The organism is Pseudoalteromonas sp. H103, assembly GCF_001469205.1.
Lineage (GTDB): Bacteria > Pseudomonadota > Gammaproteobacteria > Enterobacterales > Alteromonadaceae > Pseudoalteromonas > Pseudoalteromonas carrageenovora.
Genome location: NZ_LOFG01000018.1, coordinates 115344 through 230686, shown reverse-complemented (window position 1 = coordinate 230686; position 115343 = coordinate 115344). Strand labels below are relative to the sequence as shown.

The following is a 115343-nucleotide window of genomic DNA, read 5'->3' as shown; positions in this document are numbered from 1 at the left end:
TAAGGCTTGGTAGTTACTGGTTTTTGGCTCAGTTACAGGCGCGCTTACAGGCGTTGCCCAATCAGCTAGCTCATACTTAAACATAGTTAAGCTACCCGCGTAAAAGCCAATAAAAAGTACTAAGCCTGCAATGATCCCAGTCCAAGTATGAACACCTTGGTAGGTACGTAGAATATCTGCTCTTACTTTCATAGCCCATGCCCCAACATTAAAAATAAACTATAGAGCGTTATATTTAGCCCACCGAGAGTTAGCCATGCTTGCTTTGCAGATTTAAATAAATACGTGAAGCTAAAAATAGTTAGCCATATTAGTGGGATCATCCACATATTAAATTGTACCTTGTCGCGTGCATCTATTCCTCCGGGGCCATACCAGGCAAAAAATGCGACTAGAACAAATGCAAGAGCTAAGCCTAAAAGGCCTCCTGCTAAGCTTTTTCCTAGCCAAGTTGGTTTGATTTTTTGCCTTTGTAATGCGCTCATTAGTTAATATCCTTACTTTTAAATAAGCTCGTAAATGGAACGATCATCAAGGCCAGCATAACCGTTAAAAGAATAAAAAATGCGGCCGCAGCAGAGGTGAAAATATAAAAAGCTAAAGCGATTGCAGCTATAAAAAGAAGGGTTGCAAGTTTACGCCAATGCTTAGATATAGGCTTTTTTAAAAACCTTTGATGGCGGTTACTGCAATAGAGCAAGGTTGTAGCAATGAGCAGGATTAAAATAACAGTAAGTTGAAGCATGGTCGCAGTTAGTTGTTAATGTTTATACTAGTGTAAATGATAATTAAACTCAATTGCAATGGTGTTGTGGTTGTGTTACTTTTTTTCGCCCCAGCAATATCAACTATTTATAAAAGGAAATAACCGTGGTTGCTTCATTTAAACGCAATAAACTGTCTTTATTTATTGCGAGTTCTTTAATATTTACTCAAAGCCAAGCGTTCGCCGATGACCAAACAAGTCGCGAGTCAATGGATACTATAGTGGTCACAGGTGAAAAAATTGAAAAATCACTTAAAGATACAATTACATCGGTAGCGGTAGTAGAGAAATCGTTATTAGAAAATGGACAACTATCTTCAGTTTCTGACGCTTTAGCCGAAATGGCCAATGTGGTTGTACTAACTGGTGCCGTGCCTGATATGCGTGGGGTATCGGGCAATGGCGGCGCCACCGGTTTTAATTCGTTTAGTGGTGGTTCAAAGGCCCGCGTTTCAACATTGGTTGATGGTGTAAGCCAGCCATTTGTGGCTGATTTAACTGGCGACACAGGCTTATGGGATATAGACCAAATTGCGGTATACCGCGGGCCACAATCTACTAGTAATGGTCGTAATAGTATTGGTGGTGCTGTTTATATGACAACCAAAGCACCCACACAAGATTTTGAAGGTGCCGTGCGTGTAGGGTACAAAAACCAAGACAACTACTTCGATACTGCGGCAGTTGTTTCGGGTGGATTAATTGATGATGTACTCGCATTTCGCTTATCCACTCAATATGTTAACGGCGAAACGTTTAGCAACCCAACACACTACGAAACTAACCCAACGGATAAAAACCTTAACGAGCTCAATACCAGTAGTACGCGTGCAAAGTTATTATATACCCCAACTTCAGACTTATCGGTGCAGCTAACTTATTCAACGTACAGCGAAGAGGGTAATACCGGCCGTAAATATTTTGAAGGTGATGAACCAACGGATTATATACCACTATTTCAGCGCGATATGGATACGCAGTCAGATACAACGCAGGTAGATATTAGCTATAAAATTAACGATAACTTCTCGTTCGATATTTTACTTGCTTATATGGATTACGAATGGGGCTACGAAGCATATGAAGCACTTGCCAGTGCTGAGTCTGATGTGTCGATGGATGAAAAAAATATCACTATTGATAGCAAGCTAAACTTTGGCTTAAACAGTGACTTTTATTCTGGCTTTGTGGGTATTGCTTATTTTGACCGTGATCAAGATTTTAAAAGTGTAGGCGCAACAGATTATTTTGGTGATGATAGCAGTGACTCAAAAGCAATTTATTCAGAAACAAGCTTAAAGTTAAGCAAAGCGTTTACGCTTACCGCAGGGCTTAGAATAGAGCGCGAAGAGCAGCTTCGTAATTTTGATATGGCTTTTGGAGGCAGTAGATTAGTTGAACAACTAGATGATTCCAATACTATAAAATTACCTACATTAGCGATTCAATACAAAATTACAGATGAAACAACGTTATCGGCCAGCGCCCGTAGAGGCTACAACTCTGGTGGCGGCGCGTTAGATTTTACCGCACAAGAGTATTACTACTACGACCAAGAATCAGTAAACACCTACGAGCTAGGCTCGCGCAGTGTGCTTAATAATGGTGATATTAATATTAGCGCGAACATTTTTTATAATAACTTTGACGGGTATCAAGCGTTAAGCTCAGATAGAAAAATCACTAATATTGATGATGCACATAGCTATGGTTTAGAGCTTGAAGCCTACAGTATGTTAGGTGAGCAATGGCAACTACATGCAGGGCTTGGGTTACTTAAAACTAAAATAGATGAATCAGCCACGTACAGCGATGCAGTTGGCAACGAGCTTAACTCTGCACCAGAGCTTACAGCTAGCTTAGGGTTATCGCATTGGTTTACTGATAGCTTAAAGGTTAATGTAAGTGCTAATTATGTGGATGAATATTATGGTGATTTAACTAATACACAAGAGCGTATTGCCGGTGGTTATACAATTACACGTGCCACAATTAGTTACGATAGTGAGCATTGGTTAATGAGTGCTTATATTAACAACGCGTTAGATGAAGAAGCATATACATCGGTAGAACCTGCTAGCGGGCGTTACCCAACAGGCTATGTGGCTGTTGTTAACCCTCAAACGCTTGGTGCGTCTGTAACGTATCGCTTTTAATTTTTAAAAAAGGGAGTGAGACAGTTATTGAATAAAGCGCGTCTCACTTTTATATAACTCACTGTGATTATTGATGTGTTCTCTCCTCAATTACTGAGTGTGAGTGGTAAATCATAACGTATTAATTTTGTTTATTTACCTGTGCTAGTAAGTCGAGCACTTTTTGTTGACCAAAAGTTTGTGCAAATTGCTCAGCGGTTTGGCCTGCTTTGTTTTGATGTGCGTTATCGCAATCAAGGCTAACAAGTGTTTTAGCTATGCTAAATTCACCTCTAAATATTGCGGCCATTAGAGCTGTGTTACCGCGGTTGTCTTCAAGGCACGCATTAGCACCTAATTGCAGTAAGGTATTTACCGTGCTTTTATTACCATGGTAGGTGGCAATCATGAGGGCGGTGTAGCCTTTGTTGTTGTAGCTGTTAATAGGAATACCAGCATCAACAAACTGCGTAATAACGGCTGTGTCGTCGGTGCGCGCGGCAGCAAAGTAATAAGCAAGTAGGCTTTCGTACTGTGTTTGGGCGGTTGTTGGCTCATTTACAGTGCTTTGTTGTTCATTACCAAAGCTTGAAAAGCTCATCACTAAAGTAAATATTATAAGTAATTTACGCATACGGTTTACCTTTTAAAAAAAAGAGGAAGGGAGAGTCGGTCCTTCCTCTAGGTTGGGTAATCTATTAAAGCTTAGCGGCTAGTTGCTTAACTTGTTTCATGTCACCATTTACGGCTTTAGTTAAACGTGTACCGTATTCGCTGTCTGCTTTGTAGAAGTGGCTAAGCATTTTGTGCATAACTTTACTGTCTTTCACTTTGCCTAAATCGCCAGCTAAGTTGTTAACCAAGTTAGTACGCTCTTGCTTACTAAAGCCACGGTAAAGTACGCCAGCTTGAGCAAAGTTTTGCTGTTTTTTAATCGCTGCTTGTTGTACGTAACCTTTAAGCTCTGTGTTACTTCTACGTGCAATTGGGTTTTCTGCAACATTTTCGTGACTAGGTTGGTAGTTCACGTTACTAGTTGTATTACCGTAGTTCATTGCGCCGTCTTGGTTGTAGTTAACCACTTCAACTTTTGCACGGTTAATTGGCAATTGCTGGTGGTTAGCACCTAAGCGGTACATTTGTGTATCAGCGTATGAAAAAACACGCCCTTGTAATAGTCTGTCTTCTGAAGGCTCAATACCTGGAATTACATTTGCCGGCGCCATTGCAACTTGTTCTGTAGATTGGAAGAAGTTAGTTGGCATACGGTTTAAGGTCATTGTTCCTACTTTAGTTTCTTTCACGTCTAACCACATTTTTGTTGCATCTAATGGGTTGTAGTCAAAGTCATCTAACTGCGATGGATCAAGTGTTTTAATGTATAGGTCCCACTTAGGGAAGTTGCCTTTACCAATTTCGCTGTAAAGGTCACGAGTTAAGTGTTGGAAGTCTTTACCTTGCACTTCGTTTACTTCTTTAGCATCAAGGTTGTCTATACCTTGCTGGCTTACCCAATGAAACTTAACGTATTTAACATCGCCTGATTTATTAATCATTTTGTATGCGTGTACGCCCCAGCCATCCATTTTACGTAGGCTTGCTGGTGTACCGTAGTCACTGTAAACCCACGTTAGCATGTGAGTAGAGCCCGGCTCGTAAGAGAAAAAGTCAAAAAAGCGGTTAGGATCTTGAATGTTATCTACCGGAGATGGCTTTAACGAGTGAACCATATCTGGGAATTTGATCGCATCACGAATAAAGAACACCGGTAAGTTGTTACCTACTAAATCCCAGTTGCCTTCGTCTGTGTAAAATTTTGTAGCAAAACCACGTGGGTCACGAAGCGTTTCTGGACTACCTTTAGAGTGAATTACAGAAGAAAAACGTACAAATACGTCAGTTTCTTTGCCTGCTTCTTCAAATGGCGCTGCAATTGTTAAATCGTCTAATTCTTTAGATGCAACAAATACACCGTGTGCACCGGTACCACGCGCATGCACTACACGCTCAGGAATACGCTCACGGGCAAAGCGTTGTAGCTTTTGAATTAGTTGTACGTCTTCAAGTAATACACTGCCGCGCTCGCCAGCAGTCATTGAGTTTTGGTTATCGCCAACAGCTGCGCCGTTGTCTTTAGTAAGTGTAGTGGCAGCACTTGCAGGTAATGCCATTGCTAGTGCTAACGCACTCAGCGTTAATGTAGATTTATTATTAATAGTATTCATTGTCGACCTCGTCTTAATAAAGTGCCGGCAGTGTTGCAGGCTGTTTAACTGTTAACGAGTGTATTAACAAAACGAGTTTCGGTAAAATTGATTGTTTAGATTGTTGTCATCATAAAATTAGATTGGATGTAGGTAGCATTAATCAATTTAATCAATGAAGGGTGTAATATTCGACCTTAGTCGTAATTGCATTTTTGAAACCAATGAAAATACAGACTATTTCATAATTAATGAATAAATATTCACCAGTTTGGTGCGTTTTAACCTAACAAGATGTTGACTTATTATTACAATAAAGAGAATATGCTCACTTGCTGGGCTTATGCTCAAGTTAAGGTTGCACCAAACTAGGTGCATAAAAAGGGGCAATATGAATACTAAAATTGAATTAGTTATTTTTGATTGTGATGGCGTTGTTATAGATAGCGAAATATTAAGCGCACAAGTGTTAATAAATATGCTTGCAGAGATTGGCGTTAATATTGACCGTGCTTATGTACAACAATATTTTTTGGGCTGTAACTTTAAAACAGTGACCCAAAACTTATTTGATACCTTTAACGTGACCCTAGCTGAGAGCTTTGAAGCCGATTACCGAGAAGCACTATTAAACGAGTTCGAAACTGCATTAATGCCAACAAATAGCATTAAAGAAGTTTTACAACGCCTAGCGGTACCTTGTTGTATTGCTACAAGCAGTAGCCCTAAGCGCACAGCTAAAGCACTGAATGTTGTAAACCTTGAGCAGCACTTTAATAAGGTGTTTACCTCAAGTGAGGTAAAGAATGGTAAACCAGCGCCCGATTTATTTTTACATGCCGCTGAGCAAATGGGCGTTAAGCCACAAAATTGTTTAGTGATTGAAGACTCTAAAGCCGGCGTATGCGCTGCACTTGCCGCTAATATGCAAGTGCTGCATTACAGTGGCGGCGGACATATGCAAGATGCTGTGAACTTTGTTCACCAGGCATACCCAGACGTTGCACATTTAACGCACTGGGATGAATTTTACAATCAGTACCCGGCATTACAGACACAGTAATAAATTAACGCGTTAGGCTCTCAAACACTGACAGAGCTTAACGCTAAAAGCATTAATTATTAGGTAGTTACAGTAGTATTATAAAGAGGCCAGTATTTAGTTAATTATCAATTTAAATAAGAAACGCTTATTTAAATTGGTATTCAATACTGCGCTTAAAACAATAGGAAAATACCATGGCATCAAGTCCACACACACAAACATTTAGCGATGTTAACGAAGAGCAACTACCCGTTGCTAATCACAAGCTTCACGGTTGGAAGCACTTTGCCGGTTTATATGCTGGTGAGCACGTTGCAGCAACCGAATTTGTTATTGGTGCAACCTTTGTTGCATTAGGCGCATCAACCATCGACATTTTATTAGGTCTATTGATTGGTAACCTATTAGCAATGTGTTCTTGGTGGTTAATTACCTCTCCAATTGCGGTAGAAACACGTTTAAGTTTATACAACTACCTAAACAAAATTGCCGGTAACTCAATGACCAAGCTCTATAACTGGGCAAACGTGGTCATATTTAGCGTGATATCCGCCGCCATGATCACCGTATCGGCCACGGCCGTCAGGTTTTTGTTTGATATACCCGCGCAGCTTGATTGGTATCCTAACAGCCTAGCCTTTGTAGCCATTGTTTTATCGGTTGGCTCAATTGTTGTGTTTGTAGCTATGTATGGTTTTTCAACGGTTGCTGATTTTTCTAAAATTTGTGCGCCGTGGTTATTTGTTATTTTTATAGCAGGCTCGTTTGCATTGTTCCCTGAGCTTTCTAACCATGTATTAGGAGTCACCTCGCTAACGGGGTTTGACGACTTTATGGCCATAGGGGATTCATCAATCTGGACCGGCACAAACGCTGATGGCGAAAAAGGTATTGGCTTATTAGAAGTAATTGGTTTTGCATGGGCTGCAAACTCTATTACTCACTTTGGCTTAATTGATATGGCAATCTTTAGATTTGCTAAACGTAAAAGCTACGGTTTGTTTTCAGGCGTAGGTATGTTTTTTGGTCATTACATTGCATGGATCTCTGCCGGTATTATGGGTGCAGGTGTTGCGGTATTACTTAAAACAACTATTTCATCACTTGATCCGGGTGATGTTGCTTACCACGCATTAGGTTGGACGGGTTTTGTAATTGTAATTATTGCAGGCTGGACTACAGCTAACGCTAACCTTTACCGTGCAGGCCTTGCGGCACAGTCTATTTTTGTTGACCAATCGCGTGAACGCACTACCGCTATTGTAGGTGTTGTAACCGTTATAATTGCGTGTTTCCCGTTTGTATTCTCGCAAATGTTGCCACTGCTTACTTACGCAGGATTATTAGTAGTGCCTGTGGGCGGTATTGTATTTGCCGAGCATGTTTTATTTCCTAAAATTGGTTTAACTCGTTACTGGGCTAAATACAAAAACATCACACGTAGCGTTCCGGCCATCGCCTCTTGGGCGCTTGCACTTGTGTTTGGCTTTGGCTTAAATGCTGTTGATGTAATGTCGTTTTATTACTTATTCATTCCTACTTGGTTCTTCACTATTGTTATTTACACGCTGCTTGCTAAAAAATACGGCGCGGGTGAAGACTACACCAAAGAAATTGCAGCAGAAGAGCAAGAGCAGCAAGACATTAAAGAATACCAAGCAGAGCTTGCTAAAAATGTTCAAGCACCAGTAGTTGATAACTCTATGCTAACTAAAGTGTTGAACGCTGCTTCTACTATTTCGTTACTTATAATTTTTGGCTTTGCCAGCCAAGTAATGTTTTTTAGTGAAAGTATGAGCATTTACTCTGGTAATAAGTCTCAGTTTGAAATTGCATGTTTTATTTGCACCGTTATTTATTTTGCAACAGCTTACTGGTCGCTATTGCGCCATAAAGCACTGAATACTGCATCTTAATTTAAATTTTTATATTGTTTTAGTAAGGCCGCACCATGACGCAACACCAGCACACTGACGCTCTTGTTAAAGGGCTAAACCAACAGAGCTTGGCAGATATGCCAAGCCATGTAGATACACCAAACTACGACCGTAGCAAACTTAAAGCGGGCATAGTTCATATTGGTGTGGGCGGTTTTCACCGTGCTCACCAAGCCGTGTACATTAACGAGCTTTTAAAAACGCCAGGTGCTGAGCAGTGGGGTATTTGTGGTGTTGGCTTACTAGAAGGTAACCGTGGTCTGCGCGATATTTTAAAGCAGCAAGACTACCTTTACACGTTAACGGTAAGACACCCAAACGGGCAAATAGATAACAAAGTTATTGGCTCTATGATTGACTTTTTATTTGCCCCTGAGGATAAGCAAGCGGTTATCAATAAGCTAGCGCATAGCGATACGCACATAGTGTCGTTAACTATTACCGAAGGCGGTTATAACTTTAACCCAGTAACCGGTGAGTTTGATTACTCAAACCCAGACATTATTAACGACATTAATAACCCGAACGATCCAATCACGGCGTTTGGTTACATTACTGCTGCGTTAAAGCTACGTAAAGAACAAGGCCTTGATGCGTTTACAGTACAGTCGTGCGATAACATTCAGCACAACGGTAATGTAACGCGCAAAATGCTTTTAGCTTTTGCAGCAGAGCAAGATAAAGAATTAAGCGAGTGGATTGCCACTAACGTTACGTTCCCAAATGCAATGGTTGATCGTATTACGCCAGTATCTAAAAAGAGCGATATTGATTACGTTGTTGATGCTTATGGTGTTAGCGATGAATGGCCAATTACGTGTGAGTCGTTTACACAATGGGTGATTGAAGACTCATTTTGCTGTGGACGCCCAGATTGGGATAACGTAGGCGCACAATTTGTATCTGACGTAACACCTTTTGAGACCATGAAAATTCGTTTATTAAATGCAGGTCACTCAGTACTTGGTTTATTAGGCTCTGTGCATGGTTATGGCACAATTGACGAAACAGTATCAGATCCTTTGTTTGCTGAGTACTTACGTGCATTTATGGATAAAGAAGTAACGCCTAACCTTGAGCAGTTAGAAGGTATCGATCTTGAAGTGTATAAAGATACACTAATAGAGCGCTTTGCTAACCCAAATATTAAAGACAGCTTGTCGCGTATTTGTTCAGAAAGTGCAGCTAAACTTCCTAAGTTCTTAATTGCTACTATCAACGAGAACCTAGCGCAAGGCCGTGATGTATCACTTGCCACGCTTGTTATTGCTGCATGGTGTTTTTATAGCGACAAAGGGGAAGATGAGCAAGGTAATACCCTTGAAGTAATAGATGCAATGCAAAGCGAGCTACATGAAGCCGCTGCTAAAACGGCCACTGATGACCTTGCATTTTTATCGCTAACAAGCTTATTTGGCGATTTAAACACGCAAAGCGCATTTACGTCTCACTACAAAAACAATGTAGAAGCGTTATACGCACCAGCAAGCAAAATTAAAGCAATTATGAAAAACGTGCTTGAGCCTAAAGGTAACTAATAATGAGCATTTTAATTGATTCTAAACAAGGTAAAGACGTAAGCGTAAGTTGCTTTGGTGAAGTGCTATGGGATTGTTTTGCAAACGATAAGCGTTTAGGCGGCGCACCTCTTAATATGTGTGTACGTATTAACTCGCTTGGCATTAAAGCCGACATGATAAGCGCAGTAGGTAACGATGAGTTAGGTACTGAATTATTAGGCGAGATTAAAAACAAAGGCGTAAGCTGCGAATACATTGGCGTAAATAACGACAAAAAAACCAGCACAGTACAAGTTACTCTAGATAAAAGCGGTTCAGCCAGTTACGAAATAGTAGCCGACACTGCGTGGGATAACATTGAGCTTACTGACACCCTTATTGACAAAGTAAAAGCCAGTGATGTATTTGTGTTTGGCAGCTTAATTGGCCGAAGCGAAGCCTCACTTGCTACGTTAAACCAGCTAGTTGATATTGCTAACTTTAAAGTGTTTGACGTAAATTTACGTGCACCACATTACACATTAAACACGCTAGTAGATTTAATGAATAAAGCTGACTTCATTAAATTAAACGATGAAGAGCTTTACGAAATTGCCAAAGCAATGGGCTGTAAGTTCCATTCACTTGAGCAAAACTTAGCGTTTATTGCAGAGCAAACCAACACCGAATACCTTTGTGTAACCAAAGGTAGCCACGGTGCACTACTCACTATTAAAGGCGAAAATTACTATAACTCAGGTTATTTAATTAGCGTTGTAGATACAGTGGGCGCAGGAGATTCGTTTTTAGGTTCGTTAATTTATCAGCTTTGTAGTAGCGATTGTGCCCAGCACGCGGTTGATTTTGCCTGTGCCGTAGGCGCAATGGTTGCAGAAAGCGCCGGTGCGACACCTACACTTACTCATGAGCAAATTAATGAGTTTATGAGCCCAGCTTAATGTGAAAAATCACAGTTACACCCAATCATTGTGTGTGAAAGCGGTTTTACTTTTAAAGTAAAACCGCTTTTTTTGCTTTAATTTTTATTTATTAAGCCGTTTAGATTAAGTGTTGAGCAAGGTGCATAAAAAGTAACTCAATTAGAGAGGTGTATTAGCTATTCGTCTTATAGCGGGGGAATTAATACTTTGTTAATGTTCGTCGATTATTCACGGATTGAAAAGGCGGAGCGAAAATTACACGCTCTATACTCCAAATACAAAAAGAGAAACGTGCTTTATGATCATCTTTTTTATCTGCATCACAATCTTAATACTGGGATATAAGTTTTATAGCCCCTTTGTTGAAAAACAAGCAGGTATGGACACAACAGTTGATACACCGCAAAAACGCTTTAGCGAAGGTGTTGACTATGTAGCCATTCACCCTGTGCGTGCATTTTTAATCCAGTTTTTAAATATTGCCGGCGTAGGCCCAATATTCGGCCCAATTTTAGGTGCGCTTTACGGCCCAGTTGCCCTAGTGTGGATAGTACTAGGTAACGTATTAGGTGGTGCGGTACATGACTTCTTCTCAGGTGTGATGAGCATTAAAGAAGATGGTAAAAGCTTACCTGAAATTGCAGGTCATTATTACAATGTAGTATTTAAAGGCTTTATGCTGATATTTACAGCCATGCTACTGTTTTTTGTAGGCGTTGTATTTATTATGAGCCCTGCGGGCTTATTAAGTAACTTAGATGTTTTTCAAGATACGTTCTTTGCTAATAACACCTTTTGGGTACTTGCCATTTTAGCGTACTACTTTTTAGCAACGTTACTACCAATTGACAAAATTATTACTAAATTTTACCCAATCTTTGGCGCATTAATGATTGTAATGACCGTTGCAATTGCCGTTTCATTATTAATTAATGCACCACATTTACCAGTGGCGGGTGACTTTTTAGCATACTTTGAAGCCGACCACGCGCACGACTTTTTAGAGCCAAACCCTGATGGCTTACCAACGTGGCCGTTACTATTTATTACCATTACCTGTGGTGCTATTAGTGGATTCCATTCTACGCAAGCGCCTATTATTGCTCGCTGTTTAACTAACGAAAAATACGTACGCCCAGTATATTACGGCGCAATGATGTGTGAAGGTATTGTAGGCTGTGTTTGGGCACTTGCTGGTATTGCTGCATTCCCAGAAGGTTATGCAGGCTTAAAAGCATTGCTTGACCAAGGTGGCCCAGGCTTAGTAGTTAACCACGTAGCAAACAGTTACTTAGGTGTACTTGGTGGCATTATGGCGATTATTGCCGTAGCTGTTTTCCCAATTACATCGGGCGATACAGCGTTTCGTTCACTGCGCTTAACGGTTGTGGATGCGTTTAATATTCCGCAAAGCTTACGTAATCGTTTATTACTAGCTCTGCCTATTTTAACTATTGCTTACTTTATGACTAAATTAGATTTCTCGTTGATTTGGCGCTACTTTGCATTTTCAAACATGCTGCTTTCAACAAGCGTATTATGGCTTGCTACTAAGTACTTATTTGATAGACGTGCCTTTCACTGGATTGCAAGTGTACCTGCTGTTATTGCTACAGGTGTGACATTGTCTTACATAATGACAGCGGCCATTGGCTTTAATTTATCGGCCGATTTAGGTAAACCAATTGGTGCCGCAGTGGTTGTAATTGGCTTAGTTGGTTTAGTGTTTGTTCACACTAAACATAAGGCAAATGCCGCAGCGTAAGCGCAGCATTTTATAAGCCACAAAAAAACGAGCTATTTAATAGCTCGTTTTTTTATGAGTAAAACAATTGATCAGTACGTTAATTAATAGCGTGGCTATTTATAAACACCTTTGTTACTAAGCTGGCTGTGTGGCAAGCTCAAAGTAGCTATTATCATCAAGTGTTTTGCTAATCATCATCGCACCTTCAAGCAGACTTACGGTATGAATAGCAGCGTGTTTAGGTTGCTGCTCACCATTGGCACGGTGCGCTTCAGTAAGCCACTCTAAATTTTGATTAAAAAAACGTTTAACTTCAAGGCGTACTTTATCCGGAAGGCTATCGCTTTCGGCCCCTAGCAAACCACATAAACACATTTTTCGGTCAGTTACTAATGCACTTCTAAAAAGCTGAGTGTACACATCAATAGGATTTTTACCGTTAGCTTTAAGTTCGCTTGGCGTGCCTAACGCATTTAAAAACGCATTAGTGTATTGATGAGCAAGCTCAGCGCCTAAATCAGCTTTAGTAGGGAAGTGGTAATGAACACTGGCGCTTTTTATACCTATTTCGCTTGCCAACTCTCTAAAGCTAAAGTTACTGTAGCCACCAAGGCGTACTTTATCTTCAGCTGCTTTTAGTAGCGCTTCTTTTTTGCTCATTTTAATTATACCTTGCTTTTAGTAACGAAATTATCGACCAGTAGATAGTCGTTTTCAAGTCATTTATTTTTAAATAGCTGGCATCTAATCAGCCACTCCTCAATAAACATTCGAATAAATAGTAAGTTTTAAATTTGACATAAAATTATTTTAATTATATAAATTACCTATCGGTAGGTAGGTTGTTTAAAATCCTTCGATATCCAACTAATTTAATAGCAGGTAATTTATGAAAATTTATGATGTAGAAAACTTCCCAAATCCACTTCGTGTTCGTATAGCGTTAGCTGAAAAAAATGCGACTCAACACGTTGAATTTGTCCCGGTAGATTTACTTAACGGTGAGCATAGAACAGACGCTTTTTTAGCAAAAAATCCACTAGCAGGGGTACCTGTACTTGAGCTTGATGATGGTACATTTATATCTGAAAGCACAGCTATTACAGAATACATTGATACTACTTTTGAGGGGCCATCATTAATGGGGAAAACCGCAAAAGAACGTGCGGTAATAAACATGATGCAAAAGCGCGCTGAGTCTATGGTGCTTGACGCGGTGGCTACTTATTTTCATCATGCGACAGATGGCTTAGGTCCTGAGCTTGAAACCTATCAAAATGTAGCTTGGGGTGAAAAACAAGGCGAAAAAGCACGCTTAGGGTTTAATTATTTTAATGATGTACTAGCGCAGTCAGCGTTTGTTGGCGGTGAGAAATTTAGTATTGCTGATATAACATTGTATGCTGGACTAGTATTTGCTGGATTTGCACAAATTGCGATTCCAAGTGAACTTACACATTTAAAAGCGTGGCAAGAAAAAGTAGCACAACGAGAAAGTGTTGCTGCTTAAATACACATATATATAGGAGCTTTAAATGAAAATAGCCGCCGATTTTACTCAACGTGTTGTGGTGCATAGCCAAACATTAGACTGGGTTGCTTCACCTATGCCTGGTGTAGATAGGCGCCCACTTGATAGAGTAGGGGCCGAGGTTGCACGCGCTACAAGCATTGTACGTTATGCGCCGGGCAGCGAATTCTCCCCTCATGTACATACCGGTGGTGAAGAATTTGTAGTGCTAGAAGGCGTATTTCAAGATGAGCATGGCGATTTTCCACAAGGCTCCTATATTCGTAATCCGCCACAATCAAAGCATAAACCAGGCTCACAAGATGGCTGCGTTATATTTGTTAAACTTTGGCAGTTTCAACCACAAGATAGAACTCACGTACGCTTACAAACGCAATACATGGGTAGCGTGCCGCACGCTGCATTTAAAGGGCTTGCCATTACACCGCTTTATAAAGATGACTTTGAAGACGTGAGCCTATTGCACTTTAAAGCCGGTGCCAACATGCAAATTAGTGCAAGCGGTGGGGCTGAGCTACTGGTGCTTGAAGGTGATGTAAGTGAGCAATCAGACGTATTAGTAAAACACAGTTGGTTAAGGCTGCCTATTAATAGCGAGCTTAATATAACCGCTGGTAAGCATGGTGCAAAAGTGTGGCTAAAATTAGGCCATTTAACCGATGTAAATAAGCAAATTGAGCGTGTGCAAAAGGCTTAGTTATTGCCATTATTTAGCAGTATTGTTTGATTTAGTTCAGTACTAATTAACTTAATAGGGTGTATTTTTATAGCTTAACTCAGCCAATGTTTGGCATTTGTATGTAGTTACTACTAACTTAAATAGAACAATTTAAGCCCTAGGGCGTGTTGACCTTTCGTGATTAATTTTGCAGCTGTATGTTTGGTTTTTAGGCAAGGCAGAGCCTATGTAGTGTGGTTATTCCCCATAAATAGGCGATAACGCAGCATAAGTGCCAAACATGCGCTGCCCTTTGGGTTCTTTCTAGGGACGATTAACTCTTTGTTGCTCGATTTTTACTTAGCCCACTAGGTTACAAACCTCGCGCCGCGATTAAATCGCCGCTAGATTGAACAAATTTCAATCCACAAAGGTCAACACGCCCTAGGCTTTAATTAATCCAAACAATAGGCTGTAAATATTTTAAGCGCACCCGGTTAAGGAGAGCAGCATGGTACACACAACACATGGTTTATCTATTGGTATTGAACGCGCAGGCCGAGAATTTTTTTTAAAACTAAAAGCTGTAGGAACGCTAACCCACGACGACTATAAAGTTATTACCCCCATGATCGACTCAGCGCTTGGCGAGGTTAAACACCCTATAGCAAACGTGCTTATTGATGCCAGCGAGCTAGAAGGTTGGGAGCTTCGCGCCGCGTGGGATGATTTAAAGCTTGGCGTAAGGCATTCAAAAGAATTTAATAAAATTGCTATTTATGGCAATCAAGAATGGCAAGCCCGCATGGCTAAAATAGGCAATTGGTTTATTTCAGGCGAGGTGCAATACTACGAAAACGCCACCGCCGCTATAGATTGGCTAGATGAATAATTAAATAATAAAAAACGCTCTCAAGAGCGTTTTTTATTATTTAAAGCACCTTGCACTCTACTTAAGAGTTACATTACATCAGCCAGCACAGGTAATGCCGGAAAAGCGCCTTTAGCTAAACACGCTTTAGAGCCACATTGAAGTGCAAAGTGCAGGGCGTTTTTTATGCTGGTTTCATCATTTAGTTTATCTGCTAGTGGTAAATCACTTCCTAAGTTATTTAAGTAGTATAAAACCCCCGCTATAAAGGCATCGCCCGCGCTTGTTGTATCTACTGCGTTTATTTTTGGTGCCGATTCGTTAAGTATAAATTCGCTGTGGTAAACCGTAGCGGGCTCAGGCCCGTCGGTTAAAAACACCAGTTTTACTCCGGTATTTAATAGCATTTGAATGTAATCTTCGCCCGTTGTTTCGCTGTGTTTTGCTAAAAAATTAAGTTCATCACGCGAAAGCTTAACTATGTCGCAATAGTGGTAACAGGCTTTTACATTGCTGGCTATATCATGGGTGTTTTCCCACAAGCTGTAGCGTAAATTTACGTCAAAACTAACGAGCTTATTATGTGTTTTAGCAAGTTCTATCGCTTTAAGGGTTGTATTGGCAATTGCTGGGTCGGTTAGGGTGTTTGAGCAAAAGTGCAGAGTGCTTATGCTTTGCCAATTTATTTGCGCTAAATGCGCTTGGGTTAAAAGTACATCGGCTGTGTTATGGCGGTAAAAGCCAAAACTGCGCTCGCCTGTTTCATCAAGGCTTACTATTACCATGGCGGTTTGTGAGCCAGCAATGGTAAACAAATAGTCTATATTTACATTGTATTGCGCCAATGCATTACTTAATTGATTGGCAAAATGATCGTCACCTTTACCACCACAAAATGCAGCCTCACCGCCAAGTTTTGCATAGCCAACAGCAACATTAGCAGGTGCACCACCGGGGATTGGTAAATATGCTGAGTTATGAGCATCTTGTGGCAGCATATCAATTAAAAGCTCGCCTAAGCACAGGAGTTTGGTCATTTGGAATATCCTAAAAAGCCTAGCAAGGCTAGGCTAAAAACGTGAAGGGTGTTATTTATTCATACTTTAAAAGGCGCTACAGCGATGACTCACTGCAGCGCAATACACATTTAGTTAAAAGCGTACTTTAAAGTAACCGACGTAGTGCGGCCGTTAATAGTACGGGCACGAATAATGTCGTTTTCAGGTACTGAGCCTTCTTCGGCTTCTGTAATACCTACTGTATCGAATAGGTTGTTTACATTAAGCGCAAGGTTTAAGTTTTCTGATAAGTCGTAGCTTACAAATGCATTTACTTGCGTGTAGCCGTCAAACTTAAGGTCGTTGTTATCTTGTGCGTAAGCATCGGTTGTACCAATAAAGCTTACACCTGCCGCGCCTTTATCGTAGCTGTAACGCGCCATTAGTGAGTAAATTAAATCCGCTTGGCGACGTGGTGTGTTACCTACAACTTCAGGAGTTAGCGCATCTTTTGCAATTTCAGCATCGGTCCAAGTAAAGTTACCTCTAAAGTCCCATGCATCCAAAAAGTAAGTAGATTCAACCTCAATCCCTTTTGCTTCGTATTCACGGTCGAAAAAGGTTTGCGATGTTGCTTCAAAGTTTTGCTCTTCTGTTTCTGCGTAAAAGGCTGTTGCAAATACCGAGAACGAATCAAAGCGTTTTTTCACACCAATCTCAAATTGGTTTACTTCATCTACTGCATCTTCATCGGCTACGCTTCCGTCGCTGCGTACTTTACCAAATAATAAACGGTCTGCATTTGCGCGCCCGCCTTTACTAATACGTGCAAACGTAGCTAGGCTTGGGTCAATTTGGTAGTTAGCACCTACAGAGTAAGACGAGTAGCTCCAGTCGTAATTTACTGGGCTTGCATTAGCTATATCAATACCTGCTACGTTTTGCTCAGGAATAGAAATAGTACCGTCGCGGTTCATATCTACTGTTGAGGTTACGGCACTTGCGTAGTTTCCGCGTGCTTCACCGCTGTCGTAGCGGGCACTTGCATCAATGCTTACATCACCAAGTTTTGTTGAAAACGCAACATACGGTGCGCGAGTGTCGTACTCGGTGTCGTAATCGCGCTGACAACAGTTACCCCAATAAGGCGTACCGTATGCGTATAAACCGTTTTCTGAATACTCAGTGCCATCGGCTGCGGTTACATTTAAAAGTGCCGCATTGTCACCTTTAAGCTCCATTAAGTACGAGTTCCATAACCACGACATAGCAATGTTTTGTGTAGAGGCAAAGTAACCAAAGGTTAGGCTAGTGTCATCGCTAAACGATTTAGTCAGTTTAAAGTCGTTAACAATAGAGCCAAAGTCATTAAGCGTTACATCAAAAGTATGAATACGCATGGCAAGTTCATCATTAAATGCTTCGCCTGTGTTTGCGTTACTCAGTGTTGCGCCTACACCGCCAATACTTTGTGCAACAGACGATGCGCTGCCAACCTCAGCAGGAATAAGCGAGTTAAAGTTGCCGCTAATTGACGATTTACGAAAACGGTTTTCGATACGCCAATCGTTATCTAAATCAAATACAGCTTCAAAACCTACCGCATCCACTTTAGGGTTCATGCCGTCGCGTAAATCGCCACTGCTAATTTGGTTTTCGCCATTTAGACGCACTGTTTTGGTGAATAATGCTGAATGCGGTGTATCTGATTGCGCATCAAAGCCAGCAATAGAATCACCATTTGAGTACATTGGCATAGGTAAGTAACCTACGCTTTTGTCGTCTAGGTGTTTGTAGTAAAGGCGTACGTAGCCGCTTTCAAAATCTTTAGTAAGGTTTGCTTTAATTTGGCCACCTTTATTTGATGTGTAGCCTGTTTCGCGCGGGCCTTCGCCTTGTCGTACAAAGCCACCTACATGAAAACGCACGCTGTCGGTTAAATAGGTGCCGTATTCAAAATCGGTGCGTACACTGTCGTAATCTAGGCCAACAGTAGTAGATACGCTACCCGATTCGTTATCACCGTTTTTAGAAATAAAGTTAATTATGCCGCCAGGAGCATTACTGGCTGATGTAGAGGCTGAGCCCCCACGAATTGATTCGATTGTTTGCACTGTGTTATCAAGGCGCATAAAAATATCGGCGTTACCAAAGGCAACATCACCAAACTGCATTACAGGTAGACCATCTTCTTGCAGTTGTAAAAACTTAGCGCCACCCGATGCTACAGGCAAGCCACGCACTGCAATATTTGCGTTACCTTCACCGCCTGTTGATTCAGCGCGAACACCCGGAATAATTCTAAATGCTTCAGCTGTTGAGCGTGGCGTTGATACCTCAACTTGCTCAAGCGACAAACTGCTTACTGATGAGCTCGACGCCATAATAGTTGTGCGGCGAGGTACACCGGTAACAACAATAGTTTCAAGCCCTTGATTAGCTTGCACTTTGGTTTCTTGCTCGTCTTGTGCGTGAACGCCTTGGCTTACTGCAAGTGCTAAGGCACTGATTAAATATAAAGGTGTGTGGTGTGTTGTCATGTTAACGCCTCATTGTGTTGTGTGAGTTTGTTATTTTTACTTAATCGATTAAGTAAAAATAACAAAGTTTTTACAATAAGCAAATTGTTTTTGTGTGTAATTTGCTCTTATTTTATTTTTGTATTGATTTTAAAGGTGTTTTTTATTCTGGCTTGAGCAGCCATTTATGCATTTTTAGTTAATGCTTTTGCCGCAGGGTCGCGGTAAAAGTTATAAAGCATGGCTAAAAATAAGATCACAGCAAAGCCGGTAGCTAAGTAAAAACCGTAGCGTACGTGGCCAAAGTAATCACTTATCATGCCCATCAATAAAGGCGCAAGTGCGGCCGAAAGCGCGGTAAAAAATAAAATAACACCCGCTACTGCACCATGTTGTGCAACAGGAAAGCACGAAATACCTTTAGAGTTTAAAGTAGGGTAAACCATCGACATAAATAAACCCGAAAGCGGAAGTAAGCCTACCGCCCAATCAACACCGCCTACCAAAGTGCCTACATAACACAGTGCGATGCCTAAACTTAAATAAGCCATAACCCCTTGCCAGCTAAAGTGATTTAAAAGCCATACAGCAATAAAGCGCCCAGCAGCACGTAATACAAAAAATATAGTAAGTGCGTAGGTTGCAAGTAAAGGCCACGAGCCTGTGTAATCTTTTAAAAGTGTTGGCATCCACACGTAAATAGCAACCTCGGTAGCCACATATAATGCAATAGCCAACGAAAAACCAAGTGCGTACGGGTTTTTAATCATTTTCATGGTGGTGGCAAGTGAAGCGGGCTTTTCAGTGCTTTTAACAACACTTGGGTAGTCGGCGCGCCATGCCATTAACGCTAAAATTAAACACATAACGCCGGCAATAATGTACAGGTAAGTCCAGCTCACGTTTTGAGTAAGCAGTACGCCTACCAGCGCAGGACCAACTATGGCACCAATACCAAAAAAGCCTTCTACTTTGTTCATGGTTTTAGTGTGCTCTGCGTTACTTGCAGATATATCGCCAAGTAGCGCTAGTGCGCCGGTTTTAAATAAACCAATGGCAAGCCCTATACAGCACAGCAAAATTAAAAACACCGAAAAGCTATTGCTAAAGGCAAACAAAAAGCAGCTGAGCGAAAAAATTAGTAAGCCTAACATTATGGTTTGTTTACGGCCTAGGCTGTCGGCTAAAAAGCCCAAAAACAAGCCACTAAAGGCAATGAGTGCCATAGGTGCATAATGAAAAGCACTGGCTTGGGTCATACTTAAACCAAACTCTGTGATTAGTTCAGGGATGATCATACCTACTGCATCTGAGGTCATCGCAAACATAAAAAACATCATGTAAGTGAGTATTCGTATGCGCTGCATTGGGTCGCTTTGCGAGTGTGTGTGTAAATTCGTCATGTGATTTTTCCTCGTTGTGGCTCAAGTTATAGTAATAACTCAATCACTTACTCTAGTTAGTATTACCGTTGCCACAACTTTTGTATGTAAAATATTTAAAAATTACTTGTAAAATTGTACGTGCTAGTTAAAGATATATCTTAATCGATTAAGTTTCAACTTGGTAATCACACATGATGAAGAATAAAGTTCAATTGATCACATACGCTGATCGAATTACAGGTCAAGATATAAACGCACTTACAACATTGTTAAAAGGTCCTTTGAAGGGCGTATTTGGTGGTGTGCACCTTTTACCTTTTTATAATCCTATTGATGGAAGCGATGCGGGCTTTGACCCGATTGATCACAGCGAAGTAGATTCTCGCATTGGTACATGGGCTGATATTCAAGCACTGGGTGAAAACCATGACCTAATGGCCGATTTAATCGTAAACCATGTATCGGCGCAGTCTTATCAGTTTCAAGATGTGCTAGCTAAAGGCAAGCAATCAGAATTTTGGGATTTGTTTTTAACAAAAGAAGACGTTTTTCCAAATGGTATGAGCGAAGCTGAGCAACAAGCAATTTATCGCCCGCGTCCCGGTAGCTGTTTTACGCCAATGCAGTGTGGCGATGGTCAAACGTATGACTTTTGGACCACGTTTACCGATAACCAAATTGATATAAACGTAAAAGTTGAAGCGGGTATTGCGTATTTAAATAACGTATTAACTAAGTTTTCTGAAAATAACGTAAATATTATTCGTTTAGATGCAGCGGGTTACGCAATTAAACAAGCCGGTACAAACTGTTTTATGCTAGACGAAACCTTTGGCTACCTAGATAACTTGTCAAAGCAAGCAAACGAGCTTGGCATGGAAACCATTGCTGAAATTCATAGCCACTATCAAACACAAGTAGAAGTAGCAAAGCGTGTAAACATGGTTTACGACTTTGCATTACCGCCGCTTATTTTGCATAGCTTATTTAATAACGATGTAGATGCATTACTTAAATGGTTACAAATTTCACCACGCAACTGTTTAACGGTACTTGATACGCACGACGGCATAGGCATTATTGATGCAGGCCCAATGGGCGACAAGGCAGGGCTATTAAATGCACAGCAAATAGATACCCTTGTAGAAACCATGCATGCCAACAGTAACAACCAAAGCCGCCAAGCTACAGGTGCTGCTGCCAGTAACGTTGATTTATACCAAGTAAATTGCACGTATTACAATGCATTAGGCGCTAACGATTTAGATTATTTGATTTCGCGTGCCATACATTTTTTTGCCCCCGGTGTGCCGCAAGTGTACTACGGCGGTTTATTTGCCTGCGAAAACGATATGGATTTACTTGCGCGTACCAATGTGGGTCGTGATATTAACCGTCCGTATTTAAATAGTGAAACAATTGAGCACGCACTCAATAAACCTGTAGTAAAAGGTTTAATAGAGCTCATTAAATTACGTAATGAACACCCCGCTTTTGCAGGAGAGTTTAGTGCTCACGGCACCCAGGGAATATGTTGTTTAACGTGGCAACTAGAAGATAAGTCTATTGCATTAAGTGTTAATTTTAAAACGCGAGACGCGCTTATTACTCAAGTAAATGGTGATGAAGAAACAACGATAAGTTTAAACGCATTGTTAGCCTAACAGGCTATTAAAACATAAAAGCCAAGCTCAAAAGCTTGGCTTTTGTTTACCCAGTCCTTTTTAACATAACCTATTAACCACTTGCGCCAATATCTAGCTCGTAACTTACATCACATATTTTTTCTTCTTTAGATATAAATAGTTCGGCGGCCATTACGCCTTTTTCTTGGCTGTTTTGATGAATAGTGGTTAGGCGCGGCACAAAACGAGCGGCTTCGTCTATTCCATCAAAGCCGACAATACGCAGTTCTTCACCTATTTTTATGCCTTGTTTTATCGCTTCTCGCATGGTGGCAAGGGCAATTAAATCACTCATACAAATTATAACGTTAGGGCGAGGGGAGGCACTTAACACCTCTTTAGCGGCAATGTTAGCAAAACGCTCGCTGCTCTCAGGTATATTCCAAATGCGGTCATCAGCTACGGTTATATTTGCCTCACTTAAAGCACGTTGATAACCCCGTAAACGTTGGTGCGAAATAGATTGCCCCGTTTCAAATTCGTGGTGCTCATATACGCGGCACAATACGTTTTCATCAAGTAATCTTAAGCCTAAAATAGCGACTTTATCGCTTTGATTTTTTAAAACATGCTTGGCTATTTCGTAACTTGCTTGCTCGTTATTAATATTTACTGAGGCATTGCGGGCTATATCAAAATCAATAGTTACCACATGTTTAGAGACCGTTTTTAACTGCTCTACTAATGCGTTATTTCGAGGGCGGCCATAACAAATAAAGCCATCTACAAAGTCGACCACACTGTTAAGGTTATCGCTATTACCAGAAAACAATAAAACATTAATGCCGTTTTTTTCAAGCACCGAGGTTACACCCCGCATAAAGCTGCTGGCCACAGGGTCCGACACCATATATTCCACACTATCGGGCAGCACTAACGCCACAATGTTAAATGTACCACTGCGAAGCGATTGCGCGGCTTTATTGGGCCCGTAATAGCCCAAGGTTTTGCACGCTGCAAGAATATCGTCTCGGCGTTTAGCCGATAGCTGATCAGGGCGGTTAAACGCATTAGAGACTGTTGCGTTAGATACACCTAACTCTTTAGCAATACTTTTTAGGGTCCAGCGGGTTTGCTTACTCATACCAATTCTTTACTCAATACTCATGTTAATAAACTAACATATTCAGGGCGTTAGCAAAGTAAAAAATAAGGTTTTACCCTTAATGCCGGCACTCTTTAGGCGCAATACCAAAGGTTTGTTTAAATACACGACTAAAGTGGCTCGCGCTATTAAACCCAACATCAAAGCAGACTTGGCTAATTGCATGGCCTTGCAGTAATTGATTGCGCGCTTTTTTAAGCCTTAATTGTTGCTGCCAAAGGGCTGGGGTAGTGCCAAATGCCAGTTTAAACTGCTGATAAAACTTACTGCGGCTCATGCAGGCTATTTTGCACAAGGTATTTATGTCGAGCGTTTCGTTTAAGTGCTCTTCAATATAAAGCAGTGCATCGCTTATTTTTGTTTTAAGGCGTGGTTTATCGCTATTAGCGAGTAATAAGTCGCGACTTTGTTGTTGTAACAACCGGGTGATCAATTCGTTTAACGATAAGTCAATTAAGTAATGTCGCTGTGCGCCTTGTTCGCTAAATAAATGCACCATGCGCTCTAATAATTGCTGTGTTTGGCTATTATGTTGGCTATGCACCAATTGCGGAACATACTCGAATAAGCCGCCATCGTGTGCAAAGCTTTGCTGCATGTTAAGCGCATTTGCCACAGCGTTTATTTTATCTTTGCTTATTTCAATTGCTAAACATGTGGTTGGGGCGTGCATTGATGCCTGTGGAAAATCAATTAATACACCTTGCTCTGGCGCTAATACAAACGACTCGTGGGGTAAAAATGCTTTATGGTATTGGCTACTTTCTACGTGCATTACTTTTTTACCGCTGAGCATGGCACAAAATAGTAATTCGTTTGAATGCAGTGCCACCTTTTGTGCGCTTTGGTACGTGTCGTAAATGCTCAACTCGCTGTTATCTGCTGCAAATGTCACTTTATTTTCTATTAAAACATCAAGTTGTTGGCGTTTTTTGTTTAACTGAGATGTGTGCATATCAATCCTTTAAGTTTTTATTAGTGTGGACTCACAGACAACTTTTGTGGACAGCTAATCAAGTTTTTAGGTGCTTGTTAGGCTAATGTCAAACAACACTGATTAAATATAAAGCATTTTGTTTTATATAAATGTTCGACCTTTAGCTAACAACAATAAAGAGAGCACACACATGATATATGCAAATCCAGGCAGCGATGGCGCACTAGTAAACTTTAAAAACCAATACGCTAATTATATTGGCGGGGAGTGGGTAAAGCCTGTAAACGGCCAGTACTTTGATAATATAAGCCCGGTAAACGGTAAGGTATTTTGCCAAATACCTCGCTCCGACAAAGACGATATAAACCTAGCACTCGACAAAGCGCATGCAGTGCGAGAGCAATGGGGCACAACCTCAGTGACCGAGCGCAGTAATATACTGCTAAAAATAGCCGACCGAATTGAGCAAAACCTAGAGCTACTAGCTGTTGCCGAAACATGGGATAACGGTAAAGCCATTCGCGAAACACTCGCGGCCGATATTCCGCTAGCGGCCGATCATTTTCGCTACTTTGCAGGGTGCCTGCGCTCACAAGATGGCAGCATTGGCGAAATTGACGAAACCACGGTGGCGTATCATTTTCATGAGCCGTTAGGTGTGGTTGGGCAAATTATCCCGTGGAACTTCCCTATTTTAATGGCCGCATGGAAACTTGCACCCGCACTTGCTGCAGGTAACTGTGTGGTACTAAAACCAGCTGAGCAAACACCGGCCTCTATTTTAGTTTTAATGGAAATTATTGGTGACTTACTGCCTGCAGGCGTGCTCAATATTGTAAATGGGTTTGGTAAAGAAGCAGGCGAAGCACTGGCCACAAGTAAACGCATTGCTAAAATTGCATTTACAGGCTCTACACCTGTCGGCTCACATATTTTAAAATGTGCTGCTGAAAATATTATTCCCTCAACGGTAGAGCTTGGCGGTAAATCGCCCAATATATTTTTTAATGATGTAATGGAAAAAGACGATGCTTTTTTATCAAAAGCTATAGAAGGCGCCGTACTTGCTTACTTTAACCAGGGCGAAGTATGTACCTGTCCATCAAGATTATTTATTCAAGAAGATATATACGAGCAGTTTATTGAGCGGATACTCGAACGTACCCAACAAATTAAACGCGGCAATCCACTCGACAGCGAAACCATGGTGGGCGCTCAAGCTTCAAAAGCACAGTTTGATAAAATACTTAGTTACATAGACATAGGTAAAAAAGAAGGTGCTGAAGTACTCACCGGCGGAAACGTAGAGCAGCTAAATGACGATTTAAACGGTGGTTATTACATACAACCTACACTGCTTAAAGGTACAAACGACATGCGTGTGTTCCAAGAAGAAATTTTTGGCCCTGTTATTTCAATGTCGACCTTTAAAGATGAAGCCGAAGCACTTGAACTTGCTAACAGCTCAGAATTTGGCTTAGGCGCAGGGGTGTGGAGCCGAAACATGAACCGTGCTTATACCATGGGGCGCAAAATTGAAGCTGGCCGAGTGTGGACCAACTGTTACCACATGTACCCAGCACATGCTGCATTTGGTGGGTATAAAAAATCAGGAATAGGGCGCGAAACACACAAACTAGCACTCGATCACTACCAACAAACTAAAAATTTATTAGTGAGCTATAGCGAAGATCCACTCGGCTTTTTTTAATAAAACAGTTCAAACTTAAACACAACAACCATTAAGTAATGAGAGCGCTGCATATTTGTAGCGCTTTTTTATTCACAGTGCTCACAAGGCTACTTTAAGCGTGTTGTAATATATAAGTACAATACCAGCCGCGTTCAAAACGTCAAAACCTAAGCGGTTTTAATAACTCATTACCTGCGTTAAAAACGATTTTACAATATTAACTTTTTATAAAATTTGCTCTAAAAATGTGCAGTGATTTATGCATTGTCGGATATTACTGATCTCCCCCATTTAGGTGTATTACAGCATTAACGGAGATTTCTTTATAGTTAACTAGTTGTTTACAGGTGGTTATTTGCTGGCTAAGATAAATGCATTGTAATAAAACGACAAATGTCGTAGACGAAGTTGTTAGCTTCCAAGGAGTAACATGCAACCAATTTGGATTGACAAGATAGAAGTTGCTAGACGACAGATTACTGAAGCAGTGACTCTGTTTTTTGAGTCACGTGATTTTGTAGTGATTCATACTGTTATTGCATCTGCTCATCAGGTGTTAATTGATGTGGGCAAAGAGCAAGGAATAGTAAGTGTAGTCAAGAACCCAAAAGGCATGACGAGAGAGGAATTCAGGAAGCATGTAAAAACTGTCAATGAACCTTATAATTTTTTCAAACATGCAGATAAAGATCCTGAAGGAAAGATAAATATCTCTCCAATTGAGAGATTTACATCTGATTTCATGCTTGATGCAATACTAATGCTTCAAAATATTTCGGGTGAAATTCCTCTCGAAGCAAAGGTCTTCTGGAGTTGGTTTGTCAGTACATACCCAGATGAGTTCAGCGATTGTCCTGAAGATGGAGCCCTTAAGCACCTGATGTCTTTAGGACTAAATGAGTGGGATTTTCCTACAATCAGGCAGTTTCTAACATTTGGTGAAATCATGCAGGAAGCTAACAAGTAAATCCAGGTGACGCCTAGGGCGCACCTGATTTAGGCGTTAGGCAAAAAGGGAAGTGCAGTGAATGATTTGAAGTTTTCGCCTAATACAGACGGTATTGAACAAATAGACTTCAGACCGTACATGATAGAAAATGCTTATGATTACTACAAGATTTGCACTTCTTCCACTCATCAAAGAATGAGCATTCAAGCAGTTTTTTGTGCTCTAAGTATTGAGATTATTCTTAAAAGTTTTCATGCGACGGTAAAAAGCAATGAAGGCCAAATAAATGAAACTTATGAGTTTGAAAAGAAAAAGGCTTTGCCAAAAGGTACAAATGCACATGATTTAATGGTTTTGTATGAAGCTTTACCAGAAAATATTCAGCATTATCTTTTCAATTCATTAGACCTTAAAACATTATCTGCAAATAAAGACCTCTTCACGCGAAGCCGTTATTCTTATGAGCAAAATGCTAACAGGTCACATAATGATAGGATTATAAAGTTAGCCGCAAGTATAATTTGTAAAATGGTTTATTTATATCGAAGTTTTGGTTGTGAAGATCCATTCATTAAATTCTTTGATATAGAAGCTTTGTATTTCGGCGAGGTTCGATCATTTATAATGTGTAATGAGCCATAACAAAGTTGTAAACGCGGACAAATAACAGTTGGTTTTGTTCGTGTCTCACAAATTTTAGCCAACTATTATTAGCCGCTTACACGGCGTTATAAGGCATAGTCGAAGAATGTTGAAAACGGAAAGATTACTGCTTCGTCAATGGACAGAGGATGATTTTCTTCCATTCGCTGAAATGTGTAACGATAAAGAAGTAATGGAATTTTTTCCAAAACTTCAGACCCAAGAAGAAAGTTTTGAGATGGGGAGAAAAATCCTATCCCTTATCAATGAGCGAGGATGGGGTTTATGGGCAATAGAAATTCCTAATCAGCATAAATTTATTGGATTTGTGGGTTTGCATACTCCTACAAATAAAATGCCGTTTTCACCTTGTGTAGAAATTGGGTGGCGATTATCAAAACATTACTGGGGTAAAGGCTACGCAACCGAGGCTGCCGAAGAAGCTCTAAAATATGCGTTCAATACGCTAAATCTAAATGAGGTGGTCTCATTTACCACATTAGCCAATGATCGTTCTAAAGCTATTATGCAAAAAATTGGTATGCATAACAGCAACCAAAATTTTATGCACCCAGACATTGAAGTTTCACATCCTCAATGTGAGCATGTGCTATACAAAATTAGTAAATTAGCGTGGCAGAGAAATGCCTTATAACAAAGCACTCAAGGGGGCACAAACATGGCGCGCCTTCGGCATTATAGCACCATGCTTGTGTACCCCTTAGTTTAAAGTTAGGTGCTTCTGAGAAATCAATGGCCAAATCAGAGATAAGACAGTTCTTAAAAGAGATCCGCACTAAATTTCCTGACGTTGTGCCTCTCATGGAAAAACATGAAAAATGGGCACTCACATTCCTAATGGAAGAGTTCGCAAATTTGACAACCATTTTGTTTAATCGAGGTAATTTAGAAGAAGCATTAGAACAGTTGCAGTACATGAGCGAAAAACTAGATACTGCAACCAAAGCAGAATTCGAATACATAGATGTATATTATACAGAGCACTTATTCTGGAAAGGTACAAAAGAAGGTATTGAGTGTGGCTGGCCTCTCGTGCCAGATAATCTCAAAAAACTATACTTGTGCTTTCATGGTAAAGCCCCTAGGGTAGTGGTTTAAATATGCACGCACCTAACAACCTAATCAACACACTCACTTCGTTCGCTGGGATGCATACACATGGGCTGCGTCGCTTCGATCCAAATTATAGCCCATGTGTTTGCGCCCCTAAGCAGGGTGTTATGAGGTGTTCTAGATAGTATGCAGAAAATAAATCCATGGCTTTGGTCAGCTTTTGTTTTATCTCTTTCAGGAATCTTTTTTAGATGGGTGTTTGGTAATACGTTTGTGAGCTTTTTTCTTGCCGTATTGCTAGCTTTAGCGATAGTGCCTTTAGTTAAAAAAATTCAGAGAAAGAATTAACAAAACATCCATCTTAAACTTTGCACTTTTTGATGCCCAGATTCTAAGAGGTTAAATAAAGTGGGTCCCATTATAATTTGCTGTCCTGACATAAATTAAAAACCATCCGTAAAGGGACCCATTAATAAAAGATAAATCCTGAATCTGTATGGCAGATTTAGTTGTACAGTGTTGTTTGTTTTATTAAGGTGACTGCCTAGTTTGTGTGATTCAGGTGGCTGTTTAGTTTATATGATTATTAGTATATTCAGCACCTTAAGTAGAGGGAAATATGTTTTTTGAATCGTGGAGTGAAATAGCGCGCATTATTACCACAACCTTGATTATTTATCCCTTTTTAATCCTAGCGACGCATTTATTAGGTAAACGCTCATTTGCTAAAATGAACAACTTTGACTGGATAATCACCGTCGCGGCAGGCTCCATCTTGGGTTCTGCTATCTTATTGAAAGACGTGGTTATAGTTGAGGTTTTAGTCGCGGTAAGCTTGCTCCTCTTTTTACAATATTTACTCACTTGGATCAGCGCCCATTTTTCGACGTTCGACAAAGTAGTCAAAACTTCTCCACAATTAGTCTTTTTCGACGGTGAATATATAGAGGCTGCTATGAAAGACACTCGACTCACCAGCATCGAAGTGGAAGCGAGTGTTCGAAAAGCCGGTTTTGGTGATTTAAGCACAGTTATGGCGGTGGTTTTCGAGGCCGACGGTGAATTAAGTATTGTGCCGAAAAGTAAAAACTATGATCAACTGATTATGAAGTTACGCAATGTCCCAGATTAATTGAAAAATTTTTAGTGAGAATTAAAAAGACAGCCATACTAAATTTTGTTAAGGATAAAAGTTGAGTCTTGGTAGCTGGGATGAAACAATACTCAAAAGCCTCTTATTTGTGGGAATAGGTATTGCTGTTTGGGCTATATCCGCAGGTTTAGTACCATTATCAGTAAACGGCCTATTAGGTTTGGTTGTTACATTTTTACTATATATGAGTGTTTATTTACTTATCTCTATTGTTGGGTGGTTAGTAATTGGATTTCCACTTCATTATTTTATAAGCAAATACACGAATCGCTCTTATTTATATTATGCAGCTTTACCTATGGCATTTGTTCTTCCGTCCTTATTATATGAAGGTTCATTATTACTTGGTTTCGCGGCATTATTTCAAGCTTTGCTATTTCGTTATTACGTCTATAAAGAAATATAACAAACACCTATCTTAAATATGAACTCTGAAACGAAGTACAAATTTTACAGAGTACTGAATTTAATAAACCTGCTGCATATCAGGCTAATCAAAATTAACAAATAGCGCTTTAATTTAGCCTCCAAAAATAGTTGAGTTTTAATAATTAACTAGCTAAAGGCTTTGTGTTTACTGCTTCTCTAATACATAAAAGACGGGCTCACCTTGTGGTTTTTTGTAACTAAAACTGGCTAGTTTTACTAAAGAGCTATCGCTTTTTTGCCAGTAAACAATTGCTCTATGATTACGTACTTCATGCATAATTACATCGTAATGCAAGCTCATGGGGAATAGTTCACTCTGGTTATTAAGTGGTGCTGAAAGTTCAATAAGCACGGAGCGATAAAACCCAACGTGAGAGTTATGCACTAAATTAACCTCAGCATTGTTAAGCGTAATTGGCAAAGCTTGAGCATCGTTTAGCAATGCCATATGGCTGTGTAAATAATTGTTTAGTTTATTAAGTACTTTGGCGTGTAAAGGCTGATCTATTTGTGCGCCATCAAGAGAAGAGAGTGACGGCGCGGCTATAATTAAATCTTCAAGGGCAAAGCTTAACTTTAAACTCAGCGTATTATTTGGCTGCTCAGTTAATGTTAGCTCACTGCCTGGCAGCGCATGTGCATTAGCAAATTTAGTGCTTAGTAAAACACATAAGGCGAGTGCAAAGACTCGCATTATAGGGTTTTTAATCATTGTGCTTGGCCGCCGTAGTCATCGGTTTTGTCTCGCCATACAGAGTGTGGGTGATTCCCTTCTTCGTTAGTTGATTTATTTGATTGCAATGAAAATTCAATCCAAATAGAAGGGCCGTCTACTCTTACGTAATCATCTTCGCTATTTAATGCGGTTGTGCCTGAAAAACCAATAACGGTATCGGCCATCTCTGAGGCGTACTTATTCATGTACTTTTTGGCATCTGTGGCATTAATATCTTCCACATAGGTGGCTATTGCTTTCATTAGTAATGCTTTTTGTGTGTTGTTAAGCTTACTTACACTTAAGCCTTCTTGTTCGGTTGGTATGGCGTCGTCAGCTTGTGGGCCTGCAATTATATCTCTGTATGTGCCATCAAGCGTGGCTGCTTTTTGCTGTGCAGGGGTTAAGCTTTTAAGAAACGCTGCAAAGGTATCTCTTTCTTGGAGTAAAGGGGCGTTTGTTTTACCGTTCATATCAAATGGATGAAATGGCTCTATCCCTCTAAAAGACGGAGTTGCACCAATTAATTTGCCATCACTATAGGTGTTTGAAAACGCAAAATGATGGCCGCCATAATAAAGCTGCCAAGTACCTGTTTTTGCAGGCGTGCCTAAAAAAGCAAGTTTAGAATTAAACGATGAGTAACCCGCTTTATAGTCGTCACTAATTGTACCAATGTAGTCATCAGCATTTAGTGTTTGTAGCATTTCATCAAAGCCTTCGTTATCTTTAAGACCTGCGGCTTCCATTAAAATAGCTTTAACAACGCCGCGCTGCTCTACCTTAAGCTCGCCTAAAAACACACCTGGCCTTGCAGGAAAAGCGCCAGCAGGTAAGTTACTCCAGTTTTTTGCTTGTTCTAATGAATAATCTAATTGCATATGCGCTAAGTTTTCATCACTAACACCCGATTTGAGCAGGTCAATCAAACATAGCAAACGTGTAACACCCGGATCATCACCACAAGTATCAACCGATGCTGGAATAGCAATAGCCCCCATTAGCGTACTGGTATCACCAAGGCGACCTTGTATTATTTTACTTAAAGCGGCATCTTTTGCAGAAAGTTTAGGAGGCCCTTTATGTTGTTCGTCGTGCTGTGGCTCAGCGCTAAGTTGGGTACTTGCAAATGCGCTTGCAAGCCCAAGTGCAACGAGTTTAAAAAGGTTACTGTGCTTATTTTTGATCATGTTGTCACCAGGCTACTATTAAATTGATTTATAAATGAGTAAGGCAAGTTAGGCCTAACCGTAAACGTTAATACCAGTATTACACATCAGCATGAATATAATATTTAGCTAGATCAAATAAGTGTTACTTTATTAAGAACGGTTTATAAGTTTTTAACTTAGGTGCCAGGTATGTATTTACTTATGTACCTTAAATCGCTTTATTAGTATTGTTAATGAACAATAACGTACCAGTAATTTATTTTTAGCTTAAATGGATTATCATGACTATAAAAACAAAAATAGCCAATTATGTATTGCTCCCAATTTTACTACTATCAGCAGTTGTAAATGCTGCACAAGAGCACGCAGAACCTACAACAAAAGCGCAGTGGCATAATATAGCGTATTGATTGGACAATTAATGTGTTACTTGAGCAGATTAAAAACCTGTAACTTGTATTAGTAATTCAAGCTAGCAACTAGGTTATTACTTTGTAAATACGCTCAATTGTTCTTCAAGCCAAAGCATAAATGCACTTACGCGTTTGGGTAAGTGACGCCTATTCGGGTACAAAATATTGATTGGTAGGTCGGGCATCGCGTATTGAGGCAAAACCTGTATAAGTTCGCCAGATTCAAGGTATTTACTTATACCGTGAATAGGTGATTGAATAAGCCCGAAACCACTCAGTACTGCGCTTAAATATGCCTCTGAGGAGTTAACAGTAAGCTGGCTTTTCATCGTTATTGATTGCAATTGATTATTGCTATCTAAATATTCGAAACCCGGATCAGGGATACCAAGTGTTTGACTGTAGCGAACAATGTAATGATTTTTTAAATCGTTTAGAGTTTTAGGTAAGCCATGATTTTTTACATAATAACGGCTTACGCAATTTAAAACTTTAAAGCTACCCAAACGTCGTGCAATTAATGATGAGTCGGTAAGTTCGCCCACTCTTACTACGCAATCAAATCCTTCTTTAATGACATCTACTCGTCTATCGGAGCTGCCAAGTTCTATTTCAAGATTTGGGTGCATTTTTAAAAACGAACTTAAGTTTGGAATTATGGTATCTCGACTAACAGCTTGTGGCATATCTACACGTATTCGGCCTGTTAAACCTTTATCCTCACTTACAAATAAATTTTTTAAATCGTCAGCGTCGCTGATAATTCCCAGTGCACGTTGATAAAATAGCTCACCGTCTGAAGTCATATTTACGGTGCGTGTAGTACGGTGTAATAAACGCGTATTTAATGTACTTTCGAGCATGGTTACTGCTTGCGATACACTTGACTTAGGAAGATTTAAGCTTGTTGCTGCTTTAGAAAAACTACTGAGTTGCGCTACTTTAATAAAAATACGTATTGCATTTAGGTCTTTCATAATACCGTTTATTGTTCGTTTATTTTGAACAGTGTAACTCTTTTCAGCCTGTTTATCTTTGTTGCTTGAAAAAATATACTGGCTTGGCAGTTATTTAACTCCCCGCATTTATTTTCAACAGGATATAACAATGAACAAACGAATTGCAGTGATCACCGGTGGTAATCGTGGGCTTGGTAAAAGCACGGTGCTTTGCCTTGCAAAGCAAAATGTCGATTGCATTTTTACTTATCGTCGTCATGAAAAAGAAGCAAAAGAGGTTGTAAAGCAAGTACAGGATCTAGGCTCTAAAGCGGTTGCATTGCAATTAGATGTAAGTGATATGCTCGGCTTTGAGGATTTTGCACAGCAACTACAAAATGTCCTGCGGACTCATTGGCAACAAAGTGAGTTTGATTACTTAATTAATAATGCAGGGGTGGGGCTTACTAGCAGTTTTGTAGACACAAGTGAATCAACTTTTGATACGTTAATAAATATTAACTTAAGGGGAGTATTTTTTGTTACCCAAACATTGTTACCCTTTATAAAACACGGTGGTCGTATTATTAATTTATCAAGTGGTTTAACGCGTTTTTCATTACCCGGTCATATTACTTATGCAATGACCAAAGGTGCAATAGAAGTAATGACAAGGTATTTAGCTAAAGAACTTGCACCTAAAAATATTACGGTAAATGTTGTAGCCCCAGGTGCAATTGAAACCGACTTTGGTAATGGCGCCGTTCGTGATAACGATGAAGTAAATGCGTTTATTACATCACAAACGGCAATGGGCAGAGTTGGTGTAACAGACGATATAGGGCCTATGATTGCTAACTTATTAGCGGACGAAAACCGTTGGATGACAGGTCAACGGCTTGAGGTATCGGGCGGTATGTATATGTAATCATACCAACCGGCATGAATCTTTGAGCAATTTAGTGAATTAAATTGCACTATAACGTCGCTGAAATTTTTATTTAGAACAACTAGGGTCTGTTGATCTTTCAAGGTTAAATTTGCAGCAGTCTGTTTGGTATTTAGGCAAGGCAGAGCCTATGTAGTGTGGTTATTCCCCATAAATGGGCGATAACGTAGCATTAATGCCAAACAGGCGCTGCCCAAAGGGTTCTTTCTAGGGGCTATTTACTCTTTGTTGCTCGGTTTTTACTTAGCCCACTAGGTTACAAACCTCGCGCCGCGATTAAATAGCCCCTAGTTTGAACAAATTTTAATCCGCAAAGATCAACAGACCCTAGGTACAAAAAATTTTGTCTAGATCTAGCGTAATTTTCTTACGTTAGATAGCCCCTATACATAAACAGATTGGTACCATTTATTAAAAATTATAACTTGAGACAATAAAAAACCGCTCAGTGAGCGGTTTTTTGCATTTTTTACTAAAGAAAATTTAGTTAGAACGTGTAACGAGCACCCACTGAGTAACGAGGGCCGTACTGATTAGCAAATAAAAATTGCTCTTCGTAACGGCCGTAGCCTTCTTCGGTGGCATTGTTTAAGTTTATGCCATCAAAAAATACGGTTACGTTTTCGTTTACATCGTAGTTTACGCTCATATCCCATTGGCCGTAGGCTTTAGCATATTGCGGTGGCGCATCGGCTGAGCCTTGTGCTTGGCCTACACCAATTAAGTATGAGTCGCGCCATGCGTAAGTAATTTTAACCGATAGGCCGTCTTTTTCGTAAAAGCCTTGAAAGTTAGCTGAGTCACTTAAACCTGTAAGCGGCGCTTGTTGATCTAGGCTTTCGCTATCAAATTCTACATCGCCATCTACAAACGTGGCGTTAACACCTACACCAAAACCAGTTTCGCCAATTAAGTGCTGAACAGCCACTTCAAAACCATCTACCGATTTGCTGTCGGTGTTTTGTGGTTGGCTTATGTTCCATACCATAAGTGGGTCATCGCTATTTGGCTCAATGATGCCATTCGCATTGCCATAACCATTGCTAATCATTTGCGCAAAAATAGCATCGGTGGTTGCTTGCTCGCCGCGCGATTCAATATCGCTCACTGCTTGTGAGTAACGTGGGCCATTTAAAATGTCGTATAGGCCATCAATCGTGGTTTGCGTAATGGTGGTTTGAATAAAGTTATCTACGTCTTTTTTAAAGTAACCAACAGAGGCATAGCTGCCTTCTGCGTAGTAATACTCTAATGACAAGTCAAGATTGGTTGATTCAAACGGTAGTAAATTTGTATTACCTTGGCTACCCGTACGCGAGCCAGGTTTTGGGCTACCAGTTAAGCTACGGCCACCGGCTAAATCACCTAGTGGTGCACGCGACATAGTTTTACCCCATGAAACACGAGCCACTACGTCTTCGGTTAAATCAACACTTACATCGATTGACGGTAATAATATGTCGTAATCGCCTTGTTGCTCTAAGAAGTTATCTTCACCGCCTGCAGCGTATTGCATGATCCACTCTGAAGCGCTGATCCAGTTAACTTGCTCTTCAACACGTTGGCGTACTGTGCTTGTTACGTCTGTTTGCTCGTAGCGTAGACCTGCATTTACTTTTACGTAGTAGTCACTTACATCAAACTCCCAGCTTGATTGAATGTAAAAGCTATTAGTGATTTCTTCTACGTAGCTTTCGCTGTCAATGCCATCCATGTAGGCATTGGCTGCGTATGCATCGCCACCTGTTACATCTGCTGTTAAATATGCAATTTGGCGTGCTACGGCTTCGTCAAAATCGTAGGTGTAGTAGTAATTAGGTTGTAAGTCGCTACCGCCGCCAGCAAATTGGTCTAAAAGACCCGAGGTATCGTGGCGAGTAAACATGCTATCTGGAAATATTTCTGTGTACGATGGGTTAAAACCAGGGCCACCTACTAAACCACTCCATGCAGTGTAACCGCCGGTGTTTTGCTCAGTACGTGATGCGCCAAATTTTACTTTAACTAGGCCAATATCAAAGTTTTCGTTGTACCACGTGGTATGTAGTTGTAACTGTTCAATATTAGATTCACCCGGCGAGTGCGTGAATTGGCTAAAGTTAGAGTCAATTTCGCCTGGCGTTAATTCGCTTGTGCCATTTAACCAGTTAACTTGAGCACTTGGAATATCGCCTGTACGGTAATCGTAAATTTTATTAGCTAGCTGATCAGAGCCTAAAATAACTTGGCCGGTACTGCCTAGCCCGTCATCGGCGCCGTTATCGGTTTCATTTTTAGAGTCATGGTAATCAAGCTCTACGTGCCATGTGTCGTTTATTTCCCACTCTAGGTTTAAACCAATAGAGCGTGCTTTTACTTCTGTGGTGCCTTTGTTGGCTGTAAACGAGGCATCGTTACCGCTAATATCGGCATAAACGGCTGTGCCATTTTCATCAAGCTCGTAGCCATTAATATTGCTACCAAAGTCGTTCCAAATACCCCAGCCAATACTTTCAGAGCCCGTAACAGCTTTACTTGCTGTGTAATCAAGTGTGGCTACAAAGCCATCAACCGGTTCATATTGAAAAGTTACTTGGCCGTTAGTACGTTCACGTTCTACATCTTCAATAGAGTAGTTCATGTCTTTAGGGAAGTAGTAATTACCTGATGGATCAGTGCGGTTATCAACTACATTACTGCTATCTAAGTCAGGCAGGTCTACATTGGCTTGCCAACCTTGAATATTGGCACGTTGTTTTTGAAAGTCGCGCTCTTGATGCGAAAACGAGAAACCAAAACCAAATCTGTCATCTGCAAATGTGTTGCTATAAACAGCCGAAAGCTCAGGAGTTACATCATCGCCGGCTTCGTTAGACGAGTCGTGATTTGCTTTAATAGTTGCTGAAAAGTTTTGACCCGGCTTTTGAAAAGGGCGTGCAGTAGAAATGTTTACCGTAGCACCCAAGCCACCGCTTGGTACATCGGCGCGGGCTGTTTTAAATACTTCTAGCGCGCTTACACCTTCAGAGGCAATATTTTCAAGGTTGTACGAGCGTGTATAACCTGTGCCTGGCATTTGGCGGCCGTTTAGCGTAATTAAGTTAAACTCTGGGCCAAAACCACGTACCGTAATTTGGCTACCTTCACCGTTTGCACGACTTACCGATACACCGGTAATACGCTGTAGTGATTCTGCTAAGTTTGTGTCTGGAAATTTACCCATTTCTTCAGCTGAAATGGCATCTACCACGCCAGATGAGTCGCGTTTCATATCCATAGAACGAATAAGTGAACCACGAATACCTTTTACTTCAATAACTTCTACATCAGGAGATGCTGCTGTGTCTGCTTCGGCGGCAATAGCCGTATTTAACGTGCTCGCAGCAATGATAAGAGACACAGAAGCCGCAAGTTGGCTCTTTTTAAAATTGAATGTGTTCATAATAGCTCTGCTTTATAAAATGTTGTTGTGTAGTAATAGGCGCTAGGCGCCTATTAATGTGTGTATTTATGGATTCGCAATTATTACGTTATCTATGCGGTAAAGTGCGCCGTCGCCCATATCCCAGCTAGGAAAAACCATGATTACGTTTAATGCGCTAATATCTAAGCCTGCATCAAATAACTGCTGAATAGGGAAGGTGTATGTTTGCCACTCGCCGGTTGTTGGTGCTTGGCCTTCAACGCTTTGCGTTAATGCCAGCTCAACGGCACTTGATGCGCCAATTGATTCAATTTTAAATAACCACTGTGCATCCACGTTTGATGGCGCAGAGACTACTTTCATATCAAACTGTACAACGCCACTTTCTAATAAGGCAGATGCATCAAACGATACGTCTTCATCGGCTAAAAAGCCCATTACAGTTGGGGTAGCACCAATGCTAAATTGAGCCACTGCGCCGTGCTGATCATCGTCGGTTTCTGTAGTTGGTGTAGAGCCAGCGCAACAATCCCATATGCTCCACTGATCGGCGACTGTATCTGTAAATACGTTAAGCTCACCTGAGGCAACTGGTGCTGCATTAGGATTGTAAATTTTAACGTTATCTACACGGTAAACCGAGCCTTCACCTGCGGCCCATGCCGGAAATATCATAAGTACGTCAATAGTGCTTACATCAAGGCCCGCACCCGCTAAGTCAGATAACTTAAAGGTATATGTTTGCCACTCGCCAGTCACTGGTGCTGCGCCTTCTACACTTGCTGTTAGCTCAAGCTCTACTGCAGAGTCGCCACCATTTGATTCAACTTTAAATAACCAAGGTGTAGCAGGGTCGCTAGGGGTAGACGTTACTTTTAAGTCAAATTGAATAACGCCTTCATCTAAAATGCTGCTTGCATCAAATGTCTCACCGGCACCACCTACTTCAGTGCGGCTGTTAAAACCCATAACTGTAGGATCTGCACCAATACTAAACTCTGCAGTTAAACCGTGTTCTTCATCGTCCATTGCCTCAACAGGTGTTGAGCCGCCGCAACAATCCCACATTGGCCATGCTAGGTTTTGCTCATCTTCAAAAATAGTTAGCTCTGGTGATGCGCCTATATTGTCTTGTGTAATTTCAACATCATCAATTAAAAAGGTTGCACCTTCGCCCGTGCCCCACTCAGGAAATACCATTAGTACATCAATAGCACTAATATCAAGGCCCGCGGCATCTAGGTCAGAAAGTAAAAATGTGTATGTTTGCCATTGGCCTACAACAGGTGCTTGGCCTTCGACACTATTTGAAAGCGGCATATCTGCATCTGTTGAGGCTTCTGTGCTTTCAAGTTTTACAAACCATGTGGTATCAGGCACGCTTGGAGCGCTTGTTACTTTCATTTTAAAGCGTACGTAGCCTTCTTCTAACATTGGGGATGCATCAAATGGTGTTGCAGCACCGTTTTCGTCAGTAATAAACGCATCGCGGCTAATAAAACCAACTACTGTAGGCTCGCTGCCTATTGTAAATTCAACTACGTCACCTTGCTCTTCATCGTTCACTACTGCAGGTGTTGAGCCACCACAACAATCCCATGCTGGCCAGTTAGGGTTAAAGCTATCGCCAAAAATAGTTAATGGGGTCGCAATACCGGTAGATGGTGCACTTGGAATAGGGGCATCGCCTTCAAGTAGGGCATCGTCTAGGCTATCGTAACCTGGGCGAATGGTTTCACAGCCTCTGCCAGTATCTGGGTTAGATGCACATTGATAAACACGTACGTAGTCAACTGCAAACGTTTGGCCGTTTGCAAATGCGTTGGCATCTACGCCTAACTCATTTACGTTTTCTGGCCAGTCGCCGCCTACGGCTAAGTTTAATAATAGGTGGAAGTCTTTATCGTAAGGAGCGCTATCCCAATGGGTTTCAAGCTCGCCAGAACCTTGTTCAAAATACTCTGCAAACCAACCTCGGTGAGTAAGGCCTACTGCATCGCCATTGGCATTAGTACGAACTTCTGATTGACGCTGCGTTGCGTATAGGTAGCCATCAACGTACCAGCGAATTTCACCTTCTTGCCATTCAATAGCGTAGGTATGAAAGTCATCTGCTGGGTTGCTATCTTCAGGGAATTTGTATTCTTGGCCTGTGTAGCTGTTATCTGGCCACGCGCGGCCGTAATGTAATGTGCCATGAATGCTTGACTCAATACCGCCATCTTCATCAGCAGTTTTAAGGTTTACAGACTCTAAAACATCAATTTCGCCAGAGCGTGGCCATGTACCGTATTCTTCATCTGTTGGTAGCATCCAAAATGCAGGCCAACTGCCTTGACCCGAAGGTAGCTTTGCACGTACTTCAAAGCGGCCATAAGTAAAGTCAGCATTGTACCGGGTATTTAAACGCGCAGAAGTGTATGGCTTTTCAGCACCTTCTGTCGCTGGTAGGGCAACAATGTTTAGCACACCGTCGGCAATAAAAGCGTTTTGTTCGCTGTCGGTGTAACATTGTTTTTCGTTGTTACCACCGCCGTCGCAGTTTAGTTCAAAGTTCCATTTATTAGTATCAATGGCAGAGCCGTCAAATTCGTCGCTCCACACCATTTGCCAATCTGAAACTGGCTCAGAGGCATCTACATTTTCAAAATTCGATTTAGTGGCAGAATCGCCACCACAGCCAGCTAACGTTGCTAAAGAGATAGCGGCAAATAAGCGTGTAATGTGCGTTGTTTCAATGTTCATAACTGAACCCCGGTTTCAACAGATTATTGTCAGATTAATTGTTTTTAGAGCTATACTTTTGTGTTGTAAGCGCTTACATTTTAACATGTGTTTTGTAAGCGCTTACAAATGATATTGTGGAGCGTGTAAATGGTCAACATATTTGTTTACTTATTTACATTAAATTTACGGTATGACCAGTTCATCAATTAAGCTTTTTAGTATATTTTATTTATAAATCAAGTGATTACGAAGCGCTGGTTGTTGCATTTAAGTGCTCTAAATTGATTTTTTAAGTTAAATCCAAGATATAAAATGACGTGATAAAGCGGTGCTTAATTGGGTACATTTATAAGATTAAATGCATTGCAAACATCAACTTGCTCTAATTTAATGTAAGCAAGTTGATATTATTTAAGTGAAAGCTACTTATTTTTAAAGGGCATTATTAGCAAACCCCAAAGTGAGGCATTTTGTTTTTGGCTTGGGTATTCTTTTAAGCCTATATCTATGTCGTTATCGGCTTTTTGCGCTTCATTTTTGTAGCTACCAAACAGTTTGTCCCACCAAATAACGCTAAATCCGTAGTTTGAATTGGTTTCGCTCACGCGTTGACTATGGTGAATACGATGCAGTATTTGGGTCATTAAAATTAATCGAAGTGGTTTTTCTATTGCTTGTGGCAAGCGTATATTTGCATGATTAAATAACGCTAAACCATTAAGTGCTATTTCAAATATTAATACTGCAATAGCGGGTACCCCTAAAGCGGTAACGGCAATCAATTTTATAAGTATGCTTAGTACAATTTCTATAGGATGAAAACGCAAACCTGTGCTGGTATCTACATGCGCATCGGCGTGGTGTACGCGATGCAAACGCCACAAAATAGGCACGTTATGAAATAACCTATGCTGCCAATAAATAAGTATATCAAGCAATAGCATACTTAAAATAATAGCAACACTACTTGGTGTGGCTATTTGATTAAATAAACCAATACCGTGCTCTTGGTTATAAAGCGCTACGGCGGTTAAGCCAATGGGTACACTTAAGCGGGCAATTAGTGATGAAGTAAACACGAGTCCAAAATTAGCAAACCATCGGGTGTTACTTTTTATAGGCGATTTACGTGCGGGCATACGCGATTCTAGCAGCATCATAATAACTAAAATGCTAAAAAAGAACCCTAAACGCCACCAAATTTCATTACTCATTGGCTTGTGTAACCTCATCGGCCTCTTGGCGTTTAAGCGTGTTATAACCACCATGTATACGTGTAAAAATAGTAATAGCGCACGCAGTGGCAAAAATACTTGCCATTATTGCAAAGTGCTGCGGCCATATACAAAAGGCGATAAACAGCGCTATGGTTTCTGTGCCTTCGGTTAAACCATTTAAATAGTAAAAGCTTTTGTATTTAAACTGGGGTTTTTCGAGCTTAAATTTTTCGGCGGCTATGGCAAAGGCTAAAAAGCTTGAGCCTGTGCCTATAAAAGCGGCCAGTAATATGCTACCTGCAATGGCGTTTTGCTCGGGGTTTGCCAAAATAAAGCCAAGCGGAATTGCCGCGTAAAATAAAAAATCGAGGGTAATATCTAAAAAACCGCCAGCGCTTGAACTTAAATTTGCATGGCGTGCCAATGCGCCATCTAGCCCATCTAAAATACGATTTAAAGCAATAGCTGTTAACGCTGCGTACCACATTTCAAACGCAATTAATGGCACAGCTAATAGCCCTATTAAAAAACCTGCCACAGTGAGTTGGTCGGGCGTTATACCACGCTTGTGCATTAACGCTACAACAGGGGTTAACAGTGGCTTTATTACCGGGGTTATGTATTTGTCTAACATGCTTAGTGCCTTGTGCTTTTTGTGCGTGTATTTATTTGGCTAAATTTAAGGTGATCAGTTTGCCGTTTGCGGCTTCTGCATCGCTATGATCGTGGGTTACCATAATAGCGGGCAGTTTATGCTCACGTATTTGGCTAAATACCAGCTCGCGGGTATCTACTCTTAATTGGGTATCGAGCTTGCTAAATGGCTCATCAAGCAAAATAGCTTTTGGTTCGCTTAATAGCATACGCAGTAAAGCTACGCGTGCTTGTTGCCCACCAGAGAGGTTGTCGGGGTGGCGATTAGCCATGCCTTTCAATCCTACTTGTTCAAGGGCGTGCTCTATTTTTTCAAGGCGCTGTTTTTTATTGCCTTTAGGCATAGCAAAGGCAATGTTACCGCTTACCGATAAATGCGAAAATAATAACGCATCTTGATAGAGCACACCTATGTGGCGTAAATGTGCGGGTAAATTATTAATATTTTTACCGTTAAGCCACACTTCGCCATTTGCGCTAAAGCCGTTGGGTAATGTGCCGGTAAGCCAGTTTAATAAACTTGATTTACCACTGCCTGATGGCCCCATAATAGTAAGTATTTCGCCGCCTTTTACCTGCTCGTTTAAGCTTAGTAATAGCTCGTGTTGACGATAAAGCTCACAATTTTTAATCTCTAAAGATGACTGCATTAAAAACCTTTTAATTTATGGGTTAGCGATGTGCGCTTTTAAAAAAGTACTTAGGTAAAACCCACGCCAGTATAAAGCCAATTAGTGGTAATGCCATTTGCATAATGGCATACACAGCACTGGTACGCCTACTTGCGCCATTTGCAAGGGTAACCGCTTCGGTTGTAATTGTTGCTATGCGCCCGCCACCGGCTAAAAGTGTAGGTAAATATTGGCCAAAACTAATGGCCAAACCAAGTGCGGCCGCAATTAAAATAGGGGCAAATAACTGGGGTAATTTTACTTGTAAAAACACTTTGCAGGGTGTTGCGCCAAGGCTTGCTGCTACATTAGCAAAGCGAGGGTCTAATCGCCTATAACTGCTCGCAAGCGATAAAAACACATACGGCAGTACAAACAATAAATGGGTAAATACCACATTAAAAAACGCGGCTTGGTTATTTACTAGTTGTTGCAGCCACACTAGGCCAAATAAAAACGCAATACTTGGTACAAGCAACGGTAAATAAATAATTAAGCTGGTAAAGCGCGACATGGGTTTTGCACTTAACTGCTCTGACTCTAGGCACAAAAGGGTAATAATAATGGCAAATAACGTAGTAACTAGCCCTATAGCAAGGGTATTATAAAGCGGGCTTTGCATTTGCATTAGCGCACTTTTAAAGTGAAGTAGCGTGAGCTGATCGGGCAGTGCCGCCGGAAAACGCCAAAATCCGGCAACCGACCACATAATTAAGCCAATTAACGAGAGCAAAATAAAGCCAATTACAAATACTGTTAATACGGTTGTTATTTTTTGCCAATAAACACCGCCATATTCTCGCTCGCCATTGGTGAGTAAATCACTAAATAATGCTTTTATGGTTTTTTCGCCTCCAAGCCAAAGAGCTAGTAAACCACCAGTAAGTACAAGCTGCAATAATGCCCCTGCAGAGGCTTTAATACGCAGGTTTAAATCTACATCGTTAAACCAGTGCATAATAGCGACTGCCAAGGTGGGTGGTGTATTTGGCCCCAGAATAAGTGGCATTTCTACACTTGCGCTGGCATAAGCCAATACGGCTAAAATGGGTAGGCGCAGTAATGGGTAAAGGCTTGGCAGTATCACTTTAAAAAAAGCAGTCATAGGGCAGTAGCCTAAATTAAGCGCTACTTTATGTTGTTGGCGCAGTTTTTTGCCAAGCTCAGGTTGGGCAAGCACACCTAGCGCCATTAACAGTAAAAAAGGCAGCTCTTTAAGGGTTAAGCCTAAAATTATACTAATACCAAACGAGTCATGCGGAAACATGCCGTTAGGCGCAAGTTCCCATCCACTAAACCAAGGCGATACTAAACGCGAGATCATGCCCGAAGGAGCAATTAAAAAACCAACCGCAATAGCCGCTGCTGCGTGGGGTATTACCAGTATTGGGCTCAGTAAACGCTGAATACGGTTAAGCCACGGGCTATTAAAAAATGCCGCTAAAATCATTAACGTAATGATAAAGGCAAGTAAGGTACTTATTAATCCGGTGCCAACACTTAGCATAACCATGTGTGTTAGGCCGGGTGTTTGCATAAGCATAGTAAAGCCATGTAGGCCAAGTGTTGTATGCTCAAGTACTGGCGCATAGCCAAAAGCGGGCAATAGCACGCTAATTAGGCCGCCTATCACCGGCAAAATTAGTAATGCCAGTAAAAAGCGTGGACTTAATTTAACTAATTTACTAAACATATCGGCGCTTTTATGTGGTTTAAGCGGTGGGCTTGCTGCTAACTTATTTGAAACAACACTCATTGGCTTATTCCAAAACGTGTTTGCCAACCTTGCATAATAGCGTTTACCCAGCTTGGGTGTGGCTCACTTAGCGTGCGTTTAATACTATTCAAAGGCAGCGCGCTTGCATGCGGCTGAGTTGTTTTAAATAAGGCTTGTTGCTGTGTTGTTAGCGTTGACTGAATAAGTACACTTTTATCGCCCCATATAGGCGCTTTTTGTTTTTGAGCTTGCGCCTCTGGACTTAATAAAAAATTAGCCACTAATTTCGCACTTTGCTGATGGCTTGCATTATAAGGTATGGCTACAAAGTGGGTGTTACTTAAACTGCCATCTTGCATTGCATAACTACGAATACCTTTAGGTAAATCATAACGTTTAACGGCTGCGGGCACTTCGGGCGCTGAAAACGTAAACGCTATGCTTAGCTCTGTGTCGCCTACTAAACGGCGCATTTGTGCACCACTTTGCATAAAGTGTTTCCCGCCGCGCCAAAGTGTTGGGTGCAGCTTATTTAAAAAGTCCCATAACGGGTTTAATACTTGGGCTGTGTTTTGTGCAGTAGCTGGCTGATTTAACTGCGCTTTAAGTGTGTCATCGCTTTGTTGATGTAGCATAACAAGCGCGTATTTTAAAAAGCTCATTCCTAAAAAATCAGGTGGCTTTGGGTAACTAAAGCGCCCTGGGTTTTGTGCGCTCCAGCTAAGTAATTGGTTTAGGGTTGTTGGTAGTGTGTTATTTGCAGTGCCGTCAATTGCTAAACTGTCGTAATAAAAGGTGAGTGATGCTTGGCCCCAAGGTGCTTCCATTCCGTTGGTGGGTATTCCAAAATCAAAATTAACAGCGGGGTTATTACTAGGGTCGGTGTAGCTAAAATTAGGCAGCTTATTAGCCCATTGTTTAAGTAATAATGAGTGCTCGCTCATGGTGGCAAAGTTAGCACCGTTTATCCAAATTAAATCTACGCTGCCTTTATCGTTATTGTTTGCTGATTTTTCGGCAAGTACGCGGCTTACTGCTTCGCTGGTATCACTTAGCTTTACATGTACTAAGTTTATGTTGTATTTGATTTTTACTTGCTGCGCAGCCCATTGAATATACGCATTTATTTGCGCATCGCCGCCCCACGCATAAAAATATACGCTTTGGTCTTTGCCTAAGCTTTCAACTTGCTGCCAACGGCTTTGTAATTGTGTACTTGCTAGGCTTTTAAAGCTAATAACAAGGCAAATGCAAAACGCGACACAGCAAAAGCTGTATCGCGATAATGTTTGCCAAAATTTATTGGCGAGCATTTAAATCCCAGTTGTAGTCTAAAAACTTAACTTTCATGTCGTTATTTTTAAGCGCTTTTTGCTGAGCGGGTATCAGTTTTAGTGCTTTAGGGTATAGCATAAAAAACTGTTGCAGCGTATTTGCACCTTTAAAGCCTTGTTCAAAATCATCGCCGTACCACTTAAATATTGAAGACACACTTAGCGTGTTATCTTGCACTATATTACGGGTCATGTCTGATAAAAAGCGGACTGTTTGCTCTTGTAATTGTGCTTCTAATGTATCAGCAGTATACGCTTCTTCACGTAGTGCTGGGCAGCCAATACTTGCGCAATTTACAGCAAAGTGAATACGTGGGTCGTTGTATTTACCACTGCCACGTATTAAACCATGCTCTATATCATCAAGGCTGCGAGTTTTACCAAGTAATGGCACAAACTCTTTGCTCCATGGTGAGCTAAAAAAGCTGCCTAAATCTTTAATTGACTTAAGATCTGGGTATTTTGTTAATATAAGCTCAACAGTAAAGGCGTTATATGCGTTAATTAAAAACGCCAGCTGCTTAGGTTTTTCCCATGTATCAAACTCATTTTGCGTAACAGCCGATAGCGAATCTAAATAGGTTTTAAGCTCGCTGTGCTTAGCTTTTATTGCTGAATAATCAACCTCTGTGCTGTGGCCATGATTAATAGCTACAACATGGTTGTTTAATAATGTATTCCAGCTGTCGTGCATATTTTGAGCTTTGCTTGCAAACGATGTTGCAAGCAAAGCTGACCCTAACAATAGCGCTTTTAAAGGTGTTTTAAACATATTAGCCTCTGCGCCATGTGTGGTATTTTTCAAGCATGTTAAGTACTTTCTCAGGTGCATGAGCGCGTTTCCACTCGCCTGCTGCGTACTTGTTACCTTCAGCCCAAGTAGGGTAGCTGTGAATAGTGCCTAATATTTTGTTAAGGCCTAAACCGTGTTTCATTGCCAGTACAAACTCAGCTATTAAATCGCCAGCGTGCTCAGAAACCACAGTAACACCGAGTATTTTGTCTTTGCCTTTGGGTGTAATTACTTTAATAAAGCCTTTGGTGGCGCTGTCGGTAATGGCGCGGTCTAGCTCTTCAAATTCAAAGCGAGTGATTTCATAGTCAATGCCTTTATCAATAGCGTCTTGCTCGTTTAAGCCAACACGTGCTACTTCTGGGTCAATAAACGTAGTCCACGGAATAACACGGTAATCTACTTTAAACTTTTTAAGATTACCAAATAAGCCATTTACTGCTGCGTACCAACCCTGATGAGCGGCTACGTGCGTAAACTGATAAGGACCTACAATATCGCCAGCGGCAAAAATGTTAGGGTAAAGCGTTTCAAGGTATTCGTTAGTGACTACAGTGCGATTAGTTTCAATACCGAGTTCTTCAAGGCCGTAACCTTTAAGGCGAGCGCTTCGGCCCACAGCACATAGTAGCTCATCGTATTCAATATCGATTTCGGTATCATTATGTTTTACCACAATGAACTTTTTGCCATCGCGCTCTTCACAGCGTAGTGCCTGATGCGAGGTTAAAATGTTTACGCCGCTTTCGGTTAGCGCTTCATGTGCAAATTTAGACACCTCTAGGTCCTCTTTGATCATGATGCGTTCGCTCATCTCAATTTGCGTAACATTTGAGCCTAAGCGTGCAAAGCTTTGTGCAAGTTCACTACCAATTGGACCACCGCCAAGTACAACAAGCTTTTTAGGGGCTTCTTCAAGCTCAGCAAATTTAGTCCATAATGTATCGCTTGTTACATAGCCTGTTTCTTCAATACCAGGAAGTGGCGGTACAAATGGGCGTGCGCCAGTGGCAATAACAATAGTACGGGCTGTTAATGTTTGTGTGCCGCCATCGTTAAGCTTAATTTCTACAGTCCACGGGTCTAATAATTTACCGTAGCCTTTTACAACATCTACGCCTAGGTTTGTGTAGCGCTCAACGCTGTCGTGTGGTGCTACGTCGGCAATTACTTGGTGTACTCGTGCCATTACTTTTTTAAACGAAAACTGCGGTGTTGCGTTTTCTAAGCCGTAGTGTTCACCGTGGCGAATTTGCTCAGCAATTTTAGCGCTTTTAATAACGGCTTTACTTGGCACACACCCGTAGTTTAAACAATCGCCGCCCATTTCGCCGGCTTCAATTAGGGTTACTTTGGCTTTAACTGCTGCTGCAATGTAACTTGTAACTAAGCCGCCAGCACCTGCGCCAATAACAATCATGTTGCGGTCGAACTTTTTAGGTTTAGTGTAATTTTTGTATACGCGACGTTTTTTAAACACGTTTAGGATTCCTTTAGCAATGAATGGGAACACACCCAATAAAGCGAACGATAAAATAAGATCTAACGATAAAATGCCTGATAAGCTCTCAATTTGCGCAAGTTGCGTACCTGCGTTTACAAATACAAATGTACCCGCCAGCATGCCTATTTGGCTTACCCAGTAAAAGGTCCATGCTTTAATTGAGGTAACACCCATCAATAAGTTAATTAAAAAGAACGGAAATACTGGCACTAATCTAAGCGTAAATAAGTAAAAGCCACCTTCTTTTTCAACGCCCGCGTCAATAGCGTCTAAGCGCTCAGGAAAACGTTGTTTAATTGTATCGCGCAGTAAGTAACGCGATACTAAAAAGGCAAGCGTAGCACCTACAGTAGAGGCAAACGAGGCAACTAATAAGCCTTCAACTAAGCCAAATAATGCACCTGCGGCCAGTGTTAATATAGCCGCCCCCGGTAATGAGAGAGCCGTTACCACTACGTATAATAAAAAGAAGCCACCAAAAACCAACAATGGTGATTGCTCTTTATATTGGCTAAATTGATCCATCGACCCTTTTAAGCCTTCAAGCGTAAGTAACTGGTGTAAATTAAAGTGAAAGAACAAGCCTATAGCCGCTGCTGCAATCAATACCAAAAATAGTTTTTTAATCATGTTCTCTCTCAAACCGCTCTAAAAATTATGGGTTAGTGTTAATTTTGCGTTTATCGGCAATTCAGGAAATGCCAATGTTGCTCCAAAATAACCACCTTCAAATACTGGGCGCCAGTTTTTTTGATTAGTGACGTTGTTTACATCTAATCGCAACTTAGTACTAGGCGTAAAAGCATAGCTAGTATTAACGTTTAACGTGTATTGATCACGAATTTTAACTGTTGCCAAAAAGTCTAATGGGTAACTCTTTGTATATAGACCTGAAAAACCCGTTTGCCATTTCGAATTAATTGAATAATTTCCATTAAAACTGAATGATTGCTCAGGAATGCCCTGAACTTGGCGGTTTGAAGGTGCAAACGCGGTAAAACTTGGCGCGCCAACGCCCGTACCTGCAATAATATCTGGGCGCGAATTATCAAATGCATCGATTACTTGAGCAGAATCTTGACTGCTTGCAGAGTTGTCGTAGCGAGCATCTATGTAGCTGTAGCCCGCACTTAGCCAATAAGGGTAAGCATCGTAAAATACTTGGCTTTCAAAACCTGTGGTACGAATACCTGTATTGCTGCCGTCGCGATTACGTAAACTACGGCGCTGGCTAAATACCGCGCCATCAGCGTACCAGTCGCTATCGGTTGGGGCGTACTTTAAGCCAAACTCTACTAATGTGTTTTCGGTAGCAAAATTTTGCGCGCTAATTGTGTTATCACCGCCAAGTGATGTACCGCCAGCCATACTGTTTGATGTTGCTTCGTTATAACTTGCTGCACCATAGGTGGTGTAGTCGGCATTTATTTTGTAGTTAAAGCTAACTTGGCCAGAATGCAGTATTTCGTTAATGCTGTCGCTTGCAGCAACTTGGCCTTGTGGTGCAATAGGGTCGTTTGCTTCTACATCGTAAAAGTCAACGCGGTAACCCACGCTAGTATGAAGCTTATCACCCCAATCAGAGTCTTGTTGAATGGCAAGTCCTGTTTGCCATGAGCGTGAATCGGTGGTGTCTGATAGGTTAAAGTCGCCGCTGCCATCGTTATCTAAATCGTATTGACCACCAGGCGATACAAATACACCTGGGCTTAGCTCTACTAAACGTGCTTTTTGTGCATCGGTTAAGGGAATGCGGCGGTTTGAAAGTGGGCCAGTTAAATCAATAGGTAAATCGGCCTCGGTAGTAAATTGGCTGTAGCCAAGTACTTTGTTATAGCGTACGTCAAAAGCAAAAATTGTTTGCTGGTCGCTATTCCAACGGTAAGTAAGCTCAGTACGGTTTTGCGCTGTATCGGCGCCATCTATAATTTCTACAAAGCTGTTTTGGGCTATTTCTTCACGCTGTAAATGCTGAAAGTACGTAATATTTTTAAGTGAGGCATTAGCATTTAGCTCGCGCTTATAAATGCTGTGAATTAAATAAGTGGTTGCTTCGTTTTGGTTATCAGGGTCGGTAAGTACGGTGCTGCGATCTATTTTTACTTGCCCAGTAGGCGATACAATTGAACCCCCCGCCGGTACGGTACTACCATTTGCTTGCACGCCTTGGCCGGTAATGTAAAGGCCATCATCAATTAAGGCTTGGGTAGGGCGGTTAATACCGGCGTTATCGGTAAATTCAACTTGGTATAGCTCAAAGTTAATGTCCCAACTGCTTTTGTCGTCTGGCAAAATTCTAAGTGCTGCAAATAAACTATCGCTTTTTGTACCTGAATAATCGTAGTAGCTGCCTTCATCAAGGTGCTCGTAACTTACTCTAAGGCCCACTTTGTCTTGAATAATTGGCGCTGTGTAATCTACTTGCGCACTGTATTGATCCCATCGCCCCGCTGAGATCTTAACTTTACCTTTACTTTCATCTGTAGAGGCAGTCTTTGAGTGTAAATTTACAAAACCACCGTTACGTTGGCTTGAGCCAAATAAAACCGGCGGTGCACCTTTTACTACATCTATTTGTTCTATAGAGTTGAACGATAACGGCACACCAAACCCATTATTACCTGCTTGGCGACGTGTACCATCTTGAAAAAGCTCACCCAGTTGGCCACGAATAGTAGGTAAACTTGGCGCACCAAAGCCACTTGCAGAGTAAGTGTTTGGGCTTACTGCAAGTACGTCTTGTAGGGTAGTAATGTTTAGTTGCTCTATTAACTCGCTTGAAATAGGCGTGACCGAGCGGGCTATATCTTGTAGCGCTAAATTATCACCGAAAGGGCCATCTACAGTGGCATCTTTTACAGATAAACCTTGAGATTTAAGAACTTGGCCAGCCACTTCAATATGTTCAATTGCGCTTTTAGTTGTTGCTTTTGGTTCTTCAGCTGCAAATGCTATTAATGGTGTATTTAATATAGTGGCTAGGGATAGTGCTAAATATGCGTGTTTCAAACGTTTTCTCTCTACGGTTAAAATGTTGTTGGCGATAAAGACCGAAGGCTATAAAAATAACTTTCAATAAAATTGTGCTTCTTTTTGTTTTTTAGAACATAAGCCCAAACAATTATTTTAAAAGTAGTACTTAAGTACCTTTAATTTATCGTTTCTGTAAATGGCTGCTTTTTATCATTTTTTTAAGCATAGTATACTTCTATAAAGCATGTACGACACGGCCTAACATTTATAAATAAATGCTCAAACGTACCGTTAATAAAAATAATTACTGTTTTTTGAAATAAAAATTAACTTATACGGTCTAGCTTACCTTAACGTTTATTAATATTTTTTAGGGAATTTTTATGACAGGTTCAATCAGTTCTGATGTGCAAAATCGTTTGCAGTGGTCACTTTTATCTCTGCGTGTAGGTGTGTTTATTGTAATGGTTATGTGGACATTCGATAAGTTTGTTAACCCTGGACATAGCGCACGTATTTTTGAGCATTTTTATGGTATTAGTGGTTCTACCGATATAATTGCTTACGTTATAGGTGCTGTACAACTTGTTTTGGTTTTAGCATTTATGGCGGGTATTAAAAAACGCCTTACATACGGTATTATTTTTGTAATGCACGGTCTATCAACGCTTTCATCTTACAACCAGTATATAGATGGCTTTAACAACTTATTATTTTTTACTGCGTGGCCAATGTGGGCAGCATGTTTTGCGCTTTATCTATTACGTGACCAAGACGTAAAATTTACTGTTAAATAATCTTTATTTAAAGCAAAAAAATGGTTATAAGCCATAAGGCTTATAACCAATAAGTACACAAGGGAGTGTATGGAAGTCGGTTTTAATGCATTGCATCGTTGTACTGCTCAGCAAGGCTCTCTTTTTGCCCTTCGGTCAAAGCTTTACCCGCTAATTGAAATACTTCATGTTCTTCTTCACTTAAATGGTGATGTACTAAATGGTGCAGTTTTTTAGCCGCAATTAACCAAGCAGACGAGCTCATTTCGGTATCTTCAAGTTGTTCAATTAACTCATCAATTTCATGATGCTCTGCTACGCTGTGGCGTGCCTTTTCGTGCGTTAAATCATCAAACATAAGTGGATTATAAAAATAACGCTCTTCAAATTTAGCGTGATCTTCTAATTCTGTTTTAAGCTCGTCCATTAGCTTGTGGCGCTCAGTTGTATCGCCATGCGTTTGAATAAGTGCATCTACCAATTTACGTTGTTTATCATGATCGTGACGTAGCGCTTCAAATATATTCATAACTAATCCTTTACTTGCTCTTTAATTGCTTACAAATATTGAAGCAAGCTAAATGCCATGATTTAACTTTTTGAATTTAATAGGTTTATATTTGTTCGTTTGCTCATGGGAGTATGCAGCCTGTAAGTTTTACAAGCACGCTTATGCAATATTTTCAGGTTTTAGCTCTACAGAACCTTACAAATATTTACTGGTTGTATATTTTAGTGGAGTGATAAAGTGTTAGCGTTATTTAGGTACAGGTTTTACATAGTCGTTTTATATATGTGATTTATAAAACTTTAATTAATAGGATTGTTTAAGGATGAATATAAAAACCTTCACTACAGCACTGCTACTGTGTGCATTGTTAAGTGCATGTAGTACAGCCCCGTATTCTGATCGAAGCTTATGCATAAAAGAAGCAGAAATAAATGAGCCAAATGGCTCTCAAACAAGCTCAGAAGTTTATAATGAATGTATAAGTGCTCAATTAAAAAAGAATGCTAAAGAGGATACTTTTTTTGATGAAGTAGGTGTGTTTTTTATTGACCTACTTGTTTTGATAGCCGACTAAATAAGCAACCTTGTAGCTATAATATAAGGCAGAAGGTGCGTAAAATAGGATTTATTATGAAAGCGTTTTTAGCTTTATTATCGCTGTGTATATTTTTAACTGGCTGTGCTGCTCAGCCTTATGCGGGCTCTGCAAAATGCATGGAGCAAGCTGATATAGCTTATGAAACAGATTTACATAAAAATGAGCCACTAGATAATGAATGCAAAGCTACAAAAGTAAATACGCCTAATAAAGAGTTTGAGAATCATAGTATTGTTGATAGAAGTCTTTTACAGCTAATCGTTAGTGTTTTAAATGGTATATTTAGATAGTAAAAATACAATTAAATAAGGTATGTATGCAGGAAGAACTAAAAGCAAAAATTATAGCTGTGTGCGATAAAAAAATAGCAGCCAAAGGCGAAAACGTAGGGCTTTCTTTTTACGCTTTTTTTGCAAATAAAAATACGGATCCTGAGATGCTTATGCAAGCAGCTACGTGGTGGATACACACCCATAAATTAGATCACTTTGAAAAAGCCCACAAAATAAAACAGATGATTATTGAAGGTGACTAATAACGTATATTTACGCGATTGCTATTTGGTTTCTGCCATTTTCTTTTGCTTTATACAGCTGTTGGTCTGCATGTTTAATAAGCACATCAAGTGATTTAGAGTGAGTATTACTTATTGCAACACCCACGCTAAAGGTAATGTTTATTTTACTCGGTAAGGCTTCTATTTCACGGCAATATTCAGATAAAGTGAGTGCTAAGTTCTCAAACGTGTCGTTAATTTTTTGCTTATCTAATGTATTCAAAACAAACAGCCATTCTTCGCCGCCGTAACGCCCATATGTATCATTTTCACTTAGCGTATCTTTAGCGGCTTGAGCAAACTTAATCAGTACTAAGTCCCCTGTGTCATGGCCAAATTTGTCATTAATATTTTTAAAGTAGTCTAAATCAACAATCGCAATTGATGCTGGTTTGTTGGCTAACAAATTATCAGCTATTTGCATTACTCCACGGCGGTTTAAACTATTAGTTAGGTAGTCGGTTAACGCAATAGTATGATATTTTTTTCGCTGACGTATTTGGCGGTAAAATAAGAATAACGATACAAGAACTAAAATGAATGCAATGGATGCGCTTAAGCGCCAAATTATTTTTTGTTGGTGTTCTTCGATTGCTTGAAGTTTGTTGATATCTTTTTCGAATTCTAGCTGCGATATCTTGTCTTCTCTTTCTTTTACTTCGAACTTAATTTGGAGTGCTTTTATGTTACTTTCGCTCGTTGCTTCATAGTGCTTTTTTGTATAAACGAGTTTATCTTCGATTGCTTCAAAGGCATCGTCAATGTAGTTCAGCCTTCGCTTAAGCTCATAGCGTTTAGCTAAAAATCGAGCTTTATATATACTACGGGTAAACTTATCTAGATTATTATATACCTCGTCGTTTACTTGATTTGCTTTATCTAATAAGTTTTGTTTAATGTATATATCAGCTAGTAAAATCAATGAGGCAAGGTGCATATCGTGAATGCCAGCAGAGCGGGCAAGTTCAATGTTTTGGTTTACTAGCGTTAACGCTGTGTTGTAATTTCCCTGAAGGTATTGAATGTCAGCAATTGAGTATTGAGCAAATGCTAAACCTTTTTTCATGTTAACTTTCTTAAAATAGCTCAAGGCTTTATTTAACTGTATTAAGGCATTGTTTGGGTCATTAATTTCTAACAACACATTACCTAAACTCCAGTATGCTTTTGCAGTAAAAAGGCCATCGCTTGTTTTTTCGTACGCTTTTACTGCTTTTTTTGCATAGTAAACCGCTTTACTCTTGTCTTTATCTACATCAGTAAGTAAGTGATAAGCATCGGCTATTTTTCTATAAAAATAGCCTTGCGCTGCAAAGTCATTGTTTTTTAAAGCAAGCTCTAAGCCTTCTAGAGCTGCGTTTAAAGTTTTTCTTAACACATCAGTATCTGTGTAGTAGTAAGCTAAAGCGCGAAAAATAATAATTTTTTCGTTATCTGAATGTTGAGGTATTAGTTTTTCAAGCTCTTTTGCAAGGTTTTTTGCAGGTGTTGGATCTTCATTTCTAGCTAAAGATTTTAATTGCGACTCTAAAAATAAAAGGTGCACATCTTTTTGTTCTGTTAGTTGTTTATTACTTAAGTAAAATGCTAAGTGGTGCTTTAAACGCTTGTAGCGTTCTTGTCGAAATAGCAGTTCAGCATACAGCGCAGCAGCCTCTAGGTGAAGCCTCTCCCAGCGTTGCTCTTTGCTTAGCTCAAATGCTTTAGTGAGTTTTTTTTCATTGATTAAGTAATCTAGTTTGTTTGCTCTAACATCGTTAATCAAGTTTTCAGCTTTACTGAAACCCAAAGAACTTAAAAGCGTATTCTCATCACTACTATCAGCAAAACTATACATGCTAATAAATATAAAAAAGCAAATAAGAGCAGCTTTGATCAATACACTGCGTTTAAAATTTTGTATGTGCGTATTGTTATTCGTATTTAACATTTATGACTTTTATTATTATTTGTTTAACTTACTATAGCATTACTTTTAAATTATAACTTAATGCTTAATAAGTAATAATATGATTAATCACTAAAATACTAGGTCGTGTGACCTGTTTGATGTGAGTTTAAAGCGGACTGTTTGTTGCTTAGAACAGGAAAAACCTAAAATGTATAGACATTACACTTAAGTAGGCAATAACGTAGTATAAAAACCCAATGAGTGTTTTTTTACACAGTGATAAATAAGGAACGACAGAGATATACTAAAAATTACCGTTTTAGTTATAACTACAGCAATAAGCTAATAGAGTATTGCAGGAATCGTTAACGAGATTATTAGGCTGTACTCCTCACTTGTGATTAAACTGTCTTTAGAGAAAAACATTGGAATCTTATAACGGGAGCAAGCCTTAGGGCTCTCTATACCTAAATAAATTTTAATATAAATCTATATTCTAAATTGGTAACGCCGTTAATAAACTAAAGACCTTATAAGTATATTTTCGCACATGTAAAGCGCCTAATAATTATTAGAAATCTGGCGCTACTTCAAACTCTAAGCGTTTAAGAGTTATTGGGTGAGTAAACGCTAAATACTCGGCATGTAAATGAAGTCTATCGGCTTTTTGGCCGTAATGTGTATCCCCAATAATAGGCATATTTAATCCTAAGCTATGGGCGCAGTGAACGCGTAGCTGATGTGTACGCCCCGTTTTTGGGTATAACTGTAAACGAGTAATATTGTTTTTTCGCTCAAGTACGTGCCAAGTAGTAAGCGAAGGTTTGCCATTTGTATAGCACACCATTTGGCGTGGCTTGTCATCAAAGTCGAGCATGAGGGGTAAATTTATCTCGCCGCTATCTTCACTTACATTTCCATCAACCAGTGCAACGTAACGTTTATCAATAGTGCGCTCTATAAACTGTTTTTGCAGGGCTTTATGTACACGTTTATTAAGTGCGATCATCAATAATCCTGAGGTCGACATATCTAAACGATGAACTATTAATGGGCCTGAAGCTTCAGGGAATTGTGTTTTTATTCGCATATAAACAGAGTCATCAATATTTACACCTGGGACCGATAAAAACTCAGCAGGCTTGTTTACCACCAGTAAGTCGTCGTCTTTATAAATAATACTTAACTCTTTCCCATCGGCCGGGTTTTCAAGTAGCGGATTGGTTTCAACATTTAGGCCTTTTAGCATATGCCCAAGTATTGGTTGGCATTTGCTATAACAAGAAGGGTAGTAATTTTTATGTTGCCTAATGGCTGATTTAGGGGCTGCTCCCCACCAAAATTCACCCATAGCAATGGGCTTTAAGTTATGTTTATACGCATATTGTAATAACTTTGGTGCTGCGCAATCGCCTGCGCCAGAGGGTGGAGTATGCTCTGGCAGCTGTGCAAAAATAGCATTTAGGTCGGTTACTTCTTTATGGGCATTTAAAAACTGATACTGAGCAAAAAGCATTTTTTGTAGATTTTTAGATAGCGTTTTACGGCGCTTTTTTAAATGTTTTACGTTGTCTGTAATTTTGGTTTGAGCGCTCTCTAGCTGTTCTATTTTATTTTGCCAATTAAGCTTAAGCGCTTGTAATTGCTTTTTTTCAACAATGCTTTGCCCGGCTAGTTTATTTTTAAGTTGCTCAAAATCATCCTCGCTTAGTTCGGCTTCGCCTTCAGTTCGCTGCTTTTTACGTACTAATCTTCCGGCCTGCATTAGGGCTTGCTGCGCAAGTAATTGCTCGTTAAACATAGCTTTTGATTCATCAAGCTTTTTATTAATAGCGGTGAGCTCTGCGCTGCTTTCAAGCTCATTAATTTGGCTGTTTATGTCATTAATAATTTTGCTTTGTGCTAAATAACCTTCATCGTTTAGCTGCATATTTGATACCGGTGGCACAAAGTTAATACTGCCTTTATCGCCTTCAATCTGCCCCGAATACGCGCTTAAAAACCCCAGCTGGTTATTTTTGTTTTGCACAACTAACACACCAAACATTTTACCTGCGTTTTCGGCTTTTAAATGTGAGAGTGGTTCTAGCTGTTGTTGCAACTGTGTTGCAGCTGCAATAGTTAGCGGATGCGGCTGATAATAAAAGGGAAAGGTAAATGTTTCTGGACGCGAAAGCGCATTTATATTTTGTAAAAAAGGGGTAAAGCAAGAAGCTGAGTTTGGCATAAAAATAACACAGAAACATTCAGTAAAATAATTGGGTCAGATAATACCATATTCATAGTTAAGCCACTAAAAATCTCATCTTAGTTTATTCATATATAGTTTAAAGGCGACATTCATGTTTTATGTATCAGTATAGGTGCATGACAATATTTAAACGTATTGTTGTTACTCTATCATTTGTATTTCATGTGTGTCGTTTCTCATTAATTGAGCGCATTTTTAAACGATATTAGTACTGGTAGAGCCCAAAGATAATTCAATTTACAGAATAACTTAACTGTTAGGAGTTCTATATTATGAGTGAAAATATCGCATGTTTTATCACCAAAACCCTTGAGCAAGCTGGCGTAAAACGAATTTGGGGGGTAACTGGCGATTCACTTAACGGCATTAGTGAAAGCTTACGTAAAATGGGCACAATTGAATGGCTAGGTACGCGCCATGAAGAAGTCGCAGCCTTTGCAGCCGGTGGCGAAGCCCACTTATCAGGCGAACTTGCGGTGTGTGCTGGCTCGTGTGGTCCGGGTAATCTTCATTTAATTAACGGCTTATTTGATTGTCAGCGTAATAATGTACCGGTGTTAGCAATAGCTTCGCATATTCCATCATCAGAGATTGGTAGCAATTACTTTCAAGAAACCCACCCGCAAGAATTATTTAAAGAATGCAGTGTGTATTGCGAAATGGTGTCAAACCCACAACAAATGCCTTATTTGCTTGAAACCGCAATGCGCCAAGCAATATTAAATAAAGGCGTAAGTGTACTTGTATTACCCGGCGATATTGCATTAAAAGATATACCTAAGGGTATTACTCCTAAGTGGAATGTTCCAAAAAAAGCCACTACTGTTGCTGATTTATCTGATATTAAAGCAATGGCTACGCATCTTAATAAGAGTAAAAAAGTAACGTTGTTGTGCGGTGCAGGCTGTAGAGATGCACATGATGAAATTGTAGCACTTGCCGATAAACTACAAGCACCCATAGTACACGCTATGCGCGGTAAAGAGTTTATTGAATACGATAACCCTTATGATGTTGGTATGACCGGATTTATAGGTTTTGCGTCGGGCTATCATGCAATGCAAGAGGCCGATACATTATTGATGATTGGCACGAGTTTTCCGTATCGGGCTTTTTACCCTGAAAATACCACCATATTACAAATTGATAATAAAGCGGCATCACTCGGGCGACACGTTCAAATTGATTGTGGCGTATTAGGCGATACAAAAAATTCAGTGGCCACATTACTTGAGTACATTGAAGGTGATCGCACAGACTCGCACTTACAAAAGAGTGTTAAGCACTATAAAGAATCTCGAAAAGATCTCGATAAACTTGCCAGTGGTAAAACCTCACAAAATTTAATTCACCCGCAATACTTAACGCGTTTACTAAACGAGCAAGCAGCCGAGGATGCTGTGTTTACTTGTGATGTAGGTACACCTACTGTATGGGCTGCACGTTATTTATCTATGAATGGTAAGCGGCGTTTAATAGGCTCGTTTAACCATGGTTCTATGGCTAATGCGATGTCGCAGGCAATGGGTGTTCAGTCGGTAGATAGAGACCGCCAAGTAATTGCAATGTGTGGCGATGGTGGTTTTTCTATGTTGATGGGTGATTTAATCTCGCTTAAGCAGCTTAATTTGCCTATAAAAATTGTTGTTTATAATAATCGCTCACTTAGTTTTGTAGCAATGGAAATGAAAGCCAGCGGGTTTTTATCAAGCGACACTGATTTAGAAAATCCAAGTTTTGCTAAAATTGCACAAGCCTGCGGTTTAAAAGGCATTCATGTAAGTGACCCAGACGAACTCCCTTCGGCAATGGATGAGATGATGAATCACTCAGGCCCGGTTGTGTTAGAAGTAGATACTGCAAAGCAAGAGCTTTCGATGCCGCCGCAAATAAAATTAGAGCAAGCAAAAGGCTTTAGTGTTTATATGATGAAAGCGTTAATAAACGGCAAAGGGGATGAAGTCGTTGAACTGGGTAAAACTAATTGGTTACGTTAGTTAAATAAATTCCCTGCTTAGTGCATTAACTTAATAGGGAAGTGTCAAAGTAATAATCCAAAGCTGCTAGAAGTGTTAAAGCCTAAAGGGCGTTATGCGGTATCGGGCGCTATTGGCGGGGCGTTAGTTGAGCTAGATATACGTACTTTGTATATTTAAAAGACTTAACGTTTTTTGGCTGCACAGTGTTAGAACCAGAGGTATTTAAAAGCTTAGTTAACTTTATTGAGCAAGAAAAAATTAAGCCTATTGTGGCAAAAACATTTCTCTTACTGAAATGTTACGGCGCAGCAAGTGTTTGCGCAAAAACAGCACGTAGGAAAAATTGTTTTAACAATACCGCACGGCTAATAGCATTATAAATAATAAAGCCCGTTACTTTTTAAGGTAACAGGCTTTTTGTTTATAGGTTTGTGCTTACAAACTCTTTTTAGGCGGAAGAGCCACGTTTGCAAATATTAGCCCTGCTACTAGCGACATAAATATTAAAAACGTTTGCTGGCCAATATGCTCTGCGTATACAAAGTCTTGGCCTTCAATCAGTGAGTTTAAGCCAATATAGGTTTTGCTACCAGGCACTAATACAATTAAGCCTTGCATGGCAACAATTGAAGCTGGCGCATTAGCAACACGATTAAATAAGTTACTAAATATACCTACCGATAAAGCCCCTACAAACGTACCTAACGTGTAATCTAGGTACATAGCAGAACCAATACTTGTGCCGTAAGCTATAAAACCTGATGCAATAGACCAACCCGCATGCTTAATTTTAGTTCTAAATATAACAACTAAGCTGCTACAAAGCAGGAGTATAGCTAGCCATGCTGTCCATTTAGGAAGAGGCTCTGGCTGCACAAAGTCTGCTTGGCCAAACATGGCAAAGCCAATACCTATGCCAATAAAGGCACCAAAGTACAGTTTAAATAGCAGCATAAACGAGTCCATAACTCGCGCAGTACCCGACACTAAATGCCTAGCTGCAAGCTCGGCTAAACCAAGCGCCAGTGCAAGGCCAGGTATAAATACAATAATGGCCGAAAGCACCACTAAACGTATATTAATTTCAGGGGTTATGTACACACTTACCGCACAGGCTAATACAGCTGAAATAATAGCAACAAGTGGCTCAAGCATATGTGCAACACGTTTAGAGCGTGTAGACCAAAGTACAAATACATAAACTACTAATGTAAGCAGCGATGACCACATAACATCAGTCCAACTTGTGCCCATTAGCATTGCAAATGCACCACCAGAGGTTGCAAAGGCAACTCCTGTAACAAGTTTATTGTACGGGTTTGGCATATCGTAAATAGCATCAAGCTGAGCGTCGACTTCTTGCAAACTTAGCTTGTCGTCAAGCATTTGATTTACTAAATCGTCGGTGTCGGCAAGTGAGCCTAAATCGTGATCGCCAGGATCAACTCGTGCTACGTGTGTGTATTCGTCTTCGTGGCCGTCGGTCCAAATTACAAACGTTACAGAGGTTGGCGACATAACAAACGACGATTTAAGTCCTAAGTAGGTAGCCACTTCCATTAGGTGAGCTTCTAGGCGGTAAGCAGGCGTACCATACTTGTGAAGCATTTTACCTAACTTAACGATAAATTTGCGTTTTTCTGTGAAGGTTGCAGTTTTCAAATCTTATTTAGGCCAGTGTGTAAATAAATTAGCTAAAAGTATAGGCTAAAACGCCCATTTGTAATGGGCGCGATTTTAAACACAAATCTATAAGAGTCTAGTCATTTTTAATCTAATTTTTTATTTTTTTCTGCTATCCATTGCGCCATATATTGCGTGCTTCGCATTGTATGATGTTTGAGCATTTGTCCGGTGAAGTTTTTTTCCCTATGGGCTGCTAAATCGCTGCTTATTGCATCTATTTTATTAATGAGCGCGGCGCTTAATTTTACTTTGTCGTACAGGGTGTTAAGTAGCGTATTGCCAGCTTGCTGAGCGTGTTCAAAATCAGTTTGATTGTTATAAAGCTCAACGGCTGCATTTGCAAAATCTTCGGTATTATTAACCACTTTACCAGACCACGGTAAATCGTTGTGCATGCCCTCTGCTCCAATGCTGGTGGTAACGCTGGGTGTTTGCATTATCATGGCTTCAAGTAACTTACCTTTTATACCTGCACCAAAACGAAGGGGCGCTAAACATACGCGCGCGCTTTGCATTACATCATAGGCGTTATCGGCCCAGCCTTTTATTAAAAACCCATTTTTAGGGTTATTAAGTGCTGTGGCTTTTGGTGGCGGGTAAGAGCCATAAATGTGTAGCTTGGCTTTTGGCAGTTGCTTACGAATTAATGGCCATATTTTTTGTAAGTACAGCACGGCATCCCAGTTTGGGGCGTGTCTAAAATTACCTATGGTCATAAAGTGTGCGCGTTCATCAAAGCTTTTTGTGGTTTTGGGCAATGCGCTTAAATCGACCATAAACGGTAAGTGATGTAATAAGCTTGGCTCTACTTTAAACACACTGTTTAGTAAGCTCATCTCAAAGCTTGAAATAATTAAGCTGAGGTCGCAGCGCAAAATAGCCGCTATTTCGCGTTTTGCTATATCTGAATGTAAGTCGCTGGTTGTAAACTCGCGCTCGCCTTTGTGTGCTTCGTGGCGTGCATTACGTAGGCATTGTAAATCTTCAGTATCGAGAATTTTAACGGCATTGGGGCAATGCTTATCTACGCGCCAACCAAATTGCTCTTCCATCATAAAGCGGTCAAACATCACTATATCTGGGTTATAGGCTTTAACGTATTCGTCAAAGCTTTCGCAGTTTAGGGCAATGCTTTGGCTTGTTATACCGTAGTCGTCTAGGTTAACCATGTGCTCGGTACGCTGCGCGGGGGTTGCAAATTCAACCTCCCAGTTTTGCGCTTTGAATGCATTTAATAACGACATCATGTGCGTTCCCGCAGCAGATGAATTTGGCTCTGGCCATACGTAGCCAATTACCAGCACTTTTTTCATTGGCTAGAATCTCTAATTTGTAAGTTTACATTTACCAGCGTTTTAACTGGAGGGGTTGTATTTTGTAGCAGCTCTTGCACAACTAAAAAGCTACGCTTTGCTATTTCATCGGTATTAATAACCACCGTACTTAAGCTGCAAGGCATAACACTGTAGTTAGGTAAGTGATGGCAGCTAACTACTTTTATAGTTTGGTTTGCTGGCAAGTTAAGCGAATGTATTGCTGCTATAACACCTTGTGCAATTATATCGTTTGCGCATACCACAGCATTTAATTGTGGGTTTTGTTTGTAAGTACTTAAAAATGTATTTTTAGCACTAAGCGCTTGATTGTGCGAGCACGCTATGGCCGTTAAAGGCGTTATGCTGTGCTGCGAACAAGCAGTATTAAAGCCACTTTGTAATGCTAAAGATTCACTCATTGTGAGCTCACAGCCTATAAAAGCGATGTTTGTAACACCTTGAGCGAGTATGTGCATTGTTGCTACGTGGCTGGCTTTTTTGTAATCGGGAAGTACGCAAGGCGCAGCGCTAAAAGGGACTTCGCGCATTAAGGTAATAACGTTGTGCTGCGCGCTTTGCGTATCAAGCCATTTGGCACAGGTATTTGCTACAGGGCAAATAATAAAAGCAGCTGCGTTATATTCTTTTAGGTTTTTTACTGCGCTTGTTTGTAGCTCGAGTTTGTTATTAGTGCTTACTATCATAGCTTGTAAGCCACTTGCGTTTAGCGTTTTTTCAAGACTTGTAGCAAGCTCAGCCATTAAAGGGTTGGTTAAATCGTTTATTATAATGCCAATTAAATTTGAACGTTTTGAGCGCATTGCGGCCGCATCGCGGTTATAAACGTAACCGAGTTCATCAATCGCTTTTAATATTTTTTGTCTGCTTTTATCGCCTACTTTTTCGCTTTTGGTAAGTAGCAAAGACACGGTTGATTTTGATACACCAGCACGCTTAGCAACATCAATAATAGTGACCGATTTAGCTGTGTTTTGCATTGTGTTTTGTGAGCCGCAGTGGTGAATAAATAGCGCTGTAGTGTAGCGTAATTAGGGTTATTAAGTCACCTTTTACACGTGCTTAAGTTACCTTAATGCTTTATGAACATAGCAAAACGTGTTTATATACGCCTATAACAGTAAAAAATAACAAAAGGATAAAAACATGAACGCTTTTAGGCTGTTAGTTGCCTTTATTTGTTGTGTTGCATTACTGCCAACAAGCCAAGCAGAGCAAGGCTATCAAACACCATCACCTGAGCTTGCTGCTTTGGTTGACGCTAAATTAGCACCCACTAGTTACTTATCAAGCGATGGCCAGTGGCTAGCGCTTTTTGAACGAAAACGTGTTGTAACACTTGATGAACTTGCAAAAGAAGAGCTTAAACTGGCGGGTATTAAGCTTAATCCGGCTAACTTTTCGCGCTCACGTGTTAGCGCAAAATACAGCGCAGTTGAGCTAAAGCACGTGCAAAGCGGTACGGTTATTAATATTAATAACTTACCAAGTGGTATTATTCGCTCGCCTAAATGGTCATCTAATAGTAAGTATTTAGCGTTTATTGTTGAGCAACAAAGCCAAGCAAATTTATGGCTTTACAGCGTTGAGAGCAAACAAGCACAACAGCTTTCAAGTGCTTCATTAAATTCGGTATTAACATCATCACCCTATAAATGGCTACCCGATAGCAGCGCAATTGTTGCAAACCTTGCGGTAAATATTGATAAGCCACGGCTTGAAAATAATAGCCAAAGTGTAGTGCCTGTTATTCAACAAAGTACCGGTGAAAAAGCGCCTGCGCGTACGTATCAAAATTTACTAACGAGCCCGTTTGACGAAGCGCAGTTTAAATTTTATGGCCAAGGGCAGTTAGCCTACATTACGCTTGATGGCAAAGCCCAAGCTATTGGTAGCCCAGCATTATTTAAATCGTTTTCGGTATCGCCTGATTCAACTAATATTTTAGTTGCGGGTATTAATGAGCCTTTTTCATATCAAGTACCTTACAGCCGATTTGCAAGCACGTGGCAAATATGGGGAATGCGCGGCTATGCATTAGCAGAGCTTGCAAAGCAGCCTCTTGCAGATAACATTCCACAAGGCTACGACAGCGTACGCACAGGCCGACGCGATTTTGAATGGCGAGCCGATCAGGGCGCTGAAGTTATTTGGGCCGAGGCGCAAGATGGCGGCGACATGAAAACCGATGTTAAGCACCATGATTACATTTACAGCTTACGTGCCCCCTTTAAACGCGAGCCTAAATTATTTGCTAAGGTAGAAAGGCGCTTTGCAGGTATTGAGTGGGGCAACGAAAACGTAGCCATGCTTACAGATTGGCGCTTTAGCGACCGCCAAGTGCGCACTTTTGTTATTCAGCCACGTAATGCCGACAACAATCGCGTGCTGTTTTCAGAGCGTAGTTATAACGATGCTTACAAAGACCCAGGTAATGCTATTTACGAGCGTAACGATTTAGGCGCTAACGTAATTAAAATTGTAGGCGGGCGCTATATTTACCTGCGTGGCAATGGTGCATCTGAGCAAGGTAATATTCCGTTTTTAGACAGATACGATGTAAAAACAAATAGCAGTAAACGTTTATGGCAATCTAAAGCGCCTTATTACGAGCGCGTACGTGCACTGCTTGATGACGAAGGCGAGCGCTTTATTACAGTTCGTGAGTCTAAAACTGAGCAGCCTAACTTTTTTATTCGTGATTTAGATAACGATACACTGACCCAATTAACTAATTTTGCCCACCCGTACCCTGCATTTAAAGGCGTAACTAAAGAGCAATTACGTTATAAACGCGATGACGGCGTAGAGCTTTCGGGCACGTTATATTTACCACCAGGGTACGATAAAACTCAAGGCCCATTACCTGTGCTTATGTGGGCTTACCCACTTGAATACAAAGATAAAGCCGTAGCATCGCAAGTTCGTGAGTCGCCTTATGCATTTACTTACATTGGTTATTGGGGCCCAATGCCTTACCTTGCTAAAGGCATTGCCGTGTTTGACGACCCTAAAATGCCTATTGTAGGTGTTGATGGCAGCGAGCCAAACGATAACTTTAGAAAGCAGTTAGTATCAAGTGCGCAAGCAGCTGTTGATGTATTAGTTAAAAAAGGCATTGCCGATAAAAACAAAATAGCCATAGCAGGGCACTCATACGGTGCATTTATGGTTGCTAACTTATTGGCTCATAGCGATTTATTTAAAACCGGTATTGCCCGCAGTGGCGCGTATAACCGTACGCTAACGCCGTTTGGTTTTCAGGGCGAAGAACGTGATTTTTGGCAAGCACAAAGTGTATACGCTAATATGTCGCCGTTTTTTCACGCTGAAAAAATCAATGAGCCAATGTTAATGATCCACGGTAAAGAAGACCCTAATTCGGGCACTTTCCCAATGCAAAGTGAGCGTATGTACGCAGCGCTTAAGGGTTTAGGTAAAGACGCTCGCTTAGTTATGCTTCCTTATGAAGCACATGGTTACCGCGCACGTAAAAGTTTATTACACGTACTGTGGGAACAAGAGCAGTGGCTAGATAAGTATTTGTTAAATGATACAGCAGAGCCAGTAGAAGTAATTACTGAACCAGTGGTAAGTACTGGGCAATAGTAATAAACATAAGTAAGCAACAACGCGGCTACTTATAGCCGCGTTTTTGTTTTTAATACGAGAGTAAATTAATGATTGATGTAGCAGCGCTTGCGGTTTTTATACCAACGTTCTTTTTTGTGTCTATTACTCCAGGTATGTGTATGACCCTTGCCATGACACTTGGCATGAGCATCGGTGTGCGCCGAACCTTATGGATGATGATAGGTGAGCTATTAGGCGTAGCAACCGTTGCCGTTGCTGCGGTACTCGGTGTTGCAAGTGTAATGCTAAATTACCCAGATGCATTCGCTATTTTAAAATGGGTAGGCGGCGGGTATTTAATTTATATCGGCGTAAATATGTGGCGCGCTAAAGGAAAAATGTCGATTAATACACAAAGCCCAAGCGATGTAAGTCGCCAGTCGCTTTTTACGCAAGGCTTTGTAACTGCCATTGCAAACCCTAAAGGCTGGGCGTTTATGATCTCACTATTGCCGCCGTTTATTAGTGTACAGCACGCAGTAGCCCCACAGCTTTTAGTGCTTGTTTTAGTCATTATGGTAAGCGAATTTGTTTGTATGCTTGCCTATGCAACAGGCGGTAAAAGCCTACGCTTGTTTTTAGCGCGTGGCGATAATATAAAATGGATGAACCGTATTGCTGGTAGCTTAATGGGACTAGTTGGAATTTGGCTTATTTTTGGTTAGCTTAAAATTAGTTGATATTGTCAATTAACCTGCTATAGTTGACTTTATCATCTATTGGGCGCTTAAGGCATACCCAAAAATGAGTACATCTGTATCAGTAAATCCAGAAATGGTTGAGCCTAAAAAAACACCTGTAATTTATAAAATACTGGTTATGATAAGTATTATTGCTTTAATCGGCGGTACGCTAACTGGTATTATGACTTATGTGAATGTAGGGGTTACAGAGCGGTTTTATGCAGATTGGTTTACCTCGTTTATAAGTGCAGTGCTGGTAATGGCGCCTATTGGTTTTGTAATGATGACCTTAATGCATAAGCTAGTTAATAAATTATTGCCCACTAGTAGCGAGCTAAAACGTAATTTAGTGATTAGTGTTTTTATGGCGCTTACCATGGAGTCGGTAATGGCATTTGTTACCGCTACTAACAATATTGGCTATGCAGATATGCGTTTATTTTTAAATGGTTGGGCTGAAGGGCTTCTTGCTGCACTGCCTATAGGCCTTACTATAATGTTAATAATGTCGGTTACTGTAAAGCCCAAATTAGAGCGTTTTTTAAAAAGTTAACAAAAAGAGCCTGTAGCTCTTTTTGTTAGTTAGCTAAACACTAAATTGCGCTATTCAAAAACGATGCAGTACGGCTTTCTGTAGATTGCGCCACCTCGTTTGGTTTACCTTGTGCAACTATTACTCCGCCTTCGTCGCCGGCTCCTGGACCAATATCAATAATCCAATCACTGTTACTGGCAACTTGCATATCGTGCTCAACCATAATTACGGTGTTGCCCGCATCAACTAAGCCATTTAACTGCGCCATTAGCATGGCTACATCTTTAGGGTGCAGGCCAGTGGTTGGTTCATCTAAAATATAAAGCGTATCGCCGCGCTGTGTACGTTGTAGTTCAGTGGCAAGTTTAATCCGCTGGGCTTCACCGCCCGAAAGCTCAGTAGCAGGTTGGCCTAAACGTAAATAGCCAAGGCCCACTTGTAAGAGCGCATTTAGCGCACGTAAAATAGCGGGTTCATCGGCAAAAAACGTATGCGCAGACTCAACGGTTAAATTTAGTACATCGGCAATGGTTTTATCTTTATAGGTAATGTCGAGTGTTTTTTGGTTGTAGCGCTTGGCGTTACACACAGGGCAAGGCGAATACACGCTAGGTAAAAATAACAGCTCCACGCTTACAAAGCCGACGCCTTCGCAGTTGTCGCAGCGACCTTTTTTAACATTAAACGAAAAACGACCGGCATCGTACTTACGCGCTTTTGCCTCTTTGGTATTGGCAAACAGTTTACGTACGTGATCGAACAAATCAGTGTATGTAGCAAGGTTTGAGCGAGGTGTGCGGCCAATGGCTTTTTGATCAACCGTTATTAGGCGCTTTATGTGTTCAATGCCCCCAGTTATTTGCCCGCCAGTTGTTATATCAAGTTCTTGCTCGAGTAGCTCGGCTTCATCTGTAGCTATTTGTGGCTGCGATTTTTGCCCTAGTGCATCGTAAACTAATTCAACAAGCGCTTGGCTTACTAAGCTTGATTTACCTGACCCAGATACCCCCGTAACACTTGTAATAACCCCAAGTGGAAATTCTACATTAAGCTTTTGTAAGTTATTACGCTCAACATTTTTAAGCGTTAGCCATGCTTTTGCTGGGCGTTGTTTACTTTGTATTTGAGCTTGCTGAGATTCGTTATTTATAAATAAATACTGGCTTGTGTGTGAGCTGCTAATTTGTTTTAAGCCCTCAACGGGGCCGCTATAAACAATATTACCGCCACGGGAGCCTGCATTTGGGCCTACATCAACCACCCAATCGGCATGGCGAATAACACTTACGTCGTGTTCAACCACAAACACAGAGTTACCAGCGGCTATTAGTTCATCTAATGCGGCTAACAAGGCTTGGGTATCTGCTGGGTGTAAACCTGCCGAAGGTTCATCTAATACATAAACCACCCCAAACAGTTTTGAGCGAATTTGCGTCGCAAGCCTTAAGCGTTGTAATTCACCAGGTGATAAAGATGGGGTGGTGCGTTCAAGCGATAAATACCCTAAACCAAGTTTGGTAAGTGCTTCAACGCGTTTAAGAATGTCGCCTGCTATACGCTTTGCAACTATGGCTTTCTCGGGATTTGCAGCGTTACTTTTAGCGGGGTTACTAGCGGCAAACCTTAATTTATCTGCCAGCTCATTGAGCGTTAATTGTGAAAATTCACCTATATCAAGGCCCGCTACTTTAACCGATAACGACTCTTTTTTAAGTTTTTTACCTTCGCACTGCGGGCATTGTGATATTTGCATATACTGCGACACGCGCTTTTTAGTGCGTGGGCTTTGAGTGCTCGCAAACGATTGTAAAACAAAGCGTTTAGCACTTGTAAATGTACCCATGTAGCTAGGGCTTTCTTCATTTTTAATAGCGGCTTGTGTTTGCTCAAGCGTATACTCAGGAAACACTGGCACTGTAGGTGTTTCGTCGGTAAATAAAATCCAATCACGGGCTTTTTTAGGCAGGGTATTCCACGGTTTATTAATATCGTAACCTAGCGAGGTAAGAATACGGCTTAGGTTTTTACCTTGCCAAGCCGGCGGCCATGCTGCAATAGCGCGCTCTTTAATTGATTTAGTGGGATCGGGCACTAGTAGCTCTTCGGTTACGTTAAATACGCGGCCAATACCGTGGCACTTTGGGCAGGCGCCTTGCGGCGTATTAGGCGAAAACGCATCGGCGTACAGTATGCCTTGCCCTTTGGGGTATTCACCTGCGCGTGAGTAAAGCATTCGCAGCGCGTTAGAAATAGTGGTTACACTACCCACCGATGAACGTACCGAGGGCGCACCACGCTGTTGTTGTAATGCAACCGCTGGTGGCAGCCCTTCAATCGAATCTACATCAGGCTCGTCTACCTGATCGATTAATCGGCGTGCATAAGGGGATACCGAATCAAGATAGCGATGCTGCGATTCGGCAAATAATGTTCCAAAGGCGAGCGATGATTTCCCCGAGCCTGATATACCGGTAAAAACAACAAGTGAATTACGGGGAAGATCTACATCCACATCTTTTAAGTTATGAACACGCGCGCCTCTTACTTGAATGCTGTGCTCTGGGTTTAATAAAGCCGATTGCGCGTTACTAAGCTCATGTAACTTTTTAGGTGTGGTTGCCATTTAATTTACTCCTGTTTAAAAACCGTGTGTTTATTAACGTGCCGCAAAGTATTAATACTAATGCGGTGACACTGAATGAGCGCTTAGCCTGTTTATTGGGTTTTTAATAGGGTGTTTACATAATAGGTAAAAACTGCGAGTATAAATTTCAATCAAGTATTCAAGCATCTAAATTTAAAAGGAAGTTTAATTGTGGCAAAAATTGTAGTTAGCTTTTTATTTTTATTAGTACTTTGCGCCAATGTGTTTGCAGCGCAAAATAATGTATTGAACGTTGACCGAGCCATACCAAATAGTATGCACTTGTCGTTTCCAAACGATAATAATATAACGCCTAAAAAGTCTGACTTTTCAATTTTAAACTATGTACTTATGAGTAACGAAGAAGGGGAGCGCTGGGCGGTTATTACCCTTACAAATTTAGCCTCTGGCAAGCGTGAACTTAATCAGGAGCATTTATTAGCGTTGTTTGCAGATGGCAGCAGGCTAACCCCAAGTGATTTTAAACTAGGCTTTAATGGCGACCAAACACAGTCGGTAACTGTATCGTTTGCTGAGCATAAGTTTCCTATTTTAAGTGTATATTCGAGCAATGATCAGTAACACATTTTTAGATAAGTTAAATGTGTAGTAATTGCTTTAGTTTATCGGCACCGGCTCTGCTGGTGCTTAGTTCAGATTTAATATCATCATTTACAATCACCATCAATTTGCCATTAAACCAACGCTGTATTTCTTTAATGTGGTCAACGTTAACCAAATAGCTTCGATGAATTCGTACAAAGCTTTTTGCTACTAAGGCATGCTCAAGCTGATCGAGCGTATCGCTTAAGTGATGAAATGTGTCGCCATTCCACGCCAAACTATTACCTTGCTCCGATTTAATAAATTTGATGTCATCCGGTGAGAGTAAAAATATACGCTCACCGTTTTTACTAATTAGCTTATTTAATGTGTTTTCGGTTAATGCAAAGGTTTGTTCGTGTTCTGGGCTGTTAACTTGGCAGTGGGCACGCTGTTGCTCAAGTAGCTGCTGCGCTTTAGCGAGTGCTTTTTTTAATCGAGCAATAGGAAAAGGTTTAAGTAAGTAATCTGTTGAGGCGTTCTCGAATGCTTCAATCGCAAATTGGTCATACGCGGTTGTGTAAATAATAATGGGCTGGTAGTTAAGTAAATCAATAAGCTCCAAGCCGTTAATTTCTGGCATTTGTATATCAAGTAATACCACATCAGGTTTTAGCTCATTAATTAATGAAATGGCCTCTTTGCCATTTGTGGCCATACCTACTACATCAACATGCTCCATTAAACTTAATTGATGGCTTAATTTTTCGCGAGCGGGAAGCTCGTCATCGGCAAATAATACGCGCATTTTAGATGCTGTATTTGGCTGGTTTTTACTGTTCATAGTGTAAGCTCCAACGTAACCACTGCACCATTGTTATTGCTCAGTAGTACCTTACTTTTGCCAAGTTGTTTAATGCGTTTTAGTATGTTTTTCATCCCTATACCATTGCCATGCCCGTGTTTTATAACATCACTCGAAAACCCTTTACCATTATCGCTAATTTGTATTTTAACGCCGTTAGGCAGCTCACTGAGCGTTATATTAAGTATTAACGACGTTTGTTTGGCGTTATGTTTAATGGCGTTTTCAATAATTGGCTGAATAAGTAGCGGGGGTAGCGATATATTTTTAAGCGTATTGGGAATATGGTAATTAACTTTGAGTTTATCGCCAAAGCGGGCTTTTTCAATATTTAGGTACTTTTCTATTATTGTAAGCTCTTGCTGTAAAGGTATTTGCTGTTGCTCGGCAGTATCAAGCGAGTACCTTAAAATATCAGCCAGTTCATGCAGTACTTCATCGGCTAAATCGGGGTTTGTATGAATATAAGCCGAAATTGTATTTAAGCTATTAAACATAAAATGTGGGTTTAGTTGGTAGCGCAATGTAGCAAGTTGCGCTTGTTTAAGCGCGTGTTTTTCGGCTGTTGCGCGTTTTTTGTTTTCAATAAAAATACTGGTAAAGTAAATACACGAGCCCCAAAGTAAACCGTTAAATACAACAAATACCCCCATGGATTTATACCCATCAAAAAGCAGTGTGAGTATTATATCGGTAAGCACATTACCAAGTGCCATAAATACAACTGCAATTAACCATTCTAATGCTATTTTATGAATGTGTTTATTGCGCAGGTAAAAAATAACCGCTGCTGCACTCCATACCGGCACCCAGTAAAAAGTAACAAACCACACGGTAGCAGCAAGTGCACTTCCCGTAGTAAAGGGCGCAGAGTTAGCAATTATTAGCCCAAGCGCATAAGCAATATCTACAATAAGTAGAATAAAAAAGCTGTATTTATAAAAAGGATGTTTGAGCATAATATGTGCTTCTTTTTGTAAGTGATTAAACCATAACAAAAAACAGTCAAAACCCAAAGACTTTGTGTTTTGACTGCAACTTAATTAAAAGTAGGTTAGCTCCTTGATTTGTAATGTGTTTTTTAATGGCTCATTGCTTGCGCCTGGCATTTTACGCCACATTAAGTTAACTCCAGTTAATTCAGTGGCCGACCACGTAACGGGGCTACCAAAGCCAAATTGTTTAAATGTAGTGAAAGGAATATCAAGCGTTGTCCACTCATCGCGCGGTTTTAAAAGTACACTAAAGTGATCCCAATCTTTTACATCATTATGAAAAACAGACAAGGCAAAAGGCGTACTTGAACCTTTATATGTTAGTCGAATACCTTTAAATGCAGAGGCATCAGCCGGTGATGTAAATTTTATTTCAGCGCCTGCCCACGCGCCAAAGCTGGTTGGCTTTGTAATGGTTGTATCAATAGTTAAGCTGTTTTTATGTGTGGTAAGTGTTGCCACAGACTGACCACCCATTACCGAGTCGCTCAAGGCTTGCCATGGTGTATCACCGGTAAAATCATCAATAACATGCTGAGCTTGGCGGCTTTTAACTTCTTCATTACAGGTAGGGCCTTGGGGCTTTATGGCTTTGTTTTGAGCAATAAGTGCTGGGCGGTCTACTTGTATACCTGATTTGTAAACCTCTGATATGGTGTGAATGTGCTTTATATCATCAAGTGGGTTTTGCTTAAGCAGTACAAAGCTTGCCTCAAAGCCATTAGCCAGCTTGCCAATGCTCTCGGCTTTATTAATCGCTTTTGCGCCGTTAACTGTGGCTGCATTAATTATTTCACCATTTGTTAGGCCCGCTTTTTTAAGTGCATCTAACTCGTTGTGTAACCCAGTACCGTGTAGCGTGTAAGGGTTTCCGGCATCAGAGCCTGTGCCTATAGTGATATTAGCTTTATGTAGCTTTTGTATATTTGCATAAGCGGTTTTACGCTCCTCCCACGCGTGTTCTTTCCATTTTGAAGGTGCAGGCACATTTTCAAACAAACACCCTTGAAGCTTTTCGGGAATGGTTTTTAGTAACTCGCTTTGTGAGCTAATAGTATGGTTATGCTTTTCGTCGCTATGGTTATGATATACCGCAAGGGTAGGAATGTAGGTTACTTTATGCTGTTTCATTAGCGTAATAAATTCATCGTCAATCGCTTCGCTATTAATACCGTGGGCTAGAGCCGTTGCACCTGCTTTAATAGCGCGTTTACCATCATTCAGTGTAGAAACATGCACAAAATACGGTAAATTAGCCGCTTTAGAGCGTTTACCTAGCTCGCTTAATTGGCTATCAGTTAACGATTTACCCACACCGCCAAAGGTTTCAATAACCGCTTTAGTTACATGTGGATTAGTGCTTATATGTTTTTTCCATAGCGCTGCTATGTCTTCAGCTTTTGCAATTTCGTATGCGTGGCCGCCAAACTGCGTGCCATGCCCACCAGGGTTGGTAAACAAAGTACCCGCATAAAAAAGGTTAGGGGTTAGTTGGGCTTCTTTTAATTGCGCGGCTTCGTTTAGGGTTTGCTCAAACGAAAACAAATCAACAATGTTTGTTACGCCTAAATACAAATTAGAATTAAAGTGCGCTTTAACCGGCAAATACTGAAACTCAGTAAAGTTACTACCCGATGAACCCAAATGTACATGTAAATCAATTAAACCAGGTATTGCATATTGGTTGTAAGCATCAATAGTTTTATCTGCGATTTGTAGTGGGTCAGTCGCTTTAGTAATACTTACTATTTTACCCTCATCAATATACAGCGAACTCGGCGCAGAAAAGCTTTGCGAGCTATTTTGGTATAAGCGAATGTTGGCGACCCGCAGGTCAATGGCATTCGCACTAAAGTGGCTTGCTAAACTCAGTGCTATAACTGTTTTTATAATAATGTTCATGACTATATTCCTTATCAAAATAGGTGTTTGGCGTTTTGTTGATAAGAAATTTAGCGAGTTTTTTAACCAGCTTCATTAATGTTTATCTGAATCGACATTATTAGAGGTTGAACCGACACAGAAGTAAATAAGCGTTGTGGTAGGGTGCTCAAGCTACCTAAATTAAGTTTTTAAAGGGTCGCTATGAGCGATAACCGGTCATTGAAAAAATTAAAGTTATTCATGTGTTTTGAGTAGAAACCTAATTTTGTCCAATAACATTATTAAACGCCGTTTTGGTGTGTTATAAGCTGTTAGTAAGACACGAATATTTCGCATATGGAGTTGCCAATGAATAACGAAACAAATAACCCTCGCATTAAAGAAGATGTTGAGCCAAAAGACCTAATTAAAATGCAAACTGAAGTCGGTTTAATTGAATCAATGATTCAGTCGAAGACGCTCACAGCTATAGTCATCATTGCAATTATTTTGTTGGGTGGCTTTTTCATGTTCTTGTCCAAGGTAACAGGTTAGCCGCAACAGAATGTATTGCTAACAAGCATCTAAATCCTACATTGCCGGCAGCCACACTTTTAGCAAGCAACGCAAAAAGCCCGCCAGTGCAAGGCGTATTAGGCGAGCGTTAACAATGTCCGCAATTGGCACTTAGTTGAACTTCGGCAAAGAGCGATAAGCGGTCGTTAGCAGTTACTTTTCAATTTCGTCAAAGTATATATTGCCTGCATAGTCAAGAAAACGACCGAATAGCTCGTTTTTGTCCTGAAGTAAAAACCAGTACTACTGTATTTTGGTAGTGCTGGCAAATAGTTAAGAAGTTTGTTACAAGTGAGTAATTAAGATAAACGAGCGACGCTGTGGTAGAAAAACATGCGATTCGCTCGCTATAAACATGTTAGGTGCATTTTAGAGGTCTGAGTATGGATGAGAGTTTTGTAAAAGAATTGGATTCGTCTTTAGAAGTATTTAACACATATTTTCCGAATGAAAGAGATGACGTAGACATACTTATATTGCGTGGTCATCAATTAGCAGAAACAATGCTTTATAGTTTTATTCGTAAAACAGTTTCTAATCCAAAGCATATTGAGTCTTTTTTTATAAGTTGGGAGCCTCTTGTTTCGCTCGTAAGGGCATTAATGCAAGATGATGAAGAAGAATATACATGGGTATGGAAATCACTAATAAAACTCGCTAAAACAAGAAATCAAATAGCACACAATATAAATCCTGATATTCAGAGTAAACATGTAGCGGATTTTATTAACTGTGTAAGGTCTCAATTTTCAGGCTTTAATAATGTAGTTGGTGATGATGACCTTAAAAAGGCGATATATATTGTTTATTGTGGTTTATCAACAGCTCTTGCTCTTGAAAAGTATCCCTACTGTGGTGCAACATATTTGGTTCGAGATGAAATCCACAAACATGGTCAAGAGCTTATATCTAAAGGGATAAGCGTACAAAGCACCTAACAAGGGTTTTCAAGTCGGACTCGTAACAGTTTGCTCGGTTCCGCTTCGCTCCACATTTAGCAAACTATTACTCGCCGCTTAAAACGGCGCTATATGCTCTAGGAAATTATGAAATATCTAGTCAAACTTTATCTTGTTTTGCTCATGGTGGGCTGCACTTCAACTATTCAGCATGAATTACCTGGAGAAAAAATTTCAACTAGAAAGGCTGCAGATTTTAATGAAAAATCTGATGTTCCAAAGTGGGTCAGTAAGAATAAGAGCCTAATTGAATCACATTTATTTGTTTGCGAAACTTGTTTCGGTCACAAAGTGCAAGTGCATATAAATATTGATGATAATGGTTATCTAAAGTTTTCTAAAATCGTGCGTTCTACGGGCCAAAAAGAGCTAGAAAAAGAAGCGTTAAAAGCCATTAAATCTTCGGAACCGTTTGATATTTCGTACCTAAGTGAAGCAGACAAGAAAGTAGTACAAAATATAATATTTACCTTCGCCCCAGAAAAGAACACTTAACAAGTGACTAAGATTATGAGTGTCCGCTCATGGCACTCTTTAGCCACTCGCCAACATAAAATGTGATAATAATTGGCAAGGTATTTTACTGTGTCGGATGGCGCTTCGCTTATCCGACCTACACTTACACAAAGCTGCTTATTTGGATTCTGCCCTGCCCAAAATAAAACGCTTATTCAACACTAATACCTTGGCTTAAAAGGTACTTCACTGCTGCATTAGTATGGGGTTTAAACGCCTTCCAACGGCCGATTGCTTTGCTATTTAATGGTTGGCGTACTTGTACTTTACTGGCTGTAGATACAGGCGCGGTGTTTAAGTGAAAGTCTATACACTGTGCTTGCCACTCTAAATTACAAAAGCTGACTAACTCTTTAATTTGTTGCTCGGGCTGTGCGACTAATTCTTCGTATTTTACTAATTTTATATTGCTGTGCAGGGTACTAAAGTGCTGCATGAGTTTGTAAAAACGGCTGTAAAATTTTGCTGTGTCGAGTAAATCGAGCGAGTACGCGTAGTAGGGGTTATTAATGGTAAATAATTGGCGATAGTTGCCAATACAGGTGTCGATTGGATCGCGCAGCATACAAATAATTTTAGCGTTTGGCAGCGCTTTTGTAATTAAGTCGATATAAAAAAAGTTAAACGGGAGTTTATCTATAAAATGTTTATGGCTGCCAGTGGTTACGCGAGTTGCGTTTAAATAGGTTGTCCCAAGCTGATTAAAATCAAGCTCATACGCTTTAGTGAGTGTTTGAGTATCGAGTACATGCGGTGTTTGAGTTTGGCTTAACTTTTTAACGCTTAGGCCAAAGTCTTGTAATTCTCCGGCTGATTGTACGTCTCTATGGCTCGATAAAATACGCTCCACCAATGTGGTGCCAGAGCGGGGCATACCTAATACAAAAATAGGTTCGGCTGTTAGGTTACCTTGTGTTAGCGCTTGTGCGTGCTGCTTACTTAGATATTTAATATGTTCAAATAGCTCAGTTGAGCTTTTATGATCAAACGGCTGCATAGCCCGTTTTGCTACTTTACCTTGCTCTAACGCGTTAAAAGCCTCTGAAAACTCACCAAGGTCTTGGTACTCTTTTGCTAAGGCATGGCCTATATGTAGTTTTGCATCGGGGTGAGTGATTTGCTCAGCTACGGCTTTTAAGCGCGCTATATGATTAGATTGCGCAGTAGCTTTGGTTAAGTCGCTTAATGCAAAATGACTTTGATGATGCAGCGGGTCTAGAGTAATGGCGCTTTCAAAGGCGTTTTTTGCTTGTTCAAATTGGCCTACAAATTTAGCGCTCACACCTAAATTATAATAAAACTGTGGTTGTGGTTTATTTGCGTGTTTGGCCAGTTCAATAGCGCAGTTAAAATAGTTTAGTGCCTCTTTGTGCAGGCCTGCTTGTGTAAGTGCAACACCTAGGGTGTCGGCATCAAGACTCTTTTTTATTTGCTCAATGGGTATCGCTAAAGCGGTGTTTTTGGCTTTAGTTAGCTCGCCTGTAATTGCATAACATTTTGCAAGTTGGGCGCTGTATTCAATGCTTTTACCAAGGCTAAGGGCTTTTTCGATTAGCTTTATGGTTTTGTGTATTTGCCCAACACGTAAATTAACCATGGCCAGTAAAAAGTAGCCATCGGCAAAGTCGCTTTTTTGAGTCACTAATTCAACGAGGGCTTTATGGGCACTTTGTATATTACCTTGGTTTAAATACTCAATGGCGCTTTGATGGAGGTGCTTTAAGTTTGGCTGCATGATGGTTGTTTTATTTATGTGTTAATAAAGAAAAAAGGCTCAATTAAATTTGAGCCTTATAACATTGTTTAAAAGTGACTATAAATTATATTTCAAATTTGTAGTTAAATTTAACGCCTACCGTAAGCGGGCGATTAATATAGTGGCCGTAGTTACGTTGTATGTCGGCACCGTTTGCAGTTGTTATATCGGCATCTGAACGACGTACTGATGTAACGGCGTATTTATTAAATACGTTATCAATGTATAAAGTAGTAGACCACTCATCAGCCGTTAGCTTAGCAGAAATATTACTTAAGCTGTAACCTGGCAGGGTTTCGCCATTGTCATGCAAACCTACTTTTGAAATTACATCACTTTGTGCGGTTAAACCGTAGTTAATATCAAGGGTTTTGTCGTTAAACACATCTGTTTGATAGTTTACACCCATTGAGAACTGATGCTCTGGCGAGCCCGGTAAACGGTCGCCGTCTTCTGCGCCATCGGTGCCATCAGCATTAAACAAAAATGGTGCGTCTGATGTTAGCTCTGCTTTGGTGTATGCGTAAGTTGCATAAACCGAGAATGAGTCAGATAAAATCGCACGGGAAGAAATTTCAATCCCTTTTGCATTTGCGCTGCCTGCGTTTGAAAGATACGTTAATTGGCCTACATCTGTAGCGCCTGTAATTTGTGCATCATCCCAATCTATGTTGAATAACGCGGCGTTAAAGTGTAGTTGGCTTCTAAACCAGGTACTTTTAAAGCCTAACTCGTAGTTTGTAGTAGTATCTGCATCAAAAAGCCTTTCGTCAGCGTTACCACATCCTGTTTGCTGGTTTTCAGGGATAGGATCAGGGCAAACAGCTAGAAGGTTGGAACCGCCAATTCTAAAGCCTTCACTTACTGTTACATAACCCATTACTGAATTAGTAAACTGGTATTTAGCATTAAATTTGAATAAGTTACCGTTATCGCCTGCTTCGTCTTTTTCGTAAGCAACGGTGATTGCATCAGGGTCTGCATCGCCATAAAGTGTATTTGCAAGCGGGAAGTCAAATGCTGCTTGCGCCTCTACATCGTATTCGTAAAAACGTGCACCAATGGTAATATCTAATTTTTCGGTAACTTGGTAGCCAACTTCGCCGAATAGCGCAGACTCAGTGACTTTACTTTTTGTAAGCTCTAAGTATTCTAATGAGTCAGGTCTTAGCTGAGCGCCACCAAAGTTATCGATAGCGAATTGGTCAAACCCAGGCGTAAACTCTCTACTTGATGCTTCGGTTTCTGTTTTGTTGTAAAAGCCACCCACAATCCAGTTAAAGTCGCTGTCGCTTTGAGACACTAAGCGAATTTCTTGAGTGAAGGTGTCTTCTTCTTCAATTTCACGCGTGAAAGATGAAAACGCTGGAAATTCTTCATAGCCGTAATCAAGACGAATAAGTAAATCGGTTTGGTCGCGTTGGCCGTCGGCATCAAAGCTTGAAATACCCGTAGCCGATACTAGCTCTGCAAAACCTAGGTCTGCTTTTAGCTCGAGGCTTAGTAATTGATCTTCTTTTTCGCGCGGCTCTTCATAACGATAAGCAGACTCGTATTTACCTACAATATCGCTTAAGCCATTATCATCGTTTAAACTGTTGTAATGAACAATCGAGCGGCCTTCGCTGTCTTGGTTTTGGTAAAAGTAATTAAGTGTCCCTTCAAATGTTTCGCTTGGTTTCCAACGTACAGAAATACGCCCTGTGGTAGTTGTTTCGCCGTTAGCATCTTCAACATTTTTAATATTGTTGTTTACTTCGTCGGCGTTGCTCCAATCAGGGTCCGGTAGAGATACACCTGGCTCACGCACTGTGTAAGCATAATCAATAAAGCCTGGGTCTTCGTATACGTTTAAGCTTGCACGCACTGCAAGTTCATCTTCGATAATAGGAAGGTTAACAATAAACCCGCCTTCGCCACCTAAAGAGTCACTTTCTTGGGTTTGAAACATATCGCCGTAAACTTCAAGCGATGTAAAATCAAGCTCAGGCTCTTTAAGCATGTAACGAATTGCGCCGCCTAATGTGCCCGCACCATAAAGGGTGCCTTGTGGCCCAATTAATACTTCAACGCGCTCTATATCTACCAAGCGCATATCAACCGAAACCGGAATTTCGTTAATGTAAGTTGATACTGTACCGCCATCTGATGATGGACCAGACGAGTTTGTGTTTAAACCACGAACAATGATAGGCGAGCCTGAGCGACCACCTTGATCGGTTATTGTTAAACCAGGCACCCAGCGTGCTACATCGGCAAGCTCACTGATATTTTGATCTTTCATAATATCGGCATCAAGCGCTGTAATATTTAGTGGTGCATTTTGTACAGAGCCGCTGCGCCTTGTTGCTGTAACTTCGATTACTTCGAGTGATTTGTTGTTAGCTGCAACTTCTTCTTGAGCAAGTGCGGCATTGGGAAATAAAAATACGCCAGATACAGCGCTCGAAATAGCCAAGGTTAACAAGCTTGGTTTAAACATAAAAAGTGATCCCCAGTTCAAATGTTTTACATTAGTAAATTAAGTGAACAGTTTATCAGGGAGTTAAGGGGCAGGGAATAATAAAATTGAATTTTAATTCACTTTTTTGGAATAAATAGCGCGTTAAAATAAACTTTAACTCATGTAAATACATCTTGCATCCAATGATTTTCAGTAAATTAGGTACATGTTACATACAGCTAGCATGATTGTTTAAAAGTAATAGCCATTCACGTTTTTAAAATTGCACTAATTGTTGTGTTTGTTAATGCTTCTTAAGCCCTGATAAAAAAACGTTTGAGGTAGCTTTTTTAGTAATGACTTATTCTATTTTTTGCACTGTAAAAATTAAGTTTGATCCCCATTATCGTTAGTTATCGTAAGCTATTTCAATTCGCACATGTGTGCGCATCAAGGAGCAAGCAATGAGTCAGTTATTCTCGGAGTTAAACATAGGGCAACTCACATTAAACAACCGAATTATTATTGCACCTATGTGCCAGTATTCAGCAAATAATGGTGCAGCTAGTGATTGGCATACCATTCATTTAGGGCAGTTAAGCTTAAGCGGGGCAGGGTTACTTATTTTAGAGGCCACAGCGGTTAATCCAGAGGGGCGTATTAGTTATGGCGATTTAGGGCTTTGGAATAATGAAACCCAGCAAGCATTAGATAAAAGTTTAAAAGCGGTTAGACAATATAGCTCTATGCCTATTGGTGTTCAGCTAGCACATGCTGGGCGTAAAGCATCTACTGAAAAGCCATGGGATGGGGGTGGTGCATTAAGCCCAACGGATGAAAACGGCTGGCAAACGCTTGCGCCTTCAGCAGTCGCGTACGACGAAAATAGCCCAGAGCCAAAAGCCATGAGCCAATCCGACATAGACTCATTAATTAAAGACTTTGTAAGCGCCGCTAAACGCGCTGACGAGCTAGGCCTTGATTTAATAGAGTTACATGGGGCGCATGGGTATTTGTTGCATCAGTTTTTATCACCTTTGAGTAATAAGCGCGATGATGAATATGGAGGCAGTTTGCAAAACCGTATGCGTATTGTGCTTGAAGTATTTAAAGCTGTTCGCGCAGAATTTAACAGTAACAAACCCGTGGGTATTCGTATTTCTGCGACTGACTGGGTAGAAGGGGGCTGGGATTTAGAACAATCAGTAGCGCTTGCTAAAGCCCTTGATGAGCTTGGCTGTGATTTTATTCATGTAAGTACAGCGGGTTTAAGCCCTGATCAACAAATACCTGTTAAACCTAACTTTCAGGTGCCATTTGCAACAGCTATTAAAGAGGCTGTGAATATGCCTGTTATAGCCGTGGGTTTAATTACCGAGCCACAACAAGCCGAAGATATTATTAGCGAGCAGCAAGCCGATGGCGTGGCACTTGCGCGTGGTATTTTATATGACCCGCACTGGCCTTGGCATGCAGCAGCAGAGCTTGGCGCTACTGTAACTGCACCTAAACAGTATTTACGCTCAAGCCCGCATGGTAAGCCATCACCAATAAAGTAAGCAAAGTACGAGGTTATAACCCAATGGGCTTTGTACCCATTGGGTTTTATTATTTTTAAACTGTACAAAACAGAGAAATACATGACTCAAACAGGCGTTTCACCGCAGCCACTTAGCAATACACTTGTTAGCATTATTGCTTTATGTTGCGGACTTATTGTTGCCAACATTTACTACGCTCAACCCATTATTGAGTTATTAGCACCCGAGGTGGGGTTGAGCCCGCATAGTGCTAGTTTTATTGTGTCGCTTACGCAAATTGGCTATGCCCTTGGGCTATTTTTTTTAGTGCCATTAGCTGACCTCATCGAGAACAAGCGCTTAATGCTTATAACGCTTGGAGTATCGTTTTTGAGCTTAATAGGCACAGCCCTTGCCGATACACCAAATGTAATGCTTATTTTATGTTTAATGATAGGTATTAGCTCGGTGTCTGTTCAGGTGCTTATTCCGCTTGCGGCGCATTTATCGTCTGACGAAAAGCGTGGGCAAGTGCTGGGTAATATTATGGCAGGTTTATTATTAGGTATTTTACTCGCAAGGCCTATATCGAGCCTGATTGCCGATCACTTTGGTTGGCGTGCGGTATTTTATTTTGCAGCCGGCTGTATGGTGTTTATTGCAAGCGTAATTTATTTTGCCATTCCGCACAGGCATCCAAATCAAAAAACGTCCTATTTTAAATTATTAAAATCGCTTAAGCAGTTAATGATAAGCCAACCTGTTCTGCGCCAACGTGCTCTTTTTCAGGCATTAATGTTTGCCTCTTTTAGCTTATTTTGGACAAGCGTCCCCATTGTACTTGCGCGAGAATATGGCTTATCGCAATCACAAATAGCGCTATTTGCTTTAGTTGGCGCAGCAGGCGCTATTGCAGCACCTATTGTTGGGCGCTTAGCCGATAAAGGTTACACGCATCAGTTATCGTTATTAGCAAAAGTGATTGCCGCAGTGTGCTTTTTACCTAGTTTATTTGAGTTACCCAACGGGATAATAATTTTAGCTTTAACAGGTGTGTTTATTGACTTCGCTGTGCAAGCAAACATGGTACTTGGCCAGCGGGCTGTGTATTCATTAGAGCCGCAAAGCCGTGCGCGACTAAACGCGATTTACATGACGAGTATTTTTGTAGGTGGGGCTGTAGGCTCACTTATAGCCAGCCCGCTTTATGAGGCCGGAGGCTGGACAAGCGTTGCGTTAGTAGCCGCTGGTATGCCGCTTATTTCATTAATTGGGTATTTGCTAACAAATAACAAAAGCGCTAAATCGGTTAGTTAATAGGTATTATTAAGCACGTAGCCATCGTAATTTATACGATGGCTATTTTGTTTTAACTTGTTAGATCTAACGTGTTTTTTTGTTTTTTAACACTTGAAAATGAGCTACCAACAGAGGCTATAATCACTAATAAAATAGCTAACCACTGCCACAATGTAAGTAACTCTCCAAGTATTATAAAGCCTGCAAGGGCTGCAAATGCAGGCTCTAAGCTAAGCATAATGCTAAACCCTTGTGCGGGCATATTGCGTAGAGCGACCATTTCAAGTGTATAGGGCAGGGCGCTTGATAAAATGGCAATGCCAATGCCGAGCGGTATAATTCCCCATGTAAATGCACTGCTTTGCGATATGCCACCATAAGGTACAAGTACTAGCGCAGCAATGGTCATACCCAAAGCAACCGTTGCACCACCTGAGCTTTGAGTGCCGGTTTTTTTACCAAATAAAATATACGCCGCCCAGCAAGCTCCTGCTGCAAGGGCAAGTATGACACCTATAGGGTCTAGGCTATCTTGGCTGCTCATATCGGGTAGTAACAGTAAAATACCAGCAATGGCACAGGCTACCCAAAATAAATCGCGCTTGCGGCGAGAGCTAAATAGCGCCACAGCTAAAGGGCCTGTAAATTCAAGCGCAACACCTATACCCAGCGGAATACGCTCTATAGCGTAATAAAATAAAATATTCATACCGCCAAGGCTTAAACCATAAACAATAATAGAGGTGCGATTACCCTGCGTGGGTAAGTGTTTCCAAGGTTTAAAGATTAAACATAAAATAAGCGCAGAAAAACCAAGCCTTAGTGCAGTAGTGCCCTCGGGGCCAACAATAGGAAATAATTGCTTAGCAATAGAGGCACCAGATTGAATGGTGATCATAGCTAAAATTACACAAATAATGGCGAGTAAAAAATCTTTAGTGGATGATTGCATTGAATTCCTTACTTACAATCGGCTGGTTTTGCGCAGTGTATCTTTTTTTAATTACTAGTGAAACATCAATACCCAGTAATTAATACATCTTGAAGCATTGCTTAAAAATAGTTAAACCCTTAATACGTTTTAAAGCAAGTTAAATGTATAGCTGCTAGAAAAAGCGTGTTGTTTACTCAAATAGAATAGCTATACCAAGGTGATAAGCAAAAAAATAGCGAGCAAGTAAGACTTGTTCGCTATTTTTCAGTATAAGTAATTAATAAGGGTATTAGTTTGCGCTTTTAACCAAACCGTCTAAAGAGTAAAGTCCTCTTTTCTCATCATTTTTACGCTTAATTTCTTCAAGTGCACGTGATTCTACTGCATCAAATAAAGCATTAATTAAGCGATTAAAATGTTTATGCATTGCTGTGCGTGCGGCACTTGCATCATGAGACTTAAGCGCTTTGTAAATAGCGGTATGTTCGTCCATTACGCAGTCGTTATTGTTTTTACATACGCTGCCATAATCGGTAACAATTTGAGCGTTGTTAAGACGTAAATCCCATAAATTAGATACAGCATATTCAAGCGCTTTATTGCGAGTAGCACGGGCTATAATTTCGTGAAACTCACGGTCAGCCTGCTCAACATAAAGGCCTTTTTCCATAGCGATTAGCGTTTTATTTAATTGCTCTAACTCTTCATCGGTAATAGTTTGAGCTGCCAGTGCTGCAATTTCGCCTTCAATTAAAGCACGCGCTTGAGTAAGTTCAAATGCACTAATTTCTTTAGATTTAATTGGTTTTTCTAGCTGCTCAACAACATAAACACCTGAGCCAGTTTTAACTTCAACTCGGCCGCGCACTTCTAATGCGATAATTGCTTCTCTGATAGTAGGGCGACTTACGTCAAACATTTCAGCAAGTTCACGCTCTGGTGGTAAACGACTTCCAGCAGAAAACTCACCTTGATTTATCAAAGACTCAACTTTATCAACAATGCGCCAAAATAAGCGACGATTACCCATACTTTACCTTCATTACCTTAAGGAATAATGGCCTCTGGGGCCTAATAGTCAAAAACAACAGTTAATACCAGAGGTTACCCCAAAATTCACTATTATGTCAAAATTCTAACGCGATGTTACGCTTGCAAACCACTATACACCAATGGTTGCGTTTATGTATTACCAATTTAGTTTAAAATAATGCAATTGGCCAGCTTGATTGGTAATGTTTTTATGTGTTAGGTTAGTTTTAAGGTTACAAATATAGATACATTGGTAATAAGTCAAAGTTGCACTGTAAGTGTTATTTGTTGCAAATTAAGATTTTTATAGTTGATAACTCAAATTGATTGCCCACGGATGGGGGTCGTTATTGTAATAAAAAGTGTAGTCTTAGTTAGTTGTTTTAACTTCCCTTTGGGCGTTAACTGTCGTTGGTTAACGCCCATATATATTTTATTATTTATCGCTTGGGTATATAACACCAAGTTGTATACGCGCATCATCTAGTACGCTCATTACATTAGATGCTAATTGGTGGGTATTAACAGGCGATTCAAGCACGTTTTGCTCAACCAACTCGATAAAGTGAGCTACTTCGTATTTCATAAAATGCTCATCAAACTTACCTGAAATAACTTCTGTTTCACCGTTATTTGCAATAAATTCAATCTGTTTAAGCTGTGATACGGCTTCTATACGCATGCGGCCAAGTTCACCTTGTATCTCGGTTATATTGTCGCCTTGCGAAATTTTTGAATAACTAATAACAGCTTGTTTATCTGAGTAGTTTAGTAATACATCGCCCGCGCCATCCACACCTGTATCAAGTAATACGCCACTGGCACTCACACTGTTTGGCGCTCCCCACAGTGCAATTAATAAATACAATGGGTAAATACCTAAGTCGACCAAGGCACCGTTAGCAAACTCAGGTAAAAATGTATTTGGGCGCTCACCATTTTTGTATTTATCATAGCGAGAAGAGTACTGACTGTATTGACCAATAAATTTACGCGGTGTACCAATTTTAGCCAGAGCACTTTTAAGGTTGGTAAAGTTTGGCAAGTGTGTGGTCATCATAGCTTCCATGTAGAGACGCTGATGTTTTTTTGCTGTTGTTAAAATAGCATTTAGTTCGTTAGTATTAGCTGCTGATGGTTTTTCACCTAATACATGTTTGCCTGCTTCAAGGCACATTACTGCGTAATGTTTATGCAGACTATTTGGCGCTGCAATGTATACGGCATCAACGTTTTGATCTTGGCATACTTGCTCAATTGAAGTGAAAATTTTTGCGTTCGAATTTTGAGGGTGTTTTGTTAAAAATGCTTCCCCACTTGAGACTGCGCGCGAACACACGCCATATAAATTAAAATTGGCTAATGTATTTGCCGCATTGAGTAAGGTGTCGCTAATAAAATTAGTGCCAACAATAACAAAGTTCATGCTCACTCCTTAGCTTTAATAAAAATAATAAGAGCGTTTAGTTTAACATTTTTTTAGCTCTATATACTTTAGGGCGTGTTGAGCTTTGGTGGTTGAATTTACAGCAGTATGTTTGGTTTTTAGGCAAGGCAGAGCCTATGTAGTGTGGTTATCCCCCATAAATAGGCGATAACGCAGCATAAAGACCAAACATGCGCTGCCCTATGGGTTCTTTCTAGGGACGATTGACTCTTTGTTGCTCGATTTTTACTTAGCCCACTAGGTTACAAACCTCGCGCCGCGATTAAATCGCCCCTAGATTGAACAAATTTCAATCCACAAAGTTCGACACGCCCTAGGAGAGCAGCCAAACCAACGTTTAACATTTGCACTTAGTGTTGCTTGCTCTTGGTAGCCTAAAAGTTCTGAAATAGTCGAGATAGAATATTGGTTTTGTGTTAAATAATGCTCGGCTAAAGCACACCGCGTGGCGTCTTTGAGTTTTACAAAGCTTGTACTGTGTTTGCTAAGCTCTCTGTGTAGTGTACGAGGGTGCATACCCAGCGCAGCTGAAATAGTTTGATTAGAGCATTGATAAATAGGTAGCATAGGTCTAATTAGTGCGCTTACTTGGGCGGGTAATGAGCGATTATGCTCTCCTCGTGTGGCTAAAAAACTAAGTGCTGCCTGTGTTTTGTTATGTTCATGCTGGTTAAGTTTAAGTGCTAAATCGTTTTTATTAATAACAATACCCGCACTATTTCGATGTTCTATAACAGTGCAGCCAAAATGAGTTTTATAAGCGCGGGTATTTGCTGCTATTTTTTGTGGTAAAAACACGTTTAGAGGTTTGCACTGGTTATTGCTCAGCTTTTTAATAATAGCCACTGCTAAGCCAATGGTTAGTTCAATCACCTGGTTAATTTGAGGTAATGGTTTTAGGTTTATCTCAAATGATAAGAGTAAATTTTTATCATTTTCTAAAGAATGCGAGGTTAAGCTCAGTGCAGGGCTATGTAAGTGTAAGTATTTTATCACCCAGTTAAGTGCTTCGCCTAAATTAGTGCCACTTTTTGCCGCAATAGCAATGTGCCCCAAAATATCAAAATTTTGTTTATTCGCTAATTTAAGCCCAAAGCATGGGCAGTTAAACGTATGGCTGCAATACTCTAATAAAAAAGCATAAGTACGATAGGGTAAATATTGATCTTCAAGATTGGTAAAATCTATTTCCACATTGCACGTTTTCATAACACGTAAAGCATTCCCGCCGAGCTCTTCTATAAGCGCATTAATACCTTGTAACGATGTGGCTCTAATTAAATTGCTCAAAACATTGCCAACAGTGAAGTGAGTAGTGGTGTCTAAAAATATCAAGTTTTGAAGGTTTTTTCTATGCACTATAGTGTTAATCACTATTAAATTAGCTTTAGTAAGGCCTTAATATGAACAACCAACCTTTTGATTATATAGTAATTGGCGCTGGTAGTGCGGGTTGTGTGCTAGCTGCTCGTTTATCAGAAGACAAAAATGTAAGTGTGTGCCTTATTGAATCCGGTGGCAGCGATAAAAGTACATTTGTGCAAATGCCGGCGGGAATAGCTGCAAGCGTGCCGTATGGCATAAATAGCTGGCATTACAACACGGTGCCACAAAAAGAGCTTAATAATCGCTGTGGTTTTGTGCCGCGTGGTAAAGTGCTTGGTGGCTCAAGCTCTACTAATGCGATGGTGTACATTAGAGGGAATAAATATGACTACGATAATTGGGCGCATCTTGGTAATGAAGGGTGGGACTTTAACAGTTTATTACCGTACTTTATTAAATCTGAAAATAACAAAACCTTTATAGATAATAACTTACATGGCACTAATGGCCCTTTGCATGTTCAAGAGCTTAATAATCCGAGTGTTATAAACCAATGCTTTTTAAATGCATGTATTGAGCAAGGCGTAAATTTAAATGACGATATAAATGGAGAAAAACAGCCTGGTGCGCGTCTTTCACAAGTTACCCAACATAATGGTGAGCGCTGCAGCGTAGCTAAGGCGTATTTAACTCCCAATTTAAATAGAGCTAACTTAACAGTACTTACAAATTGCCACGTTAATAAAATAAATATTAAAGAAAAAACAGCGCAAGGGGTAGAACTTGTTAAAAACAATAAAGTAACTAGTTTAATCGCAAATAAAGACGTTATTTTGAGTGCGGGTGCTATTAACTGTCCACAGGTATTAATGCTTTCAGGTATTGGCCCTAAAGCACATTTAACAGCACATAATATTAAAGTAGAGCACGCTCTAGAGGGCGTAGGTGCTAATTTACAAGATCACTTAACTGTAGTGCCGCTTTATAAATCAAAAACAAGTAAAGGTACGTTTGGTATTAGCCCCTTGGGCATTGCAAGTATTTTTAAAGGCTACGTTAACTGGTTTAGTAAGCGAAAAGGGCGATTAACCACTAACTTTGCAGAGTCGCATGCCTTTATTAAATTATTTGAAGACTCAAAAGAGGCAGATGTACAGCTTGAGTTTGTTATAGGGCTTGTGGATGATCATAGCCGTAAGCTACATGTAGGCCATGGTTATAGTATTCATAGCAGTATTATGCGCCCAAAAAGCCGTGGCAGTATTACGCTTAAAAATAGCGACCCGCGCAGTGCCCCCCTTATTGATCCTAACTATTTAAGCCACCCGGATGATTTAAAAATTATGCTAGCAGGACTTAAAAAGACACTTAGCATAATGCAAAGCCCTGCTTTTGATAAAATACGCGGTAAAATGGTGTATCCACTTGATATTAATAACGATGAGCAACTTATAGAGTTTATCAGGCAAACGGCCGATACCGAGTATCATCCTGTAGGGACTTGTAAAATGGGGCAAGATGAAATGGCAGTCGTGAATACCAATTTACAGGTACATGGTGTGAGTAAGTTACGCGTAGTTGATGCGTCTATTATGCCTACAATAATTACCGGCAACACGAATGCACCGGTAATAGCGATTGCCGAAAAAGCATCAGATTTAATTAAACAAAGTTATAAATCAGGGCTGTGAATGTGTGCTATAAAACTGAGTAAGCCAAGCTTGCCAATCGCTTTCTAGGAGAAGCATTTGCTGATGTTTTTTAGCATTTAAATGCTTTGTTTCATCCTCAAGCGCTATATATGGACCAACACGACACAGCGAGCAATGATTAGGTGTTAAGTAGGTAGGTTTTGAAAGGTATGGGCTTAATTCACAGACCAACTCAGGACTTGTTTTAGGGCTAAACACGTAGGTAATACCACTGGTATCTTTTACGTGTTTATCACGGTCTACGTTTCTAATTTTATAGCCTTCAAAGTGGCTAATATCAAATGGCATTTGGCCTAAATATTCAGCCTGTAAGCCTTTGTTTAAAGTGCCTTCAATATTCCACTCTCTGTAGGGCTTTACATCTTTAGAGGTAATATAACAAAGCATGGGGCCGTTAGGGTTTAGCGCAAATTCGTTAGCGTACTTAATAAATTGATGAAGCAAAGCACGGTTAAGTACGTTCATGCTTGATTGGCGGGTATTGCTTTCATAGGCTTCGCGGCCAACAAATGCAGGTATAAGCGGAAACTGAAATATAACCACATCAAAGCTGTGCTGGTTTTGACCTAGTGCTTGCCAACAGACAGGATTTGTTACATCAAAACTATTAAGTACATCTACGTTATGTGCTTTTAGGGGGCTTAGCGCATTATTTTCGTATTTTTGCTCAATAGTGGCTGCACTATCATAAGTTGAAGCCACTAATTTTGAAGGTTTTATGTGAGTAAACAGGGCATTTGAAAACGATAAATCGCCATCACCTACGGTAAGTATTCGCCAATCAGCATTTAAATACATAAATTAAGCGGACTTACTCGGTGTTTGCTCATCATTACTGGCAATGTTTTGAGAGTGAGCTGCGTGTAAACGATGAAATGCAAGGCGGGTTTTAAGCCCTTCAATGGCTATTTGTTTTAAAATTAAATTAAAGGTAATTAAAATAGCAAACACTATATGAATAGGGCCATGAGAAAACCCAGCTTCTGGGTTGTAAAGTGTTAAGCCAAATAGCATGAATAGCACAACTAAAAATATTTCAATTAGTTGGTTTGAATAAAAGCTTAAACGGCCTTCATTTTTGTGATCTTTTTTAATGCTTATAGCGCAAAAAAATGGAATAACTTTAATTTTAAACGCAGCGTTTTTTTCTACGTAGTTTTCACCAAGTTCATTTAGTTGTTGGCGTAATGTATCAATCATGGTGCGTCCTCAAATATCAGTGCGCGGATGTTACACCATTACGCTCGTTAGGTTAAGTAGCTCGAGGTTATTTAGGGTAAAGGCTCATACCTATGGTAAGTATGTGGCACACAAACACGACAGAGGTAAGCACAAATCGCATTTTTTGATAATCTTTGTGGTAGGTTTTCCATTGCGCTGTGGCTTTTTCAAATATAAGTACCAACCAAAAACTGGCTCCTAACCAGGCAAGTGCCCACTCAACAGGCAGAAAAGATAAAAATGGCAGCGGGATTACAGGTAAAACTGCTTTTATCGCATCGCTATAGCTTTGCATTCCAGCGCGCCATAAATTACCAGCCATAAAGGCAAGTATGGCAATGCTATAAAAAGTAAAAAACTCTAAGTTTACACTGTTACTTCCAAACACAAGCGGCCATGCTACGCAGCCTAAAAATGGCAATAACCCTAAATAGCCAAGTTGAATATGATTAATAAATTTTTCCATTGCTGCATGCCTTATGTATAAGTGTTTTTAAGCGCGGTTATTGTAGCAGTATTCTTAAAAGATAAATAAATTAACCACAAATAAATCAGTTACGAAAAATGCTTATGAATAGTTCAATCTTAAAAATCGATTGTTTTAATCTAAACAATCAATTTTATTTAATTTGTCGATGGGCTTATTGTATTAATCAAGCCAACGCGAAAGGCCACACATTTTGGCTGCGTTGAGTAACTTAAAAACACTTTAAATACAAATGAGGAATACTATGAGCACTTCATTAATCAACACAAAAATTCAACCTTTCAACGCAACTGCATACCACAATGGTGATTTTGTAGAAGTATCTGAAAAAGATGTACTTGGTAAGTGGTCAATCTTCTTCTTTTACCCAGCAGATTTCACATTTGTATGTCCTACAGAGTTAGGTGACCTTGCAGATTACTACGCACAGCTTCAAGAAATGGGCGTAGAAGTTTACTCAGTATCAACTGATACTCACTTCACTCATAAAGCATGGCACGATACGTCAGACACAATTGGTAAAATTACTTACCCAATGATTGGCGACCCAACTGGCCGTATTACTCGCAGCTTCGGTGTAATGATTGAAGAAGAAGGCCTAGCACTTCGTGGTACTTTTGTAATGAACCCTGAGGGCGAAATCAAAGTAATCGAAACTCACGATTTAGGTATTGGCCGTAGCGCTAAAGAGTTAGTACGTAAAGTACAAGCTGCACAATACATTGCAACTCACGACGGTGAAGTTTGTCCTGCATCTTGGCAGCCAGGTGAAGACACACTTGCTCCTTCATTAGACCTAGTTGGTAAAATCTAAGTATAGATTATCCCTACTATAAGGGCAGGCAACTGCCCTTAAACCAATAAATATTCGTTTATTGGTGCCTCCTATCTCAATTTGATAATTAAGCACATGCGTTTATTGGCATGGGAGGCTTGCTGTTGAAATTTTCCTAAAAAGGGTTAAGCCATGTTAGATAACAACATTAAAAATCAATTAAAAAGCCATTTTGAATCGCTTACTCAACCTGTTGAGCTGCTTATTGCCTTGGATGACAGCAAAAAATCAGCAGAAGTAGAAAGCTTAGCAAACGACTTAGCATCATTAAGTGATAAGTTTACGGTAGTTAACAACTCAGATACCAGCGCACGACGCCCGTCTATGGTTGTACATTCACCGGTTAAAAATACCCACATTACGTTTGCAGGCGTACCGATGGGACACGAATTTACAAGTTTAGTGTTGGCGCTTTTACATACTGGCGGACATGCAAGTAAAGCAAAAAGCGAAGACATTGAACAAATACAATCACTTGATCAAGAACTTATTTTTGAAATTTACATTAGCTTGAGTTGCCAAACGTGCCCACAAGTAGTGCAGGCGCTAAATACAATGGCCGCGACTAATAGCAAAATTAAAGCAACAATGATTGACGGCGCACTATTTCAAGAGGAAGTAGAAGAGCGCAACATTTTAGCAGTACCGGCTGTTTATTTAAATGGCGAACCATTTAGCCAAGGTGCATTAAGCCTAACTGACATATTAAACAAAGTAGATAGTAAAGGTGCAGCACGCCAAGCTGCAGCACTTAGCGAAAAAGACGAATTTGACGTATTAGTAGTAGGTGGCGGACCTGCCGGTGCATCAGCTGCAATTTATTCTGCACGTAAAGGGTTAAATACCGGCATTGTTGCAGAGCGATTTGGTGGGCAAGTTGCTGATACATTAGCCATTGAAAACTTTATATCGGTTAAAGCCACTGAAGGTCCTAAGCTTGTTGCACAGCTTGAAGAGCATGTGAAAGAGTACGATGTTGATGTAATGCATAACCAACGTGCTGCAGGGCTTGAACGCGTTAATAACAAATACGAAATTACGCTTGAAAACGGGGCTACTTTAAAAGCTAAATCACTTGTTTTAGCAACAGGTGCACGCTGGCGCGAAATGAACGTACCCGGTGAGCAAGAGTACCGCGGACACGGTGTCGCATACTGCCCGCATTGTGACGGCCCTTTATTTAAAGGTAAGCCTGTAGCTGTAATTGGTGGTGGTAACTCTGGTATTGAAGCTGCAATCGATTTAGCAAACATTGTTGAGCATGTAACAGTACTTGAGTTTGCAGATACATTACGCGCCGATGAAGTACTTATTCGTAAAGCAAACAGCTTAAATAATATTACTATTATTAAAAACGCCCAAACTACAGAAGTACTTGGCGATGGTAAAAAGGTTACAGGGCTTACTTACACAGACCGAGTAACAGGTGATAGTAAGGCACTTACTTTAGCGGGTATTTTTGTTCAAATAGGCTTAATTCCTAACACTGAGTGGTTAAAAATTAGTGACTTGGAGTTAAGTAAATTTGGTGAAATATTAATTGATGCAAAAGGTGCTACGTCATTACCAGGTGTTTATGGCGCAGGTGATGCAACAAATACCCCATTTAAGCAAATTATTATTGCCATGGGCAGCGGCGCAACAGCGAGCCTAGGTGCTTTTGATTACTTAATTCGCAACAGCGAAGAAAGCGAGCAAGACAAAACAGCTGCTTAAACTGTAAAACCTCTTGATATAACAGCAAGGTACACCCAAAGCTGTTTGTTAACCCAAGCCGCCCTCTCCAAAGGCGGCTTTTTTTACGACTTTGAGAACTTAGTGAGGTATTCGTTCTTCAAGCCAAACTCTAAGGCTTTTAGGATCTTTAATGAAAGGTATCCTAACCCAGCTTCCATAAGCATATAAGTGGATTGTAGAATAACCAAAAATACGGCCTAAAAATGTTGTTACTTGTTCAACATTTTCGACGCTTTTGAAGCCTAGCTTGTCTTCTCTTTTTGTTAGTATTCCACTAAATACGGTTATCGAGTTGTCTTTTGCAATAACATTTATGAAAACTGCTTCCAGAATTTTATGAGAATCTTTTAGGACATAAATTGCAGGTAAGACGACTAAGCTTAGTAGAACATCATTTTTGAACTGCTCACCTATTAATTCTTGCCCTATAAATGAGAAAATTAGATAGACTAACCCTAGACCAAGAATTCGAGTACAAATTTCTCCAAATGCTTCGATGGAACGCCAGAATTTAGCAATTTTAATTGTTGGCAAAATACCTCTGTTCTATAAAGTTTTAATAAGCCGCTATAAATTATTAATCACAGCCGCCAGAATCTCCACCGCAATCATTATTAGAGTGTGAGTTATTGCTAGAATAAATTGAAGAGTCACTGCTTGTGTAAGTTGAAGAGCCACGTGATGCTTTACCACTGATAAACGTAACTAATAGCAATACGCCTGATACAATAACGACCGTTATTGATGAACTCCATTGCTCAGTAGAAATGCCTTTAAATATGGCTAAACACAATACAGTAAAGAGTAATGTTCTTATTATATTTTTCATTTTATATCCCTATTTAATCAATCAGATAATTTTATACGTTAGCTGAGCTTTGGTTATGCTCAAGCGCGTTAATAACTGCTTTTTCAAGTGTGGGTAGTTTAAAAGGCTTTGAAATAAACATATCCATACCAGCTTGTTTACAAGCAAGTTTATCTTGGGATGAGGTATTAGCGGTTATAGCTACAATATAGGTTTCTTGTTTTGGGCAGGTATTATCAGCCCTAAGCTGCTTTGTTGCCTCAAAGCCATCAAGAATTGGCATTATGCAATCCATAAAAATAAGGTCATAGTGCTTTTGTTGGCATTTTAAAATCGCGTCTTGGCCATCAACTGCAGAGTCGGCTTTAATGTTTAATTTGCTCAAAGAGGCGTGAAGTACCAGCCTGTTGATATCGTTATCATCTACTACCAGTACAGACAGTTCACTGCCATCAGTATCTTGGTTTGTTATTAGGCTGTCTTGCTTTTGCTCTTTACCTGACTCAATTGGTATATTTAGTAAAAATGTAGTCCCTTCATTTGGCGTACTTTTTACTTTTATTGTACCGCCCATATATTCAACAAGCTCTTTAACTATGGCAAGGCCAAGCCCTGTACCGCCTTTCGAATTTTTTGCATCAACCTCTTGTGAAAAAGGAGAAAATAGCGATTCTAAAAATCCTTTGCTCATGCCTCGGCCACTGTCGGATACTTCAATATTTAGACTTGGTGATTTTTTTGCGTGTTCAATACTTGTTTTAAGTAAAACAGAGCCATTTTCGGTAAATTTAAGCGCGTTGCTTAATAGGTTTGAGGTTATTTGGCTAAGGCGTGTGTTGTCGCTAAATGCCCAAAAAGTATCGTCAATGGTGTTTTCTACTTTAAGTGATACGTGTGTGTTTTTAAATAAGGGTGTGTATAACGACGTTAAATCTGTAAAAATAGTTTTTAGTAAAAAATCGGTAGGCTCTAGTTTTAATTCACCGTGATTAATTTTAGAAAAATCGAGTACTTCATTAATTATGCTAAGTAGGATATCAGCGCTTCTTAGTGCTACTTTTATTTTTTCGGCGCGTACTTCCTCACTATGCTCGTCAATTAATGTAGTAAGCATACCTGTAATACCATTAAGTGGCGTTCTCAGCTCATGGCTTATTTTAGCAAGTAGCATGCTCCTATCTTCAAGCAAGCGTTCGGCTTGGGCTTGCTTTTGCTTGAGCTCTTCGCGAAGTAACATAGATTCTGTTACATCTTGAAAGGTGCCAAACAACCTTATACAGCGGCCGCCGTCAAACTCAGCTTCACCAAAGGTAGATACCCACAAAATTTCATTTTTTGCGGTTACTATTTGTAAGTCTAAATTCCATTTTTCGCCTTTTTCGGTGGCATTTTTGACCGCTTGACTGATGTTTTCACGGCTAGCTCCTTCTTTATAAAATTCTAAGGCTCCTTCCATTACCGGTTGGTAGTCACTTGATACTTGATGAATACGCTTAGTTTGTTCGCTCCAGTATATTTTATTTTCTGTTAAATCAACTTCCCACGTACCTATGTTTGCTATGCTTTCTAGTTTTAATAAGGTATTACTGTTTTTTATAAGTTGCTCTTTAGTTTGCGAACGCGCAAATTCCGAACCGAGCCATTGCGCGAATAGCTCTATATAGTCGTATGCGTCGTCATTAAAAGCGAGGGAGTCTTTTGCTGATGAAAAGTTAACAGTGCCAAATATTTTATCTCCAATTTTTATAGGAGCACCTATATATGACTCCAACTGAAAATTAATGTAGCAGGGGTGGTTTGCTATAGCGCTTTGCGATGCTTTATGAAAGGCAAGTGCAGATCCAGCACCGAGCGTATGTACGCAATAGGTGCCTTGTAAATCAAATACAGTACCGGGCAAAAGTGAGTTGTCGGGGGTTATAGCATGTAAAACGATGTAACTATTTTCATCTACTTTACTAACAATACCTAGTTCAAGATCGAATACTTCTAGTCCGAAGATCAAAAGTTTATTAATTTTTCTTTCAAAATCAAGAGTTTGATTTGATACAATGTCGTGAAAACGCCTTAAAAAATTCAAAAGAAAACACCCCGTAAGCTTTTGTTAAGTTTATAAATATGCTAGCCAATTAAGGCGTTTTTATTAGTTAATAGCCAGTTTAGCAGTTTTAGTTAGTAATAACTAAAATTGGTGGCATTTTAATTTATAAGTCCATGTTTTATATAAAGCAAAATACTGCGCTGAATATATAATACTCAGCGCTAAGTATTTAGTAGGTAGAGTTAGGTGTGTACTCTGGGTTAATGTCACCACCTACTTCATCAGGGTCAACATCGTTTATAAGCAATGTTTCTCGCACGGCTTCTATGTGATCAAGTACTGTTTGATAACGCTCGCCATACTCATATTTTGTTACCTCAATGGCTTGTGGCATATACGTAAATGCAATTTTAAGTGCGTGTAAGGCTTCAGGGTTGATTTTTTCGCTCATGATTTCCCTCTAATTAAACGTAAGCTAGGTTTAATAAAATAACACCAAATACAATACGGTAAATACCAAAACTTAAAAAAGTGAAATTTTCTAAAAATATATTAAGAGCTTACAGATAAAAGGGTGGTTATAAGCCTAGTAACTAAGCTAACACAAAGCGTTGTTAAGCCTATTAAAAGAACACACCCAGTAAAGATATTACGATATGAACCCACAAACAGTTATCTTAAATACTTTATAAAAGTGATTAACTTGATACTTGACCCCGTTAAGGCAGTATGTGAACGATCAGTTGAAAATACATTGTAAGCCTTATTTATTTCTTAACATAGAGCATGTAATGCATCTTAATTTATTGGTTTTATAAAAATAATAACTGTACTACAAGGCCTTAGAATGAATGTTTGTAATTGCGGATAATACATACTTGTTATTTATGAAGGTTTTTAAGTTAATTAAGCAAAAGTACATTTAATTAATTGCTTTTATTTACAAATACGCAATATAATAAAAACAATTATCATTTACAAACTTTGCAGCATAAATGTTTAAAGTATCGAAAAATAATAAAAGCACTTTTAAAGCAATTAAAAGGCGACACTTTTTAGCGTGTGTTGTGGCACTTATTACCGCAGTAATAATAATCCCCGGAATGACGACTTATTTACCTTTTCATATGAATGAGCAAATTTTACTCCCAATTATGCTTTTTCCGATTATTTGGGTTGGGCTTTTTATGTATGCCTATTTAGCTGAACATGTATGGCAACCATTTGCTGTAATGTTGCTGCTGAGCATCTCACACGGGTTATTAAGTTTACTAGCAGTGATGCAGGGGAAAGCATGAAATCAATTACGTTAAAAAAGTTATTTTTAATGCACAGCTGGGTTGGCATATTAACTTCAGTACTATTATTTATTGTGGCATTTAGTGGCGCATTAGCTGTACTTAGCCGACCCGAATTAAAAATTTGGGCTAATCCTGAATTACAATCAACTCACATAGTACCAAGTAGTGATATAAACACATTAGTTAATCAATATTATAAACAAGTACCCAGTGCATTTGGTGAGAATATCCACGTATTTATGCCAAGCGGTCATAATTTTTATTTGCTGACACTTGTTTTTGAATCGCACCATGGAGATGAAAACTATTCCCAAGAGGTGGCCCGTGTATTTCAGTTTCACCCAGATTCGTTGGCCTTGGTTGATAGCTACTACGGCCCAAGTAAAGAATTTTATGCAAATAAAAAAACAGATGCGCCGAGTTATATTGGAGAGTTTCATGCTGATTTGCATTTAGGTAGGCCTATAGGGTTAATTTTAACTGGGTTTTTAGGGCTCACTTTATTAATAAGCGCGGTCACAGGGTTATTTATTCATAGAAAGATGATTAAAGAGCTGTTTACTTTTAGGCGGAGCAAGGGCTTAGATATAGCTATTAGCGATGCACATAAAGTAATGGGGATTTGGGGAAGCGTATTTAATATTGTTATTGGTTTTACTGGTGCATTTTTAGGGCTTGCAACCATTATATTGTTACCAGCCGCTGCATTTGTGAGTTTTGGTGGCGATCAAGATAAGCTAATAGAAACATTTACTGCTATCCCCGAGCCGGTAGTTAGTCATATAGAGCAACCAACTAATATTGACGCTATTTTAGAAAATGCCAAATCTCGCTTTCCTAAAGCAGTGATTATTGATGCAACAATTATGGCAAACAACGACGCTAACGCTCAAGTATATTTGCGCTTGCTAGGAGGTGAAGCCGTTGCCTCTCAATTATTGCATTACCGCGGTGATGGCGAATTTGTAAAGTCGATGAGCAGTTTTGGGGATATATCAGGTATATCAATAAAGGTAATAGAGGTGTTATTCCCACTTCACTTTGGCAACTTTGCTGGGATATTTATAAAGCTATTGTGGGTAATTCTTGGATTAACAACGGCTCTTTTACCTCTTTCGGGCATGATGATGTGGCTATCTAAACGCACCAGAGGGAGTAATCCTACTTTAAGTGTTCAAGCTTATACGCGTTGGAATCGTTTTATTATTGGCAGTTGTGGTGGATTGGTTTTAGCAAGCTTTGTGCTTTTTCCATTACAAATAGTATTGAATTACAGCGTTGATGGCGCTTTGCAAAATGCTTTTTTTGGACCTGTGTTTTTTTATAGCTGGTTAGGTTGGCTTTTAGTTAGTTTATTGCCAATGCATCACACCTTTTATTTTAAACTTACGCTTTTATTATGTGGCGCTGCGCTAAGTGCGGTGATGCCACTTAACATTCTAATAGGTCAAAATAATATTATGAATTTTAATAGCGCACTTGTTGTGATTGTTGATTCGTTATTTATGTTGATAGGCCTTACGTTTATTTGGGCTGGATTAAAGCTCAAATTGACAAAACAGCCGATACTTGAGGCTCAAACAGTATGAATATAACATTGATTTTTTGTGCTGTTTTGAGTCTCGTTTTTATGACACTCATTATACGTAAAAGCGCTAGTTCAAAAATTATTAAAGTAATTTACAGCCTTATTTCATTAATTATATCGTTTGTTTGTTTTGCAAACGTGTACGGTTTACTTGGCGGAATAATTACAGGTGTTGCATGCTTAATGTGCGTAGGGCTTTTAACCGCATTTATAACAGGTAAAGCGCTCAAAGGTTATTAAAGGGTGTGTTGATCTTTGATTGGTGAACATGCGGTGCCCTTTGAGTTTTTTCTAGGGACGATCAATTTTTTGTTGCCTACATGGATGTGGGTAAGGGGCGTAAGCAGGACTTCAAGCTTTGCTCGGTTTTACTTTATTCTTAAAAGCCAGTAGGGCAGCGCAGGAGCAGTTACCGGGCCACTAGGATACAGACCTCGCCGCGATTTAACCTTTTTGGATTGAACAAATTTCAATCCACAAAGATCAACCCTCCCTAGCTTAAAAAATCTTTGGCTGCGTCTATACCCATAGTGTATCCGTTATTCAGTAGCTTTAATTTTTTAGTTGTACGGCCTACCCTAAAATTAGCTGGTGGCGCAATTATATTCATTTTACAGTCACTTGGCGGGTTTAGTATAAAGTCGATACTTTGGTTGTATACGTGTGACCTATTTAAAGATGCTTGAATAAGCGCTGGGTAACTTTTGTACACTTTTTTAGTAAGCCATGGGGCTTTGCTTGGTTTTTTACGATAGCCCAGCGGTTGAGATAGCACCACGGTAATTTCTTTTGCCCCCATTTCATATGCTTTTAAAACTGGGATTGAGTCGGCTACACCGCCGTCTGTCATTGGCTCATTATTAATTACAGGGTAATCGCGATAGGCAATAGGAATAGCGCAAGAAGCTTTGAGTTGCTCAACCATCTCGCTGCTTGTGGCTTTTAAATAATGTGCTGCACCGGTGTTTATAGCAGTAGATACAATGTAAAACTCGGGCTGGTTTTGTTCAAACACTTCGGTTTTAAGGCGTATTTCACGTATTGTTTCTTGCCAAAGCCAATCTAAGTCAAATAAATGACCACCTTTAATAAAGCGTTTTACGTTTATAAATTCAGGCCTACATGAATAATCGGTAATCACGGTATAATTGCGCTTTGGTTGATTACATAAATAGGCTGCAATATTGGTGGCTCCAGCCGATACGCCAAAATAGCGTTCAAAAGGTTGATGCTGCTGATTTAAAAATTCATCAAGCACGCCAGCTGCAAAAATACCGCGCATGGCACCGCCTTCTACCACAAGGGTGTTTTTATTATTGTTCATTTTACAATCCTTTTATGACTCTTGATATTATCAACTCGATCTAAAAAATGCGATAGAGATAGTAGAAGAAAAATTAAAACGTATGACTGATCGCGCCAATTACGCTTTTCTGATAAGGTTTAGTATCACAAGGCATTGTTAATAAAGAATAACTATTTATGTTTGATCCTACCGTATCTGTTTTTGAAAACACACAACACCAGCTAGCCGAAAGCCCGCTCTGGCATCCGCTGTTAAATACGTTGTTTTGGGTAGATATAAATAAAAAGCAACTTTTAAGTAAAGGCATTAAAGATATATGTAGAGTGAATACCATTACAATGCCCGATACACTCAGTGCCTTAGCGTGGATTGATGAGAGTCACTTATTATTAAGTACAAGCACTGGTTTATATAAATATCATATTGAGTCACATAGCCGTGAGCTTATTATTAATATTGAACAAGATCATTTAAAGAGGCGTAGTAATGATGGTCGAGCTGATCCATGGGGGGGGTTTTGGTTAAGTACCATGGATATAAATGCTAAAAAAGGTGAGGGGAAAATTTATCGGTATTACAAACAGCAACTCATTGAGGTTATTACCGACTTAAGTATTCCTAATGGTTTATGTTTTGATAAGTCTCGTTTGCGCGGATATTACTGCGACTCATTAACGAGTTGTATTTATGTAATAAGTTTAAATGAGCTTACCGGAGAGCCTTGCTCTAAACCTAGTGTATTTTACCAATTTTCTAATACAGATGTTGACCCTGATGGGTGCGTGCTAGATAAGTGCGGTAACTTATGGGTTGCAGTATGGGATATGGGATGCGTTATGTGTTTATCACCACAAGCTGAGCTACTCACAACGATTAAGCTACCAGCTACTAAAGTAACGTGCACTGCGTTTGGTGGTAAAAATGCAGAGACCCTATTTGTCACTTCTGCATTTGATGAGCAATACAAAGAGGCAAAAGAACAACAAGGCATGATATTTCAAATTTCAGGCATAAATAACGGGCGATTTGACCCCCCCGTTATAGTGTGATTATTAAGTACTTACTTATAGAGTGCTACTTGGTTTCTGCCTGTATTTTTTGCATCGTAAAGTGCTTTATCGGCACCACTTATAAGGCTTTGCGCAGTTGTTTCTTTACACGGAATTAAACTATAAACCCCCATGCTTATAGTGAGCTGCTTACTAACAGTGGAGTAGTTATGTTCTATTGCTAATTCTGCCATTTTTTGCTGGATTAGCGCTGCAAATTTTAAGCTGTTATCGGTATCTGTTGCGGATAAAATAATCGCAAATTCTTCTCCGCCGTATCGAGCTGCCAAATCACCTTGGCGTTTACACATGGCTTTTAACGCTTGCGCTACAGATTTTAAAACTTCATCGCCTTGCTGGTGTCCGTAATTATCGTTATATTTTTTGAAAAAATCTATGTCGCACATTATCAAACCTATAGGTTGCTGGTAGCGCGTGCAGCGAAGTAGTTCGTTTTTTAGTGTGTCGTCAAAGCAACGGCGGTTAGCTATATCGGTTAAACCATCGGTATTAACTTGTTCATTAAGTTTTAAATTTGCTGTGATGAGTTGTTGCTGAATATATTGAAGTTCATTCTTAAAGTTTATATTTTTAAAAGCATTAGCTATCATTTCACCAACTAGCTTTAGCCTAATTAAATCTAAGTCTGTCCATTGCCTTTTTTGCTTTACACAGTCACAGCCAATAAACCCAACTAGTTCTTTATCGTAACGTAGGCCAATACATAAAACTGACTGTATTTCTTCAGACTGTAATTCTTCTTTTTCTTTGATTGCTTTCTTAGGAAGCTTTTCAACATCATTTACTTTAAAAAGGTGAGTACTATTCATTAAACTTGTGAAGTAGGGCAGTGAGTTTTTAGGTATATGTTGTAGCTTATCTTTAAATGGCTCAACCCCTTGATTGACCCATTCATGAGTGTTTCTCATTGACTTTCCATCGTCTGAGAATTTAAATAAATAGCTTCTATCGGCAAAGCAAACAGTACCAATTGCTTTTAAGGCAAACTCTATATGAGTATTAATTTCGTCACTTTGAATATCAATTAAGTCGGTAGAAATTTTTGAAATGATTTTGTCGAAGTTGTATTGTTCATCTTCGCTTTGTTTAATAATTTCAAAGGTTACAATGTGTACGCTATCACTGAGCTGAGCAAGCTTTGCATTTATTAATGAATTTGTATTTGCTTTCCCTAGGAGAATATTTGAACTTGTATTTATGACTAAATATTTATCAAATAGCTCTCGGAATATTAATTGCTTTTTGCTTTCTGGGTTTGTGAGGGTGAGGTGCTTAAAGTCGACATCATCGAAATTATTATGTGGAGATAGCTCAAATAAACTTTGTGCTTGAGAGTTAGCTTTGTAAGTCTTTTTTTTAGCATCATAAAGTACAACGGCAAAAGGGATTAGCTTTATAGTACTCCAAGTATCTTCTACTGATTTAAAGCCCACTCATTGCTCCATATGAAATTAAATATTAACTCAATATTTTTATTATTGTTTATCTATTATTTAGTACAGTTTTGGCTAATTTACTAAGTTTTTAGTGCGTTTATTTGGCCTTCGTATTACAATTGCAACTGTATATCATTACCCATTTCTACTCTAAGCCTCCTACCGGCTTATTTGCAATTTTAAGTATAGGTTATTCAAGCATTTCATGACAGAAATCACTACACACCAGGCATCACGCCGTCGGTTGCTTATTGCTTTGGCAATAACATGTTCATTTATGGTTATTCAGGTTGTTGGCGCTTACTACTCTAATTCCCTAGCAGTACTTGCCGATGCAGGGCATTTATTTGTGCATAATAGCTCGCTATTTATTGCATTGATTGCTTCTAGCCTCGCTATTCATTTTGCTAAAACCTATAACGATGGACACCAACGAGCAGAGCTGATTGGTGGTTTAATAAACGGAACGCTCTATTTAGCTATTAGCTTAATTATTTTGTATGAAGGGGGCGAGCGCTTTATACATCAGCACGAAGGCAATGAGCTTGCTATTAATAGTTATTTAATGTCGGTTATTGCGGCCATTGGCTTTTTATTTCATGGTGCTGCAGCTTGGGTTTTATATAAAGGTCGCAAGGCGAGTATTAATGTATATGCTGTATTCTTGCACTCATTTTTTGACTTAATATCTACAGTGTCGACCTTTGTGGCTGGTATTTTAATTTACCTAACCGGCTGGACGGTCATTGATATTTTATCGAGTATGCTTATAGCGTCGTTTGTATTATTCACAGGTATAAAGGTTATTATTAGCTGTATAAAAGGTTTACGTTTAAATAAAGCGAAGCTGCCTAAAGTGGCTGATATAGAACATGAAATTACAAATATGGAACATGTTCATAATGTTCACAATGTAACTGTTTCTCGAAAAGATAAAGATATAGTCGTTGGCGCACATGTTGTGCTTAAACAGCACTGTACCATTGAAAAGCATGACGAAGCGTGCCGAATGAAAGTAGAGCAGCTACTTAGCAGTAAATTTAAAGTCAAAAATAGTGTGCTTCAAATTGAAAGCCATGAGTGTCATCATATTCATAGCTAAGTAAACGAGCCCGTATTAAGGGGGCTCTTATACCAACCCGCATAAATCTTTGATCAATTTAACGAATTAAATTGCGCTATAACGTCGTTAAAAATTTTTTATTTAGAACAACTAGATACAAAAATTTTTGCCTAGTTCTAGCGTAATTTTCTTAACATTAAATAGACCTCATATATAGGCAGATTGGTATTAGTATTTTATACGCAGCTCTAAAGCTTATTTAACCGCTAAAACTTACTTAAAGTAAATTTGTAATCTCTTCAAAGGTTTTGCCATTACATAAATCTTGTGCTGTCATTGGTTTGGCGAAGTAATAACCTTGTAATACGTGACAGCCTAAAGCAGAAAGAAATATAATTTGTTCATGAGTTTCTACCCCTTCTGCAATACAATACAAGCCAAGGTTATCAGCTAAAGAATAGATTGTTTTAATTATTGATTCGTTATTTTTATCAAGGCCTATGCTTTGTACAAAGCTTTGATCAATTTTAATAACATTAATCGGAAACTGGCTTAAATAGGTCAGTGATGAATAGCCCGTTCCAAAGTCATCAAGTAATAATTTAAATCCTGCTGTTTTTAGTTTGTGTAATTGTTTTGACGCTTTTTGTTTATCTTCTAGGAGCGTGCTTTCGGTTATTTCAAGGCGTAATTGCTTTGGATTTATATTGTGAGCACTTAAAATAGCCACTAAGCGACTCGCTATATGTATTTTTAAAATATGCTTAGGTGATAAGTTCAGAGATATATAAAACAGTGGGTTATTATTAAGTAAAGGAGCTAAATCAGTTAAAGCACGCTTTAATGCTTGCTCGGTTAACTTTTCGATTAACCCAGTCTCTTCAGCTACGGGTATAAACACAGCCGGAGAGATAAATTGTCCTTTATTCTCCCAGCGCATAAGTAATTCAACTCCATTTATTGTTTTAGCGTGTAAATCAACAATGGGTTGGTAATGATTAAATAGCAGATTTTCCTTTGTTGCATCTTTTAAGTCGTTTTCTAGGATGAGCTTTTGTTTGATTTGCTCGTTCATCTTTTCATTAAAAAACTTAAACCCATTACGGCCAGCTTGTTTAGCTTGCATCATCGCAACGTCGGCATTTCGGATCAGAGTATCAGTAGAGTTTGCGTCATTAGGATAAAGTGCAACACCTATACTTGCAGATATATTAATCGAAAAATCTTCAATGCTAACTTTATTAGCAAGCTCATGGCTTATTGTTTTTACTGTATTGTTGAGTGACTCTATCGAATCAATATTTTCAATTAATACTAAAAATTCATCCCCACTTTGTCGTCCAAGTGCTGCGTTGTCACCAAGCATTGCACTCACGCGTCGTGTTATATCACACAATAATTTATCGCCAACTGCATGGCCAAATGAGTCGTTTACGGGTTTAAACTTATCTAAATCTATGAACAAAAGAGCGCATTGATTATTACTTTTTTGTACTTTAACAATTGCTTGCTCAATATTTTTATACATCAAACTACGATTCGGTAAGCGCGTTAAAGGGTCAAAGTTTGCTAAATAACGAAGCTCTGTTTCAGCGCGTTTTTGCTCTGTTAAATCTGATATAACAACCACGTAATAACTTACAGTGTTGCTTTCTTTTGCTACTGCAGTAACGCTTAAGTGAACTGGGTGCTGGGAGTTTTTTGCGGTTTTTATATTTGTATTTGTACGCCAGTTTTGTTTTGCTTTTAAAGCTTTAAAGTTAGCTGCAAATTCTCTGCATTTAGCTTTTCCAATCGCATTAATTATAAGTTTTAGGCTTAGTTTTGTTGAATGGTGTTCGTTCGAAAAAGTGTCTATAAAGCTATTATTAGCAGAAAATGGCATCAGTCGATCATCCAAAATTAACAGCCAATCGGTAATTTGGCTAAATGCCTCGCCTAAAATATTTGCTTGTTGCTCATTAGCACGTTGCTCAGTAATATTTGTATAAATGCCTGAAACATACTGTGCTTCACTCGTGTGTTCCTTATACATAATTTGACCGAGGTCTTGATACCAAAGCCAGTGACCCTCTTTATGCTTTAAGCGGTAGGTAGATTGCCAATGTTGCTGTTTATTTTGTTTAATATAGGCGTACCATTGAGCTTCAACTCTTCGTCTATCATCAGGGTGAATAAGTAAAAAATAACGTTCTATGCTTAGTCGTTCAGGTAAATTAAAGTAGCCTAATTCTGAGCCTCTTTGCGTGTTAACCGTGTGATCACTAAAACGATAATTCCATACGCCACTTTTGTTGTTTTTAAGCGCGAGCTCAGTTTGTTTTTGTGAATGAATAGTTTCTCTTTGTGCGCTTTCTATTGCTACTTGGCGGTTTCTGTACTGCCAAAATAATAAAAAGAATATTAAGAATATTCCTATAAGGTATAGCGCATAAGCAAGAGGCGACTGCCACGGTGCGTAGGCAACACTAAAGTTAAGTGACCGTTGCTCGCCAATACTTGTATCATTTTGATTTACAACGGAAACCGTTAATGAGTAATCGCCAGGCTGTAATTTCGTAAAAAACACCTGATTTGTTTTTAATTCGTCATAAATGAGTGGATTTGCACCTGAAAGAACTACTTTATAGCGTGTGCTTTCTTTATTTATGTAGTCAAAGTTTGAAAATTTCACAGTTAAACCCACATCGTCGTAAGCAAGTTTTAGAGGCTTGTATTTATACTTATTTGGATAGTACGTTAGGTTTTTGGAAAGTAAGTTGATATCAGTAATTTCTAAGTTAGTATGCGTTGATTGATCTGTGGAGTTAAAATCAGTCGGATCGAACTGTAATATGCCATGATAACTGCCAAAAGCTATGTGCTTGTTATTTAAAATAACACCGGAAATAGCACTAAATTTATTATTATTGAGTCCATCTTTTACGGTGTAACTTGTTATATTTTGGGTATCTAAATTTAGCTGATATAAGCCATTTTCACTGCTCGCCCATAAATTACGATTATTGTCTGCGAGCAACATATAAATTGAGTTGGTTTCTAGCGCATTTTTAATGTTAAAAGTGTGCTTTCGTTCATAAGTTTTAGTATCAAGGGCAATAAGGCCTTCTTGCGTTGTAGCAAGCCATAGTAAATTGCGTTTAGTGTCTAAATAAAAGTTTTCTACAGTATTAAATAGGTTGTTATTTTTATTATTTGATTGAAATATCGTCGTTAACGTTTCAGTTTTTTCGTGGTATCTATAAAGTTTATTTTTAGTGCTTAAAATTAGCTCCTCTGGGTAGGCGTTTAAAGGTGCATGAAAAGTGTAAGCATCTATTGGTTTTGTTTTCTCTTTTAGGCCTCTTATAGGCCTATTTTCACCTATTTTACCATTGTAAATGTAAAACCCACTGTTAGAAATATATGCAAAAGTGTCTGGTGCTATTTGAGCAAAACCAAATAAATTTGTATTGATTAGATCACTAGTTATTAGCTCATGGCCAGATTCTTTCTCTCCAGTAACCTTGTTAAATAACTCTAAGCCATGGTAACGCGCTAACCACAAATATTGCCCCCCCTTAATATTCGCAGGGAAAATATCAAATACGGCATATTCACCATAAACTGCTTTACTGTCTGTAGATTCTAAAAAGGTTTTCACTTGTTGAGTATTTAAATTATATTTTGCAATTCCATTATCTGTACCTACCCAAAGTATATTTTCATCCTGAACAATTTTATTAATTATATTACTGTTAGGTAGAGTGATATTTTTAAAACGTTTTGTTTGTGTTGCCCACGTTAGAACACCTTGAGTACGTGAAGCAAGCCAGAGCAGACCCGATTTATCAATCATCACGTCGTTTATGGTGTTTTCTGTAATATTAAATTTGCTCTCATCAAAGCTTAAAATAAACTCGATATCTCCGGTGTGTCTAAAGTACTGAAATAGGCCACTTTGGGTAGCAATAAACTCTCCAGCGTCTGTTTTCGAGTAATCCCAAATATTATAATCTGCAACTAATGTATTTACTTGATCTGGGTTTATATTTTTATTTTTGTCGAAGGCTAAGAGATATAAACCTTCTACAGTACCAACCATTAAACCGAGCTCTGCATCAAGAGTTAAAAGTTTTATATTATTATTATCAGCAGTCACATTTTCATGTTTGTGAAGTGAAAGTGTTTGTAATTTTTTACTTTTAATATCAAGTGTGTAAATACCATTGTTAGTACCAACGTATAAGGTGTTTTTGTAAAAAGCTAGTGCTCTTATGTAATCGTCTTTATTGGTTAAAGCGGCAATTGGCGTTAATTTTTTAGTACTATGATTGTAGGTAAGTATTTGCTCATCAATGGCAAAGTATGATTGCTCATTAAGCTGTGCAACTGCCGAAATTGGTGAGTAGGTATTCGTTTTATCATCTAGTTGCCCAGAGTAAATTTTTTCTGTTTTGAGCGTATTGGGGTTTACTAAATAAGCGCCTGTAACATCGGTAGATACAATAATGTTTCCTGTAGAAGTTTCAAACAAGTCATATATGTATTGCTTATCAAGGTCGTAATCTCCGTCAAACGCGGTTACTTGATACCCGTCATAACGGTTTAAGCCTTGTGCAGTGGCAATCCATACAAATCCTATATCATCTTGTAATGAGCGTGTGACATAGCTTTGCGATAGTCCTTCATCGGTTGAAATTCGCTGTAATTGCTGAGCATAGTTTTGAGATGCGCTCGCACTTCCAATGCAAAATAAAACAACAATGATGATGATAAGAAAAACCATCTTACTCATATACACTAATAAACTCGCTTTAAAACAGGTAGTGGGGGGCTTAATTTATAATTAAATATAGCATGTTTTGAAATGTCGATTACAAAAAACATCTATAAATTAACTTATGTACCTCTTTTTAAAATATGAGCTAAGCTTTGTAACACAATAGCTTAAAGTATTTTAGGTAGTGATATGAGCAAAGTCATAAATGTACAATCAGCAAGTAGTTTGCTTTTAATTATAGATTTGCAAGTTAAGCTTGCTCCTTCAATATCAGGCTTTGATTCTATTTTAGAAAGTGTACTTAAACTCGCCAAAGTTAGTGACATTCTTAAAATACCTGCGTTAATTACAGAACAATATATAGTTGGTTTAGGTCAGAGCAGCGCTGCAATTAAGCATGCTTTACCCGATGCGTCATATTTTCACAAAACTTACTTTAGTGCTTGTGCAGAGCCTGGTTTTCTTGAACACATAAAAAGCTACGGTAAAAAGCAAATTATTGTGGTTGGTACTGAGGCTCATGTGTGCGTTTTACAAACCTGTTTAGATTTAATACAAAACGACTTTGAAGTGATTTTAGTGCATGATGCGGTTGGTTCACGAAATCCAGAACATAAAAAGTTGGCGTTAGAGCAGCTTAAACAAGCCGATGGGGTGATATCGTGTGCTGAAATTGTTATTTTCCAGTGGACAAAAAAAGCGGCTACATCTACGTTTAAACAAATACTACCTATTATTAAGTAGTCACAAAGTCTGATCTTTGTTAATTTTTAGTAAGTTATTTGTTTTTAATATGCTTGCTATGTTTTATTATTAGGGTTGGTGCTCAAATTTAGAGTTTATTACGTATAGGCTTTGATTTGTATAATAAACTTAAATTGTATTAAGGTATTTATGTCTAGTGTCGCTCGGTTATTTACTCTTATTTTTTCTCTTCTATTTGTTGAGTCTATAGGGATTGGCTTATATTTTGGTACGCTAACTCAAGCCTTTATTATTGGATTACCACTAAGTTTGTTACCAATATGGCTACTTAAAACACAGCCAAGTAGCGCCATCACAGCCCATGTTGTAGCTGGTGCGATCATGATGTTTTCTTTTTTACACATACAGCAAGCGTATGGGTTGATAGAAATTCATTTTGAGATATTTATACTAATGGCAATGTTGATCATGTTTGTAAAGTGGCAGGTATTTATAACGGCCATTGTATTTGTTGCTATTCATCATTTGTCTTTTTACTACCTGCAGACCCAAAATACCGGATTTTATGTTTTTGACCCTGACAGATTAGCATTTACTACTGTGCTTATTCATGCCGGCTATGCTGTCGTTGAAGTATTAGTAGCAGGTTATATAGCAATAACATTACAGCGAGAGCGACGTGCAGGTTTGTCATTAAGCTTTGCAACAGAGCAAATAATGAAAGATCCTGAAAATATCAAGCTATCGCTGCGCGCAGATGATACTAATAGTAAGGCTGTGGCTGGATTTAATACATTACTAGATTACATTGCTGATGTTATTAAACAGGTCCAAACTCAGTCATTATCATTGCAAAACAACTCACAAGAGCTAATTCAAGTGCATGATCAGCTAGCTGATGGCGCAACACAGCGAACGCAGCAAACAGACGACATAGCAAACTCAGGTGCACAAGTGGCCCATGGCTTTAAGTTGGTTGAAGAGGAAAGTGAGGTATTAAAAAATCAGGTCGATCATATCACTCAGGCCGCAGGTAATGCTTTAAAAGAAGTGCTACAAACTGATGCTAAAAGTCGAGAGTTATTAACGCTACTTAATCACACCGAAGAGCAAATAAACCATTTAGTCGCGGCGGGTGACGTTATTTCAAGTTTGTTAAATGAGATATCAGGTATTGCAGAGCAAACGAACCTCCTTGCTTTGAATGCTGCAATTGAGGCTGCTCGAGCTGGGGAGCATGGGCGCGGCTTTGCTGTTGTAGCAGATGAAGTAAGATCGCTTGCAAACCATAGTAAGGCCACCACCGATAAAATAAGCTTAACGTTAAAAGATTTAGTAAGTAATAGTAAAACCTCGACTCAATCAATGAGCCAATGTGTTAGTTTTGTTGTTGATTTAACAGATATTAGTGCAGCAATGAAAGAAAATATATCGGCTATGAGTGCACAAATAGAGGCCGTTTCTGCAAGTTCAGACTCTGTTGCACAGGTTGTTGCAGAGCAAGCAGGTAATACTGAATTAATAGCAAGTAGTACTGATAATATGCGCCAAAACCAATATCAAGATACGCAAATAGTGCAGCAGTTAACTGCTAAGGTGCAACTTATTGATGTAAGCATTGATGTGTTAGAGCAAAGTATTGCTAAATTCAAATAAATCTCAGTTGGTCAATTATGTTTTGATAGCAGCTTGGTTTGTTAGCATAGTGATTGGGCTAGTATACTTTCAAATGACGCAGCTTACTGATTTTGATACTAATAAGTTGTTAAATGAACCACAGTGGTTTTATAAATTTAAACAACAAATTAAATATGAAAATAACCAGCATGCTTCTTTAGTAATTGTAACAGACCCTAATTGTGGTTGTACTCTTCAGGCTAAAACGCACTTGAAGCAATTAACTGATTTTTCGAACCAAAAGGGTGTACAGGTAATAAACCTTGAGCAATCGAAATCTTTACAAGCGGTAATCCCCTCCACACCCGCAGCGGTTGTTTTAGATAAAAAAGGAGAGTTTGTATATGCGGGGCCTATTTCTGAAGGGCTTGGTTGTGCTCAGGGCAGCGGTTTTGTTGAAACTGTAATTACTAATTTAATGGCTGGGTTTAATAACGAGCTATTACTTAACAATACTAAGGGTTGTTACTGTACAACTTCAAATCAAGCATAATAGAGCAACTAGCTAGTTGCTCTATTATTCATAAATAACGCAGTTAGCGCTGAAAATAGCTGCTAGAGATAGGTTTATTATCCAGGGTTCAGGCTAAGTTAGTAAGTCATTAATCCATACACGCCTAATAGAACAAACACACTGGCAGCAATAAACCTTACACTATTAAGCGATATTCGCTTTAACAATGCATTACCTGCGTAAATTACAGGGATATTAGCGATTAGCATTCCTAATGTTGTACCAATAGTTACCCAAAATACGTCTTGATATTGGGCACCGAGTAATACTGTGGCAACTTGTGTTTTATCACCTATTTCAGCGATAAAAAATAATACAAAAGACACTAAAAATGCGCCATATTTATCATATCGATGGCTAACATCTTCATCCTTATCTGGAATTAGCAGCCATATGCCAACTGCAATTATGCTTAAATTAACGATTATTGGTAAATAGGAGAGAGTAATACTTTCACTTATCCAGCCCCCAAGCCAAGCAGATAGGCCATGGTTAATAAGTGTGGCGGCTAAAACACCTAGAGCCAGGGCTGCTTTATTACGAAAGCGTACGGCAAGTAATAGTGATAAAAGCTGAGTTTTATCGCCAATTTCGGCAAGCGTGACGGTGACGGTTGAGGTAAAAAAAACTTCCATTAAAAAATACTTATAGGCGGGAGTGCTAAACCAAGGTAAACACGTATCTCCCGCCATGAGGATAGTGCCTACCTAGGTCTCGCCGATAATGCTTGCTACAACATTACAAACTTACCATGCACATGAGGTGCAATTATGTTGATAAGTTTACTCATTACTGAGCGGGCTACTCCCCTAAGAGGTGGACATTATTCCATAACTTGATTTTTAGGTAAATATAGTAAAAAGAACAAAGGCTATTATTTAATAAATAATGTGTATTTTTAGTGAGGAAGCTATTGATAACAATTGTCGTTTAGATTAGTATGCATCCATTGAATGTAATTAACATGGTTTGTATTGATGTATATTTGTCTTTGTCACGGTGTGACTGATAAAAAAATTGAGCAAACAATTGACGATGGTGCAACGACCATGCGTGAATTAACTAAAGAGCTTAAAGTGGGCAGCCAATGCGGTAAGTGTTGTGGTTGTACTAAAAAGATCCTTAATCGTAAACTTATCGAAATTGCAGATATTACCGATCAAGTTGCGTAATTACATTTTAAAAAATTCATAAAAAAAGCAGCTTTATTAAGCTGCTTTTTTTGTGGCTGAATCATTGTTTACAGTTGAGACTGTAAGTAATTTTCAAGCCCTGTATTTTTAATAAGTAATTGCTGTGTTTCTAGCCAGTCAATTTGCTCTTCTTGTTCGTTTAAAATGTGATCGAGCGCTTCTCGGCTAATATAATCTTGTTTACTTTCAGCTAATTTAACTGCACTTCTCAGTTCGTCGATTGTATCAAGCTCAAAGCTCATATTAGCTGCAATCATTTCTTCGCTGTTTTCACCAATACGTAATCGGCCTAAGTCTTGAAGATTTGGCAGCCCTTCTAAAAATAAAATGCGTTCGATTAATCTATCTGCATTTTTCATTTTTTGAATTGATACTTTGTAGTCTGCTTTGTCTAGTTGAGTGAAGCCAAAATCTTTAAACATGCGTGCATGTAAAAAATATTGGTTAATACCTACAAGCTCATTAGCTAGCACTTTATTTAGTGCTGTAATAACGTCTTTATCGCCTTTCATAATATGCTCCCGCTAGCCTAGTTGTGCTTGGTGGTAATTTGGAGCGCCGATTTTGTCAATTAAGCCAATTTGTTGCTCTAACCAATAAACGTGATCTTCTTCGGTATCAAATAATAGCTTTTCTAAAATGCTACGAGATTGGTAATCTTGTTGCTCTTCGCATATTGCGATTACATCTTTAACACAAGCAACTACCTCAAGCTCAAGTGTTAAATCGTTTTGCATCATGCTTTTTACGTCATTACCAATAAGTAAATCACGGCGTTTGGTCATATTTGGTACGCCTTCTAAAAATAAAATGCGTTTGATAAGCCAATCTGCGTGATCTTTTTCTTCTTCCATTTCGTGGTTAAGGCGCTCGTATAGCTTGTTTAAGCCCCAGTCATCATACATGCGTGAGTGTATAAAATACTGATCGATTGCCGCTAACTCGTTAGCTAACAATGTGTTAAATGCATCGATTACTTTTTGATTACCTTTCATGATAAATCGCCTTAACTATTTCAATTGTATGCAGTGTAGTATAAATTGCTTTCATTGCAAGTTTTTCTTTAAAAATCATTGGTTTACTATTGGTTTTGATTCTTATTTAAGTTTGCGTTATTGCTTGGTTTGTGGATAGTTTTTTATTTGTATTTAGATCCACTTATGTCTTTTTGCCCAAAAATAAAAGCCACTTATAATAAAAAACGCCAGTGATAATGCTATTAGTAACCATAAAAATTGTACTATCGGCCCAGCAAAACCGCCTATATGAAATTTGTATTTAAAGTTCCATGCTTGGGTTGTAAAGTTAGTTTCACTGGCATCAAACGAATCTAATACCTCCCCAGTAAAAGGGTTTGCCCATACCCAGCTATATGCATGGCTTTCGCCAGGGTTTTTAACTCTCAGTGCGAGTGCATCATTTGTTTTTTTAGGTAGATACACCCTATATAATTGAGCATTTGGAAAGGTACCTTGGGCATTTTTAATTGCTTCATTATAATTTGCAACACCTTGTAATGGGAGGCTTATTTTAGGTGCAGAGGGCCTGCTTTGAACTTTATTGAATGTCATAAACTCCAATACGGATTGAGTTTGTGTTTTCCAATTAAACGCCATTCCTGTAAACGCTATAAGTATTAGCGGTATAAAAAAA

98 protein-coding genes, 1 pseudogene and 1 riboswitch (2 of these 100 cut by a window edge) are annotated in these 115343 nt (G+C 39.6%); of the genes and pseudogenes, 45 read left to right on the top strand and 54 right to left on the bottom strand.

Annotated features, from left to right (window positions below; all coding sequences use genetic code 11):
• The 3 genes in view from ATS74_RS16620 to ATS74_RS16610 are tightly spaced (each overlapping or abutting the next) and all read right to left on the bottom strand, a layout consistent with a single transcriptional unit that may run on beyond the window.
• On the bottom strand, positions 1–192 hold the 5' portion of the coding sequence (locus tag ATS74_RS16620) for a PepSY-associated TM helix domain-containing protein (RefSeq protein ID WP_058549977.1). It extends 1359 nt beyond the left edge of the window; 192 of the gene's 1551 nt are visible here — the first part of the coding sequence; its start codon is at positions 190–192; its stop codon lies off the left edge, out of view.
• Complete coding sequence (locus ATS74_RS16615; RefSeq protein ID WP_058549976.1) at positions 189–485, bottom strand: hypothetical protein; 297 nt, start codon at positions 483–485, stop codon at positions 189–191. Before ATS74_RS16615 ends, ATS74_RS16620 begins: the two co-directional genes overlap by 4 nt.
• The gene (locus ATS74_RS16610) at positions 485–745 is read right to left on the bottom strand and encodes a hypothetical protein (protein ID WP_058549975.1); all 261 of its coding nucleotides are present in this window, start codon (positions 743–745) and stop codon (positions 485–487) included. Before ATS74_RS16610 ends, ATS74_RS16615 begins: the two co-directional genes overlap by 1 nt.
• 125 nt (positions 746–870) lie before the next feature.
• Here ATS74_RS16610 and ATS74_RS16605 point away from each other — a divergent pair, with 125 nt between their 5' ends.
• Complete coding sequence (locus ATS74_RS16605; RefSeq protein ID WP_058549974.1) at positions 871–2922, top strand: TonB-dependent receptor; 2052 nt, start codon at positions 871–873, stop codon at positions 2920–2922.
• Positions 2923–3043: 121 nt separating this feature from the next.
• Here ATS74_RS16605 and ATS74_RS16600 read toward each other — a convergent pair whose 3' ends face one another.
• A complete protein-coding gene (locus ATS74_RS16600) occupies positions 3044–3535 on the bottom strand; it encodes an ankyrin repeat domain-containing protein (RefSeq protein ID WP_058549973.1) in 492 nt (163 codons plus the stop codon).
• A 64-nt stretch (positions 3536–3599) separates the two neighbouring features.
• Positions 3600–5126: a catalase gene (locus ATS74_RS16595; protein ID WP_058549972.1), complete on the bottom strand. Its 1527-nt coding sequence runs from the start codon at positions 5124–5126 to the stop codon at positions 3600–3602.
• A gap of 370 nt (positions 5127–5496) precedes the next feature.
• On the opposite strand from ATS74_RS16595, the gene ATS74_RS16590 reads away from it, so the two are divergent.
• The 5 genes from ATS74_RS16590 to ATS74_RS16570 all read left to right on the top strand — a co-directional run bounded on the left by ATS74_RS16590 (position 5497) and on the right by ATS74_RS16570 (position 12292).
• Positions 5497–6168 (top strand): HAD family hydrolase, encoded by a 672-nt coding sequence (locus tag ATS74_RS16590; protein WP_058549971.1) that lies wholly within the window; start codon positions 5497–5499, stop codon positions 6166–6168.
• Between the two features lie 176 nt (positions 6169–6344).
• Complete coding sequence (locus ATS74_RS16585) at positions 6345–8066, top strand: purine-cytosine permease family protein (RefSeq protein WP_058549970.1); 1722 nt, start codon at positions 6345–6347, stop codon at positions 8064–8066.
• Between the two features lie 35 nt (positions 8067–8101).
• A complete protein-coding gene (locus ATS74_RS16580; protein ID WP_058549969.1) occupies positions 8102–9625 on the top strand; it encodes a mannitol dehydrogenase family protein in 1524 nt (507 codons plus the stop codon).
• 2 nt (positions 9626–9627) lie between these two features.
• Positions 9628–10545 (top strand): carbohydrate kinase family protein, encoded by a 918-nt coding sequence (locus tag ATS74_RS16575; protein ID WP_058549968.1) that lies wholly within the window; start codon positions 9628–9630, stop codon positions 10543–10545.
• 280 nt (positions 10546–10825) lie between these two features.
• Positions 10826–12292: a carbon starvation CstA family protein gene (locus ATS74_RS16570; protein WP_058549967.1), complete on the top strand. Its 1467-nt coding sequence runs from the start codon at positions 10826–10828 to the stop codon at positions 12290–12292.
• Between the two features lie 117 nt (positions 12293–12409).
• Here the strand turns inward: ATS74_RS16570 and ATS74_RS16565 are convergent, their stop codons facing one another.
• Positions 12410–12934, bottom strand: coding sequence for a TetR/AcrR family transcriptional regulator (locus ATS74_RS16565; RefSeq protein WP_058549966.1), 525 nt, complete (start codon positions 12932–12934; stop codon positions 12410–12412).
• 229 nt (positions 12935–13163) lie between these two features.
• Between ATS74_RS16565 and ATS74_RS16560 the strand changes: the two genes are divergently transcribed.
• The 3 genes from ATS74_RS16560 to ATS74_RS16550 all read left to right on the top strand — a co-directional run bounded on the left by ATS74_RS16560 (position 13164) and on the right by ATS74_RS16550 (position 15355).
• A complete protein-coding gene (locus tag ATS74_RS16560; RefSeq protein ID WP_058549965.1) occupies positions 13164–13784 on the top strand; it encodes a glutathione S-transferase family protein in 621 nt (206 codons plus the stop codon).
• Positions 13785–13809: 25 nt separating this feature from the next.
• Complete coding sequence (locus ATS74_RS16555) at positions 13810–14502, top strand: cupin domain-containing protein (RefSeq protein ID WP_058549964.1); 693 nt, start codon at positions 13810–13812, stop codon at positions 14500–14502.
• Positions 14503–14974: 472 nt separating this feature from the next.
• Positions 14975–15355, top strand: a complete 381-nt coding sequence (locus ATS74_RS16550; RefSeq protein WP_004589535.1) for an STAS/SEC14 domain-containing protein — start codon at positions 14975–14977, stop codon at positions 15353–15355.
• Between the two features lie 68 nt (positions 15356–15423).
• On the opposite strand, the gene ATS74_RS16545 is transcribed toward ATS74_RS16550, so the two are convergent.
• The 3 genes from ATS74_RS16545 to ATS74_RS16535 all read right to left on the bottom strand — a co-directional run bounded on the left by ATS74_RS16545 (position 15424) and on the right by ATS74_RS16535 (position 20254).
• Positions 15424–16371: a carbohydrate kinase family protein gene (locus tag ATS74_RS16545; RefSeq protein WP_058549963.1), complete on the bottom strand. Its 948-nt coding sequence runs from the start codon at positions 16369–16371 to the stop codon at positions 15424–15426.
• A 110-nt stretch (positions 16372–16481) separates the two neighbouring features.
• Entirely contained in the window at positions 16482–18872 is a 2391-nt protein-coding gene (locus tag ATS74_RS16540) for a TonB-dependent receptor (protein WP_058549962.1), read from the bottom strand.
• Positions 18873–19036: 164 nt separating this feature from the next.
• Positions 19037–20254, bottom strand: a complete 1218-nt coding sequence (locus ATS74_RS16535) for an MFS transporter (protein WP_058549961.1) — start codon at positions 20252–20254, stop codon at positions 19037–19039.
• Between the two features lie 173 nt (positions 20255–20427).
• Here ATS74_RS16535 and gtfA point away from each other — a divergent pair, with 173 nt between their 5' ends.
• Positions 20428–21900, top strand: a complete 1473-nt coding sequence (gtfA, locus tag ATS74_RS16530) for a sucrose phosphorylase (RefSeq protein WP_082660667.1) — start codon at positions 20428–20430, stop codon at positions 21898–21900.
• A gap of 73 nt (positions 21901–21973) precedes the next feature.
• On the opposite strand, the gene ATS74_RS16525 is transcribed toward gtfA, so the two are convergent.
• Both ATS74_RS16525 and ATS74_RS16520 read right to left on the bottom strand, forming a co-directional pair.
• On the bottom strand, positions 21974–23005 hold the full coding sequence (locus tag ATS74_RS16525; RefSeq protein WP_054981726.1) for a LacI family DNA-binding transcriptional regulator: 1032 nt from the start codon (positions 23003–23005) through the stop codon (positions 21974–21976).
• A 79-nt stretch (positions 23006–23084) separates the two neighbouring features.
• Positions 23085–23981, bottom strand: a complete 897-nt coding sequence (locus tag ATS74_RS16520) for an AraC family transcriptional regulator (RefSeq protein ID WP_058549960.1) — start codon at positions 23979–23981, stop codon at positions 23085–23087.
• A 172-nt stretch (positions 23982–24153) separates the two neighbouring features.
• On the opposite strand from ATS74_RS16520, the gene exaC reads away from it, so the two are divergent.
• The 7 genes from exaC (at position 24154) to ATS74_RS16485 (ending at position 29880) form a co-directional block, all read left to right on the top strand.
• A complete protein-coding gene (gene exaC, locus ATS74_RS16515) occupies positions 24154–25674 on the top strand; it encodes an acetaldehyde dehydrogenase ExaC (RefSeq protein WP_058549959.1) in 1521 nt (506 codons plus the stop codon).
• 412 nt (positions 25675–26086) lie between these two features.
• Complete coding sequence (locus ATS74_RS16510; protein WP_058549958.1) at positions 26087–26623, top strand: hypothetical protein; 537 nt, start codon at positions 26087–26089, stop codon at positions 26621–26623.
• A 57-nt stretch (positions 26624–26680) separates the two neighbouring features.
• Positions 26681–27247 (top strand): hypothetical protein, encoded by a 567-nt coding sequence (locus ATS74_RS16505; RefSeq protein ID WP_055255058.1) that lies wholly within the window; start codon positions 26681–26683, stop codon positions 27245–27247.
• 106 nt (positions 27248–27353) lie between these two features.
• On the top strand, positions 27354–27902 hold the full coding sequence (locus tag ATS74_RS16500) for a GNAT family N-acetyltransferase (RefSeq protein ID WP_055255060.1): 549 nt from the start codon (positions 27354–27356) through the stop codon (positions 27900–27902).
• Between the two features lie 98 nt (positions 27903–28000).
• A complete protein-coding gene (locus tag ATS74_RS16495; RefSeq protein ID WP_058549957.1) occupies positions 28001–28366 on the top strand; it encodes a DUF7674 family protein in 366 nt (121 codons plus the stop codon).
• A 574-nt stretch (positions 28367–28940) separates the two neighbouring features.
• Entirely contained in the window at positions 28941–29453 is a 513-nt protein-coding gene (locus tag ATS74_RS16490) for a DUF421 domain-containing protein (RefSeq protein WP_058549956.1), read from the top strand.
• Between the two features lie 61 nt (positions 29454–29514).
• Entirely contained in the window at positions 29515–29880 is a 366-nt protein-coding gene (locus ATS74_RS16485; RefSeq protein WP_058549955.1) for a hypothetical protein, read from the top strand.
• 168 nt (positions 29881–30048) lie between these two features.
• Here ATS74_RS16485 and ATS74_RS16480 read toward each other — a convergent pair whose 3' ends face one another.
• Positions 30049–30615 carry a hypothetical protein gene (locus ATS74_RS16480; RefSeq protein WP_058549954.1) on the bottom strand — a complete coding sequence of 189 codons (567 nt, stop codon included), beginning with the start codon at positions 30613–30615 and terminating at the stop codon, positions 30049–30051.
• Entirely contained in the window at positions 30612–31808 is a 1197-nt protein-coding gene (locus tag ATS74_RS16475; protein WP_235592028.1) for a DUF3500 domain-containing protein, read from the bottom strand. Before ATS74_RS16475 ends, ATS74_RS16480 begins: the two co-directional genes overlap by 4 nt.
• Positions 31809–32071: 263 nt before the next feature.
• Here ATS74_RS16475 and ATS74_RS20190 point away from each other — a divergent pair, with 263 nt between their 5' ends.
• The gene (locus tag ATS74_RS20190; RefSeq protein WP_268801302.1) at positions 32072–32200 is read left to right on the top strand and encodes a hypothetical protein; all 129 of its coding nucleotides are present in this window, start codon (positions 32072–32074) and stop codon (positions 32198–32200) included.
• Positions 32201–32277: 77 nt separating this feature from the next.
• Here the strand turns inward: ATS74_RS20190 and ATS74_RS16470 are convergent, their stop codons facing one another.
• Complete coding sequence (locus tag ATS74_RS16470) at positions 32278–33180, bottom strand: LysR family transcriptional regulator (RefSeq protein ID WP_024032767.1); 903 nt, start codon at positions 33178–33180, stop codon at positions 32278–32280.
• 130 nt (positions 33181–33310) lie between these two features.
• Between ATS74_RS16470 and ATS74_RS16465 the strand changes: the two genes are divergently transcribed.
• Positions 33311–34069: an SDR family NAD(P)-dependent oxidoreductase gene (locus tag ATS74_RS16465; protein ID WP_024032766.1), complete on the top strand. Its 759-nt coding sequence runs from the start codon at positions 33311–33313 to the stop codon at positions 34067–34069.
• Between the two features lie 508 nt (positions 34070–34577).
• On the opposite strand, the gene ATS74_RS16460 is transcribed toward ATS74_RS16465, so the two are convergent.
• The 10 genes from ATS74_RS16460 to ATS74_RS16415 form a co-directional block, all read right to left on the bottom strand.
• Positions 34578–37511, bottom strand: coding sequence for a TonB-dependent receptor (locus ATS74_RS16460; protein ID WP_058549953.1), 2934 nt, complete (start codon positions 37509–37511; stop codon positions 34578–34580).
• 66 nt (positions 37512–37577) lie between these two features.
• Positions 37578–40238: a glycoside hydrolase family 16 protein gene (locus ATS74_RS16455; protein ID WP_058549952.1), complete on the bottom strand. Its 2661-nt coding sequence runs from the start codon at positions 40236–40238 to the stop codon at positions 37578–37580.
• A 404-nt stretch (positions 40239–40642) separates the two neighbouring features.
• Complete coding sequence (locus ATS74_RS16450; RefSeq protein ID WP_058549951.1) at positions 40643–41434, bottom strand: sterol desaturase family protein; 792 nt, start codon at positions 41432–41434, stop codon at positions 40643–40645.
• On the bottom strand, positions 41427–42071 hold the full coding sequence (locus ATS74_RS16445; RefSeq protein WP_058549950.1) for a CDP-alcohol phosphatidyltransferase family protein: 645 nt from the start codon (positions 42069–42071) through the stop codon (positions 41427–41429). Before ATS74_RS16445 ends, ATS74_RS16450 begins: the two co-directional genes overlap by 8 nt.
• A gap of 31 nt (positions 42072–42102) precedes the next feature.
• Positions 42103–42741 carry an ATP-binding cassette domain-containing protein gene (locus ATS74_RS16440; RefSeq protein ID WP_058549949.1) on the bottom strand — a complete coding sequence of 213 codons (639 nt, stop codon included), beginning with the start codon at positions 42739–42741 and terminating at the stop codon, positions 42103–42105.
• Between the two features lie 22 nt (positions 42742–42763).
• Complete coding sequence (locus ATS74_RS16435; protein WP_058549948.1) at positions 42764–44518, bottom strand: ABC transporter permease; 1755 nt, start codon at positions 44516–44518, stop codon at positions 42764–42766.
• Positions 44515–45792: an ABC transporter substrate-binding protein gene (locus ATS74_RS16430; protein ID WP_058549947.1), complete on the bottom strand. Its 1278-nt coding sequence runs from the start codon at positions 45790–45792 to the stop codon at positions 44515–44517. The genes ATS74_RS16435 and ATS74_RS16430 overlap by 4 nt, the downstream gene beginning before the upstream one ends.
• Positions 45779–46585, bottom strand: coding sequence for a DUF547 domain-containing protein (locus ATS74_RS16425; protein ID WP_058549946.1), 807 nt, complete (start codon positions 46583–46585; stop codon positions 45779–45781). Before ATS74_RS16425 ends, ATS74_RS16430 begins: the two co-directional genes overlap by 14 nt.
• A 1-nt stretch (position 46586) precedes the next feature.
• On the bottom strand, positions 46587–48740 hold the full coding sequence (locus ATS74_RS16420) for an FAD-dependent oxidoreductase (RefSeq protein WP_058549945.1): 2154 nt from the start codon (positions 48738–48740) through the stop codon (positions 46587–46589).
• A gap of 18 nt (positions 48741–48758) precedes the next feature.
• Complete coding sequence (locus ATS74_RS16415; RefSeq protein WP_058549944.1) at positions 48759–51119, bottom strand: TonB-dependent receptor; 2361 nt, start codon at positions 51117–51119, stop codon at positions 48759–48761.
• Positions 51120–51466: 347 nt separating this feature from the next.
• Here ATS74_RS16415 and ATS74_RS16410 point away from each other — a divergent pair, with 347 nt between their 5' ends.
• On the top strand, positions 51467–51880 hold the full coding sequence (locus ATS74_RS16410) for a hypothetical protein (protein ID WP_058549943.1): 414 nt from the start codon (positions 51467–51469) through the stop codon (positions 51878–51880).
• Between the two features lie 82 nt (positions 51881–51962).
• On the opposite strand, the gene ATS74_RS16405 is transcribed toward ATS74_RS16410, so the two are convergent.
• Complete coding sequence (locus tag ATS74_RS16405; RefSeq protein WP_058549942.1) at positions 51963–52388, bottom strand: hemerythrin domain-containing protein; 426 nt, start codon at positions 52386–52388, stop codon at positions 51963–51965.
• Positions 52389–52692: 304 nt separating this feature from the next.
• Between ATS74_RS16405 and ATS74_RS16400 the strand changes: the two genes are divergently transcribed.
• The 3 genes from ATS74_RS16400 to ATS74_RS16390 are packed head-to-tail and all read left to right on the top strand — an operon-like array spanning position 52693 to position 53503.
• Positions 52693–52944, top strand: coding sequence for a hypothetical protein (locus ATS74_RS16400; protein ID WP_058549941.1), 252 nt, complete (start codon positions 52693–52695; stop codon positions 52942–52944).
• 56 nt (positions 52945–53000) lie between these two features.
• Complete coding sequence (locus ATS74_RS16395; RefSeq protein ID WP_058549940.1) at positions 53001–53258, top strand: hypothetical protein; 258 nt, start codon at positions 53001–53003, stop codon at positions 53256–53258.
• A gap of 26 nt (positions 53259–53284) precedes the next feature.
• On the top strand, positions 53285–53503 hold the full coding sequence (locus ATS74_RS16390) for a DUF6500 family protein (protein ID WP_058549939.1): 219 nt from the start codon (positions 53285–53287) through the stop codon (positions 53501–53503).
• A gap of 10 nt (positions 53504–53513) precedes the next feature.
• On the opposite strand, the gene ATS74_RS16385 is transcribed toward ATS74_RS16390, so the two are convergent.
• Positions 53514–55454 (bottom strand): tetratricopeptide repeat-containing diguanylate cyclase, encoded by a 1941-nt coding sequence (locus tag ATS74_RS16385; RefSeq protein WP_058549938.1) that lies wholly within the window; start codon positions 55452–55454, stop codon positions 53514–53516.
• Positions 55455–55986: 532 nt separating this feature from the next.
• A complete protein-coding gene (locus ATS74_RS16380; protein WP_058549937.1) occupies positions 55987–57642 on the bottom strand; it encodes an RluA family pseudouridine synthase in 1656 nt (551 codons plus the stop codon).
• Positions 57643–57938: 296 nt separating this feature from the next.
• Here ATS74_RS16380 and poxB point away from each other — a divergent pair, with 296 nt between their 5' ends.
• On the top strand, positions 57939–59663 hold the full coding sequence (poxB, locus tag ATS74_RS16375) for a ubiquinone-dependent pyruvate dehydrogenase (protein WP_058549936.1): 1725 nt from the start codon (positions 57939–57941) through the stop codon (positions 59661–59663).
• 57 nt (positions 59664–59720) lie between these two features.
• Positions 59721–60014 (top strand): annotated as a pseudogene (locus ATS74_RS20140) (zinc-binding dehydrogenase); the annotation flags it as partial.
• Positions 60015–60080: 66 nt separating this feature from the next.
• On the opposite strand, the gene ATS74_RS16370 reads toward ATS74_RS20140, so the two are convergent.
• The 3 genes from ATS74_RS16370 to ATS74_RS16360 form a co-directional block, all read right to left on the bottom strand.
• On the bottom strand, positions 60081–61307 hold the full coding sequence (locus tag ATS74_RS16370) for a threonine/serine ThrE exporter family protein (RefSeq protein ID WP_082660665.1): 1227 nt from the start codon (positions 61305–61307) through the stop codon (positions 60081–60083).
• Positions 61308–61414: 107 nt separating this feature from the next.
• The gene (locus ATS74_RS16365) at positions 61415–62644 is read right to left on the bottom strand and encodes a glycosyltransferase (protein ID WP_058549935.1); all 1230 of its coding nucleotides are present in this window, start codon (positions 62642–62644) and stop codon (positions 61415–61417) included.
• Positions 62641–63645, bottom strand: coding sequence for a LacI family DNA-binding transcriptional regulator (locus ATS74_RS16360; protein ID WP_058549934.1), 1005 nt, complete (start codon positions 63643–63645; stop codon positions 62641–62643). Before ATS74_RS16360 ends, ATS74_RS16365 begins: the two co-directional genes overlap by 4 nt.
• Positions 63646–63811: 166 nt before the next feature.
• On the opposite strand from ATS74_RS16360, the gene ATS74_RS16355 reads away from it, so the two are divergent.
• The 3 genes from ATS74_RS16355 (at position 63812) to ATS74_RS16345 (ending at position 67534) form a co-directional block, all read left to right on the top strand.
• The gene (locus ATS74_RS16355; protein ID WP_058549933.1) at positions 63812–66274 is read left to right on the top strand and encodes a S9 family peptidase; all 2463 of its coding nucleotides are present in this window, start codon (positions 63812–63814) and stop codon (positions 66272–66274) included.
• Between the two features lie 71 nt (positions 66275–66345).
• Entirely contained in the window at positions 66346–66963 is a 618-nt protein-coding gene (locus ATS74_RS16350) for a LysE family translocator (RefSeq protein ID WP_058549932.1), read from the top strand.
• 79 nt (positions 66964–67042) lie between these two features.
• Positions 67043–67534, top strand: coding sequence for a DUF2798 domain-containing protein (locus ATS74_RS16345; RefSeq protein ID WP_058549931.1), 492 nt, complete (start codon positions 67043–67045; stop codon positions 67532–67534).
• Positions 67535–67574: 40 nt separating this feature from the next.
• Here ATS74_RS16345 and uvrA read toward each other — a convergent pair whose 3' ends face one another.
• Entirely contained in the window at positions 67575–70139 is a 2565-nt protein-coding gene (gene uvrA / locus ATS74_RS16340) for an excinuclease ABC subunit UvrA (protein WP_058549930.1), read from the bottom strand.
• Positions 70140–70331: 192 nt separating this feature from the next.
• Here uvrA and ATS74_RS16335 point away from each other — a divergent pair, with 192 nt between their 5' ends.
• Positions 70332–70742: a hypothetical protein gene (locus tag ATS74_RS16335; protein ID WP_058549929.1), complete on the top strand. Its 411-nt coding sequence runs from the start codon at positions 70332–70334 to the stop codon at positions 70740–70742.
• 16 nt (positions 70743–70758) lie between these two features.
• Here the strand turns inward: ATS74_RS16335 and ATS74_RS16330 are convergent, their stop codons facing one another.
• The 3 genes from ATS74_RS16330 to ATS74_RS16320 are packed head-to-tail and all read right to left on the bottom strand — an operon-like array spanning position 70759 to position 74465.
• Positions 70759–71547: a LytR/AlgR family response regulator transcription factor gene (locus ATS74_RS16330; protein WP_058549928.1), complete on the bottom strand. Its 789-nt coding sequence runs from the start codon at positions 71545–71547 to the stop codon at positions 70759–70761.
• Positions 71544–72584, bottom strand: a complete 1041-nt coding sequence (locus ATS74_RS16325) for a sensor histidine kinase (RefSeq protein ID WP_058549927.1) — start codon at positions 72582–72584, stop codon at positions 71544–71546. Before ATS74_RS16325 ends, ATS74_RS16330 begins: the two co-directional genes overlap by 4 nt.
• 27 nt (positions 72585–72611) lie before the next feature.
• On the bottom strand, positions 72612–74465 hold the full coding sequence (locus ATS74_RS16320) for a CIA30 family protein (protein WP_058549926.1): 1854 nt from the start codon (positions 74463–74465) through the stop codon (positions 72612–72614).
• A 330-nt stretch (positions 74466–74795) separates the two neighbouring features.
• Between ATS74_RS16320 and ATS74_RS16315 the strand changes: the two genes are divergently transcribed.
• The 3 genes from ATS74_RS16315 to ATS74_RS16305 all read left to right on the top strand — a co-directional run bounded on the left by ATS74_RS16315 (position 74796) and on the right by ATS74_RS16305 (position 76456).
• On the top strand, positions 74796–74981 hold the full coding sequence (locus ATS74_RS16315) for a hypothetical protein (protein ID WP_058549925.1): 186 nt from the start codon (positions 74796–74798) through the stop codon (positions 74979–74981).
• Positions 74982–75385: 404 nt separating this feature from the next.
• On the top strand, positions 75386–75940 hold the full coding sequence (locus tag ATS74_RS16310) for a hypothetical protein (protein ID WP_058549924.1): 555 nt from the start codon (positions 75386–75388) through the stop codon (positions 75938–75940).
• Between the two features lie 108 nt (positions 75941–76048).
• Positions 76049–76456 (top strand): energy transducer TonB, encoded by a 408-nt coding sequence (locus ATS74_RS16305; protein WP_024598543.1) that lies wholly within the window; start codon positions 76049–76051, stop codon positions 76454–76456.
• A 172-nt stretch (positions 76457–76628) separates the two neighbouring features.
• On the opposite strand, the gene ATS74_RS16300 is transcribed toward ATS74_RS16305, so the two are convergent.
• Together ATS74_RS16300 and ATS74_RS16295 are read right to left on the bottom strand one after the other, a co-directional pair.
• The gene (locus tag ATS74_RS16300) at positions 76629–78212 is read right to left on the bottom strand and encodes a tetratricopeptide repeat-containing sulfotransferase family protein (RefSeq protein WP_058549923.1); all 1584 of its coding nucleotides are present in this window, start codon (positions 78210–78212) and stop codon (positions 76629–76631) included.
• An 85-nt stretch (positions 78213–78297) separates the two neighbouring features.
• Positions 78298–80715, bottom strand: coding sequence for a TonB-dependent receptor (locus ATS74_RS16295; protein ID WP_058549922.1), 2418 nt, complete (start codon positions 80713–80715; stop codon positions 78298–78300).
• 425 nt (positions 80716–81140) lie between these two features.
• Between ATS74_RS16295 and ATS74_RS16290 the strand changes: the two genes are divergently transcribed.
• Both ATS74_RS16290 and ATS74_RS16285 read left to right on the top strand, forming a co-directional pair.
• A complete protein-coding gene (locus tag ATS74_RS16290) occupies positions 81141–82235 on the top strand; it encodes an NADH:flavin oxidoreductase/NADH oxidase (RefSeq protein ID WP_058549921.1) in 1095 nt (364 codons plus the stop codon).
• A gap of 81 nt (positions 82236–82316) precedes the next feature.
• Entirely contained in the window at positions 82317–83513 is a 1197-nt protein-coding gene (locus tag ATS74_RS16285) for an MFS transporter (protein WP_058549920.1), read from the top strand.
• Positions 83514–83565: 52 nt separating this feature from the next.
• Here the strand turns inward: ATS74_RS16285 and ATS74_RS16280 are convergent, their stop codons facing one another.
• The 4 genes from ATS74_RS16280 to ATS74_RS16265 all read right to left on the bottom strand — a co-directional run bounded on the left by ATS74_RS16280 (position 83566) and on the right by ATS74_RS16265 (position 88198).
• Positions 83566–84447, bottom strand: coding sequence for an EamA family transporter (locus ATS74_RS16280; protein ID WP_058549919.1), 882 nt, complete (start codon positions 84445–84447; stop codon positions 83566–83568).
• A gap of 271 nt (positions 84448–84718) precedes the next feature.
• Positions 84719–85459 carry a FadR/GntR family transcriptional regulator gene (locus ATS74_RS16275; RefSeq protein WP_058549918.1) on the bottom strand — a complete coding sequence of 247 codons (741 nt, stop codon included), beginning with the start codon at positions 85457–85459 and terminating at the stop codon, positions 84719–84721.
• Positions 85460–85897: 438 nt separating this feature from the next.
• Positions 85898–86887: a Gfo/Idh/MocA family protein gene (locus ATS74_RS16270; protein ID WP_058549917.1), complete on the bottom strand. Its 990-nt coding sequence runs from the start codon at positions 86885–86887 to the stop codon at positions 85898–85900.
• A 294-nt stretch (positions 86888–87181) separates the two neighbouring features.
• Positions 87182–88198, bottom strand: a complete 1017-nt coding sequence (locus ATS74_RS16265; RefSeq protein WP_058549997.1) for an AraC family transcriptional regulator — start codon at positions 88196–88198, stop codon at positions 87182–87184.
• 113 nt (positions 88199–88311) lie between these two features.
• Here ATS74_RS16265 and ATS74_RS16260 point away from each other — a divergent pair, with 113 nt between their 5' ends.
• The gene (locus tag ATS74_RS16260) at positions 88312–89925 is read left to right on the top strand and encodes a GMC family oxidoreductase (protein ID WP_058549916.1); all 1614 of its coding nucleotides are present in this window, start codon (positions 88312–88314) and stop codon (positions 89923–89925) included.
• On the opposite strand, the gene ATS74_RS16255 is transcribed toward ATS74_RS16260, so the two are convergent.
• The 3 genes from ATS74_RS16255 to ATS74_RS16245 all read right to left on the bottom strand — a co-directional run bounded on the left by ATS74_RS16255 (position 89914) and on the right by ATS74_RS16245 (position 91633).
• Positions 89914–90744, bottom strand: a complete 831-nt coding sequence (locus tag ATS74_RS16255; RefSeq protein WP_058549915.1) for a class I SAM-dependent methyltransferase — start codon at positions 90742–90744, stop codon at positions 89914–89916. The two genes, ATS74_RS16260 and ATS74_RS16255, sit on opposite strands and share 12 nt — an antisense overlap.
• Before the next feature lie 3 nt (positions 90745–90747).
• Positions 90748–91146 carry a hypothetical protein gene (locus ATS74_RS16250; RefSeq protein WP_058549914.1) on the bottom strand — a complete coding sequence of 133 codons (399 nt, stop codon included), beginning with the start codon at positions 91144–91146 and terminating at the stop codon, positions 90748–90750.
• Between the two features lie 67 nt (positions 91147–91213).
• A complete protein-coding gene (locus tag ATS74_RS16245) occupies positions 91214–91633 on the bottom strand; it encodes a DUF3429 domain-containing protein (RefSeq protein WP_058549913.1) in 420 nt (139 codons plus the stop codon).
• A 265-nt stretch (positions 91634–91898) separates the two neighbouring features.
• Here ATS74_RS16245 and ahpC point away from each other — a divergent pair, with 265 nt between their 5' ends.
• Both ahpC and ahpF read left to right on the top strand, forming a co-directional pair.
• Positions 91899–92468 (top strand): alkyl hydroperoxide reductase subunit C, encoded by a 570-nt coding sequence (gene ahpC, locus ATS74_RS16240; protein ID WP_058404596.1) that lies wholly within the window; start codon positions 91899–91901, stop codon positions 92466–92468.
• Positions 92469–92621: 153 nt separating this feature from the next.
• On the top strand, positions 92622–94205 hold the full coding sequence (gene ahpF, locus ATS74_RS16235) for an alkyl hydroperoxide reductase subunit F (protein ID WP_058549912.1): 1584 nt from the start codon (positions 92622–92624) through the stop codon (positions 94203–94205).
• 99 nt (positions 94206–94304) lie between these two features.
• Here the strand turns inward: ahpF and ATS74_RS16230 are convergent, their stop codons facing one another.
• The 4 genes from ATS74_RS16230 to ATS74_RS16215 form a co-directional block, all read right to left on the bottom strand.
• Entirely contained in the window at positions 94305–94760 is a 456-nt protein-coding gene (locus ATS74_RS16230) for a PH domain-containing protein (protein WP_058549911.1), read from the bottom strand.
• Between the two features lie 43 nt (positions 94761–94803).
• Positions 94804–95055, bottom strand: coding sequence for a hypothetical protein (locus tag ATS74_RS16225; protein WP_058549910.1), 252 nt, complete (start codon positions 95053–95055; stop codon positions 94804–94806).
• Positions 95056–95086: 31 nt separating this feature from the next.
• The gene (locus ATS74_RS16220) at positions 95087–97114 is read right to left on the bottom strand and encodes a hybrid sensor histidine kinase/response regulator (protein WP_058549909.1); all 2028 of its coding nucleotides are present in this window, start codon (positions 97112–97114) and stop codon (positions 95087–95089) included.
• Positions 97115–97304: 190 nt separating this feature from the next.
• Positions 97305–97526: a hypothetical protein gene (locus ATS74_RS16215; RefSeq protein ID WP_058549908.1), complete on the bottom strand. Its 222-nt coding sequence runs from the start codon at positions 97524–97526 to the stop codon at positions 97305–97307.
• A gap of 544 nt (positions 97527–98070) precedes the next feature.
• Between ATS74_RS16215 and ATS74_RS16210 the strand changes: the two genes are divergently transcribed.
• The gene (locus ATS74_RS16210) at positions 98071–98373 is read left to right on the top strand and encodes a hypothetical protein (protein WP_058549907.1); all 303 of its coding nucleotides are present in this window, start codon (positions 98071–98073) and stop codon (positions 98371–98373) included.
• A complete protein-coding gene (locus ATS74_RS16205) occupies positions 98370–99965 on the top strand; it encodes a PepSY-associated TM helix domain-containing protein (protein WP_058549906.1) in 1596 nt (531 codons plus the stop codon). The genes ATS74_RS16210 and ATS74_RS16205 overlap by 4 nt, the downstream gene beginning before the upstream one ends.
• 492 nt (positions 99966–100457) lie before the next feature.
• Here ATS74_RS16205 and ATS74_RS16195 read toward each other — a convergent pair whose 3' ends face one another.
• The gene (locus ATS74_RS16195; protein ID WP_058549904.1) at positions 100458–101288 is read right to left on the bottom strand and encodes a patatin-like phospholipase family protein; all 831 of its coding nucleotides are present in this window, start codon (positions 101286–101288) and stop codon (positions 100458–100460) included.
• 158 nt (positions 101289–101446) lie between these two features.
• Here ATS74_RS16195 and ATS74_RS16190 point away from each other — a divergent pair, with 158 nt between their 5' ends.
• Complete coding sequence (locus tag ATS74_RS16190; RefSeq protein ID WP_058549903.1) at positions 101447–102319, top strand: SMP-30/gluconolactonase/LRE family protein; 873 nt, start codon at positions 101447–101449, stop codon at positions 102317–102319.
• A gap of 11 nt (positions 102320–102330) precedes the next feature.
• Here ATS74_RS16190 and ATS74_RS16185 read toward each other — a convergent pair whose 3' ends face one another.
• Positions 102331–103773 carry a sensor domain-containing diguanylate cyclase gene (locus tag ATS74_RS16185; protein WP_058549902.1) on the bottom strand — a complete coding sequence of 481 codons (1443 nt, stop codon included), beginning with the start codon at positions 103771–103773 and terminating at the stop codon, positions 102331–102333.
• Positions 103774–103981: 208 nt separating this feature from the next.
• Here ATS74_RS16185 and ATS74_RS16180 point away from each other — a divergent pair, with 208 nt between their 5' ends.
• On the top strand, positions 103982–104878 hold the full coding sequence (locus tag ATS74_RS16180; protein WP_058549901.1) for a cation diffusion facilitator family transporter: 897 nt from the start codon (positions 103982–103984) through the stop codon (positions 104876–104878).
• 238 nt (positions 104879–105116) lie between these two features.
• On the opposite strand, the gene ATS74_RS16175 is transcribed toward ATS74_RS16180, so the two are convergent.
• On the bottom strand, positions 105117–109616 hold the full coding sequence (locus tag ATS74_RS16175; protein ID WP_201023035.1) for an EAL domain-containing protein: 4500 nt from the start codon (positions 109614–109616) through the stop codon (positions 105117–105119).
• A gap of 174 nt (positions 109617–109790) precedes the next feature.
• Here ATS74_RS16175 and ATS74_RS16170 point away from each other — a divergent pair, with 174 nt between their 5' ends.
• The 3 genes from ATS74_RS16170 to ATS74_RS16160 all read left to right on the top strand — a co-directional run bounded on the left by ATS74_RS16170 (position 109791) and on the right by ATS74_RS16160 (position 112476).
• Complete coding sequence (locus ATS74_RS16170) at positions 109791–110345, top strand: isochorismatase family protein (protein WP_058549899.1); 555 nt, start codon at positions 109791–109793, stop codon at positions 110343–110345.
• Between the two features lie 150 nt (positions 110346–110495).
• Positions 110496–111962 (top strand): methyl-accepting chemotaxis protein, encoded by a 1467-nt coding sequence (locus tag ATS74_RS16165; protein ID WP_058549898.1) that lies wholly within the window; start codon positions 110496–110498, stop codon positions 111960–111962.
• Entirely contained in the window at positions 111946–112476 is a 531-nt protein-coding gene (locus tag ATS74_RS16160) for a DUF6436 domain-containing protein (RefSeq protein WP_058549897.1), read from the top strand. The genes ATS74_RS16165 and ATS74_RS16160 overlap by 17 nt, the downstream gene beginning before the upstream one ends.
• A gap of 98 nt (positions 112477–112574) precedes the next feature.
• On the opposite strand, the gene ATS74_RS16155 is transcribed toward ATS74_RS16160, so the two are convergent.
• Positions 112575–113132 (bottom strand): TMEM165/GDT1 family protein, encoded by a 558-nt coding sequence (locus ATS74_RS16155; protein WP_058549896.1) that lies wholly within the window; start codon positions 113130–113132, stop codon positions 112575–112577.
• Between the two features lie 84 nt (positions 113133–113216).
• Positions 113217–113319, bottom strand: a riboswitch (yybP-ykoY riboswitch).
• A gap of 155 nt (positions 113320–113474) precedes the next feature.
• Between ATS74_RS16155 and ATS74_RS16150 the strand changes: the two genes are divergently transcribed.
• On the top strand, positions 113475–113669 hold the full coding sequence (locus ATS74_RS16150; RefSeq protein ID WP_058404608.1) for a (2Fe-2S)-binding protein: 195 nt from the start codon (positions 113475–113477) through the stop codon (positions 113667–113669).
• Between the two features lie 68 nt (positions 113670–113737).
• Here the strand turns inward: ATS74_RS16150 and bfr (ATS74_RS16145) are convergent, their stop codons facing one another.
• The 3 genes from bfr (ATS74_RS16145) to ATS74_RS16135 all read right to left on the bottom strand — a co-directional run.
• Positions 113738–114202: a bacterioferritin gene (gene bfr / locus ATS74_RS16145; RefSeq protein WP_058549895.1), complete on the bottom strand. Its 465-nt coding sequence runs from the start codon at positions 114200–114202 to the stop codon at positions 113738–113740.
• A gap of 12 nt (positions 114203–114214) precedes the next feature.
• Complete coding sequence (bfr, locus tag ATS74_RS16140) at positions 114215–114685, bottom strand: bacterioferritin (protein ID WP_058549894.1); 471 nt, start codon at positions 114683–114685, stop codon at positions 114215–114217.
• Between the two features lie 153 nt (positions 114686–114838).
• A protein-coding gene (locus ATS74_RS16135) for a PepSY-associated TM helix domain-containing protein (RefSeq protein ID WP_058549893.1) crosses the window boundary here: on the bottom strand, positions 114839–115343 show its 3' end. It continues 566 nt past the right edge of the window; only the last 505 of its 1071 coding nucleotides appear in the window; the start codon falls outside the window, past its right edge; the stop codon is at positions 114839–114841.

What these genes read in the sequence shown, in the direction of transcription:
- ATS74_RS16500 (WP_055255060.1), top strand. Translation starts at nt 27,354, where the DNA reads ATGTTGAAAACGGAAAGATTACTGCTTCGTCAATGGACAGAGGATGAT.
- ATS74_RS16615 (WP_058549976.1), bottom strand. Translation starts at nt 485, where the DNA reads ATGAGCGCATTACAAAGGCAAAAAATCAAACCAACTTGGCTAGGAAAA.
- ATS74_RS16420 (WP_058549945.1), bottom strand. Translation starts at nt 48,740, where the DNA reads ATGATTAAAAAACTATTTTTGGTATTGATTGCAGCAGCGGCTATAGGC.
- ATS74_RS16400 (WP_058549941.1), top strand. Translation starts at nt 52,693, where the DNA reads ATGAATATAAAAACCTTCACTACAGCACTGCTACTGTGTGCATTGTTA.
- ATS74_RS16465 (WP_024032766.1), top strand. Translation starts at nt 33,311, where the DNA reads ATGAACAAACGAATTGCAGTGATCACCGGTGGTAATCGTGGGCTTGGT.
- ATS74_RS16410 (WP_058549943.1), top strand. Translation starts at nt 51,467, where the DNA reads ATGACAGGTTCAATCAGTTCTGATGTGCAAAATCGTTTGCAGTGGTCA.
- ATS74_RS16205 (WP_058549906.1), top strand. Translation starts at nt 98,370, where the DNA reads ATGAAATCAATTACGTTAAAAAAGTTATTTTTAATGCACAGCTGGGTT.
- ATS74_RS16360 (WP_058549934.1), bottom strand. Translation starts at nt 63,645, where the DNA reads ATGCAAAACACAGCTAAATCGGTCACTATTATTGATGTTGCTAAGCGT.
- ATS74_RS16245 (WP_058549913.1), bottom strand. Translation starts at nt 91,633, where the DNA reads ATGGAAAAATTTATTAATCATATTCAACTTGGCTATTTAGGGTTATTG.
- ATS74_RS16300 (WP_058549923.1), bottom strand. Translation starts at nt 78,212, where the DNA reads ATGCAGCCAAACTTAAAGCACCTCCATCAAAGCGCCATTGAGTATTTA.
- gtfA (WP_082660667.1), top strand. Translation starts at nt 20,428, where the DNA reads ATGATGAAGAATAAAGTTCAATTGATCACATACGCTGATCGAATTACA.
- ATS74_RS16395 (WP_058549940.1), top strand. Translation starts at nt 53,001, where the DNA reads ATGAAAGCGTTTTTAGCTTTATTATCGCTGTGTATATTTTTAACTGGC.
- ATS74_RS16350 (WP_058549932.1), top strand. Translation starts at nt 66,346, where the DNA reads ATGATTGATGTAGCAGCGCTTGCGGTTTTTATACCAACGTTCTTTTTT.
- ATS74_RS16575 (WP_058549968.1), top strand. Translation starts at nt 9,628, where the DNA reads ATGAGCATTTTAATTGATTCTAAACAAGGTAAAGACGTAAGCGTAAGT.
- ATS74_RS16290 (WP_058549921.1), top strand. Translation starts at nt 81,141, where the DNA reads ATGAGTCAGTTATTCTCGGAGTTAAACATAGGGCAACTCACATTAAAC.
- ATS74_RS16610 (WP_058549975.1), bottom strand. Translation starts at nt 745, where the DNA reads ATGCTTCAACTTACTGTTATTTTAATCCTGCTCATTGCTACAACCTTG.
- ATS74_RS16150 (WP_058404608.1), top strand. Translation starts at nt 113,475, where the DNA reads ATGTATATTTGTCTTTGTCACGGTGTGACTGATAAAAAAATTGAGCAA.
- ATS74_RS16215 (WP_058549908.1), bottom strand. Translation starts at nt 97,526, where the DNA reads ATGAGCGAAAAAATCAACCCTGAAGCCTTACACGCACTTAAAATTGCA.
- ahpF (WP_058549912.1), top strand. Translation starts at nt 92,622, where the DNA reads ATGTTAGATAACAACATTAAAAATCAATTAAAAAGCCATTTTGAATCG.
- ATS74_RS16430 (WP_058549947.1), bottom strand. Translation starts at nt 45,792, where the DNA reads ATGCTCGCCAATAAATTTTGGCAAACATTATCGCGATACAGCTTTTGC.
- ATS74_RS16315 (WP_058549925.1), top strand. Translation starts at nt 74,796, where the DNA reads ATGAATAACGAAACAAATAACCCTCGCATTAAAGAAGATGTTGAGCCA.
- ATS74_RS16175 (WP_201023035.1), bottom strand. Translation starts at nt 109,616, where the DNA reads ATGAGTAAGATGGTTTTTCTTATCATCATCATTGTTGTTTTATTTTGC.
- ATS74_RS16455 (WP_058549952.1), bottom strand. Translation starts at nt 40,238, where the DNA reads ATGAACATTGAAACAACGCACATTACACGCTTATTTGCCGCTATCTCT.
- ATS74_RS16385 (WP_058549938.1), bottom strand. Translation starts at nt 55,454, where the DNA reads ATGTTAAATACGAATAACAATACGCACATACAAAATTTTAAACGCAGT.
- ATS74_RS16405 (WP_058549942.1), bottom strand. Translation starts at nt 52,388, where the DNA reads ATGAATATATTTGAAGCGCTACGTCACGATCATGATAAACAACGTAAA.
- ATS74_RS16165 (WP_058549898.1), top strand. Translation starts at nt 110,496, where the DNA reads ATGTCTAGTGTCGCTCGGTTATTTACTCTTATTTTTTCTCTTCTATTT.
- ATS74_RS16260 (WP_058549916.1), top strand. Translation starts at nt 88,312, where the DNA reads ATGAACAACCAACCTTTTGATTATATAGTAATTGGCGCTGGTAGTGCG.
- ATS74_RS16305 (WP_024598543.1), top strand. Translation starts at nt 76,049, where the DNA reads ATGAAATATCTAGTCAAACTTTATCTTGTTTTGCTCATGGTGGGCTGC.
- ATS74_RS16210 (WP_058549907.1), top strand. Translation starts at nt 98,071, where the DNA reads ATGTTTAAAGTATCGAAAAATAATAAAAGCACTTTTAAAGCAATTAAA.
- ATS74_RS16285 (WP_058549920.1), top strand. Translation starts at nt 82,317, where the DNA reads ATGACTCAAACAGGCGTTTCACCGCAGCCACTTAGCAATACACTTGTT.
- ATS74_RS16280 (WP_058549919.1), bottom strand. Translation starts at nt 84,447, where the DNA reads ATGCAATCATCCACTAAAGATTTTTTACTCGCCATTATTTGTGTAATT.
- ATS74_RS16180 (WP_058549901.1), top strand. Translation starts at nt 103,982, where the DNA reads ATGACAGAAATCACTACACACCAGGCATCACGCCGTCGGTTGCTTATT.
- ATS74_RS16355 (WP_058549933.1), top strand. Translation starts at nt 63,812, where the DNA reads ATGAACGCTTTTAGGCTGTTAGTTGCCTTTATTTGTTGTGTTGCATTA.
- ATS74_RS16535 (WP_058549961.1), bottom strand. Translation starts at nt 20,254, where the DNA reads ATGACGAATTTACACACACACTCGCAAAGCGACCCAATGCAGCGCATA.
- ATS74_RS16320 (WP_058549926.1), bottom strand. Translation starts at nt 74,465, where the DNA reads ATGAACATTATTATAAAAACAGTTATAGCACTGAGTTTAGCAAGCCAC.
- ATS74_RS16545 (WP_058549963.1), bottom strand. Translation starts at nt 16,371, where the DNA reads ATGACCAAACTCCTGTGCTTAGGCGAGCTTTTAATTGATATGCTGCCA.
- uvrA (WP_058549930.1), bottom strand. Translation starts at nt 70,139, where the DNA reads ATGGCAACCACACCTAAAAAGTTACATGAGCTTAGTAACGCGCAATCG.
- ATS74_RS16435 (WP_058549948.1), bottom strand. Translation starts at nt 44,518, where the DNA reads ATGAGTGTTGTTTCAAATAAGTTAGCAGCAAGCCCACCGCTTAAACCA.
- ATS74_RS16345 (WP_058549931.1), top strand. Translation starts at nt 67,043, where the DNA reads ATGAGTACATCTGTATCAGTAAATCCAGAAATGGTTGAGCCTAAAAAA.
- poxB (WP_058549936.1), top strand. Translation starts at nt 57,939, where the DNA reads ATGAGTGAAAATATCGCATGTTTTATCACCAAAACCCTTGAGCAAGCT.
- ATS74_RS16470 (WP_024032767.1), bottom strand. Translation starts at nt 33,180, where the DNA reads ATGAAAGACCTAAATGCAATACGTATTTTTATTAAAGTAGCGCAACTC.
- ATS74_RS16570 (WP_058549967.1), top strand. Translation starts at nt 10,826, where the DNA reads ATGATCATCTTTTTTATCTGCATCACAATCTTAATACTGGGATATAAG.
- ATS74_RS16170 (WP_058549899.1), top strand. Translation starts at nt 109,791, where the DNA reads ATGAGCAAAGTCATAAATGTACAATCAGCAAGTAGTTTGCTTTTAATT.
- ATS74_RS16295 (WP_058549922.1), bottom strand. Translation starts at nt 80,715, where the DNA reads ATGTTTAAACCAAGCTTGTTAACCTTGGCTATTTCGAGCGCTGTATCT.
- ATS74_RS16195 (WP_058549904.1), bottom strand. Translation starts at nt 101,288, where the DNA reads ATGAACAATAATAAAAACACCCTTGTGGTAGAAGGCGGTGCCATGCGC.
- ATS74_RS16525 (WP_054981726.1), bottom strand. Translation starts at nt 23,005, where the DNA reads ATGAGTAAGCAAACCCGCTGGACCCTAAAAAGTATTGCTAAAGAGTTA.
- ATS74_RS16365 (WP_058549935.1), bottom strand. Translation starts at nt 62,644, where the DNA reads ATGAAAAAAGTGCTGGTAATTGGCTACGTATGGCCAGAGCCAAATTCA.
- ATS74_RS16520 (WP_058549960.1), bottom strand. Translation starts at nt 23,981, where the DNA reads ATGCACACATCTCAGTTAAACAAAAAACGCCAACAACTTGATGTTTTA.
- ATS74_RS16495 (WP_058549957.1), top strand. Translation starts at nt 28,001, where the DNA reads ATGGCCAAATCAGAGATAAGACAGTTCTTAAAAGAGATCCGCACTAAA.
- ATS74_RS16270 (WP_058549917.1), bottom strand. Translation starts at nt 86,887, where the DNA reads ATGAACTTTGTTATTGTTGGCACTAATTTTATTAGCGACACCTTACTC.
- ATS74_RS16225 (WP_058549910.1), bottom strand. Translation starts at nt 95,055, where the DNA reads ATGAAAAATATAATAAGAACATTACTCTTTACTGTATTGTGTTTAGCC.
- ATS74_RS16390 (WP_058549939.1), top strand. Translation starts at nt 53,285, where the DNA reads ATGCAGGAAGAACTAAAAGCAAAAATTATAGCTGTGTGCGATAAAAAA.
- ATS74_RS16275 (WP_058549918.1), bottom strand. Translation starts at nt 85,459, where the DNA reads ATGGGTAATCGTCGCTTATTTTGGCGCATTGTTGATAAAGTTGAGTCT.
- ATS74_RS16330 (WP_058549928.1), bottom strand. Translation starts at nt 71,547, where the DNA reads ATGAACAGTAAAAACCAGCCAAATACAGCATCTAAAATGCGCGTATTA.
- ATS74_RS16555 (WP_058549964.1), top strand. Translation starts at nt 13,810, where the DNA reads ATGAAAATAGCCGCCGATTTTACTCAACGTGTTGTGGTGCATAGCCAA.
- ATS74_RS16600 (WP_058549973.1), bottom strand. Translation starts at nt 3,535, where the DNA reads ATGCGTAAATTACTTATAATATTTACTTTAGTGATGAGCTTTTCAAGC.
- ATS74_RS16475 (WP_235592028.1), bottom strand. Translation starts at nt 31,808, where the DNA reads ATGATCAAAAATAAGCACAGTAACCTTTTTAAACTCGTTGCACTTGGG.
- ATS74_RS16310 (WP_058549924.1), top strand. Translation starts at nt 75,386, where the DNA reads ATGGATGAGAGTTTTGTAAAAGAATTGGATTCGTCTTTAGAAGTATTT.
- ATS74_RS16510 (WP_058549958.1), top strand. Translation starts at nt 26,087, where the DNA reads ATGCAACCAATTTGGATTGACAAGATAGAAGTTGCTAGACGACAGATT.
- ATS74_RS16540 (WP_058549962.1), bottom strand. Translation starts at nt 18,872, where the DNA reads ATGACAACACACCACACACCTTTATATTTAATCAGTGCCTTAGCACTT.
- ATS74_RS16440 (WP_058549949.1), bottom strand. Translation starts at nt 42,741, where the DNA reads ATGCAGTCATCTTTAGAGATTAAAAATTGTGAGCTTTATCGTCAACAC.
- ATS74_RS16380 (WP_058549937.1), bottom strand. Translation starts at nt 57,642, where the DNA reads ATGCCAAACTCAGCTTCTTGCTTTACCCCTTTTTTACAAAATATAAAT.
- ATS74_RS16155 (WP_058549896.1), bottom strand. Translation starts at nt 113,132, where the DNA reads ATGGAAGTTTTTTTTACCTCAACCGTCACCGTCACGCTTGCCGAAATT.
- ATS74_RS16560 (WP_058549965.1), top strand. Translation starts at nt 13,164, where the DNA reads ATGAAAATTTATGATGTAGAAAACTTCCCAAATCCACTTCGTGTTCGT.
- ATS74_RS16580 (WP_058549969.1), top strand. Translation starts at nt 8,102, where the DNA reads ATGACGCAACACCAGCACACTGACGCTCTTGTTAAAGGGCTAAACCAA.
- ATS74_RS16190 (WP_058549903.1), top strand. Translation starts at nt 101,447, where the DNA reads ATGTTTGATCCTACCGTATCTGTTTTTGAAAACACACAACACCAGCTA.
- ATS74_RS16490 (WP_058549956.1), top strand. Translation starts at nt 28,941, where the DNA reads ATGTTTTTTGAATCGTGGAGTGAAATAGCGCGCATTATTACCACAACC.
- ahpC (WP_058404596.1), top strand. Translation starts at nt 91,899, where the DNA reads ATGAGCACTTCATTAATCAACACAAAAATTCAACCTTTCAACGCAACT.
- bfr (WP_058549894.1), bottom strand. Translation starts at nt 114,685, where the DNA reads ATGAAAGGTAATCAAAAAGTAATCGATGCATTTAACACATTGTTAGCT.
- ATS74_RS16255 (WP_058549915.1), bottom strand. Translation starts at nt 90,744, where the DNA reads ATGTATTTAAATGCTGATTGGCGAATACTTACCGTAGGTGATGGCGAT.
- ATS74_RS16550 (WP_004589535.1), top strand. Translation starts at nt 14,975, where the DNA reads ATGGTACACACAACACATGGTTTATCTATTGGTATTGAACGCGCAGGC.
- ATS74_RS16445 (WP_058549950.1), bottom strand. Translation starts at nt 42,071, where the DNA reads ATGTTAGACAAATACATAACCCCGGTAATAAAGCCACTGTTAACCCCT.
- ATS74_RS16590 (WP_058549971.1), top strand. Translation starts at nt 5,497, where the DNA reads ATGAATACTAAAATTGAATTAGTTATTTTTGATTGTGATGGCGTTGTT.
- ATS74_RS16595 (WP_058549972.1), bottom strand. Translation starts at nt 5,126, where the DNA reads ATGAATACTATTAATAATAAATCTACATTAACGCTGAGTGCGTTAGCA.
- ATS74_RS16450 (WP_058549951.1), bottom strand. Translation starts at nt 41,434, where the DNA reads ATGAGTAATGAAATTTGGTGGCGTTTAGGGTTCTTTTTTAGCATTTTA.
- ATS74_RS16460 (WP_058549953.1), bottom strand. Translation starts at nt 37,511, where the DNA reads ATGAACACATTCAATTTTAAAAAGAGCCAACTTGCGGCTTCTGTGTCT.
- exaC (WP_058549959.1), top strand. Translation starts at nt 24,154, where the DNA reads ATGATATATGCAAATCCAGGCAGCGATGGCGCACTAGTAAACTTTAAA.
- ATS74_RS16565 (WP_058549966.1), bottom strand. Translation starts at nt 12,934, where the DNA reads ATGAGCAAAAAAGAAGCGCTACTAAAAGCAGCTGAAGATAAAGTACGC.
- ATS74_RS16425 (WP_058549946.1), bottom strand. Translation starts at nt 46,585, where the DNA reads ATGTTTAAAACACCTTTAAAAGCGCTATTGTTAGGGTCAGCTTTGCTT.
- ATS74_RS16480 (WP_058549954.1), bottom strand. Translation starts at nt 30,615, where the DNA reads ATGATTAAAAACCCTATAATGCGAGTCTTTGCACTCGCCTTATGTGTT.
- ATS74_RS16250 (WP_058549914.1), bottom strand. Translation starts at nt 91,146, where the DNA reads ATGATTGATACATTACGCCAACAACTAAATGAACTTGGTGAAAACTAC.
- bfr (WP_058549895.1), bottom strand. Translation starts at nt 114,202, where the DNA reads ATGAAAGGCGATAAAGACGTTATTACAGCACTAAATAAAGTGCTAGCT.
- ATS74_RS16585 (WP_058549970.1), top strand. Translation starts at nt 6,345, where the DNA reads ATGGCATCAAGTCCACACACACAAACATTTAGCGATGTTAACGAAGAG.
- ATS74_RS20190 (WP_268801302.1), top strand. Translation starts at nt 32,072, where the DNA reads ATGACTATAAAAACAAAAATAGCCAATTATGTATTGCTCCCAATTTTA.